Annotated in this window: 103 protein-coding genes and 1 pseudogene (2 of these 104 running past the window's edge); 64 read left to right on the top strand and 40 right to left on the bottom strand. The window is 62.1% G+C overall.

The annotated features are described in order from the left end of the window. The 6 genes in view from RAK1035_RS03025 to RAK1035_RS03000 are tightly spaced (at most 29 nt apart) and all read left to right on the top strand, a layout consistent with a single transcriptional unit that may run on beyond the window. On the top strand, positions 1-1,172 hold the 3' portion of the coding sequence (locus RAK1035_RS03025; RefSeq protein WP_008279439.1) for a CmpA/NrtA family ABC transporter substrate-binding protein. It extends 193 nt beyond the left edge of the window; 1,172 of the gene's 1,365 nt are visible here — the last part of the coding sequence; the start codon falls outside the window, past its left edge; it ends in the stop codon at positions 1,170-1,172. A gap of 29 nt (positions 1,173-1,201) precedes the next feature. Next, the gene (locus RAK1035_RS03020) at positions 1,202-2,272 is read left to right on the top strand and encodes an ABC transporter permease (protein ID WP_008279437.1); all 1,071 of its coding nucleotides are present in this window, start codon (positions 1,202-1,204) and stop codon (positions 2,270-2,272) included. Positions 2,273-2,278: 6 nt separating this feature from the next. After that, positions 2,279-3,937 (top strand): ABC transporter ATP-binding protein, encoded by a 1,659-nt coding sequence (locus RAK1035_RS03015; RefSeq protein WP_008279436.1) that lies wholly within the window; start codon positions 2,279-2,281, stop codon positions 3,935-3,937. Continuing rightward, positions 3,937-6,378: a nitrite reductase large subunit NirB gene (gene nirB, locus RAK1035_RS03010; protein WP_037296966.1), complete on the top strand. Its 2,442-nt coding sequence runs from the start codon at positions 3,937-3,939 to the stop codon at positions 6,376-6,378. Before RAK1035_RS03015 ends, nirB begins: the two co-directional genes overlap by 1 nt. Continuing rightward, positions 6,375-6,722: a nitrite reductase small subunit NirD gene (nirD, locus tag RAK1035_RS03005; protein ID WP_008279434.1), complete on the top strand. Its 348-nt coding sequence runs from the start codon at positions 6,375-6,377 to the stop codon at positions 6,720-6,722. The genes nirB and nirD overlap by 4 nt, the downstream gene beginning before the upstream one ends. After that, a complete protein-coding gene (locus RAK1035_RS03000) occupies positions 6,719-9,337 on the top strand; it encodes a nitrate reductase (protein WP_008279433.1) in 2,619 nt (872 codons plus the stop codon). The genes nirD and RAK1035_RS03000 overlap by 4 nt, the downstream gene beginning before the upstream one ends. A 122-nt stretch (positions 9,338-9,459) precedes the next feature. Here RAK1035_RS03000 and RAK1035_RS02995 read toward each other — a convergent pair whose 3' ends face one another. Both RAK1035_RS02995 and RAK1035_RS02990 read right to left on the bottom strand, forming a co-directional pair. Beyond that, positions 9,460-10,161, bottom strand: coding sequence for a sirohydrochlorin chelatase (locus RAK1035_RS02995; RefSeq protein WP_008279431.1), 702 nt, complete (start codon positions 10,159-10,161; stop codon positions 9,460-9,462). A gap of 418 nt (positions 10,162-10,579) precedes the next feature. After that, entirely contained in the window at positions 10,580-11,140 is a 561-nt protein-coding gene (locus RAK1035_RS02990; RefSeq protein WP_008279430.1) for a DUF4202 domain-containing protein, read from the bottom strand. A gap of 356 nt (positions 11,141-11,496) precedes the next feature. Between RAK1035_RS02990 and RAK1035_RS02985 the strand changes: the two genes are divergently transcribed. The 18 genes from RAK1035_RS02985 to ureG all read left to right on the top strand — a co-directional run bounded on the left by RAK1035_RS02985 (position 11,497) and on the right by ureG (position 28,043). Further along, on the top strand, positions 11,497-12,471 hold the full coding sequence (locus RAK1035_RS02985) for a quinone oxidoreductase family protein (protein ID WP_037296964.1): 975 nt from the start codon (positions 11,497-11,499) through the stop codon (positions 12,469-12,471). A 151-nt stretch (positions 12,472-12,622) separates the two neighbouring features. Beyond that, positions 12,623-13,684 (top strand): extracellular solute-binding protein, encoded by a 1,062-nt coding sequence (locus RAK1035_RS02980; RefSeq protein ID WP_008279428.1) that lies wholly within the window; start codon positions 12,623-12,625, stop codon positions 13,682-13,684. A 55-nt stretch (positions 13,685-13,739) separates the two neighbouring features. After that, positions 13,740-14,840 carry an ABC transporter ATP-binding protein gene (locus RAK1035_RS02975; RefSeq protein ID WP_008279427.1) on the top strand — a complete coding sequence of 367 codons (1,101 nt, stop codon included), beginning with the start codon at positions 13,740-13,742 and terminating at the stop codon, positions 14,838-14,840. Then, the gene (locus tag RAK1035_RS02970; RefSeq protein WP_008279426.1) at positions 14,840-15,697 is read left to right on the top strand and encodes an ABC transporter permease; all 858 of its coding nucleotides are present in this window, start codon (positions 14,840-14,842) and stop codon (positions 15,695-15,697) included. The genes RAK1035_RS02975 and RAK1035_RS02970 overlap by 1 nt, the downstream gene beginning before the upstream one ends. Before the next feature lies 1 nt (position 15,698). Further along, a complete protein-coding gene (locus RAK1035_RS02965; RefSeq protein ID WP_008279425.1) occupies positions 15,699-16,559 on the top strand; it encodes an ABC transporter permease in 861 nt (286 codons plus the stop codon). Positions 16,560-16,898: 339 nt separating this feature from the next. Beyond that, the gene (gene urtA, locus RAK1035_RS02960) at positions 16,899-18,161 is read left to right on the top strand and encodes an urea ABC transporter substrate-binding protein (protein WP_232279151.1); all 1,263 of its coding nucleotides are present in this window, start codon (positions 16,899-16,901) and stop codon (positions 18,159-18,161) included. A 64-nt stretch (positions 18,162-18,225) separates the two neighbouring features. Next, positions 18,226-20,199 carry an urea ABC transporter permease subunit UrtB gene (urtB, locus tag RAK1035_RS02955; RefSeq protein WP_008279423.1) on the top strand — a complete coding sequence of 658 codons (1,974 nt, stop codon included), beginning with the start codon at positions 18,226-18,228 and terminating at the stop codon, positions 20,197-20,199. A gap of 3 nt (positions 20,200-20,202) precedes the next feature. After that, on the top strand, positions 20,203-21,387 hold the full coding sequence (gene urtC / locus RAK1035_RS02950) for an urea ABC transporter permease subunit UrtC (RefSeq protein WP_008279422.1): 1,185 nt from the start codon (positions 20,203-20,205) through the stop codon (positions 21,385-21,387). Continuing rightward, on the top strand, positions 21,384-22,124 hold the full coding sequence (urtD, locus tag RAK1035_RS02945) for an urea ABC transporter ATP-binding protein UrtD (protein WP_008279421.1): 741 nt from the start codon (positions 21,384-21,386) through the stop codon (positions 22,122-22,124). The genes urtC and urtD overlap by 4 nt, the downstream gene beginning before the upstream one ends. 3 nt (positions 22,125-22,127) lie before the next feature. Continuing rightward, the gene (gene urtE, locus RAK1035_RS02940) at positions 22,128-22,823 is read left to right on the top strand and encodes an urea ABC transporter ATP-binding subunit UrtE (protein ID WP_008279420.1); all 696 of its coding nucleotides are present in this window, start codon (positions 22,128-22,130) and stop codon (positions 22,821-22,823) included. Positions 22,824-22,952: 129 nt separating this feature from the next. After that, positions 22,953-23,765 (top strand): urease accessory protein UreD, encoded by an 813-nt coding sequence (locus RAK1035_RS02935; RefSeq protein ID WP_008279419.1) that lies wholly within the window; start codon positions 22,953-22,955, stop codon positions 23,763-23,765. A 12-nt stretch (positions 23,766-23,777) separates the two neighbouring features. Further along, positions 23,778-24,080 carry an urease subunit gamma gene (locus RAK1035_RS02930; protein ID WP_008279418.1) on the top strand — a complete coding sequence of 101 codons (303 nt, stop codon included), beginning with the start codon at positions 23,778-23,780 and terminating at the stop codon, positions 24,078-24,080. Between the two features lie 12 nt (positions 24,081-24,092). Beyond that, positions 24,093-24,251, top strand: coding sequence for an LPXTG cell wall anchor domain-containing protein (locus RAK1035_RS02925; RefSeq protein WP_008279417.1), 159 nt, complete (start codon positions 24,093-24,095; stop codon positions 24,249-24,251). Beyond that, a complete protein-coding gene (locus tag RAK1035_RS02920; protein WP_008279416.1) occupies positions 24,248-24,553 on the top strand; it encodes an urease subunit beta in 306 nt (101 codons plus the stop codon). Before RAK1035_RS02925 ends, RAK1035_RS02920 begins: the two co-directional genes overlap by 4 nt. Continuing rightward, on the top strand, positions 24,554-26,263 hold the full coding sequence (gene ureC, locus RAK1035_RS02915; RefSeq protein ID WP_008279415.1) for an urease subunit alpha: 1,710 nt from the start codon (positions 24,554-24,556) through the stop codon (positions 26,261-26,263). Between the two features lie 9 nt (positions 26,264-26,272). Continuing rightward, positions 26,273-26,752, top strand: a complete 480-nt coding sequence (locus RAK1035_RS02910; protein ID WP_008279414.1) for an urease accessory protein UreE — start codon at positions 26,273-26,275, stop codon at positions 26,750-26,752. After that, a complete protein-coding gene (locus tag RAK1035_RS02905) occupies positions 26,752-27,384 on the top strand; it encodes an urease accessory protein UreF (RefSeq protein ID WP_008279413.1) in 633 nt (210 codons plus the stop codon). The genes RAK1035_RS02910 and RAK1035_RS02905 overlap by 1 nt, the downstream gene beginning before the upstream one ends. Then, entirely contained in the window at positions 27,381-28,043 is a 663-nt protein-coding gene (gene ureG, locus RAK1035_RS02900) for an urease accessory protein UreG (protein WP_008279412.1), read from the top strand. The genes RAK1035_RS02905 and ureG overlap by 4 nt, the downstream gene beginning before the upstream one ends. On the opposite strand, the gene RAK1035_RS02895 is transcribed toward ureG, so the two are convergent. Continuing rightward, positions 28,040-28,693: a TetR/AcrR family transcriptional regulator gene (locus RAK1035_RS02895; RefSeq protein ID WP_008279411.1), complete on the bottom strand. Its 654-nt coding sequence runs from the start codon at positions 28,691-28,693 to the stop codon at positions 28,040-28,042. The genes ureG and RAK1035_RS02895 overlap by 4 nt on opposite strands. 160 nt (positions 28,694-28,853) lie before the next feature. Between RAK1035_RS02895 and RAK1035_RS02890 the strand changes: the two genes are divergently transcribed. From RAK1035_RS02890 to RAK1035_RS02860, 7 genes are all read left to right on the top strand, one after another. Beyond that, positions 28,854-29,963, top strand: coding sequence for an efflux RND transporter periplasmic adaptor subunit (locus RAK1035_RS02890; protein WP_008279410.1), 1,110 nt, complete (start codon positions 28,854-28,856; stop codon positions 29,961-29,963). 24 nt (positions 29,964-29,987) lie between these two features. Continuing rightward, positions 29,988-33,095: an efflux RND transporter permease subunit gene (locus RAK1035_RS02885; protein ID WP_008279409.1), complete on the top strand. Its 3,108-nt coding sequence runs from the start codon at positions 29,988-29,990 to the stop codon at positions 33,093-33,095. A 118-nt stretch (positions 33,096-33,213) separates the two neighbouring features. Continuing rightward, on the top strand, positions 33,214-34,344 hold the full coding sequence (locus RAK1035_RS02880) for an extracellular solute-binding protein (protein WP_008279408.1): 1,131 nt from the start codon (positions 33,214-33,216) through the stop codon (positions 34,342-34,344). Positions 34,345-34,420: 76 nt separating this feature from the next. Next, on the top strand, positions 34,421-35,497 hold the full coding sequence (locus RAK1035_RS02875; protein WP_008279407.1) for an ABC transporter ATP-binding protein: 1,077 nt from the start codon (positions 34,421-34,423) through the stop codon (positions 35,495-35,497). Next, a complete protein-coding gene (locus RAK1035_RS02870; RefSeq protein WP_008279406.1) occupies positions 35,490-36,518 on the top strand; it encodes an ABC transporter permease in 1,029 nt (342 codons plus the stop codon). The genes RAK1035_RS02875 and RAK1035_RS02870 overlap by 8 nt, the downstream gene beginning before the upstream one ends. Then, positions 36,515-37,321: an ABC transporter permease gene (locus tag RAK1035_RS02865; RefSeq protein WP_008279405.1), complete on the top strand. Its 807-nt coding sequence runs from the start codon at positions 36,515-36,517 to the stop codon at positions 37,319-37,321. Before RAK1035_RS02870 ends, RAK1035_RS02865 begins: the two co-directional genes overlap by 4 nt. After that, positions 37,318-38,241, top strand: coding sequence for a PHP domain-containing protein (locus RAK1035_RS02860; RefSeq protein WP_008279404.1), 924 nt, complete (start codon positions 37,318-37,320; stop codon positions 38,239-38,241). The genes RAK1035_RS02865 and RAK1035_RS02860 overlap by 4 nt, the downstream gene beginning before the upstream one ends. 7 nt (positions 38,242-38,248) lie before the next feature. Here the strand turns inward: RAK1035_RS02860 and RAK1035_RS02855 are convergent, their stop codons facing one another. Then, positions 38,249-39,862 (bottom strand): GMC family oxidoreductase, encoded by a 1,614-nt coding sequence (locus RAK1035_RS02855; RefSeq protein WP_008279403.1) that lies wholly within the window; start codon positions 39,860-39,862, stop codon positions 38,249-38,251. A gap of 114 nt (positions 39,863-39,976) precedes the next feature. On the opposite strand from RAK1035_RS02855, the gene RAK1035_RS02850 reads away from it, so the two are divergent. The 4 genes from RAK1035_RS02850 to RAK1035_RS02835 all read left to right on the top strand — a co-directional run bounded on the left by RAK1035_RS02850 (position 39,977) and on the right by RAK1035_RS02835 (position 44,121). Beyond that, complete coding sequence (locus RAK1035_RS02850) at positions 39,977-41,212, top strand: TRAP transporter substrate-binding protein (protein ID WP_037296743.1); 1,236 nt, start codon at positions 39,977-39,979, stop codon at positions 41,210-41,212. Positions 41,213-41,314: 102 nt separating this feature from the next. After that, a complete protein-coding gene (locus RAK1035_RS02845; protein WP_008279401.1) occupies positions 41,315-41,983 on the top strand; it encodes a TRAP transporter small permease in 669 nt (222 codons plus the stop codon). 1 nt (position 41,984) lies between these two features. Beyond that, positions 41,985-43,343, top strand: coding sequence for a TRAP transporter large permease (locus tag RAK1035_RS02840; RefSeq protein ID WP_008279400.1), 1,359 nt, complete (start codon positions 41,985-41,987; stop codon positions 43,341-43,343). 13 nt (positions 43,344-43,356) lie between these two features. Next, entirely contained in the window at positions 43,357-44,121 is a 765-nt protein-coding gene (locus RAK1035_RS02835; protein WP_008279399.1) for an IclR family transcriptional regulator, read from the top strand. Between the two features lie 7 nt (positions 44,122-44,128). On the opposite strand, the gene hemF is transcribed toward RAK1035_RS02835, so the two are convergent. The 9 genes from hemF to RAK1035_RS02790 all read right to left on the bottom strand — a co-directional run bounded on the left by hemF (position 44,129) and on the right by RAK1035_RS02790 (position 50,377). After that, positions 44,129-45,019, bottom strand: a complete 891-nt coding sequence (gene hemF, locus RAK1035_RS02830) for an oxygen-dependent coproporphyrinogen oxidase (RefSeq protein ID WP_008279398.1) — start codon at positions 45,017-45,019, stop codon at positions 44,129-44,131. Positions 45,020-45,047: 28 nt separating this feature from the next. After that, positions 45,048-45,848, bottom strand: a complete 801-nt coding sequence (locus RAK1035_RS02825; RefSeq protein ID WP_008279397.1) for an SDR family NAD(P)-dependent oxidoreductase — start codon at positions 45,846-45,848, stop codon at positions 45,048-45,050. Positions 45,849-45,887: 39 nt separating this feature from the next. Next, the gene (locus tag RAK1035_RS02820; protein WP_008279396.1) at positions 45,888-46,880 is read right to left on the bottom strand and encodes a class I SAM-dependent methyltransferase; all 993 of its coding nucleotides are present in this window, start codon (positions 46,878-46,880) and stop codon (positions 45,888-45,890) included. 1 nt (position 46,881) lies between these two features. Beyond that, positions 46,882-47,199, bottom strand: a complete 318-nt coding sequence (clpS, locus tag RAK1035_RS02815; RefSeq protein WP_232279150.1) for an ATP-dependent Clp protease adapter ClpS — start codon at positions 47,197-47,199, stop codon at positions 46,882-46,884. 124 nt (positions 47,200-47,323) lie between these two features. Then, positions 47,324-47,998, bottom strand: coding sequence for an SOS response-associated peptidase (locus RAK1035_RS02810; protein WP_008279394.1), 675 nt, complete (start codon positions 47,996-47,998; stop codon positions 47,324-47,326). A gap of 12 nt (positions 47,999-48,010) precedes the next feature. Further along, complete coding sequence (gene nthA / locus RAK1035_RS02805; RefSeq protein WP_037296738.1) at positions 48,011-48,673, bottom strand: nitrile hydratase subunit alpha; 663 nt, start codon at positions 48,671-48,673, stop codon at positions 48,011-48,013. After that, positions 48,663-48,941, bottom strand: a complete 279-nt coding sequence (locus RAK1035_RS02800; RefSeq protein WP_008279392.1) for an SH3-like domain-containing protein — start codon at positions 48,939-48,941, stop codon at positions 48,663-48,665. The genes nthA and RAK1035_RS02800 overlap by 11 nt, the downstream gene beginning before the upstream one ends. Further along, the gene (locus RAK1035_RS02795) at positions 48,934-49,272 is read right to left on the bottom strand and encodes an SH3-like domain-containing protein (RefSeq protein ID WP_037296735.1); all 339 of its coding nucleotides are present in this window, start codon (positions 49,270-49,272) and stop codon (positions 48,934-48,936) included. The genes RAK1035_RS02800 and RAK1035_RS02795 overlap by 8 nt, the downstream gene beginning before the upstream one ends. 40 nt (positions 49,273-49,312) lie before the next feature. After that, positions 49,313-50,377, bottom strand: a complete 1,065-nt coding sequence (locus RAK1035_RS02790; RefSeq protein WP_008279390.1) for a flagellar motor switch protein FliG — start codon at positions 50,375-50,377, stop codon at positions 49,313-49,315. 125 nt (positions 50,378-50,502) lie between these two features. On the opposite strand from RAK1035_RS02790, the gene rnr reads away from it, so the two are divergent. Then, a complete protein-coding gene (gene rnr / locus RAK1035_RS02785; RefSeq protein WP_008279389.1) occupies positions 50,503-52,758 on the top strand; it encodes a ribonuclease R in 2,256 nt (751 codons plus the stop codon). A gap of 18 nt (positions 52,759-52,776) precedes the next feature. Here rnr and RAK1035_RS02780 read toward each other — a convergent pair whose 3' ends face one another. From RAK1035_RS02780 to RAK1035_RS02740, 9 genes are all read right to left on the bottom strand, one after another. Continuing rightward, positions 52,777-53,334, bottom strand: a complete 558-nt coding sequence (locus RAK1035_RS02780; RefSeq protein ID WP_008279388.1) for a PqiC family protein — start codon at positions 53,332-53,334, stop codon at positions 52,777-52,779. Between the two features lie 5 nt (positions 53,335-53,339). Next, the gene (locus RAK1035_RS02775; protein WP_037296733.1) at positions 53,340-55,433 is read right to left on the bottom strand and encodes an MlaD family protein; all 2,094 of its coding nucleotides are present in this window, start codon (positions 55,431-55,433) and stop codon (positions 53,340-53,342) included. Beyond that, positions 55,430-56,056, bottom strand: coding sequence for a paraquat-inducible protein A (locus tag RAK1035_RS02770; RefSeq protein WP_008279386.1), 627 nt, complete (start codon positions 56,054-56,056; stop codon positions 55,430-55,432). Before RAK1035_RS02770 ends, RAK1035_RS02775 begins: the two co-directional genes overlap by 4 nt. Further along, positions 56,053-56,679 carry a paraquat-inducible protein A gene (locus tag RAK1035_RS02765; protein ID WP_008279385.1) on the bottom strand — a complete coding sequence of 209 codons (627 nt, stop codon included), beginning with the start codon at positions 56,677-56,679 and terminating at the stop codon, positions 56,053-56,055. Before RAK1035_RS02765 ends, RAK1035_RS02770 begins: the two co-directional genes overlap by 4 nt. Next, positions 56,676-58,010: a lytic murein transglycosylase gene (locus RAK1035_RS02760; protein WP_037296728.1), complete on the bottom strand. Its 1,335-nt coding sequence runs from the start codon at positions 58,008-58,010 to the stop codon at positions 56,676-56,678. The genes RAK1035_RS02765 and RAK1035_RS02760 overlap by 4 nt, the downstream gene beginning before the upstream one ends. Positions 58,011-58,146: 136 nt before the next feature. Beyond that, the gene (katG, locus tag RAK1035_RS02755) at positions 58,147-60,312 is read right to left on the bottom strand and encodes a catalase/peroxidase HPI (RefSeq protein WP_008279382.1); all 2,166 of its coding nucleotides are present in this window, start codon (positions 60,310-60,312) and stop codon (positions 58,147-58,149) included. 159 nt (positions 60,313-60,471) lie between these two features. Next, positions 60,472-60,891: a PaaI family thioesterase gene (locus RAK1035_RS02750; RefSeq protein ID WP_008279381.1), complete on the bottom strand. Its 420-nt coding sequence runs from the start codon at positions 60,889-60,891 to the stop codon at positions 60,472-60,474. Continuing rightward, entirely contained in the window at positions 60,888-61,910 is a 1,023-nt protein-coding gene (locus RAK1035_RS02745) for a phosphotransferase family protein (RefSeq protein ID WP_008279380.1), read from the bottom strand. The genes RAK1035_RS02750 and RAK1035_RS02745 overlap by 4 nt, the downstream gene beginning before the upstream one ends. Then, positions 61,907-63,550 (bottom strand): long-chain fatty acid--CoA ligase, encoded by a 1,644-nt coding sequence (locus tag RAK1035_RS02740; RefSeq protein WP_008279379.1) that lies wholly within the window; start codon positions 63,548-63,550, stop codon positions 61,907-61,909. The genes RAK1035_RS02745 and RAK1035_RS02740 overlap by 4 nt, the downstream gene beginning before the upstream one ends. A 111-nt stretch (positions 63,551-63,661) precedes the next feature. Between RAK1035_RS02740 and RAK1035_RS02735 the strand changes: the two genes are divergently transcribed. The 4 genes from RAK1035_RS02735 to RAK1035_RS02720 are packed head-to-tail and all read left to right on the top strand — an operon-like array spanning position 63,662 to position 67,591. Continuing rightward, positions 63,662-64,651 carry a metal ABC transporter solute-binding protein, Zn/Mn family gene (locus RAK1035_RS02735; RefSeq protein WP_008279378.1) on the top strand — a complete coding sequence of 330 codons (990 nt, stop codon included), beginning with the start codon at positions 63,662-63,664 and terminating at the stop codon, positions 64,649-64,651. After that, complete coding sequence (locus tag RAK1035_RS02730) at positions 64,648-65,439, top strand: metal ABC transporter ATP-binding protein (RefSeq protein WP_008279377.1); 792 nt, start codon at positions 64,648-64,650, stop codon at positions 65,437-65,439. The genes RAK1035_RS02735 and RAK1035_RS02730 overlap by 4 nt, the downstream gene beginning before the upstream one ends. A 2-nt stretch (positions 65,440-65,441) precedes the next feature. After that, complete coding sequence (locus tag RAK1035_RS02725) at positions 65,442-66,641, top strand: metal ABC transporter permease (RefSeq protein WP_008279376.1); 1,200 nt, start codon at positions 65,442-65,444, stop codon at positions 66,639-66,641. Then, positions 66,641-67,591 carry a metal ABC transporter permease gene (locus RAK1035_RS02720; RefSeq protein ID WP_008279375.1) on the top strand — a complete coding sequence of 317 codons (951 nt, stop codon included), beginning with the start codon at positions 66,641-66,643 and terminating at the stop codon, positions 67,589-67,591. The genes RAK1035_RS02725 and RAK1035_RS02720 overlap by 1 nt, the downstream gene beginning before the upstream one ends. Here the strand turns inward: RAK1035_RS02720 and RAK1035_RS02715 are convergent. Continuing rightward, the gene (locus tag RAK1035_RS02715; protein WP_008279374.1) at positions 67,545-68,294 is read right to left on the bottom strand and encodes a WecB/TagA/CpsF family glycosyltransferase; all 750 of its coding nucleotides are present in this window, start codon (positions 68,292-68,294) and stop codon (positions 67,545-67,547) included. The genes RAK1035_RS02720 and RAK1035_RS02715 overlap by 47 nt on opposite strands. 209 nt (positions 68,295-68,503) lie before the next feature. On the opposite strand from RAK1035_RS02715, the gene RAK1035_RS02710 reads away from it, so the two are divergent. Genes RAK1035_RS02710 through RAK1035_RS02690 form a run of 5 tightly spaced genes read left to right on the top strand, consistent with a single transcriptional unit; the run spans position 68,504 to position 74,865 of the window. Next, positions 68,504-69,658: a Gfo/Idh/MocA family protein gene (locus RAK1035_RS02710; RefSeq protein ID WP_008279373.1), complete on the top strand. Its 1,155-nt coding sequence runs from the start codon at positions 68,504-68,506 to the stop codon at positions 69,656-69,658. After that, positions 69,649-70,548, top strand: coding sequence for an NAD-dependent epimerase/dehydratase family protein (locus RAK1035_RS02705; protein ID WP_008279372.1), 900 nt, complete (start codon positions 69,649-69,651; stop codon positions 70,546-70,548). Before RAK1035_RS02710 ends, RAK1035_RS02705 begins: the two co-directional genes overlap by 10 nt. Continuing rightward, a complete protein-coding gene (locus RAK1035_RS02700) occupies positions 70,545-71,792 on the top strand; it encodes a glycosyltransferase (protein ID WP_008279371.1) in 1,248 nt (415 codons plus the stop codon). The genes RAK1035_RS02705 and RAK1035_RS02700 overlap by 4 nt, the downstream gene beginning before the upstream one ends. Then, a complete protein-coding gene (locus RAK1035_RS02695; RefSeq protein WP_008279370.1) occupies positions 71,789-72,748 on the top strand; it encodes a glycosyltransferase in 960 nt (319 codons plus the stop codon). Before RAK1035_RS02700 ends, RAK1035_RS02695 begins: the two co-directional genes overlap by 4 nt. Positions 72,749-72,759: 11 nt before the next feature. After that, the gene (locus tag RAK1035_RS02690; protein WP_008279369.1) at positions 72,760-74,865 is read left to right on the top strand and encodes an NAD-dependent epimerase/dehydratase family protein; all 2,106 of its coding nucleotides are present in this window, start codon (positions 72,760-72,762) and stop codon (positions 74,863-74,865) included. Positions 74,866-75,172: 307 nt separating this feature from the next. On the opposite strand, the gene RAK1035_RS20345 is transcribed toward RAK1035_RS02690, so the two are convergent. Further along, a complete protein-coding gene (locus RAK1035_RS20345) occupies positions 75,173-75,598 on the bottom strand; it encodes a hypothetical protein (protein WP_198133555.1) in 426 nt (141 codons plus the stop codon). Here RAK1035_RS20345 and RAK1035_RS20340 point away from each other — a divergent pair. Continuing rightward, positions 75,581-76,276 (top strand): CpsD/CapB family tyrosine-protein kinase, encoded by a 696-nt coding sequence (locus RAK1035_RS20340; protein ID WP_157667299.1) that lies wholly within the window; start codon positions 75,581-75,583, stop codon positions 76,274-76,276. The two genes, RAK1035_RS20345 and RAK1035_RS20340, sit on opposite strands and share 18 nt — an antisense overlap. A gap of 22 nt (positions 76,277-76,298) precedes the next feature. Here the strand turns inward: RAK1035_RS20340 and RAK1035_RS02680 are convergent, their stop codons facing one another. From RAK1035_RS02680 to hutG, 6 genes are all read right to left on the bottom strand, one after another. Beyond that, positions 76,299-77,219 carry a tyrosine recombinase XerC gene (locus RAK1035_RS02680; RefSeq protein WP_008279366.1) on the bottom strand — a complete coding sequence of 307 codons (921 nt, stop codon included), beginning with the start codon at positions 77,217-77,219 and terminating at the stop codon, positions 76,299-76,301. After that, positions 77,216-77,923: a DUF484 family protein gene (locus RAK1035_RS02675; protein ID WP_008279365.1), complete on the bottom strand. Its 708-nt coding sequence runs from the start codon at positions 77,921-77,923 to the stop codon at positions 77,216-77,218. Before RAK1035_RS02675 ends, RAK1035_RS02680 begins: the two co-directional genes overlap by 4 nt. Positions 77,924-77,999: 76 nt before the next feature. Continuing rightward, positions 78,000-78,671 (bottom strand): class I SAM-dependent methyltransferase, encoded by a 672-nt coding sequence (locus tag RAK1035_RS02670; RefSeq protein ID WP_008279364.1) that lies wholly within the window; start codon positions 78,669-78,671, stop codon positions 78,000-78,002. Beyond that, positions 78,668-80,701 (bottom strand): TRAP transporter permease, encoded by a 2,034-nt coding sequence (locus RAK1035_RS02665; RefSeq protein WP_008279363.1) that lies wholly within the window; start codon positions 80,699-80,701, stop codon positions 78,668-78,670. The genes RAK1035_RS02670 and RAK1035_RS02665 overlap by 4 nt, the downstream gene beginning before the upstream one ends. Positions 80,702-80,785: 84 nt before the next feature. Further along, positions 80,786-81,799, bottom strand: coding sequence for a TAXI family TRAP transporter solute-binding subunit (locus RAK1035_RS02660; protein ID WP_008279362.1), 1,014 nt, complete (start codon positions 81,797-81,799; stop codon positions 80,786-80,788). Between the two features lie 128 nt (positions 81,800-81,927). Beyond that, positions 81,928-82,740 carry an N-formylglutamate deformylase gene (gene hutG, locus RAK1035_RS02655; RefSeq protein ID WP_008279361.1) on the bottom strand — a complete coding sequence of 271 codons (813 nt, stop codon included), beginning with the start codon at positions 82,738-82,740 and terminating at the stop codon, positions 81,928-81,930. A 256-nt stretch (positions 82,741-82,996) separates the two neighbouring features. On the opposite strand from hutG, the gene RAK1035_RS02650 reads away from it, so the two are divergent. Further along, on the top strand, positions 82,997-84,034 hold the full coding sequence (locus RAK1035_RS02650; RefSeq protein ID WP_008279360.1) for a hypothetical protein: 1,038 nt from the start codon (positions 82,997-82,999) through the stop codon (positions 84,032-84,034). Between the two features lie 38 nt (positions 84,035-84,072). Here RAK1035_RS02650 and uraD read toward each other — a convergent pair. Beyond that, positions 84,073-84,573, bottom strand: a pseudogene (uraD, locus tag RAK1035_RS02645) (2-oxo-4-hydroxy-4-carboxy-5-ureidoimidazoline decarboxylase); the annotation flags it as partial. Between the two features lie 118 nt (positions 84,574-84,691). Here uraD and uraH point away from each other — a divergent pair. The 3 genes from uraH (at position 84,692) to RAK1035_RS02630 (ending at position 87,828) form a co-directional block, all read left to right on the top strand. Beyond that, on the top strand, positions 84,692-85,036 hold the full coding sequence (gene uraH, locus RAK1035_RS02640) for a hydroxyisourate hydrolase (protein WP_008279358.1): 345 nt from the start codon (positions 84,692-84,694) through the stop codon (positions 85,034-85,036). A 54-nt stretch (positions 85,037-85,090) separates the two neighbouring features. Beyond that, positions 85,091-85,903 (top strand): TIGR00282 family metallophosphoesterase, encoded by an 813-nt coding sequence (locus RAK1035_RS02635; RefSeq protein ID WP_008279357.1) that lies wholly within the window; start codon positions 85,091-85,093, stop codon positions 85,901-85,903. Positions 85,904-86,055: 152 nt separating this feature from the next. Continuing rightward, positions 86,056-87,828 carry an SLC13 family permease gene (locus tag RAK1035_RS02630; RefSeq protein WP_008279356.1) on the top strand — a complete coding sequence of 591 codons (1,773 nt, stop codon included), beginning with the start codon at positions 86,056-86,058 and terminating at the stop codon, positions 87,826-87,828. A 3-nt stretch (positions 87,829-87,831) separates the two neighbouring features. Here RAK1035_RS02630 and bchJ read toward each other — a convergent pair whose 3' ends face one another. After that, positions 87,832-88,428 carry a bacteriochlorophyll 4-vinyl reductase gene (gene bchJ, locus RAK1035_RS02625; protein ID WP_008279355.1) on the bottom strand — a complete coding sequence of 199 codons (597 nt, stop codon included), beginning with the start codon at positions 88,426-88,428 and terminating at the stop codon, positions 87,832-87,834. Next, positions 88,421-90,082, bottom strand: coding sequence for a magnesium-protoporphyrin IX monomethyl ester anaerobic oxidative cyclase (bchE, locus tag RAK1035_RS02620; RefSeq protein WP_008279354.1), 1,662 nt, complete (start codon positions 90,080-90,082; stop codon positions 88,421-88,423). Before bchE ends, bchJ begins: the two co-directional genes overlap by 8 nt. Positions 90,083-90,236: 154 nt before the next feature. Here bchE and RAK1035_RS02615 point away from each other — a divergent pair, with 154 nt between their 5' ends. Beyond that, a complete protein-coding gene (locus RAK1035_RS02615) occupies positions 90,237-90,977 on the top strand; it encodes a YebC/PmpR family DNA-binding transcriptional regulator (protein WP_008279353.1) in 741 nt (246 codons plus the stop codon). A gap of 94 nt (positions 90,978-91,071) precedes the next feature. Here the strand turns inward: RAK1035_RS02615 and copM are convergent, their stop codons facing one another. Both copM and uvrB read right to left on the bottom strand, forming a co-directional pair. Continuing rightward, the gene (gene copM / locus RAK1035_RS02610) at positions 91,072-91,443 is read right to left on the bottom strand and encodes a CopM family metallochaperone (RefSeq protein WP_008279352.1); all 372 of its coding nucleotides are present in this window, start codon (positions 91,441-91,443) and stop codon (positions 91,072-91,074) included. Between the two features lie 257 nt (positions 91,444-91,700). Further along, positions 91,701-93,899 carry an excinuclease ABC subunit UvrB gene (gene uvrB, locus RAK1035_RS02605; protein ID WP_037296948.1) on the bottom strand — a complete coding sequence of 733 codons (2,199 nt, stop codon included), beginning with the start codon at positions 93,897-93,899 and terminating at the stop codon, positions 91,701-91,703. A 128-nt stretch (positions 93,900-94,027) separates the two neighbouring features. Between uvrB and RAK1035_RS02600 the strand changes: the two genes are divergently transcribed. The 13 genes from RAK1035_RS02600 (at position 94,028) to RAK1035_RS02540 (ending at position 107,208) form a co-directional block, all read left to right on the top strand. Continuing rightward, positions 94,028-95,245, top strand: coding sequence for a GTP-binding protein (locus RAK1035_RS02600; protein ID WP_037296946.1), 1,218 nt, complete (start codon positions 94,028-94,030; stop codon positions 95,243-95,245). Positions 95,246-95,263: 18 nt separating this feature from the next. Beyond that, entirely contained in the window at positions 95,264-95,875 is a 612-nt protein-coding gene (locus tag RAK1035_RS02595) for a DUF1826 domain-containing protein (RefSeq protein WP_254683687.1), read from the top strand. Then, positions 95,865-96,155, top strand: a complete 291-nt coding sequence (locus RAK1035_RS02590) for a DUF6525 family protein (protein ID WP_008279347.1) — start codon at positions 95,865-95,867, stop codon at positions 96,153-96,155. The genes RAK1035_RS02595 and RAK1035_RS02590 overlap by 11 nt, the downstream gene beginning before the upstream one ends. 318 nt (positions 96,156-96,473) lie before the next feature. Further along, positions 96,474-98,414 (top strand): acetate--CoA ligase, encoded by a 1,941-nt coding sequence (gene acs, locus RAK1035_RS02585; protein ID WP_008279345.1) that lies wholly within the window; start codon positions 96,474-96,476, stop codon positions 98,412-98,414. Between the two features lie 13 nt (positions 98,415-98,427). Then, complete coding sequence (locus RAK1035_RS02580) at positions 98,428-99,114, top strand: adenylate kinase (protein ID WP_008279344.1); 687 nt, start codon at positions 98,428-98,430, stop codon at positions 99,112-99,114. 68 nt (positions 99,115-99,182) lie between these two features. Beyond that, entirely contained in the window at positions 99,183-99,443 is a 261-nt protein-coding gene (locus RAK1035_RS02575; protein WP_037296723.1) for a DUF4212 domain-containing protein, read from the top strand. Between the two features lie 15 nt (positions 99,444-99,458). Next, positions 99,459-101,222, top strand: coding sequence for a sodium:solute symporter family protein (locus tag RAK1035_RS02570; protein WP_008279342.1), 1,764 nt, complete (start codon positions 99,459-99,461; stop codon positions 101,220-101,222). 118 nt (positions 101,223-101,340) lie between these two features. Beyond that, positions 101,341-103,179: a DUF294 nucleotidyltransferase-like domain-containing protein gene (locus RAK1035_RS02565; RefSeq protein ID WP_008279341.1), complete on the top strand. Its 1,839-nt coding sequence runs from the start codon at positions 101,341-101,343 to the stop codon at positions 103,177-103,179. A 3-nt stretch (positions 103,180-103,182) separates the two neighbouring features. Next, complete coding sequence (locus tag RAK1035_RS02560; protein WP_008279340.1) at positions 103,183-103,689, top strand: hypothetical protein; 507 nt, start codon at positions 103,183-103,185, stop codon at positions 103,687-103,689. 30 nt (positions 103,690-103,719) lie between these two features. Then, the gene (locus RAK1035_RS02555) at positions 103,720-104,103 is read left to right on the top strand and encodes a response regulator transcription factor (RefSeq protein ID WP_008279339.1); all 384 of its coding nucleotides are present in this window, start codon (positions 103,720-103,722) and stop codon (positions 104,101-104,103) included. Then, a complete protein-coding gene (locus RAK1035_RS02550; RefSeq protein ID WP_008279338.1) occupies positions 104,096-106,162 on the top strand; it encodes a 3'-5' exonuclease in 2,067 nt (688 codons plus the stop codon). The genes RAK1035_RS02555 and RAK1035_RS02550 overlap by 8 nt, the downstream gene beginning before the upstream one ends. A gap of 70 nt (positions 106,163-106,232) precedes the next feature. After that, positions 106,233-106,532, top strand: coding sequence for a hypothetical protein (locus tag RAK1035_RS02545; protein ID WP_008279337.1), 300 nt, complete (start codon positions 106,233-106,235; stop codon positions 106,530-106,532). 202 nt (positions 106,533-106,734) lie between these two features. Continuing rightward, a complete protein-coding gene (locus RAK1035_RS02540; protein WP_008279336.1) occupies positions 106,735-107,208 on the top strand; it encodes a CoA-binding protein in 474 nt (157 codons plus the stop codon). 6 nt (positions 107,209-107,214) lie between these two features. Here RAK1035_RS02540 and RAK1035_RS02535 read toward each other — a convergent pair whose 3' ends face one another. The 5 genes from RAK1035_RS02535 to RAK1035_RS02515 form a co-directional block, all read right to left on the bottom strand. Then, positions 107,215-108,513, bottom strand: a complete 1,299-nt coding sequence (locus RAK1035_RS02535) for a Wzz/FepE/Etk N-terminal domain-containing protein (protein ID WP_008279335.1) — start codon at positions 108,511-108,513, stop codon at positions 107,215-107,217. A gap of 227 nt (positions 108,514-108,740) precedes the next feature. After that, positions 108,741-109,400, bottom strand: a complete 660-nt coding sequence (locus RAK1035_RS02530; protein WP_008279334.1) for a 4'-phosphopantetheinyl transferase family protein — start codon at positions 109,398-109,400, stop codon at positions 108,741-108,743. Next, the gene (locus RAK1035_RS02525) at positions 109,397-113,908 is read right to left on the bottom strand and encodes a MupA/Atu3671 family FMN-dependent luciferase-like monooxygenase (RefSeq protein WP_008279333.1); all 4,512 of its coding nucleotides are present in this window, start codon (positions 113,906-113,908) and stop codon (positions 109,397-109,399) included. Before RAK1035_RS02525 ends, RAK1035_RS02530 begins: the two co-directional genes overlap by 4 nt. Beyond that, positions 113,905-114,867: a glycosyltransferase gene (locus RAK1035_RS02520; protein WP_008279332.1), complete on the bottom strand. Its 963-nt coding sequence runs from the start codon at positions 114,865-114,867 to the stop codon at positions 113,905-113,907. The genes RAK1035_RS02525 and RAK1035_RS02520 overlap by 4 nt, the downstream gene beginning before the upstream one ends. Beyond that, positions 114,864-115,343, bottom strand: the end of a protein-coding gene (locus RAK1035_RS02515; RefSeq protein WP_232279149.1) for a type I polyketide synthase. The gene runs 5,910 nt beyond the window's last position; only the last 480 of its 6,390 coding nucleotides appear in the window; its start codon lies beyond the right edge, outside the window — the gene reads right to left on this strand; its stop codon occupies positions 114,864-114,866. The genes RAK1035_RS02520 and RAK1035_RS02515 overlap by 4 nt, the downstream gene beginning before the upstream one ends.

Below are 115,343 nucleotides of genomic sequence, written 5' to 3'. Positions count from 1 at the left end.
AGGCCAATTGGAAGGTGCTGCTTGACGGGGTGATCGACGGCAACCTGCACGGCGCGCATATGCTGGCGGGTCAGCCCTTGGCGGCGACCATCGGTTTTGGCACTCAGGCGCATATCGTCACCCCCTTCGTGATGGACCTGAACGGCAACGCGACAACGGTCTCGAACGAGGTTTGGGATCTCATGCGCCCCGCCATTCCGTCGGATGCCGAGGGCAAGCCCCTTCACCCCATTTCCGCCAGCGCGCTGCGCCCGGCGCTTGAGGCTTTTGCCGATCAGGGCCGCCCGTTCAACATGGGCATGGTCTTTCCGGTCTCGACCCATAATTTCGAACTGCGCTACTGGCTTGCCGCAGGCGGTATCCATCCCGGTTTCTACAGCGCCGACAACATCTCGGGCCAGATCAACGCCGAGGCGCTCTTGTCCGTGACACCACCGCCCCAGATGCCCGCCACTCTCGAGGCGGGCACCATCTCGGGCTATACCGTGGGCGAGCCGTGGAACCAGCAGGCCGTTGCCATGGGCATTGGCGTGCCAGTGGCCACCGATCTTGATGTGTTCCCGATGCGTGCCGAAAAGGTGCTTGGCCTGCGTGCCGACTTTGTTCAGGACAACCCCAACACCGTGCGTGCCCTGACCCGTGCCTTGATCCGCGCCGCGCTCTGGCTGGATGAAAATGACAATGCCAACCGCGAAGAGGCGGTGCAGATCATCAGCCGCCCAACCTATGTCGGCGCGGATGTGGCGGTGCTGCGCAACTCCATGACCGGCACCTTTGAATATGAACAGGGAGACGTGCGGCCGGTGCCCGACTTCAACGTGTTCTTCCGCTACAATGCCAACTATCCCTTCGCCTCTGATGCCGTCTGGTATCTGACCCAGATGCGCCGGTGGGGCCAGATCACGCAGGCGCAAACCGACGACTGGTATGTCGAAACGGCGCGCAGCGTATTCCGCACCGATCTTTTCGAGGCCGCAGCGCAATCGCTGGTCGAGGATGGCGTGGTGCCTGCCGATGCTTTCCCCTTTGGCAATGACGGGTTCCGCGATGTGGTGGATCACGCGATAGACGGCATCCCCTTCGATGGCCGCGCGCCCAACGCCTATATCGACAGCCTGCCAATTGGCCTCAAGGGCGATCAAACCGTTGTGGGCAACGAGGTGCAGGGCTGAGGCCCCGCCATTGGCAAGGAGTGCAAGACATGACGGCAATCGACCCCGCCCAACTTCAAACCGAACGCCGCGCGCGGCTGTTCACTTGGATCAACAGGCTGGACGGCTGGTTCAAGGTGTTGGGCCTGTCCTTTCTGACCCCGCTGCTCAAGGCGGCGGCAGGCGACAACCCCAAAGCACAGGCCAGACAGATCTGGCAGCTTCTGGGCGTGCCGGTTCTGGCGATCCTCGGATTCCTCGTGCTTTGGGGCAATTTGGCACCACGGGTGGAGACATCGCTTGGGGCGATCCCCGGCCCGGCGCAGGTCTGGGAACAGGCGATCGTACTGCATGACGAGCATGTTGCAGAACAGGCGCGCAAGGCCGACTTCTTCGCGCGTCAGGATCAACGCAACGCAGAGCTGATTGCCGCCGGTCAGGCCGACCGCGTGCGCGAACGGCCCTACACCGGCTCGCCCACCTATTATGCGCAGATCTGGACCTCGGTTCAGACGGTGTTCTTCGGCTTTCTGATTGCCACCGCCGTGGCTGTGCCGCTGGGCATTGCGGCGGGGCTGTCGCCGACCGCCAACGCGGCGCTCAATCCGTTGATCCAGATTTTCAAACCCGTCAGCCCTCTGGCTTGGCTGCCCATTGTCACCATGGTGGTCTCGGCGGTCTATGTGACGCAAGACGGCCTGTTTTCGCGGTCTTTCCTGACCTCGGCCATCACCGTGACGCTCTGCTCGCTCTGGCCCACGCTGATCAACACCTCGCTGGGGGTGGCCAGCATTGACCGTGACCTGATCTCGGTCAGCCGGGTGCTGAAACTAACCACCTGGACCAAGATCACCCGCCTCGTGCTGCCCTCGGCGCTGCCTTTGATCTTCACCGGGCTGCGGCTCTCGCTTGGTGTGGGCTGGATGGTGCTGATCGCAGCGGAAATGCTGGCGCAAAACCCCGGCCTTGGCAAATTCGTCTGGGACGAATTTCAGAACGGCTCGTCCACCAGCCTCGCCAAGATCATGGTTGCGGTCTTCACCATCGGCATCATCGGCTTTTTGCTGGATCGCCTGATGTATGCGGCGCAATCGCTCTTCACCTTTTCGGACAACAGGTAAATCGCCATGGCCATTCTGGAATTCAAAAACCTGTGCAAGGGCTTCGGCACCGGATTGCAGCGCCGCGAGGTGCTCAGGAACATTACCCTTGCGGTCGAAGAGGGCGAGTTTCTGGCGATCCTGGGCTTTTCCGGCACGGGCAAGACCACGCTGATCAACCAAATGGCGGGGCTCTCCCAGCCTGACAGCGGCGAGGTCTTGTTCAAAAACAAACCCATCACCGGGCCGGGGCCGGAACGCGGGGTGGTGTTTCAGTCCTATTCGCTGATGCCGTGGCTGACGGTTGCGGGCAATGTGGCGCTTGCGGTGGATGCCGTGCACAAATCTGCAGGCCGCGCCGAACGGGCGGCCATGGTGGATAAATACATCGCCATGGTGGGCCTCAGCCACGCCAAGGCGCGGTATCCGGCGGAATTGTCCGGGGGTATGCGCCAACGGGTCTCGGTCGCGCGTGCCCTTGCCATGACACCCGAAGTCCTGCTTCTGGATGAACCGCTCTCAGCGCTTGACGCGCTCACCCGCGCCAACCTGCAGGACGAGATCACGCGGATCTGGCAGGCGGACCAAAAAACCGTGGTTCTCATCACCAATGATGTGGACGAGGCGCTCTTGCTTGCCGACCGCATCATTCCACTGACCCCGGATGGCACCCTCGGCACCGCCTTCAAGGTCGCGCTGCCGCGTCCACGTATCCGCAGTGCCATGAACAACGATCCAGCGTTCAAGCGACTGCGCGCCGATGTCACGAAATACCTGATGGAGGTGGGCATCGCGTCCAAGGTCGCAGAGACACGGCACTTGCCACAGGTCACGCCCATTCACAGCACGCCCAAGGCCTATGCCGAAGCCGCCAAAAGCCCGCTTGCCGAAAAATATCTCGAATTCTCTCAGCTCTCCAAGGTCTATCCGACCTCCGAGGGGCCCCTGACCGTGGTCGACCGCTTCGACCTCAAGATGAAAAAGGGCGAATTCATCAGCCTGATTGGCCACTCGGGGTGCGGTAAATCCACCGTTCTGACCATGGCGGCCGGTCTCAACGAAATCTCCGGCGGCGCGATCAAACTTGATGGCCACGAGGTGCGCGGGGCCGATCCCGAACGCGCCGTGGTGTTTCAGGCGCCCAGCCTCTTTCCTTGGCTGACCGCCAAGGAAAACGTGGCCATCGGTGTGGATCGTGTCTACCCGCGCGCCAGCCGCGCGGAACGTCAGGATGTGGTGGAATACTATCTTGAACGTGTGGGCTTGGGCGACAGCATGGACCGGCGCGCCGCCGATCTTTCCAACGGTATGAAACAGCGGGTGGGCATTGCCCGCGCCTTCGCCCTCTCCCCCAAACTTTTGTTGCTGGATGAGCCTTTTGGCATGCTGGACAGCCTGACACGCTGGGAACTGCAAGAGGTGCTGATGGAGGTCTGGTCGCGCACCAAGGTGACGGCGGTTTGCGTGACCCATGACGTGGACGAGGCGATCTTGCTCGCGGATCGTGTGGTGATGATGACCAACGGGCCGCATGCCCGCATCGGCAAAATCGTGGATGTAAACCTGCCCCGCCCCCGCACCCGCAAGGCGCTGCTCGAACATCCCGACTACTACAGCTACCGCGCTGAGGTTCTGCAATTCCTTGAGGATTACGAACACGGCGCTCACAAGAAAGAGGCTGCATGATGAAACGCAAACTTGTTGTCATCGGCGCGGGCATGGCCTCGGGGCGGGCGCTCGAGCATCTGCTGGCTGCCGATCCCGACGGCTGGGATATCACCCTCTTCAACGCCGAGCGGCGCGGCAATTACAACCGGATCATGCTCTCGCCCGTCCTCTCAGGGGAAAAAACCTATGCGGATATCGTCACCCATGACGATGCCTTTTACACGCAGCACAACATCACCTGCCGCTTCGGCGAAAGCGTGGTGCGGATCGACCGCGCGGCCAAGCTGGTCTATTCCAACTCGGGCACCACACCCTATGACAAGCTGCTGATTGCCACCGGATCGGCCCCCTTCCTGATCCCCGTCGCAGGCAAGGATCTGCCCGGCGTCCTTACCTATCGTGATATGGACGACACGCAGGCCATGATCGACGCCTCCGCGCGACCATGCGCCAAGGCCGTTGTCATCGGCGGCGGTTTGCTTGGGCTCGAGGCGGCGGCAGGTCTCGCGGCGCGCGGCATGGAGGTGACGGTCATTCACCTGATGGGCCACCTGATGGAACGGCAGCTTGATCCCGCCGCAGGCTATCTGCTGCAAAAGGATCTCGAGGCGCGCGGCATCCGCGTGCATTGCAAAGGGGCCACCAAGGCAATTCTCGGCCAAGACCGGGTCGAGGCCGTGTTGCTCGAGGATGGCACGATCTACGCGGCTGATCTGGTCTGCATGGCCGTCGGCATCCGCCCCGAAACCCGCATCGCCACCGATGCCGCCCTCGAAATCGGGCGCGGCATCTTGGTGAATGACCAGATGATAACCTCTGACCCCGATATTCTGGCCGTGGGCGAATGCGTGGAACATAACGCACAGCTTTTTGGGCTGGTGGCCCCCCTCTACGATCAGGCACGGGTGGTTGCGGCAACGCTTCTGGGACAGGCGGCGGCGTTTCAACCGGCCCAGACCGCAACCAAGCTCAAGGTCACGGGCGTTGACCTCTTCAGCGCTGGCGACTTTGCCGAGGGCCAAGGGCGCGAGGACATCGTGTTTCGCGACCCGGCGCGCGGCGTCTACAAGCGCTTGATCATCGAGGCCGACCGCCTGATTGGCGCGGTGATCTATGGCGACACTGCCGATGGCTCATGGTTCTTTGGCCTGATCAAGGACGGCACCCCGATTGCCCCGATGCGCGACACGCTGATCTTTGGCCCGGCCTATCAGGGGGGGGACCAAACGGACCCTTTGGCAGCCGTTGCAGCCTTGCCGCCTGAGGCGGAAATCTGTGGCTGTAACGGCATTTGCAAAGGCACGATCGTGGCCGCAATCCATGGCGGCGCCACCACCCTCACAACGATCAAGGCCCAGACCAAGGCCAGTGCCTCTTGTGGCACCTGCACAGGGCTGGTCGAGCAGGTTCTGGCCAGCACGCTCGGCGATGCCTTCCAGAGGCCCGCAGCCCAGCCAATCTGCGGCTGCACCGACCTGACGCACGAGGATGTGCGCCGCCTGATCAAGGCGCGCGGCCTCAAATCCATGCCTGCCGTGATGCAGGAACTGGGCTGGAGAACCTCTTGTGGCTGTCATCACTGTCGACCTGCCCTGAACTTTTACCTGCTTGCCGACTGGCCGATGGATTATACCGACGATGCCCAAAGCCGCTTCGTCAACGAACGCAACCACGCCAATATCCAGAAAGACGGCACCTATTCGGTGGTGCCGCGCATGTGGGGCGGCATGACCAACCCCCGCGAATTGCGCGCCATTGCCGATGCCGCCGACAAATACGCCATCCCGGCGGTCAAGGTGACAGGCGGCCAGCGCATCGACCTTTTGGGTGTCAGGAAAGAAGACCTGCCGCATGTCTGGGCCGATCTGAACGCGGCGGGGCTGGTGTCAGGCCACGCCTATTCCAAGGGCCTGCGCACTGTCAAAACCTGTGTCGGCACCGATTTTTGCCGCTTTGGCACGCAGGATTCGACCGGGCTGGGGATCAAGCTGGAACAACGCCTCTGGGGGTCGTGGACCCCGCACAAGGTCAAGCTGGCGGTCTCGGGCTGCCCCCGCAACTGCGCCGAAGCCACCTGCAAGGATGTGGGCATCGTCTGCGTCGACTCCGGGTTCGAGATCGGCGTTGGCGGTGCCGCCGGGATGGACCTGCGCGAAACAGATCGTTTGGCCAAGGTCGCCACAGAACAAGAGGCGATCGACCTGACCGTGGCCTTTGTGCAGCTTTACCGCGAACACGCCAAATATCTGGATCGCCCCTATAAATGGCTGGCCAAGGTGGGTTTGGCATGGGTGCAGGCGCAGATTGTCGAGGATGCCGCCACCCGCGCCGCCCTGATCGCCCGGTTCGATCTGTCGCAAAGCCTTTATCAACGCGACCCTTGGGCAGACCGCGCCACCCCACAGGCGCAGGCGGATTTCGCGCCGCTGGCCGATCTGACACAGGAGGCGGCGGAATGAGGAGCCCCGATCAAAACTGGCTCGATATCGGCGCGCTAGAGGATATTCCGCAACGCGGGGCGCGGGTTGTTAAGACCGCTCAGGGCTGCGTCGCCGTGTTCCGCACCGCCGACGATCAGGTCTTTGCCCTCTCGGATCGCTGCCCGCACAAGGGCGGCCCCCTGTCAGAGGGGATCGTGCATGGCCATGCCGTGACCTGCCCCTTGCATAACTGGGTGTTCAACCTTGAAACCGGGTTGGCGCAGGGGGCGGATGCAGGGGCGGTCGCCACCTACGCAGCACGGGTCGCGGGCGGGCGCATCCTGCTGGATGCGGCGCGCCTCATCCCTGTGGCGGCGGCATGAGCATGCGCACCACCTGCCCCTATTGCGGCGTCGGCTGCGGCCTTCTTGTCTCGCCCGATGGTCAAGGGGGGGCCACGGTAAAAGGCGATCCCGATCACCCGGCCAATTTCGGGCGGCTCTGCTCCAAGGGCACCGCCTTGGGCGAAACCCTCGGGCTTACGGATCGTATCCTGTCACCGCAGATTGGCGGCAAACCCGCCGATTGGGAGACGGCGCTCGATCTCGTGGCCAGCCGCTTTCAGGCGGCCATTCGGGATCACGGGCCTGATAGCGTGGCCTTTTACCTCTCGGGCCAGATGCTGACCGAGGATTATTACGCCGCCAACAAGCTGATCAAGGGCTATATCGGCACCGCCAATGTCGATACGAACTCGCGGCTGTGCATGGCCTCTTCGGTTGCGGGGCATAAACGGGCCTTCGGGTCAGACACCGTGCCCGGCACCTATGAGGATCTCGATACCGCAGATCTGGTGGTGCTGGTGGGCAGCAACCTCGCTTGGTGCCATCCTGTGCTTTATCAGCGGCTGGTCGCCGCGAAAAAGGCGCGCGGAACCCGGATTGTGGTGGTGGACCCGCGCCGCACCGCGACCTGCGATAGCGCCGATCTGCATCTCGCCCTCACCCCCGGTAGCGATGCCGCACTCTTCAACGCGGCTCTGGTCGCCCTCGCGGATCGTGGCGCGGTGGACCGCTCTTATGTGGCGCAGCATGTCAGCGGGTTTGACGCGGCACTTGCCGCCGCGCGCGCCAGTGATCCCGGTCTGACGGGGCTGGCCCCCGGTGATCTCGCGCAATTCCTCGACTGGTTCACCACGACGGACCGGGTCGTGACCGTCTATTCCCAAGGGATCAACCAATCCTCCAGCGGCACCGACAAGGTCAATGCGATCCTGAATTGTCACCTTGCCACAGGTCGGATCGGACGCCCTGGCATGGGGCCGTTCTCCGTGACCGGCCAACCCAACGCCATGGGCGGCCGCGAGGTGGGGGGGCTTGCCAATATGTTGGCCTGTCACCTCGACCTTGAAAACCCCCAACACCGCGCCGCCGTGCAGGGGTTCTGGGCCAGTCCCGCAATGCCCGATCAGCCCGGCCTCAAGGCGGTCGAGATGTTTGAGGCCGTGGCAACCGGACGGATCAAGGCGCTCTGGATCATTCACACCAATCCCGCCATCTCCATGCCCGATGCCGATGCAGTGGCCGCCGCCATCAAAGGCTGTGATTTCGTGGTGGTCAGTGACATCACCCGCACCGACACCACCCGGCTTGCCGATGTGGTGCTGCCTGCCACCGCATGGGGCGAGAAATCCGGCACTGTCACCAATTCCGACCGCACCATCAGCCGCCAACGCCCCTTCCTGCCCGCCCCCGGTCAGGCGCGGGATGACTGGCGCATGATCGCCGATGTGGCCGCGCGGATGGGCTGGGCTGATGCCTTTGGCTGGACCAGCGCCGCCGAGGTCTTTGCCGAACACGCGGCCCTGTCCGGCATTGCCGGCCATCTGGGGCGCGACTTTGACATCTCGGGTCTGGCGCAGGCTGATTATGACGCGCTGCCGCCCACCCGCTGGCCGGTCACAGCCCAGCAACAGGGGGGGCGTTTCTTTGGACAAGGCGGATTCTTCACGCCCGATGGCCGCGCGCGGATGCTGCCCATCACGCCGCGCCTTCCGGTCGCGCAAACCGCCCGCTGCTATCCATTCCGGCTCAATACGGGCCGCATCCGTGACCAGTGGCATACGATGACGCGCACCGCCCTTGCCCCGCGCCTCACCCAGCACATCGCCGAGCCGTTCCTCGAAATCCACCCGCAGGATGCCGCGCGCCTTGGCCTTGCTCCGGCGACCCTCGCCCGCGTCACCAGCCCCCAGGGTGCAGCCATCCTGCGCGTGGCCATCACCGACCGGGTGCAACCCGGCCAAGTTTTCGCACCGATCCACTGGACCGGCGATACCGCCCCGATGGGCCGCGTCGATGCCCTCATCGCGCCGGTGACAGACCCTGTCTCTGGCCAACCCGAGAGCAAGGCCGCCGTTGTCGCCATCGCCCCGCTTGCCCCCGCATGGTATGGCTTTGCCGTGTCTACCGGCCCGCAACATCCCAACGCCACCTATTGGGCACGCGCCCGTCATTCAGGCGGCTGGCGCAGTGAATTGGCCGGGCTGGACAGGCCCGAGACATGGGAAGCCTACGCGCGCGCCCTCTTTGATTTGCCCGATGCCATCTGCCTCAGTGTCGAGGATCGCATGCGCGGCACGCATCGCTTGGCCCTGATGCACGATGGCTGCACGCTGGCCGCGCTCTTTATCGCGCCTGACCCCGTGCAGCTTGCGCGCGGCCATCTGGCCGCCGAGGTGGGGCGGGCAGGGGCCTCGCTTCTGGCGGGGCGTCCGGGGGTGGGCACGTTCGATCCCGGTCCGACGGTCTGCGCCTGCCTCAATGTCGGGCTCAATACGATCATGGCGGCGATTGCAGCGCAAAGCCTGACCAGCGTCGAGCAGATCGGCGCAGCCCTGCACGCGGGCACAAGCTGTGGCTCCTGCCGCCCGGAACTGGCCGCGATGCTGGCACTTTCACAGCCGCCTCTGCCCCGTCTCAAACAAGCGGCCCCATGACAGCCCGGTCAACAAGCGCCTTTACTGGCGGCAGCCCAGCACGTGGCCCATTCGCGCCAGCAGGACGAGAGTAATCGCCCCGCCCGCGCGGTTGACGGATACAGCAGCAAAAGAGCCGCGCATCATGCCGCCACCATCGCCCGCGCCAAACTGCGCGCCACCAGCGCCGCCGCCCCCGGCGCACAGCCGATAGGATCCAGCAAAACACCCTGAAACGCCGCTAGATCCAGCGCTTCGGGAACATCGTCCAGAACATGCCCGCCCTTTGCGGCAAAGAACGGCAGGCAAATCGCCATCGCGCCCAGATCAAACGCCTGATCCGCCAGATAGGGGGGTTCCTCGACAAACCCCACCCGCAATTCCGCCAAGGGCAACACCGCGGCAAGTGCTTCGGCAAACCCTTGGGTATCGCGCGCCGTTTGCGTGCTGCGCCCTGATCCATGCGCCGCCAGAAATACCCGCACCTCCGGTGCCTGCCATCCTTTTGCAGCCATCGTGTCTGTCAAGAGCGCGGCCGCCAAGCCCGGCAATCCGGGGTCAAGACCAAAGGGCGGCAAGACAACCGCGCGCGACCCTTCCAGCCGCTGCATCAATGCATCGCCGGTGAACCACCCCCCCGTCATGAAATAGGGATAAACATGCGCGCCCGGCCCAGCCTCAACCAGCGCCGCCTCCAGCGCGCCGGGTTTGGCCAGCGTGGCCGATCCCACATGCCAGCCGGGCAGAGCCTGTGCCACTTCAGCGGCAAAATCGGCCAGCGCCGCTTCGGCGGGGTCCGGGTCCGAAGGTTGGCCATGGCTTACAATGATTGCGGCGGTGTTCATGGCGGGTTCCGTCCGGGAATGTGATCTTGGTATCGGCAATGTATGTCCCCAAGGGTTTGCGCATCGGCAGGCGGGTCACTTCGTCTAGCGTGACCGCATCGTAAACGATTACCGCACCGGCGTCCTGTCAGATGGACACCAAGACATAGCGCCCGTCGTGGGTAAACTCCACATGCGCCACACCGGCCCCCGGCACTGGCCGCAATCGGATGGGGCACGCACCCCTTGTTAACCTTTTGTTCCCATCTCACCTGCTGTCACGCGGTGCATGTTCTGGCGGGTGTCGGCTCATTTTGACGGCTTGGATTTACCATCGCGCTGGCACGTTTCTGCCTGCGTTGGCCGGTGCTCTGTCTGATCGCGAACTGTTCTGGAAAACCTTACAAAATCGCCTCAAGCTTCGTAAGCTCTGTAAGGTTCAAACCCGGAAATGAACGGCCAAACTCTCGGGCAGATCGAACTCCTCCAACACTCGCGCGCGCCCCTCCTCCGACATTTTCAGCGCGGTCTTCGTAACGATCCGATCCAGCTTTTCCGGGTCTTGTGAGGGGGCGAAGGGGGCGAAATACCACTTGAGAAAGGTGAAACAGATGACATCCTCCAGCGCCTGCACGTCCGCATCGCGCTTGATGCCCTCTTTTCGGATCATTTTTCCTGCAATATCAATGTCATGGCTGTCATAGCCTGCGTCTTGCATGATTTCGCCCACGCGGGCCGCGTGATGCTTGGCAAGGGTCGTGCGCCATGTCAGATATCCGGCACGCCCCTCTGGAAAATCCTGTCTTTTCAATACCCAACGCTCAATATGCTGGCCGCGCGCGGCAATCTGCAACGGCTCTGATGCCTCTGGAAACAGCCGAGTGCATTCCGCGCTCATCCGTCGCCCATAAAGCCAAGCCGCCGGTTCGCCCTCGCGCAAATCCGGGTCATGACGGTTGGCCGCGTCAATCGCAGCAAGTGCAGTTTCCAGTTTGTTCACAATGCTTTACCCCATGTTTCTGTCGGGTCCTGCTCAGCATAGCCGCGCAGGGCCTCGCTGTCATTGATCTATTGGATCTTGGATCGGTTGGCCCATTTCACGCCGCCACACCTCAGGTTTCAAAGGGACATAGTCAGCGGTCAAAGACAGTGCGTTGCGCACGCACGCGTTCATCTTTTCCATTTTTAACAAACACTTGGGCGTCATGCGGCACGGCTGGTCAGGATTGGGTCATGCGGATTGCAGACTGGGAAATCCCAAGCGCCGGGATTGCCTTTCGCCGCGGACTGGCCTTTATTCCCCGCCAATCGCCACATGGCGACAGGGATCATGCAATGAATGAGAGGGAGCACGACATGGCGCGAACAGTCATTATCGAAAAAGCGGGCGGTGCAGACGAGTTGAAGCTGGTCGATTGGCCCGTAGGAGAGCCGGGGCCGGGTGAAATCCGCATCCGCCACATGGCCTGTGGTTTGAATTTTATTGATGTTTATCAACGCACTGGCCTCTATCCGCTGGCCTATCCGCATGCTTTGGGGATGGAGGCGGCAGGTATTGTCGAGGCAGTTGGCGAGGGTGTCACCCACCTGAAAGCCGGTGATCGCGCCGCCTATGCCGCCACCCCGCCGGGTGCCTATGCCGAGGCGCGGGTGATGCCCGCGTCGCAGGTTTGCCCACTGCCGGATGGCATTTCGTTTGAAGATGCCGCGTCGATCATGTTGCAAGGGATGACGGTGGAATATCTCTTTCATCGGGTCTGGCCTCTTGAGGCGGGGCAAACCGTGCTGTTCCATGCCGCTGCGGGGGGTGTCGGCCTATTGGCCTGCCAATGGGCGCGCTCAGAAGGTATCCGGTTGATTGGCACCGCAGGCACGGATGAAAAATGCCGTCTTGCGATGGAAAACGGCGCCTCAGCCTGCATCAACTATCGCGACAGCGATTTCGTGGCAGAGGTCAAGGCGCTGACCGATGGCAAGGGTGTGGATGTTGTGATGGACGGTGTTGGCAAGGATACGTTCGCGCCATCCCTCGATTGCCTCAAGCCCTTGGGAATGATGATGTCTTTTGGCAATGCCTCTGGCCCGGTTGAGCCGGTGAGCCTTTTGACGCTGGCAGCCAAGGGATCTCTCAAGCTGACGCGCACGACGCTGTTCACCTTCCTCGCCGATCACGCCCGCTGTCAGGATATGGCGCGGCATCTCTTCGACAAGGTCGAGAGCGGCGCAATCAAGGTCAATATCGGGCAGCGGTTCCCTCTGGATCAGGTTGCAGAGGCGCATCGCGCGCTGGAAGGGCGGCAGACGACGGGCTCGACGATCCTGACGCTCTGATCCTCTCGGCTCTGTTGCTGTTGAATAGCGAGGGTTGGCGACAGCCCTCGCTCATGCCTAATCTGCGCATGGCTTGACGCATGGCAGGCAGCGGCATAGCGTCTGGCCACAACAAAGGCCCGGGAACCGGGCGATACACAGGGAGTGGACTATGAGAAAGCTGTTGGGAACCGTCCTGACCAGCGCAGCCTTTGCGCTGATCGGCACTGCCGGGTCTGCCGAGACCTTGCGCCTTTTGACTTGGGGCGGTTACGCGCCCGAGTCTGTGATCACCGCCTTCAAGGCCGAGACCGGCATCGACGTAGAAGTGACCCTGTCCAATAACGAGGACATGATCTCCAAGCTGCGCGCCACGGGTGGGGCAGGTTTTGATCTGGCACAGCCCAGCCAAGACCGTATCCTTGGGCCGCAACAGGAATTCGGCATCTACAAGCCGCTCGATCTGAGCCAGATCGACAAAGAGCAATTCATCGGCGATCTCTATGATGCCTCGGTGGCCGCAACCACGGTGGATGGCGCGGCTTACGGCGTGGCGCATATCTGGGGCGTGTCAGGCTTTGCTGTGGACCGCTCGGTTGCGGGCGATATCAAGACCTATGCCGATCTCTGCTCGGCTGACTACGCGGGCAAAATTTCTATGCGGACCAAGCGGATCGCCCTTCTGGGCTTTGCCTTTGCCGCCGGAGAGGATCCGTTCGCGGCCTATTCTGACCCTGCGAAGTACGAGGAAATCATCACCGCCGCCGCCACTGCCATGGGCGAATGCAAGGCCAATGTAAAAGCCTATTGGAGCGGTGCTGATGATCTCTTGGCGATGATGCGCTCAGGCGAGGTTGTGGCCGCAGAGGCGTGGGATGCGACCGGCTTCAAGCTGAATGCCGAGGATGCCAAGTGGAACTTCGTGGCCCCTTCGACAGGGGCCTTGGGCTGGATCGACACCTTTGCCATTCCCGCCAAAGGCGAGAATGATGCGGCCGCCTACAAATGGATCAACTTTGTGATGCGCCCTGATGTTGCGGCGCAGATCGTCAATCAAGCGGGGTCTTTCTCGGCCTCCAAAGGGTCTGACGACTTGGTCGATCCGGCGCTGCGCGCCGCCTATCAAGAGGCGTTCCCACCCGAGGTGATTTCCAACATCAAGTGGTTCCCGCCAATCCCCGCCGGTCTTGAGGATATCGAAGGCCGTTTGCTGGATCAGATCGCGGCGCAATAACTGGAATGGGGCGCGGCGGGTCAACCGCCGCGTCACCCCTAAAAGGTCAGACCACGTGGACAGTATTTCCGCCGATCTCGAATGCCGTAACCTGATCAAGCGGTTCGGCACATTCACGGCTGTGGACGACGTGTCCTTTGCAATCCCCAAGGGATCCTTCTTTTCAATTCTCGGCCCGTCTGGCTGCGGCAAGACCACTTTGCTGCGGATGATGGCAGGGTTTGCGCGCCCGGATGCGGGCGATATCCTGATCAAGGGTGCGTCGGTTCTGGATACGCCCCCCAACCGGCGGCCTGTCAATCTTGTGTTTCAGCATCTGGCGCTGTTCCCGATGATGACCGTCGCCGAGAATATCGCCTATGGTCTGCGCCGTCGCGGCACGCCGCGCGCCGAGATTACCCGCGCGGTTGCGGGTGTGCTGGGCCGGGTGGGGCTGTCAGATGCCGGACCCAAGCGTATTGATCAGCTCTCGGGCGGACAAAAGCAGCGGATCGCGATTGCGCGGGCGATGGTGCTCGACCCGGCCGTGTTGCTGTTGGACGAGCCATTGGGCGCACTCGATCTCAAACTGCGCGAGCATATGAAAATCGAACTCAAGCAGTTGCAGCACGAATTCGGCACAACCTTTGTTTACATCACCCATGACCAATCCGAGGCGATGATGATGTCGGACCGGGTTGCGGTGATGAACGCCGGGCGGTTCGAACAGGTGGGCACGCCAGAGGAATTGTATTTCAGGCCGCAGACCGCCTTTGTCGCCGGGTTCGTGGGCGATGCCAACAAACTGCGCGCGCGCGTGATCGCGGCGGATAGTGCGGGATGCAAGCTGGCAACGGATCAGGGGCTGACACTGGTTGCCGCGCCCCCCCGGTCGGGTTCGGTCGAGGTGGGGGGGATGCTCGACATCTTTATCCGGCCCGAATCCATCGCCGTGGGCGCGCCTGCTCAAGACAGCACCAACCGGCTGGAAGCGGTGATCGAGGATGTGCTCTTTAACGGTGCGCAAAGTCGGATATTGGCACGCCTGCCGGGGGGCGACGTGATCGAAGCGCTGTTGCCACAATCAGGAGAGGCTGAACCCTTGCGGCGCGGGGCCTCTGTGGCGCTGGGGCTAGGGCCGGGGTCTGTCGTGTCCTTTGCGGCGGCGGGGGTGTGATGCGCGAGGGCAAGCTGGTCTTTTGGTTGCTCTTTGCACCCTTCATAGCATGGATCGCGCTTTTGATCGTGATCCCGCATATCGACATGCTGATCCTGTCCTTGCGCGAAAAAGTGGCCCCGCGCGTCTATGAAACCGGGTTTCGAAACTATGCGGATTTCGCGGCGACGTGGGTCTATCCTTGGACGTTGTTGCGCACGGTGGTCTTTTCCATCATCGCCACGGTTCTGACATTCCTCATCGGATTTCCGGTGGCCTATTACATCGCCAAGATTGCGCAGGGCCGCACCAAGGCGGCGCTCTTCATGCTATGCCTTTTGCCGTTCTGGGTTTCCGAGATCGTGCGCGTATTTGGCTGGATGCTGCTCTTGCGGGAAACCGGGCTGATTTCCAACGCCTTGCAGGGCTTGGGGATCACATCGGGGCCGGTTGAGTTTCTTTATAATGACGCAGCCATTCTGATCGGGCTGGTTTATACCTCGATGCTTTTCATGATCGTGCCGCTGATTTCCACCATCGACGGCATGGATGATGCGCTGGTCGAGGCGGGGTATGATCTGGGCGGCAATGGCTGGACCGTGCTGACGCGTATCGTCATTCCCTTTGCCATGCCGGGGATCATCGCGGGCTCTATCGTGGTGTTCATGCTGGCGCTGGGCAATTATCTGACGCCGACCTTGCTGGGCGGCAAAAGCGGACAGTGGTTCACCGCGCAGATCTATTCGCAGTTCATCACGCGCTTCAACTGGGAGTTGGGATCGGCCTTTGGCTTTATCCTCTTGGCCACGTCGAGCGCGCTTGTCTGGCTCTTGTTGCGGCTGTCGGGGCAGTCGCTCTCGAATACGCTGGGGCGCTAGGATGCTGGCTTCGCTCCCCCGTTCGCCGCTGTTGCGCTTTGCCTATGCGGCCTATGTCGCGCTGTTCTTTGTCTACATGGCGCTGCCGCTGGCGGTGGTGGCAGTTTTTGCATTCAACGATAGTCAGTTTCCGGGCCTTCCGTGGGAAGGGTTTACGCTGGATTGGTTCATCGGGGCGGAGCAACCTCGCTTGGGTCTGATCAACGACCGGCGCATCGTCGCGGGCTTCTTTAACTCGGCGTTTGTGGCATTCTGGGTCACGGCCCTGTCGCTGAGTGTGGCGACCACCACCGCCTTTCTCTTTGATCGCCACGATTTCCGGTTCAAGGAATTCGCCTATATCATGATGCTGGCACCCTTGGTCATTCCGGGGGTGATCTTGGGCATTTCCATCCTCGTGTTTTCGTCCACTCTGGCAGAGGCGGTGAATTCACTGACGGGATACGAGGTTTCCGCCCTGCGACCGGGGCTGTTTCTGGTGATTCTCGGGCAGTTTTCCTTTATCACCACGATTGCGACACTGGTGATCGCCGCGCGCCTGCGCCGCTTTGATCGCACGCTGGAAGAGGCGGCGCTCAACCTCGGGGCAAGCCCAGCGGTGGTCTTTCTGACTATCACCTTGCCATGGCTGCGGCCCGCGCTTTTTGGGGCGGGGATCGTGGCCTTTTTGATTTCGTTTGAGAATTTCAATACCACGCTGATCCTGAACGGATCGAATGCGCCGCTGACGGTGACGATGTTCGACCGTATGCGCGAAGGCTCTACCCCTGTGCTGAATGCCGTATCGGTCACGCTGATGGTGGGATCAGGCCTGTTGGGCCTTCTTGGCATTCTTGTGCAAGGGCGCGGGCAAAAGCCTTGATCGCGCAATGCCGCAGCGCGGCATTTTTTCTGCAATCGCAAATAAAATAGGCGGTGCGCCTGCGAACTGCCCAAAAAGCGGTAAACTTGGCAGGTTCGCCACCGCGCTGCACGCTCTCGCTAGAGCAAATCGCCGCAAATCTGTTTGCTTCGTTCTGTCTGAAATCGCTCAGACCCTCTGAAGGCGGCGCTGGTCACACCAAACGGCGCTCCTCTGCGGAGAGGTGCAAACAAAATGCTGCGTCGCCAAAATGACGGTGGGGGACCCGAAATTGAACAACGCCACGACGCGCGCAGCCCGGACAAGGGAGTTCCGAACAATATGACGAAAAGAACATTTATGGCGAGCCTCGTTGCGACCACCGTTCTTGTGGCGGCCCCTGCGCTGGCTCAGGATTGCCCGGTCAAGGTGGGCGTGCTTCATTCGCTCTCGGGGACGATGGCAATCTCGGAAACCACGCTCAAGGACACAGTCCTGATGCTGGTGGAGCAGCAGAATGCCAAAGGCGGGTTGCTGGGTTGCCCGATTGAGGCAGTCGTGGTCGATCCGGCCTCTGACTGGCCGCTTTTTGCCGAAAAGGCGCGCGAGTTGCTGACGGTGAACGAGGTCGATGTGATCTTTGGCTCTTGGACCAGTGTCAGCCGCAAATCCGCCCTGCCGGTGCTGGAGGAACTGAACGGCCTGATGTTCTATCCGGTGCAATACGAGGGTGAAGAATCTTCGCGGAACGTGTTCTACACCGGTGCCGCGCCCAATCAGCAGGCGATCCCGGCGGTGGATTACTTCCTTGAAGAATTGGGCGTCGAGAGCTTTGCTCTTTTGGGTACAGACTATGTCTATCCCCGCACCACCAACAACATCCTTGACGCTTATCTCAAATCCAAGGGCGTCGCCGCCGAGGACATCTTTGTCAACTACACCCCGTTTGGCCATTCCGACTGGGCGACCATTGTCGCGGATGTGGTTGCTTTGGGCGCTGGCGGTAAAAAGGTCGGTGTGATTTCGACCATCAATGGCGATGCCAATATCGGCTTCTACAAGGAACTTGCCGCCGCCGGTGTAAGCGCCGACGACATTCCTGTCGTGGCCTTCTCTGTGGGTGAGGAAGAACTCTCGGGTCTCGATACCACCGAACTCGTGGGCCATCTTGCGGCATGGAACTATTTCCAGTCCGCCGATACCGAGATCAACGCCGAATTCGTCAAGGCGTGGAAGGCCTATGCCGGTGAAAACCGCGTAACCAACGACCCGATGGAGGCACATTACATCGGCTTCAATATGTGGGTGAACGCGGTCACAGCGGCGGGCACCACCGATGTGGACGCGGTGCGCTCGGCGATGTGGGGACAGGAATTTCCGAACCTCACCGGCGGCACGGCTGTTATGCTGCCGAACCATCACCTGACCAAGCCGGTGTTGATCGGCGAGATCCGGGCCGATGGGCAGTTTGATATCATCAGCCAGACCACAGAGGTGCCGGGCGATGCCTGGACCGATTACCTGCCCGAGAGCGCACCGCTCACGAGCGATTGGAAAGATCTTGGCTGCGGTATGTACAACACCGAGACCAAGACCTGCGTGCAGATGACGTCGAACTACTGACGCGCACCGGGCGCGCGGGGGAGCCCCCTGCGCGCCTTTCCTCTCAGGCAAGGCCCATATCCAGATGCGTTCGTTTCTTTTTCTCGCCCGGCTTGTGGCGACAGTGCTGGCCATTGGCCTTTTGTCCCTGTTGCGGCCTTCCGACGGACGGGCACAAGAGGGGCTACAGCCGCTCTTGCAAGAGTATCAGGCAGAGATCGCAAAGCCATCGCGCAGCACCGTTGATCGGGTGCTCTCTGCATTGATGGCTGCGGACCGGCCCGGAACCGCCGAATTCCTGCTGCGGTGGCAGGATCGCGGGGTCTATGAGCGGCCTGACGATGGGCTGTTTTTCTATGCTGAAGAGGCGGGCGGCGCGCTGCGTCTGATCGACATCGACAGCGGGGCTGCGGTGGCCGAGGTCAGCAGCCGTGACGTTAATCAAATCCGGCCCAACTCTGGAGTGCGTGGGGTAATCGCGGCGGCGCTTGTGCCCTTTGAGCTGAATGCGCCCGATCCGGCGCGACGCGCGGCGGCACTAGACGCGATTGCCCGCAGTGGGGACGCCAGCCAGATCGACCCATTGAGCAAGTCTATTGAGACCGAGACAGATCCCGCGCTGAAACAGCGCAAAGAACGGCTCCTGACGCTTTTGACCGCGCAGTTTGCATCGGCGCTGCCCTACCGACTCGCGGCAATCGAAGGGTTGGCCGGGGATATCAGCATTGAAGCGCGCAGCGTGCTCAACCAATTGACGGTTCGCGCGCAGGGCGTCGGCACCGCCCTGCCCACTGATGCCAATATTGCGCGCGTGCTTGAGGTTGGCACGGATGTTTCCGAGGTTGAGGCCTATGATCGGCTGGTGGCTGCCAATCTCGCGCCGCCACGTCAGAGCGCCACTGATCGTCGTGATGTGCTGGCACAGCATATCGTCGATGGGGCTGTGGGGGGGGTGCCCTTGCATCTTCTCAACACCGATGATGCCCGTGCCCGCGCCTATGAGGCGTTGGAGGCCGCAGGCACTGTGCCCCCTCGCGCTGCCGATGATGAAGTGGCCCGCGCAGTTGCGGCGCATGTGTTCTACGAGGTCTATGCCGAGCCGAACCCCGAGGTGACAGCCGCCGCTGAGGCGGCGCTCGCTTCCACCTCGCGCGCGCTTGGCCTCTTTCAGACCTTCGATCTGGTGCTTGACGGGCTCTCGCTCGCCTCGATCTTTTTCCTCGCGGCCATCGGTCTTGCCATCACCTTTGGCGTCATGGGCGTGATCAACATGGCGCATGGCGAATTCATCATGATGGGGGCCTACACCGGCTATGTGGTGCAGCTGTTCATCCCCGATTACACCGTCAGCCTGATCATTGCCCTGCCACTGGCCTTTGTCGTGACCTTTGGCGCGGGCGTGGTGATGGAGCGGCTGGTGATCCGGCATCTTTACACCCGGCCATTGGAAACACTGCTCGCGACCTTTGGCATCTCGATTGCCCTGCAACAGCTCGCCAAGAACATCTTTGGCACGCAGGCGCGCCCTCTGACGGCCCCTGACTGGCTAAGCGGGGCGTTGACGCTGAATGACATTGTCAGCATCAGCAATATTCGCGTGGCAATTTTCGTGCTTGCCCTGATCTTTCTGGCGCTCTTGCTTTTCATCCTCAAGCGCACGCGGCTGGGGCTGGAGGTGCGCGCGGTCACGCAAAATCCCGGGATGGCGGCAAGTATGGGCATCGACCCGGACCGCATCAACATGCTGACCTTTGGCCTTGGGTCGGGCATCGCTGGCATCGCGGGCGTGGCGATTGGTCTTTACGCGCAGGTCACATCCGAGATGGGGGCGAATTACATCGTTCAGAGCTTTATGACCGTTGTAGTGGGCGGCGTCGGCAACGTCTGGGGCACGCTGGCGGGGGCCTCGATGATCGGGTTTCTGCAAAAGGGGATCGAGTGGTTCAACCCCTCGAACACCCTGGCCGCGCAGACCTATATGGTGCTTTTCGTCATCCTTTTCATTCAATTCCGGCCCAAGGGTATCGTCGCCCTCAAGGGTCGTGCGGCGGGGGACTGAGCCATGAGCAAACCCGAGATTGCCCCACGCAAGCGGTTTTTGGCAGAGAACCCGTCGGTTTTGTGGTTCCTTGGTTGCCTCGCGCTCTTCACCCTTGGGGTGACGGTTTTGTCCGAGGGGTTCGGCATTGCGCTTCTCTCAACCTCGATGGTCAAGATCCTTGGTATGACGCTTTGCCTGTGTCTCATCGCGGTTGCGATGGATGTGGTCTGGGGCTATTGCGGCATCCTAAGCCTAGGGCATTTCGCCTTTTTCGGCCTTGGCGGCTATGCCATCGGCATGTGGCTTATGTATGCCCGCACCCAAGGGATCGTAGTCGAGTCGCTTTCCGCTGCGCCCATTCCGCCAACGCAGAGTGAGGTTCAAAATGCCATCGCCAGCCAGATTTTTGGTGTGGTGGGCAGCAATGAATTGCCATGGCTTTGGGGCTTTGCGCACAGTCTCACGCTGCAATTGTTGATGGTTTTGCTGGTGCCGGGCCTTTTGGCGCTGGTCTTTGGCTGGCTGGCGTTTCGCAGTCGGGTTACCGGGGTATATCTTTCCATTCTCACGCAGGCGATGACGCTGGCGCTGTCGCTTTATCTTTTCCAGAACGACACCGGGTTGCGGGGCAACAACGGTCTGTCGGGCCTGCAAAACATTCCCGGTCTTGATCATGTGCCGCAATCCACGCTGTCGCTGTGGTTCTTCTGGGCCTCAGCGCTTGCGCTTGGGCTCGGCTATCTGCTTTTTGCTTGGCTGGTGTCGGCCAAATTCGGATCGGTCATCCGCGCCATTCGCGACAATGAGGCGCGGGTGCGGTTTCTGGGCTATGATGTCGAGAGTTACAAACTGGTCATTTTCACGCTGACAGCGGTGGTGTCGGCAATCGCCGGGGCGCTGTATTATCCGCAGGCTGGTATCATCAACCCAGCCGAGATTGCGCCGATTGCCTCGATTTACCTTGCCGTCTGGGTGGCAATCGGTGGGCGTGGGCGGCTCTATGGGGCGGTGATTGGGGCTGCGGTTGTCAGCCTTGCGTCAAGCTGGTTCACGGGGGGCGGCGCGCCCAACATCAACCTCGGGTTCTATACGATCAATTGGACCGATTGGTGGCTGGTGTTGCTGGGCCTCGGCTTTGTTGCGGTGACACTGTTCTTTCCGCGTGGCATCGGTGGCCTCTTTGACAAGATCGTGAGAAAACCATGAGCACGCTTCTAGAAGTTTCAGGCGTTTCCGTGACCTTTGACGGGTTCCGCGCGATCAACAACCTGTCGATTCAAGTGGCAGAACCTGAATTGCGCGCCGTGATCGGACCGAATGGCGCAGGCAAGACAACCTTTATGGATATCGTGACCGGCAAGACGCGGCCCGATGAGGGCCGCGTGATCTGGGGAGAGAAATCCGTCTCGCTGCTTGGGATGAGCGAAAGCCAGATCGCGCGAGCAGGGATTGGGCGCAAGTTTCAGAAACCGACGGTCTTTGAGGCGCAGACCGTGCGCGAGAACCTTGCCATGGCGCTCAAGGCCAAGCGCGGGCCGTTTGATGTGTTGTTCTATCGCCGCTCCTTGCGTGCCACCGCCCGGATTGCTGAATTGGCTGAGGAAATCGGTCTGCTTGATGCGCTACCGCGCCGCGCCGGAGAGTTGAGCCATGGGCAAAAGCAATGGCTGGAAATCGGGATGCTCTTGGCCCAAGATCCGCGTCTCTTGCTGGTGGATGAGCCCGCCGCCGGGATGACCCCCGCCGAGCGCGAGCATACGACGGATATTCTCAAACGCGCCGCGCAGACCCGCGCCGTTGTTGTGATCGAGCATGACATGGAATTCATCCGCCGCTTGGGGTGCAAGGTGACGGTGCTGCACGAAGGCTCGGTTCTGGCCGAGGGCAGTCTGGATCATGTGACCCAAAACCAGCAGGTGATTGATGTCTATCTGGGGAGATAAGCGATGCTGAGCGTCGAGAACCTCACGCTGCATTACGGTGCGTCGCAGATCCTGCATGGTGTCAGCCTGACGGCGCGCCCGGGTGCTGTGACGGCGGTGATGGGCACCAATGGTGTGGGCAAGACCAGCTTGCTAAAGGCGATTGCCGGGCGGCATCCCTATTCGGGTGGGCACATCACGCTTGATGGGGCGGTTCTGGATCATCTGAGCGCGGCGCAGGCGGCGCGGGCAGGCATCGGTTATGTGCCGCAGGGGCGCGAGGTGTTTCCGCTCCTGACTGTGACCGAAAACCTCGAAACCGGCTTTGCCTGTCTGCCGAAATCCGAACACCGGATTCCGTCGCGGATTTATGATCTCTTTCCGGTGCTGGACCAGATGAAGGACCGGCGCGGCGGCGACCTCTCGGGCGGGCAGCAGCAGCAGTTGGCCATTGCCCGTGCGCTGATCGCCAAGCCGCGCGTGCTTTTGCTCGATGAGCCGACCGAGGGGATTCAACCCAATATCATCAAGCAAATTGGCGAGGTGATCGGTTTGCTGCGGGACGAGGGGGAAATTGCCATCGTGTTGGTCGAACAGTATTTCGATTTCGCCTATGGACTGGCGGATGATCTGGTCGTCTTGAACCGGGGCGAAGTGCGGCTGTCCGAGCCTGCGGCGATGGTGGAGCGCGACCGGCTTTTGCGTGAGGTGTCTATTTAATAGGCCATCTGCGCTAAAAATAGGCAGATACAGCCGGCGCGCCTGTGGGATTTCAGGCTGGCGCGCCGGGCGACTGGCAGGCCCCGACACAACAGGTAGCCTCTGACCTGTCGCAACTCGGAATCACCCATGACCGCCTGTCCCGCCCCCTTGCATCAGCGTAGCCATGGCGCGGCTCATGTCGCCCTCTTGCCGGGCCCCGCCGGGGCGCGGCTGGACCGGCTGCATCAGGCGGGGTCGGCCAAAGCGTTCGTGCATCCGGGCGCCTTTGGCCCTGAGGTGGTCTTTCTCAACACATCCGGCGGTTTGGCGGGCGGAGACACCTTGGCCTACCGTCTTGATTTGGCAGCGGGGTGCCGTGCCACCGCCACCACGCAGACCGCTGAACGCGCCTATCGCAGCGCGGATGGTGCGGCGCATGTCACGGTGCGGCATTCTGTAGGGGGCGGCGGGCACCTCGATTGGCTGCCGCAGGAAACCATCCTCTATGACAGCAGCCACCTCGTCCGCGAAACCGAGATAGACTTGGCCGAGGATGCTTCTTGCCTGATGCTAGAGGCCATCGTTCTGGGCCGCATTGCCATGGGCGAGACACTGGCCGATGTAACGCTGCGCGATACGCGCCGGATCATGCGCTTGGGCCGCCCGGTTCTGATCGAGCCGCTGCATTTGGGCACCGAGGCGTTGACCGCTGGTCCCGCCATTTTGGGCGCAGCGCGGGCCTTTGCCACGCTGGCGTTGGTGGCGCCGGGGGCTGCGGATGCGGTGGAGCGCGCTCGTGCAGAACTGACCGAAGAGGGCGTGACCAGCGGCGCGTCGGGCTTTGACGGCAAGCTGGTGATCCGCCTTATGGCCGCTGATGGCTGGCCGCTCAAGCGGCAGATCATGCGGCTGGTTTCGGTGTTGCGCCCTGGCCCTTTGCCCCGCGTCTGGCAGATTTAGGAGAGAACCGCGATGAACCTCACCCCGCGTGAAAAGGACAAGCTGTTGATCAGCCTCGCCGCGATGGTCGCACGAGGGCGGCTCGCACGCGGCGTCAAACTTAACCACCCCGAAGCCGTGGCGCTGATCACCGATTACGTGGTCGAGGGCGCGCGCGACGGGCGCACGGTGGCCGATCTGATGGAGGCGGGTGCGCATGTCATCACGTCTGAGCACTGTATGGATGGCATCGCAGAGATGATCCATGCGGTGCAGGTCGAGGCGACCTTTCCTGATGGCACCAAGCTTGTCACCGTCCACAATCCTATCCGCTGAAAGGAACTGATCATGCGCTATCCCGTTGCCTTTTTCCTTATCACACCGACGCTGGCACTGGCCGACCCTGGTCCGCATCTGCACCCGCATGGGATTGACGCAATGTGGCTTGGCGTTGTCGGGGTGATTGCAGCTGCTGGCGGCTATGTGCTGGGTCGGAGGCGCAAATGATCCCCGGCGAGGTGTTGCCCGCCGACGGTGACATCACCCTGAATGCAGGCGCTCCGGTGACCGTGCTGATGGTTGCCAATACCGGCGACAGACCAGTTCAAGTCGGCAGCCATTACCATTTCGCCGAGGCCAATAGTGGCCTCAGCTTTGACCGCGACGCGGCGCGCGGCCAGCGTCTGGATATTCCTGCTGGCACCGCCGTCCGGTTCGAGCCGGGGCAAAGCCGCGAGGTGCGGCTGATCCCCTACGGCGGCGCGCGGCGGGTGTTCGGCTTTAATCAACAGGTGATGGGAGACCTCTAGATGCCCTATGCGATCCCCCGCTCTGCCTATGCCGCCATGTATGGCCCCACCACGGGCGACCGGCTGCGGCTTGGTGATACCGATCTCATCATCGAGGTAGAGCGTGATCTGACCACCTATGGCGAAGAGGTTAAATTCGGCGGCGGCAAGGTGATCCGCGACGGGATGGGCCAGAGCCAGATCCCCCGCGCCGGGGGTGCGATGGATACCGTCATCACCAACGCGCTGATCGTCGATCATCAAGGGATCACCAAGGCGGATGTCGGCCTGCGCGATGGCTTGATTGCCGCCATAGGCAAGGCGGGTAACCCAGACACGCAATCGGGTGTCGATATCATCATCGGTCCGGGCACCGAGATCATCGCCGGAGAAGGCAAGATCCTTACTCCGGGTGGCTTTGATGCGCATATCCACTTCATCTGCCCGCAGCAAATCGAGGATGCGCTGCATTCCGGGATCACCACCATGCTGGGTGGCGGCACCGGCCCCGCGCATGGCACGCTTGCCACAACCTGCACGCCGGGAGCGTGGCATATCGGGCGGATGCTGCAATCGCTGGATGCGTTTCCGATGAATTTCGGCCTGTCATCCAAGGGCAATGCGAGCCAACCCGAGGCGCTGATCGAAATGATCCGCGCGGGGGCCTGCGCGATGAAGCTGCACGAGGATTGGGGCACCACGCCCGGTGCGATTGATTGCTGCCTGAGTGTTGCCGATGACATGGATGTGCAAGTGATGATCCACACCGACACGCTGAATGAAAGCGGCTTTGTGGAAAACACCCTTGCCGCCATCAAAGGCCGCACCATCCACGCCTTTCACACCGAGGGCGCAGGCGGCGGGCACGCGCCGGACATCATGAAAGTGGTGGGCTATGAACATATCCTGCCGTCTTCGACCAACCCGACCATGCCCTACACTGTCAACACGATCGAGGAACATCTCGATATGCTGATGGTCTGTCACCATCTGGACAAAGCGATCCCCGAGGATGTGGCCTTTGCCGAGAGCCGGATCCGGCGTGAAACCATCGCCGCCGAGGATATCCTGCACGACATGGGCGCGTTTTCTGTCATGGCCTCGGACAGTCAGGCGATGGGGCGCGTGGGCGAGGTGATCATCCGCACATGGCAAACCGCCTCAAAAATGCGCAAGCAGCGTGGGCGGTTGCCGGAAGAGACCGGCGACAACGACAACATGCGGGTGAAACGCTATATCGCGAAATACACCATCAACCCCGCCATTGTGCACGGGATGAGCGCCCATATCGGAAGTGTCAGCCCCGGCAAGCGCGCTGATCTTGTCCTCTGGAGCCCGGCGTTTTTTGGTGCAAAGCCGGAAATGGTGCTGATGGGCGGCACGATCGTTTTGGCGCAGATGGGTGATCCCAATGCATCTATTCCCACGCCCCAGCCGGTTTATTCGCGGCCCATGTTCGGGGCCTATGGGCGGGCGGTGGAACGCTCTGCCGTGCTCTTTGTCAGTGCCGCAGCGCAGGCCGAGGGGATCGGCGCGGCCTTGGGTCTGGCCAAAGAGACCCTCGCCGTCGCCAATACCCGCAAGATCACCAAGCGCGATATGATCCACAACAGCCTCACTCCTGAGGTCGACGTGCAGCCGGAAACTTACGAAGTGCGCGCCAATGGCGAATTGCTCACTTGCGAACCAGCCTCTGAGTTGCCGCTGGCACAACGCTATTTCATGTTCTGAGGGCCTGCCATGACCGACCTGCCTGTTGCCCGCCACCTGCTTCATCACGCCCCTGATCGGGTGTCTGACACGGTCGTGTTGGATTATGACGCGCGGCTGATGCGCCGCAAGCGGCTGGTGGGGCGGGATGGCCTGGCATTTCTTGTCGATCTGGCAGAGGTGACGAACCTTGACGATCACTGGGGCTTTGCGCTCGACGATGGGCGCGCGGTGGCGGTCGAGGCCGCACCCGAAGATCTGATTGAGGTGCGTGGCGATCTTGCGCGGCTGGCTTGGCATATCGGCAACCGGCACACGCCTTGCCAGATTGGCGCGGATCATCTGTGTATCCGCCGCGACCACGTGATCGAGGCGATGCTGGCCTATCTGGGTGCAAAGCTGACGCCCGTCACTGGCCCGTTCCGGCCCGAGGGCGGGGCCTATGGCAAGGGGCGGACCATGGGGCATGACCACGGGGATCACAGCCGCGCCCATCACAGCCACGCCTGATGCTCAGCCCTGCGCATCTCACGCTTGTGCAATGGCTCTCGCCAGCGTTTCCAACCGGGGCGTTTGCCTATTCACATGGTCTGGAGGCTGAGATTGCGGCAGGCACGGTGCGGGATGCCGCAAGCCTTGTGGTGTGGCTTGGCAATATCCTGCGATACGGCGCTGGCTGGCAAGATGCGGTGCTGCTGGCCCATGCGCTGGATGGGGAATGTGACAGGCTCGACGATCTGGCACGCGCGCTGCAACCCTGCGCCGAACGCTTGCAGGAAAGCCGGGAACAGGGGGCGGCACTGGCGCGATGCGTGGCGGGGATCACTGGGCGCGCCTTGCCCGCGCGTTTCCTACCTGTGGCGGTGGGCGAGGCGGCGGCGGCGCTGGACCTGCCCAAGCGCGATGTGATCGCGCTTTATCTGCATGGCTTTGTCGGGAACCTTGTGACCATCAGCGTCCGCCACGTGCCATTGGGTCAGACCGAAGGGCAGGCTGTGTTGGCGCGGCTTTTGCCGGATATTCACGCGCAGTCCATTCGGGCGGCGCGAGCCACCCTTGACGAGATCGGGACCTGTGCGCTGGCGGGTGATCTTGCGGCGTTGCGACATGAAACTCAGGACGTGAGGATATTCCGGACATGACAGGCAAGAGCATGAATGGCCCGCTGCGTGTGGGGATCGGTGGCCCAGTGGGCGCGGGCAAGACGACGCTGACCGAAATGCTGGCGCGTGCGCTGGCGCCGCGCTGTTCGATGGCGGTTATCACCAATGACATTTACACCCGCGAGGATGCCGAATACCTCTTGCGTGCGCAGGTCCTGCCCGCAGACCGCATTCGCGGGGTGGAAACCGGCGGCTGCCCGCATACGGCCATTCGCGAAGATGCCTCTATCAATCTGGCCGCAGTGGAGGAGCTGACGGCCGCCTTTCCTGATCTCGATCTCATCCTGATCGAGTCTGGCGGTGACAACCTTGCCGCGACGTTCAGCCCGGAATTGGCGGATATTACCCTTTATGTGATTGATACTGCCGCCGGTCAGGACATTCCGCGCAAACGTGGGCCGGGGGTAACGAAATCGGGCCTGTTGGTGGTGAACAAGACCGATCTTGCCCCCTATGTTGGCGTCGATCTGGTGCGTCTTGAGGCGGATACGGCGCAGGCCCGCGCTGGCAGGCCCTATGTGCTGGCGCAATTGCGGCGCGGCTTGGGCGTTGATGCCATTGTCGATTTCATCGTTGAGGAGGGGGGATTGCAGGTGCAGCCACCCCTGGTCCTGGTGGCTGGAGTGCCGGGCAACTAAGGCACAAGGCCGTTGAGAAACACCCGGATTGCCAATCTTTGCCGCATGGCAAGGGCCTCTGGTGTTGCAAGACAGGTGGGATCCAGCAGAGACTCCAGCGGCCATGGCCGCACCATATCGAGCAGAAGGAGCGCCGCGTCGGTGGTATCTGCAACCGCAATTTCACTTCGGTCAAGACCACGGTCCAACTCGGCCTTGAGGATCGACAGATCACGTCGCATCAGGGTTTGGACCAGATCGCGGCCTATATCCGGTGCCTGCGGCACCTGTGCTATGAAGGCGCGCAGGATTTCCAGCGGCAAGCCATAACCCTGATGCCGGACACCTTGGGATAACACACGCTCAAGTCTCGCGGCGATGGGCAGGGCCGTGTCGGCGTCGGGCAGCGGACGGATGAACGCATCGGCCACCTTGTTGATATAGGCCCGAAAGAGCGCGCTGCGGCTGGAAAAAGCGGCATAGAGCGTCCGCTTGGACATTCCTGCATGGGCGGCGATTGCCTCCATCGTGGCCCCGTCTAGACCGCGCTCGGCATGCACCGCTTCGAGTGAGGCAAAAATGGCGTCGCGCCGGTCTTCGCAACTGCGTGTGACCGGGCGTCCGCGCCGGATCTTGCTCTGGGCTTGCTCGCGTCGTGTGCCATCTCGCATCACGTGGCCTCATTTTCGCACATTGGTTGTGCGCATGGCGCTGTGCTGTTGCCATTTGCCCGTTTGTCATATTTATAAAACGCACGCGTTTTATATCTGACTGGACGCCGTTCTGCCAATCCATATCGTGAAAGGGTCTCTGATGGCTGCGTTTCCCCGAATGATCCGCGTGCTCGCGCTCTGTGCTGGCTTTGTGCCGGGATTTGCCATTGCGCAACAGGCCCAGGGGCCGACACCCGTGACCGTTGTAACGCTTGCGCCGCAGGATGTGACCTTGACGTCGCTCTTGCCGGGGCGCGTGGCAGCTTCGGCAGAGGCTGAGGTGCGTCCGCAGGTCAATGGGATCATCACGGAACGCCTGTTCGAAGAAGGGGCTGATGTGACCATCGGTGATCCCCTCTATCAGATCGACAAGGCCACCTATGAGGCCACTGTGCGGCAGTCGCGTGCCGGTGTGGCGCAGGCCGCAGCGCAGCTGCGCGCGCCAGAGCGCGAGGCGAGACGTTTGGTGGAACTGCAATCCCGAAATGTCGCCAGCGAGCAGGCGCTTGACGAGGCGACATCGACCCGCGATGCGGCGGCAGCAGGGCTGGAACTCGCCGAAGCACAGCTCAATTCTGCGGAAATCGAGCTGTCACGCACAACTATTCGGGCCCGCCTGTCGGGGCGGATAGGCCTGTCATTAACCTCGCAGGGTGCGCTTGTGACCGCAAGCCAAGCCCAGCCTTTGACTGTGATCCGCAACATCAATCCGGTTTATGTCGAGGTGACGCAATCCGCTGCAGACCTCTTGCGGTGGCGGCGCGGTGAGACGGAGCGCGAGCTTGAGGATGCGGATGCCACGGTGCGGCTCAAGCTGGCGGATGGCTCGGACTATAGCGAAACAGGTCAGCTCAAGGCGGCGGAGCCCAATGTGAATCCGCAAACCGGGGTTGTCACGCTGCGGATGCAGTTCGACAATCCTGATCTTCTTTTGCTGCCGGGGATGTATGTGCAGGTGGACATGCCGGTTGAAGTGGCGCGCGATGTGTACCTCGTGCCGCAAGAGGGCGTGGTTCGCGATCGGCGCGGTCGTCCGCTTGCTTGGGTGGTCAATGGCGACGGTGTGATCGAGGAGCGCGCGCTGAACATCATCCAAGACCGTGGCAATGCCTGGGTGGTGGATGAGGGGTTGAACCCTGGTGATCGTGTGATGGTGGCAGGGTTCCAGAAAACCGCACCGGGGGCGACCGTGACGCCTGAAGAGCGCGCCGCCGCACAACAACAATAACCGACCGGGCAGAGGATATTCCGAATGGCCAGCTTTTTTATCGACCGCCCGGTGTTCGCATGGGTCATTTCGATCCTGATCATGGGGGTCGGGGTGCTGGCCATCCTGATCCTGCCTGTGGCGCAATATCCGCAAATCGCGCCGCCTTCTGTCACGGTCACCGCCAATTATCCCGGGGCCTCGGCCGATACTGTGGCCAATACGGTCACACAGGTGATCGAGCAGCAGATGACTGGGCTCGACGGCCTGCGCTATTTCTCGTCTCGCTCGACCTCGGCGGGCAGTGCCGAGGTGACGCTGACCTTTGAGACGGGCACCGATGCGGATATTGCGCAGGTGCAGGTTCAGAACAAGCTGGGTCAGGCCACGCCACTCTTGCCCGAGATTGTGCAGCGTCAGGGGATCACGGTCGAGAAATCCTCGGCAGGCTTCCTGATGGTGGTGGGGATGATCTCGACCGATGGCACGCTCGATCAGGTGGACCTGTCGGATTACATGGTCACCAACCTTGTTGATGAACTAAGTCGGACCGAGGGGGTCGGATCGGTCAACGTTTTTGGTGCGCAATATGCGATGCGGATCTGGCTCGACCCGTCCAAGCTGGCGGGATTCGGCCTGACGCCGTCAGACGTTGTGGCGGCGGTTTCGGCGCAGAACGCGCAGATTTCTGCTGGTGCCTTTGGCGCGCAACCGGCGGTCGAAGGCCAACAACTCAACGCCACGATCACCGCGCAATCGCTGCTCAGCACGCCTGAGGATTTCCGTCAGATCGTGCTGCGTGCCGAGACTGACGGCGGCCTCGTGTTGCTCGACGATGTGGCGCGGGTCGAGATTGGGGCGGAAAACTATGCCACGACGGCGCGGTTCAACACCGACCCTGCGGCAGGTATGGCGATCACGCTGGCACCGGGGGCGAATGCCCTCGATACGGCGCGCGCGATCAAGGAGCGGATGGTCGAATTCGCCCGCTTCTTTCCCGAAGGTGTGGATTACGTGATCCCCTATGACACCACGCCCTTTGTCGAGATTTCGATCAAGGAAGTGGTCAAGACCCTGTTCGAGGCGATTGGTCTTGTGTTTCTCGTGATGTTCCTCTTCCTGCAAAACCTGCGCGCGACGCTTATCCCTACCCTCGCGGTGCCTGTTGTCTTGTTGGGCACCTTCGGGGTGCTGGCGGCGGCGGGGTTCTCGATCAACACGCTGACGATGCTGGCGATGGTGCTGGCGATCGGCCTTTTGGTTGATGACGCGATTGTCGTTGTTGAAAATGTCGAGCGTATCATGGAGGAAGAGGGCCTTGGCCCGCGTGAGGCCACGCATAAATCCATGGGCCAGATCACCGGAGCGCTGGTGGGTATTGCCATGGTGCTTTCGGCGGTGTTCGTGCCAATGGCGTTCTTTCCCGGCTCGACCGGTGTGATCTATCAGCAATTCGCGATCACCATCGTGTCCGCCATGGCGCTGTCGGTGGTGGTTGCGATCACGCTCACGCCCGCGCTCTGCGCGTCCCTGCTCAAGGCCAAGAACGGCCATGGTGCGACGCGCGGACCGTTTGCGTGGTTCAACACCGGCTTTGGTAAGCTGACCAATGGCTATGGCGGCGCGGTGGGCTGGTCGGTGCGCCGCCCGGTGCGGGTGTTCGTCGTCTATTTGGCGTTGGCGTTGGGCATGGCGCTGATGTTCCTGCGCACGCCCACCGGGTTCCTGCCCGAAGAAGACCAGGGCATTCTCTTTACCCTCATCCAAACCCCTACCGGATCAAGCGCCGAGCGCACGCTGGAGGTGATCAAGCAGGTCGAGGATTATTATCTCGAACAAGAAACCGATGTTGTGAACTCGATGTTCGGCGTCGTCGGCTTCAGCTTTTCGGGGAATGGGCAGAACATGGGTCTGGCCTTTGTTCAGCTCAAGGATTGGGAAGAGCGGACCGAACCGGGACAGAGCGTGCAGGCCTTGGCGGGCCGTGCCTTTGGGGCCTTTAGCCAAATCCGTGATGCGATGGTGTTCCCGGTCGTGCCGCCCTCGGTGATCGAGCTGGGCAATGTGTCGGGCTTTGATTTCTACCTGCAAGCGCGGGCGGGGCAAAGCCATGCCGATCTGATGGCCGCGCGCAATCAGCTGCTGGGCATGGCGGCGCAAAGCGATCTTATCGCCTCGGCTCGGCCCAACGGGCTAGAGGATGCGGCGCAATACAATCTTGATATCGACTGGCGCAAGGCGGGGGCTATGGGGCTGACGCCGACGGATGTGGGGCAATTGCTCCAGATTGCTTGGGCGGGCAGCTATGTGAACGACTTCCTTGATCAGGGCCGGATCAAGCGGGTTTATGTTCAAGGAGAGGCCGACGCGCGCGCGCAACCCACCGATATTGACAAATGGCGGGTACGAAACGCCAGCGGCGGGCTGGTGCCGTTTTCCAATTTCGCCGAAGGGCGATGGGATTACGGCGCGCAGGGGCTTTATCGTTACAACGGCATCCCATCGGTGCAGTTGCAGGGCTCGCCCGCGCCCGGTGTGTCGACGGGCGAGGCGATGGCCGAGATGGAGCGTCTCGTGGCGGAACTGGGACAGGGCTATGAGCTGGCCTGGACCGGGCTGTCGCTGGAAGAGCGCGAGTCGGGCAATCAGGCACCGCTGCTCTACGCGCTTTCTTTGGCGGCGGTGTTCCTATCATTGGCGGCCCTCTATGAAAGCTGGTCAATTCCCTTTGCGGTCATGTTGGCCATGCCCATCGGCATCGTGGGCGCGCTGACCGGCGCGTGGATTGGCGGGTTTGAGAATGGAGTATTCTTTCAGGTGGGGCTGCTGACGGTGGTGGGCCTCACGGGCAAGAATGCGATCCTGATCGTAGAGTTTGCCCGAGAACGCTATGAGGCAGGCGAGACCATTTTGGAGGCGGTGATCGAGGCGGCGCGTCAAAGGTTCCGACCGATCATCATGACTTCGATGGCGTTCTCTCTTGGCGTTCTGCCGCTTGTGCTGAGTTCTGGCGCAGGGTCCGGTGGGCGCAATGCCATTGGGTCCGGCGTGCTGAGCGGGACCATTTCGGGCACAGTGTTGGGCGTGGTCTTTGTGCCGCTCTTCTTTGTGATCGTGACGCGTCTCTTTGGCCGGGCCAAGTCGCGCGATTGACCTTGGGCAGTTCCCGGCAAGAGCCGGGGACTGTCACGTGATTGTTGCCTGAGCATTCTAAACGCCTGAGCAACTCGGCCAGTTTTGGGCCGGAGTTGATCAAACTCAGGAGACAAGAATGACCTATCCCCTTCAATCCCTGTCCCGTCGTGCCATGCTGGCCACGGGTGCCGCCGCCCTGGCGACCCCGCTGATTGCGCGGCGCGCGCTTGCCTCGTCTGGCGAGGTGAATGTTTTTGCTTGGGGCGATTACTTCCAGAATGGCGAGATCCCCGAAGCCTTTTCCAAGGCCACCGGCATCAAGGTGAATGTCTCGACCTATGGCTCGAACGAAGAAGCCGCGTCCAAGCTGCGCGCCGCTGGCGGCAAGGGCTTTGACATTCTCTTCCCCTCGGTTGACACCCGTCCCAATTATGACGAGGGCAACCTGTTGTCTGAGATCGACGAGAGCCGCCTCAAGGTGGATCAGATCGAGCCCGCGCTGTGGCGTTCGTCGCTGGAACTGGGGGCTGCGCATCGCGGCAAGCGTTATCTGGTGCCGTTCGATTGGGGCACTGAGGGCATGACGTGGGATTCGAGCGCTGTCGATGTCGCGCCTGCCGATCTGTCCTATGCCCATCTCTGGGCTGATGGTCTGGATGGCAAGGTTGCCATGCGCCAGAAATCAGTGCTGATCACCCTTGCGATCTATCTCGACTCGATTGGCGAAGTGCCGTCGAACCGGGCCATGGATCTCTACAAGACCGAAGAAGACACGCGCCGTATCTTTGATGCCTGCGTGGCCTTTGCCGCCAAGAACAAGGCCAATATCGGCGCTTATTGGAATAACGCCACCGAGGCCACCGGTGCCTTTACCGATGCGGGCTGCACCATCGGCCAGACTTGGGATACGACCGGCATCAAGCTGCACATGGATGTGGACCCCAAGTGGCGCTATGCCGCCCCGAAAGAGGGCGCTCTGGCGTGGATGGATACCGCTGCGATCCCCTCGGGTGCCGAGAATGTCGATCAGGCCTATGAGTTCCTCAACTTTCTGATGAGCCCGGAAATCGGCGGCATGTTTGCCAATGCGACCGGCTATAATTCAGCGGCTGTCGGCGCATCGGCGCATCTGAGCGAGGCCAACAAGACGGCGTTTGCCTTTGCCTATCAGAACGGTGCGATCGAGAACCTGTGGTGGTGGCCGATGTTCACGCCGTGGTTCTCGGCGGTGCGCGAAGAGTATTCCGAAAAACTGACCAACGCCTGAGCTGACAGAGTGGCGCGGGGAGAGTTCCCCGCGCCCGTTTCATGGAACGACCCCAATGACAGTTTCCGCTCGCGGTATGGAAATCACCCTCTGCTCAGCCGCCGTGCGCTTTGGCGACTTTCAGGCCCTGCACCCTACGGACCTGACCATTCGCGCGGGCGAGTTTTTCTCGATCCTTGGCCCCTCGGGCTGTGGCAAAACCACGATTCTGCGCCTTGTCTCGGGGTTTTTGGACCCTTCAGAGGGCAGCATATTGATCGGTGGCCGGTCGATGGCGGGCATTGCGCCCTCGGACCGTCCAACTGCGCTGATCTTTCAGAATCTCGCGCTCTTTCCCCTGATGCCAGTGTGGGAGAATGTCGCCTTTGGCCTAGAGATGCGCGGCTGGAGCAAGGCCAAACGCCGCACGCGGGCGCTTGAACTGCTCACGATGGTCGCCCTTGGCGAACAGGCCGACAAGCTGCCTTCGGAATTGTCGGGCGGGCAACGTCAGCGGGTGGCGATTGCCCGTGCTCTGGCCGTTGAACCGGCGGTTCTGCTGTTGGACGAACCGCTCTCGGCGTTGGATCTCAAGCTGCGGCAGCACATGCGCGCCGAACTCAAGCAGTTACAGCGCGAGACTGGCATCACCTTTGTCTATATCACCCATGATCAGGGCGAGGCGCTGACCATGTCCGACCGGGTGGCCGTCATGAACGCCGGACGGCTGGTGCAATTGGGCACGGCGGACGACCTTTACGACCGCCCCACTGATGCCTTTGTTGCAACCTTTGTCGGCGAAACCAACCGTTTGACCGGGCGCATCGAGGCGGAAGACGGGCAAAGCGCCCGCATCGCCACACCCGAGGGGGCCTTTGTCGCGCTCAATCCGGCGGGTTTGGGTGTTGGCGCACAAGCGTTTCTCTTTTTGCGGCCCGAGCGGTTGCATGTGCTGACCGAAGGCGAGAGCCGCGCCAACATGCTGGCCGGTGGCCTCATACGTCGCGATATGGAGGGGGCATTCTCGACGCTTGTCATTGACACCGGCCAAAGCCATTTGACCGTGCACCGCGTGAATGGCGGGGGCATCCCCCTTGCGGAGGGCCCGTTGCGCCTTGGGTTCTCGCAAGAGGCTGGGGTGATCCTGCCTTTGGGCGAAACCGGCCATGACTGAGTTGCGCCGCGCCTTTGGGGCACCCTTGTCGGCACTGATCGTGTTTCTGGTGGGGGTCTGGATTCTGGGCCTGATTGCCGCGCCACAGATCATCATGATCGAGCAGTCGTTCTGGACCATGCAGCGCCCCGACGGCGCCGCCGAACTGTCGGTCAAAATCGACGGGCTCTACAATCGTCTCGATGTTCTCGCGCTGGACCATCAGGCCGCCGCAGACGCCACAGCCCGCGCCGCTATCGACACCGAGCGCGACACGGTTCGGGCCGAGATTGCCACGCTCGAAGCCCGGGAAACCACGCCTGTCAAAACCTGGACGCTGTCCAATTACGGGCAGATGGGGCAGGCGCATCTTGCAATCTTTGCCAAGACGATCCTTGCCTCGCTTGCGGTGACGGCCATCGCCTTTGTCGTCTGCTATCCCATCGCCTTTGCCATCGCCAAGCTAGAGCCGCCGCGCCGGGCCGCGATGATTATGATGGCGCTGATCGTGCCCTATGCCCTTAACGAACTGCTGCGGGTCTTTGCCTGGCAGATGATCCTGAACTACGGTGGGCCGATCAATGCGGCCCTCGGGCTGGTGGGGATTGGCCCGGTGCCCTTTCTAGAAAGTGGGTCTGGCGTCTTTATAGCCATGGTCTATGCCTATATCCTGTTCATGGTTTTTCCGCTCTACAACGTGCTGGAAACGCTCGATACCCATCAGATCGAGGCGGCGCGGGATCTGGGGGCCGGAACCCTTCAAATCCACCGCCGCGTGGTGCTGCCGCATGCCCGCCCCGGGATTGCAGTAGGCTGTATCATGACATTCATGCTGTCGGCGGGGTCTTATGCGGTGCCTTATATCATGACGCGCGGCACCGCTGATCCGTGGTTCACGCAACTGGTCTACAACCGCTTTTTTCAGGCGACCAACTGGAACGTGGGGGCCGCCTATGCGCTTAGCCTGCTGGTCGTCTGCACCGGGTTCATTTTCCTGATGATGCGGCTGCTCAAGGTTCGGCTCAAGGATATTGCGAAATGAGAGGGCAGGGCAGCGGTGTTATCCTCCGCCTCTATATGGGGCTGTTCTTTGTCTATATGTTCCTGCCGCTCGGGATCATGGTTGCAGCGGGATTTAATGCCTATTCGCCGCCGTCTGTCACGGTCTGGCAGGGATTTACGCTAGGCTGGTTTGGCGAACTTTGGGTGGATGCGCGAATGTGGTCGGGCCTGCGCAACTCGCTGATCATTGCGGGGGCCGTGATCGCGCTCGCTCTGCCGATGGGGTTGTCGGGGGCCCTTTTGCTGGGGCGGTTGGGCACCCGGGCGGCTGGGGTGCTCTATACGTTGATGGTATCGCCGCTTTTGACGCCCGGACTCATCTTGGGCATCTCAACCGTAATTTTCTGGCGCAATTTTGAGGTGGCGGGGGGGCTGTTCACTGCGATTCTTGCGCAGACCACCTTTGTTTCCTCTTACGCGATGCTGATGTTCATGGCGCGGTTGCAGCGACAGGATGCAGCGCTGGAAGAGGCGGCGCGTGACCTTGGTGCCACGCCTTTGCAGGCGTTTCGCCGGATCACCCTGCCGTTCCTGCGCCCCACCATCGCCACGGCCGCTGTCATCGCCTTCTTGCAGAGCTTTGAGAATTACAACACCACTATGTTTGCCATCGGCGGTCAGCATACGCTGGTAACGGAAATCGGATCCCGTATGCGTTTTGGTCTTTCGCCGGTGGTCAATGTCATCGGAATTCTCTTTATCCTTGCAACGATCACCTGCGCGGTGATCTGGGCCATCCTCAAAGAGCGCGAGCGCCGCGCCGCAAACGGAGCATCGGCATGATCGACACATTCTCGGCCCCCGGACGGTTCTGGCGCGGCAATCTGCACACCCATTCAACCCGCTCAGATGGGGTGTTGCCCCCAGAGGAGGTCTGCCGCCGCTATGCCGCCGAGGGCTATGATTTCATGGCGCTGACCGATCATTTTGTCGGGCGCTACGGCTATCCGATCACCGATACCCGCGCCTATCGCAGCAATCGCTTTACCACCCTGCTTGGGGCCGAGTTGCATTCTGGCGCTTTGGTCAATGGAGAGGTGTGGCATATTCTGGCCGTGGGTCTGCCGGATGATTTCGCCCCCTCCCATTCCCCCGAGTTCAAACCGGTTGCCAATCAGGAAACCGGACCCGAGATTGCGGCGCGGGCCATCGCCGCCGGGGCCTTTGTCGCCGTGGCACATCCACAATGGTCAGGGCTGACACTCGCCGATGCGCGCAGTCTTACGGCGGCGCATGCGGTCGAGATTTACAACCATGGATGTCATATGGGCTGTGACCGGGGAGACGGATTTGGGATTGCCGACCTCTTGCTGAGCGAGGGGCGGCGTCTGAGCTTGATTGCCACAGATGACGCGCATTTCTCGGAACCAGATCATTTCGGTGGCTGGGTCATGGTCAAGGCAGAGGAAAACAGCCCCGAGGCTCTGCTTGCCGCACTCAAGGCGGGGCTGTTTTATTCCAGCCAAGGTCCTGAAATTCGCGCGCTGCATCTGGAAGACGGGGCGGTCGAGGTTGAATGCTCTGCTGCGTCTGCGGTGATCGTGCTGGGCCACGGATCAGCCGGGGTGGCGGTGCATGGCCATTCCATGACCCGCGCGCGCGTTACCCTTGACCCCCGCTGCGTCGCCTCACCTTGGCTGCGGGTCACTGTGGTGGACGCGGCAGGCAAGCGCGCATGGTCCAACCCGATCTGGAAGGGCTGAGTAGGACTCAGCCCGCCGCGAGATCCGCAAGGATCATGTCCGAGGCTTTCTCGCCGATCATGATCGCGGGGGCGTTGGTGTTACCTGACACGATCTCGGGCATGATCGAACAATCCGCCACGCGCAGCCCGTCGATGCCATGCACCCGGAGCCGGGCATCGACGACGGTATCTGGCCCCTGTCCCATCTTGCAGGTGCCTGTCGGGTGATAGATCGTTGTCGAATAGCGCCGCGCCCAGTCGAGCGTGCCTTCGTAATCGTCCAGATCCAGCGTGCGGTCTGGGCGAAATTCTTCTGAGATCTTGGAGGTCAGCGGCGCGCAGCGCGCAATGCGACGGGCAATCCTTATTCCTTCGACGATGGTCCTGCAGTCGGTCTCGGTCGAGAGGTAATTTGGAATGATCTTGGGATACTTCCGCGGGTCCGATGAGGCGAGGCGGATTTCCCCGCGGCTTTCGGGCCGCAATTGACAGACCGACATGGTAAAGGCCGAAAAGCGATGCACCCCTTCGCCGGGGCTGTCGGCGGACCATGGCTGGACGTGAAACTGAATGTCTGGTGTCTCGACATGGTCGCCCGTACGCATAAAGCCCGTGGCAAGACTTGCGGCCATGGCCATGGGGCCCGAGCGAAAAAGAGCATACTTCAGGGCGATCCGCGCCTGATTGGACAGGCTGCGCACCTCGTCATTCAACGTGGCATCATGGCACTTGAACACCAGACGCGCTTGCAGATGGTCCTGCATGTTGCGGCCCACGGCGCGCAGATTCTGGCGCACCTCGATGCCGTGATCCTGCAAATGCGCCGCCTCTCCGATGCCCGAGAGCATCAAGAGTTGCGGCGAACCAATCGCGCCTGAGGATAGGATGACCTCGCGTCCGGCCTTGACCACCTGATCCAACCCCGCCCGGTCACGGTAGGCCACGCCAACAGCACGTCGCCCCTCCAGCATGATACGGCTGGCTTGCGCATGGGTGATGATGGTCAGGTTCGGTCTTTTGCGCGCCGGGTTGAGGAATGCCACGGCAGCAGAACACCGCCTGCCATTGCGCGTTGTCAGTTGGAAATATCCCACGCCTTCTTGGGTGGCCCCATTGTAATCGGGGTTGAATGGATAGCCCGCCTCTTGTGCCGCCGCGACCCAGGCATCGCAGATGGGCCTTTGCAGGCGCATGTTCGACACCCAAAGCGTGCCCTGATCGCCGTGATACTCATCGGCACCGCGTTCCTGTCGCTCGGAGCGCTTGAAGAGCGGCAGCACATCGTCCCATCCCCAGCCGGGATTGCCCATTTGCGCCCAACGGTCGTAATCCTGCGGCTGTCCGCGCACATAAAGCAAACCGTTGAGCGAGGATGAGCCCCCTAAAACTTTGCCACGTGGCCAGTCTAGTGCGCGGCCATTGAGCCCCGGATCTGGCTCCGTGCGATAGCACCAGTCCACCGCAGGGTTATGCATCGTTTTGAAATACCCAACCGGAATGTGAATCCACGGGTTCCAATCGCGCCCACCCGCCTCAAGCAGAATAACCGTGTTCCGAGGATCTGCAGAGAGGCGATTCGCCAGAACACATCCGGCAGAACCCGCGCCGACGATCACGTAGTCCGCTGAAATCTCCGACATTCCGGGCCTCCTTGCTCAATCTTGGCGCAAGGAAAAAATCTCCTTGCCAGATCAAGGATAATTCGATCATTATTGAGACTGCAAGTATCAAAATTGCAAAATAGGGAGGAGACCATGAAAGTATCGAAAGCCCTGAGCGGAATTTCCCGCAGGGACCTGTTCCGTCTGTCAGGTCAGTTTGGCCTATCATCCGTTGTGTTGGGGGCCGGGGCGCTGACGGGGGCGGTCTCGCTTTCGTCGGTGGCGCGGGCCGCCGAGAGCACCTATGAAAAACGCTTTGGCAAAGAGCCGAAACATACGCTGAAACTGGGGGCTTCGGGGTTTAACGCGCGCAACCTGCTGATCGAGCGCGCCGGCGTTCTGGAATTCGCCCGCGATCTGGAAGAACGCACTGACGGCGAAATCCGTGTAGAGTTCATCGGCGACAACCAGATCTGTGGCCAGCTCAACTGCGTGGAAAAAACCCAGACCGGCGTGGTGGATATGTATGCCGCCTCGACGCAGAACTCGGCCGGGGGCGCGCCCTATCTCAACGTGCTCGACTATGCCTATATGTTCCCGAGCCGCGCCGCGCAGTATCATTTCCTCTATAGCCCCGCTTCGCAAAAGATTTTGCGTGAACCACTAGAAAGTCGGCATGGGCTGAAGTTTCTGTTCTCGCATTGCGAATTGCGCGGCCTCCAGATGGGTCAGTCCTTTGCTGACAAACCCACCGTCACCAAGCTGGAAGAGCTGTTTGGCACCAAGAACCGCGTGACTGGCACACAGTTGGGCCGTATCGCCATGCAGTTGCTCAACCTCAACCCGGTGCCGGTGGCTTGGGAAGAAACACTGGACGGACTCAAGCAGGGCCTCATTGACGGCGCGGAAACCTGGGCCTCTGCTGTGGCCTATGCCAACATGGCCCCCGTTGTCAGCCAATCGGTTGACCTGCGGTTCTTCTGTGGCACGGAACATACCTCCATGTCGGTCAAGGTGTTTGACGCGATGGAGCCGCATTTGCAGGATGCCATCATGGAATCCGCCTATCTGGCGCAGGTTCATGTGCAGGCGGCCAATGAGGCGGCGCTGGTCAAGACCGTTGGCTTCTCTGACCCGCAACTGCCCGGCACCATCTTTGCCCAGAACAATGTGCGCCCGGCGTTTCTGGCGGACGATCAGATCAAGATGGCCGAAGAAATGTGCTCGCCCGAGTTCAATCCAGAGCCATGGGCGCAGTGGCGTGAGCGTCTCAATGGCTGGGCTGGTGGCATCGACACCTATCAAGAAATCTACAACGTGGCCCGCGAGATTCCTGTGGATACCTTGCCCGAGAATGTCGAGCCGCGCCGCTGGTGGCGGTCAGCCTGACGCGATAGGCTCTGATCGGGTCGCGCCATCCGCGCGGCCCGTTACCCCAAGCCGCCGAGACGTGCGGCGAATACATACGGCAACCCAAAGGGAGGAACGGGCATGACCGGCTGGTTTCAGGGCACAGGCGATATCATGAGTGCCCTCATGGCAGGCGATTCCTGGATGTTGAGTCAGGCGATGAACGAACCGGCGGCTTGGCCGCTTGGGCTGGCGGCGATGCTGGCGCTGGCCTTGTTGATTCTGGTGTTCTATCGCTTCAGCCCTTGGTCAGAGCGTAATCTGGAAAAGACGATCATGGTCGTGTCTTATTTGGCCATTGGCGGGATCATCTTTGTCGAGGTGTTTCGCCGTTTCGTCTTGTCACAACAGGTCCCATGGTCGACCACCCTGCCGCCCTTTCTTTTTCTGATCATGACGTATTTCGGGTGCAGCTATAACGTCAAGCTGCGCACGCATCTGGCCTTTGCCGAATTCCGCAACGCGATGTCGCGCACGGGACAAATGGCCTGCCTCATGCTGGATGCATTGCTCTGGACCGGGTTTTCCTGGGTCGTGGTCGTTACCTCGACCAAGGTGGCGATCAATTCGGCAGCGAATTTCCAAATCATGCTGGGCACCGACAATGTCATGCAATGGTGGTTCCTTTTGTCCGTGCCTTTGGCCTTTACCACGCTGGTGGCGCGGGTGATCGAGAATGTCCTGACCGATATTGCCAATTTCCGTAGTGGTGAGACCTTGATCACCCAAGCTGTGATCGGAGGCGACTGATATGAGCGACCCAACCCTCATCACCGCCATTTCCATTGGGGTGACGTTCCTTTTCATGCTGGGTGTGCCGGTGTTTCTGGTCATCGGTTACTGGGTGATCGGTGTGTCATTTGTCCTTGGTATGCCGCTCCAGAATATTGGGGGCGCATTGGGCGATGTGTTCACGGACGGCTTTGCGCTTTTGGCGATGCCGCTGTTCATCCTGACGGGAGACTTGATCAACCGCTCAGGCATTGCGCGGCGCCTGAGTGATTTTGCCTATGCCTGCCTAGGGTGGATACGCGGCGGATTGGCTATGGCGGCGCTTGGCGCTTGTGGGCTCTTTGCCGCAATCTCGGGCTCTAACTCGGCCACGACCGCGACCATCGGCTCGATGCTGCATCCCGAGATGATCAAGGGCGGGTATGATGCGCGCTTTTCGGCGGCGACGGCGGCGGCGGGGGGGACTGTCGGCATCATCATCCCACCGTCGATCATTTTCATCGTTTACGGCTTTCTGCTCAACCTGCCGATTTCGGAACTGTTCGTTGCGGGGATCATTCCCGGCGCACTGATGGTTTTGGCGATGATGTTCGCCGCCTTTCTGATCTGCTGGCGTAATGGCTGGGGGTTCCTCATTCCCCTCAGCCCCCTGCGCGTTTTCAAAACCGCCATTGGCGCATGGCTTGGGTTCTTTGCCATCGGCCTTGTTCTTTGGGGCATCTACACCGGCAAATTCTCTCCGACAGAGGCGGCGGGCGTGACCGTGGGCTTTTGCGTGATCGTGGGCTTTATCAGCCTGCCGCTTTACAAGCTGATGGGCGGTGCCAAAGGGCGTGACGTGAGCGAAAAGAAAATCTCGGAGATGCTGGTCGTCGAAGGGTTCAGCCCGTTGGAATTGCCTTCTATCACCATGCGCTCGGCGCAAATCACCGGTATTCTTGCCCCTCTCATCGCGGTTTCAGTCGTGATGCAACAGATCCTGTCGGTTCTGGGGGCACAGGAAGTCATTGGTAATTTCGTGACCTCGATGGGCGGGTATTATGCGGTGCTCTTTACCGCGATGGCGATTGTGTTTGTCTGTGGCATGGTGCTGGAAAGCCTGCCTGTGACGATCATTCTGGCCCCTATTCTGGCCCCTATCGCCCATTCCGTCGGGGTTGAGCCGGTGCAGTTTGCGGTGATCTTCCTTGTCGGGGCCTCTATCGGCTTTGTCACGCCGCCCTATGGGCTGAACCTCTATGTCGCCTCTGGGGTGACGGGCGTTCCCTATTTCAAGCTCTTGCGCTACATCGTGCCTTATCTTGTGGCGCTGTTGTCGGTTTGGGTGCTTGTGGCTCTGGTACCTTCCCTATCCACAGCGCTGCTTCCGCAACGGTGAGAAAGGTCAGGACATGGATTGTGACGACGCAGGGACCATTCCCACCAATCTGAGGCTCCTGCTTGTGCTCGAGGAGATCGCGCGCGTGGGCGTGCCCGTCACGCCCACCGAGATCAACGCAGCGCTTGGCCTGCCCAAGCCGACGATCCACCGCCTTTTCGCTACACTCGAAGAGGAAGGGTTTCTGCAACGCGACATGGATGGGCGGACTTATTCCCCGGGTCCGCGCCTGCGCAGCATGGCCGGGGGTATCCTGTCGTCGCTGCGCATCCGCACAGCGCGGCAGGCAATCCTTAAGCGGTTGAGCGGCGAAATAGGCGAGACCTGCAACATCGCCTTACCGGACCGCGATGCCATGATCTATCTAGAGCGCGTTGAGACACAATGGCCGCTCCGGATACAATTGCCGATCGGCACGCGTGTGCCGTTTTATTGCACGGCCAGTGGCAAGATGTATCTGAGCACTTTGGCGCGCAGCCACCTGGTGCGCTATCTCTCTGCGACAGATATTGTTGCCCGCACCGCCAACACCCTGACCGACCCCGATGCCCTTTTGGCCGAGATCCAGCGTGTGCGCGAGCAAGGCTACTCGCTCGACCGCGAAGAGTTCATGGAGGATATGATCGCTCTGGCTGTGCCGATCCTTGATGTCAACGACCGGCTGATGGCAACACTGGCCTTTCACGCGCCGACGCAGCGGTTCAGCATCGAGCGGGCGATGGAGTATCTAGAACCGATGCGACACGCGGCGGCGGATTTGTCAAAGCTCGTCGCCTAGGACGCGCTTAGGTCCATTTCGCCAGAGGTGGCAGGCTCATAAGCACCGCGTTGGCGTCATGGCCTGTGGCCAGTCCGAATTTCGTGCCTCGGTCATATACGAGGTTGTATTCGGCATAGAGGCCACGATGCACAAGCTGCGTGTCCTTGTCCGCATCCGACCAAGGCTGCACCCGGCGTTTTTCCACCAAAGGAACATAAGCAGGCAGAAAGGCGCGGCCAATATCCTGTGTCAGCGCAAAATCGGCCTCCCAATCGCCAGTGTTGCGGTCATCCATGAAAATACCGCCCACGCCGCGCGCCCGATTGCGGTGCGGAACAAAGAAATACTCATCCGCCCAAGCCTTGAGTTTCGGATAGAGGTCGGCCCCGTGCGGATCTAGATGCGCCCGTTGCTGGCCATGGAAATGGGCCGTGTCCTCGGGATACTCGATACAGGGATTGAGATCCGATCCGCCACCGAACCACCACGCATGCGGGGTCCAGAACATGCGGGTGTTCATATGGACCGCCGGGCAATGCGGGTTCTGCATATGCGCCACAAGGCTGATCCCAGAGGCCCAGAACCGTGGGTCGCTGTCCATGCCGGGCACACCGCGCGCCGCCATGGCGCGCTGTGCGGCCTCTCCCAAGGTGCCATAGACCTCTGACACATTGACGCCGACCTTTTCAAAGACCCGCCCGCCACGCATCACGCTCATCAGCCCGCCCCCGGCGTCCGATCCGTCGTCACTATGGCGGCTGGTGTCGCTTACCTCAAACCGCGCGGGCGCGGCGTCTGACAGAGGCCCGGTGGCGTGGTTGTCCTCCAACCCCTCAAACGCGGTAACGATATCGTCGCGCAACTGGCGAAACCATGCGGCGGCACGTGATTTTTGCTGGGTAAATTCGTCGGTCATGCGTCTGGTCCTCGGGCGATGTTGCCTATTAGTGCGCCGGGGCTGCGCAGGGGTCAAGCAGGGTCCGCCCTCCGTCCACCGTCATGATCTGTCCGGTCATAAAGGCTGATCCATCACAGGCCAGATAATGCACCGCTTCTGCCAGTTCCGCCGCCGAGGCAATCCGCCCAAGGGGCGTGTGGCATTCGATATCGGCGCGGTAATCGCTGTGTTCCCGTAGCGTTTCCTTGAGCGACGCGCTCATGACCGAGCCAAAGGCCAGGGCGTTGACCCGGATACGGTGCGGTGCCAGGGCAAGCGCCAGGCTGCGTGTCATCTGATCCAGTGCCGCCGAGGCCACCGAATAGGCCAAGAGATCCGGATGGGTGCAGCGCGCGGCAATCGAGGACAGGTTGACGATGGTGCCCGCGCTGCCTTCGGTCTGGCCTTCGGATTGCTTGATCATCCGGCGCGCGACCTGTTGGCTCATGCGCAGTGCGGTCAACAGGTTCTGCTCCAATAGCATCTCAACCGCGTCATCATCGGGGTTGAGCGCATCCGAGGGCACAATCTGGCGGCAGGCATTGACGAGGATATCCACCTGTTCAAAGGCGTCGATCGTGGCCGACAGCAGATTGGCCTGCGTCAGTTTTTGCCGCAGGTCGCCCGCGAAATAGCGGATGTTGCTGCTGTCGTCATTCTCGCCCAATTCCTTGATCAGGCGCGCTTCATCCATGTCGGCAAAGACAACATTGGCGCCCTTGTCCGCGAAATGACGCCCGATAGCGAGGCCGATACCATTGGCACCTCCGGTGATAATGGCGGTTTTTCCGGTGATCGAGAAGGACATATCGGACCTTTCAAGCTGGGTCTGGCGCGTATGGGGGCACTAGCGGCTCTGGCGCACAGGACGGCTGGCGTGGAGGATCTTGAAGCGGGTGTCGCCAGCTACCTCACTGACCGAGGTAAAGGACTGTGCCAGCGTGGTCTCATAGGGCAGATGCCGGTTGGCCACCATCCAGAGACTACCCGAGGGTTTGAGCATGCCCGCCGCCGCGCGTATAAAGGCGCGGCCCAGATCGGGATCGGCACTGCGGCTCTCGTGAAAGGGTGGGTTCATGATGACGCTATCGGCACGCGCGTCGGGCTTCCAGACGGTCGCATCGGCCCAATGAAATTGCGCGCGGGCGTCTGTGACATTCTGGCGTGCACAGGCGAGGGCCGCATGATCGGCCTCAACCAGATCAAGACGGGCAATGCCGGCGCGTTCCAGAGCGCGCGCGCTTAGATAGCCCCATCCCGCACCCAGATCGACCACATGCGCGCCAAGCGCTTGCGGCAGGCTATCCGCCAAGAGGCGCGATGCCGGATCAACCGCATCGGCGGAAAAGACCCCCGGTGCCGTGACATATCCACCCGCAATCGGCTGCGCTGTGGTTGCGGCCCAATCGGCAAATTCAGGGCCTGCGGCAAAGCTAAAGATCTTGCCGTGTGCCTTGGACAACGGCGCGCTGACCGCGACGCGGCGGCGGCAGTCGCGCAGCACCGATTCGATGCCATCGGTCTTGAGGCCATCGACGATGATCAGGCCATCGGTGACGGTGGCGGCCTCTGCCAATGCGGCGCGTGCCCGTGCTTTGGCGCGGGGCAGACAGAGGATTGCAGCCCCATACCGCCCCTCGGGGGCTATGGCGCAGTCATATCCCAAACCGGCAAAGTAATCATAATCGGGCTTGAGTGGCGTGATCACCTGCACGCGGTCCATGGGCAAGGCCGAGAGATCAGCCCCGACGCGCGGGGTGAATACGGCAATGCGTCCAGCCTCGGGCAGGGTCGCAACCCCGTCGGCGAGGGCAAGTGTCAGGCGGGTGGCGATGGCCAAGTTATTCTTTTTCCATGGTGCATTGCAGCGGATGTTGGTGACGGCGGGCAAAATCCATCACCTGCGCCACCTTGGTTTCGGCGATTTCGTGGCTGAAGACACCCACGACCGCCAGCCCCTTTTTGTGCACGGTCAACATGATTTCAAAGGCCTGCGCGTGCGACATGCCGAAAAACCGTTCAAGCACGGCCACCACGAATTCCATCGGCGTGTAATCGTCATTCAGCAGCAGAACCTTGTAGAGCGGCGGGCGCTTGGTCTTGGGCCGTGTGGCAACGACCACCGCAGGATCGCCCGCGTCCTCCTTGGGCCCGGTCATTGTAATCGGATGCTGGATCATTTCAGTCGCACTATCGGATTATTGCCATGTGACAGGGTCTGTTTCATGACGTCTATATATCGTTTGACCGGGGTTAGAAAAGGGTCCCCGTGAAAGAAGGGGTTCAAGCCGTCGTGTGTGGGATCGGCACGATCAGGTCTGCCCCCTGCGCGCGGTTGGAATTGACCGTTGGGGCGACGCGCCACATCTCTAGTGTGTCCTCGGGCGCGGGGCGCATCAGCCGCGCCGCGCCATGCCCCGCCTCGCCCAACCAGAGCGGCCAGTCCTGCGGTTCAAGGATCACCGGCATCCGGTGATGCACTTGCGCCATGCCGTCATTCGCGGCGCAGGTGACAATCGCGCAGGTGTCGATCCGGGTATTGCCGCGCTCCCAGATTTGCCAGACCCCGGCCATGATAAGCGGCGCAGCATCGCGCCTTTGGATAAACCACGGCAGGCGTGTGTTGCCATCCCGCGTCCATTCGTAAAAGCCTGCGACGGGAATGAGACATCGGCGCGCGCGTGCCGCCTCGCGAAAGGCGGGTTTGTCGGCGATGGTCTCGGCACGGGCGTTGATCAGCAGCGGGCCAGCGATGGGGCTGTCATACCAATTCGGCAAGAACCCCCATCGCAAGGCCGAAAGCCGCCGCGTGCCGCTCTCGCCCAGACGAACAGTCGCGATCCGTGCGGTGGGACAGACATTGTAATCGGGTGGCTCGGGCAGGTCGTTGTCCGGGGCTGCGCCAAAGAGCTGCGCCATGGCGTCATTCGGCAGGGTGATGACAAAGCGTCCGCACATGCCAGCCGCCTCTCAGGGCTGACGGGGCAGGCCCGTACCAATCATCGAATCGCGCGTGACCAAGCTGGCCAATTGCGCCTCGTCCATTGCGTCGGTCCCCTCTGGCCGGGCGGGCAACACGATATAGCGCATATCGGCGGTGCTGTCGTGGACGCGGACGGTGACATCCTCGGGCAGGTCCAGACCGAATTCACGCAGAACCGCGCGCGGTTCGCGCACCGCACGGCTGCGATATTCCCGCGTCTTGTACCAATCGGGCGGCAAGCCCAACAGGTTGCGCGGGTAGCACGAACAGAGCGTGCAGACGATGAGATTATGGGTCTGGACGGTGTTTTCAACCGCGATCAGGTGGAGCGGGCCGATGTTGAACCCCATCTCGCGGCTGGCGGCAGAGGCATTGGCCAAAAGCCGCGCCTTGAAATCGGGATCGACCCAGGCGCGCGCCACTACGGCCGCGCCGTTGGCGGGGCTGCGGGCATCCATCGCCTCAATCTGCGCAGCAATCTCGGCTGGGGTGAGTAGGCCTTTTTCCACGAGCAATTCGCGCACTGCGATTTCCATGCGCTGCCAATAGGTCAGTGGGCCGTCGTTGTCGGCGCGGTAGGGATGGCCAGAGGGGCTCATCCCCTCATGGTGGAAATGGTCGTGATCGTGATCGTGGTGGTCATGGGGCATGGCTATCCACCTGTTCCAGCCAATGCGCGTAGAGTTCGGCATCGAGCGTGTCGTCGGGGTTCTCTGCCGTTTCGCCCCAGATGTCGCGCATGGCAAAACGGACGCGAAAGAGCGGCTTTTCCTCGGCTGTCAGGCCATAGGCCAGTTGCTCGGGGTTGCGAAAGGCCCCCAAGGATCGCTCGATCACGCCCTGCTTGCCGCGCAGATACCACGGGGCGCGCACATGACCCGGCGGCGTCAGCGCCTTGACCCGCACCCGCTCAGCCATCTTGCGCCTCGGCATAGGTAGGACCGCGCGCGGCAACAGCATCCATCCGGGCCGCCAGTTCCTCAAGCGAATAGGCACCGGCCTCGAGCAGGTTCTGGTTCACGGCAGCGATCCAGCGTTCGTAATAGGAATACGTCTCAAACGCGTCTTCGCCCATGTCCTCAAGAGCGCGACGCAGCCCGTCAACGGTAAACAGGCCCTTTTCCCCGCAGAGCACCATCAGCGCATCAATGCGCTTTTCCCAAAGGGCAAAATCATGACCGTCCATCGGCACAGGCCCGGCAGCCTGTCCGCCCATGTCGTGCCAGCGGCGTCCATCCCAATCACTCATGGAATCAAGCCTAGGAGGGCCGGCGCGGCTTGTCCAGTGGTCACGCGCTCTGGTCTTCTTCGGGGGTCACATAGGTGATCTCGCCCGCCGCTTCGAGGGTGCGCACGGCGTTGACCACGGCGGTCATCGCCTCTTCGGCATCGCGCAGGCGTACGCGGCCGCGCTCTTGTATTTCCTCACGCATGGCCTCTGCCATGCGTTTGCCCATATTGCTGAGGATGAACTCGGCCACCGTCACCAGATCGCCCGAGGCTGCCCCCGCAAGCGCCGTGACAAGAACCGCCTGATCCACTTCCCGCGTGATGCGCGGAATATCCGTGGGCTTCACCCGCTCAGGAATATGCACAAAGGTAAAGATCGCGCGCCGCACAAGGTTTGCGAAGTCTTGATCGGCTTCGTCCAATCCTGTCAGCACGTCATCGCGCGTCGCGGCGGGTGAGAAGTTGAGGATTGCGCCCACACGTTCGACCGCCCCTTGGGCAAAGGCGGTTTCGGGGATGTCGTGCAGTTCCGCTGCAAGTGCCAGACCGATCCTGTCAACGGCCTCGGGGCTGACCGCGCCGGTCTGCGATACCGCATAGGTGATCCGCCGCGCCAATTCTCCGGGGAGTTTGCCCAAGAGGTCCGCCGCGCGCGCCACGTCGAGCTTGGACAAGAGCACGGCCGCAATCTCTGTGCTTTCCCGTTCGACAATGGGGATGAGCGCGGCAAGATCGGCGTGTTTCACCTGCTCCCAAGGGTCGCCCTGTTGGCGCACGCCCGCCTCCTTGCGCAGGCGCGCAGCGGTTTGCGGGCTGATCCGGCCATCGAGCGCGCTAAGCGCCCCAGCCACGCCGCGCGGAAAGGTCAGCCCCATCCCCTCCAACTCCTGCGCGAATTCCGCGACCACATCCGCAAGCGTTCCTCGGTCGACATAGCGCATCGACCCCATCTGTGTGGTGAGGCGCGCTTGCAACACGTCCGGCAGGTCCGTCAGCGCGATTTCAGCCCCTTCGTTGATCAGAAACCTGACGATGATCGCCGCCTTTTGCGCGCGGGTCAGATGAGCGGCCACCCCGCCATGGGCGACGGTGCTCAGTCGGGCCAAAGGGGTGGTTGTTTTCATCGTGGGCCTCTCTGCGGGTCTCGTCTGACCTTAGGGGCCGAAGGGTGAAGAATTCTCTAAACCCTGCCCGGTATTTCGGTGGTTTCCCGGATGACGCCGCTCGCGCTTCGTGCTAGGGCCGAGACATGAGCCAGATGCCCAGCAAGGTCGAAATCCTGCAATGGATTTCGGACAACCCGACCCTCACCGCGAAACGCGATATCGCCAAGGCCTTTGGCATCAAGGGGGCTGCGCGGATTGACCTCAAGCGCCTGCTCAAGGAGCTCGAGGACGAAGGCCATCTGGAAAAGCGCAAGAAATCCTATCGTGACCCTGACCGGCTGCCACCCGTAAGCGTGTTGCAGATCACGGGGCAGGCCTCTGACGGAGAGCTGCTTGCGCGGCCCTTGGAATGGACGGGTGAGGGAATAGAGCCTGTCGTGCTTCTTATTCCGCGCGCCTCTGACCCCGCGATGGGGGTAGGCGACCGCATCCTGGCGCGTCTGCAAGAGGTCAAGGGCGAAAGCCATCACTATGAGGCGCGGTTGATTCGCCGTATCGGCACCAACCCGCGAAAAGTGCTGGGAATTTTCCGCAAAGGGGCAGAGGGCGGGCGCATCCTGCCTATCGACAAGGGCGACGGCAAGGAATGGCACGTGGCTGCGGATGCCACAGGCGGCGCCCAGGATGGCGAGCTTGTCGAGGCGGAACAGGCGGGTCCTGCGGGCCGCATGGGCCTGCCGCGCGCGCGGGTGCTCGACCGGTTGGGCGACCCATCGGCACCCAAGGCGGTGTCGCTTATCGCTATCCATCAGCACGGAATCCCCGACAGCTTTCCCGATGCCGTGATTGCAGAGGCGGATGCGATGAAACCTGCGGGCCTCAAGGGCCGTGAGGATATGCGTGACATGCCGCTGATCACGATTGATCCTTGGGATGCGCGCGACCATGACGATGCGGTCTGGGCCCATGCCGATGATGATCCCAAGAACGAAGGGGGGCATGTGATTTGGGTGGCGATTGCCGATGTGGCGCATTACGTGCGCCCCGGCACGGCGCTTGACCACGAGGCGCGCAAGCGCGGCAATTCAAGCTATTTCCCTGATCGCGTTGTGCCGATGCTACCCGACCGCCTATCTGGTGATTTGTGTTCGCTGCATGAGGGTGTGCCACGCGCCTGTATCGCGGTGCGGATGCAGATCACCGCGACCGGTGAAAAGATCGGGCATCGGTTTGTGCGCGGTCTCATGCGCTCTGCCGCGTCGCTGACGTATCAACAGGTTCAGTCGGCGCAGGATGGTGCGCCGGATGACAAATGCGCGCCCCTGATGGACGAGGTGATTACACCGCTCTATGCCGCCTATGCCGCATTAGAGGAGGCGCGGCGTCGTCGTCAGCCGCTCGACCTCGACCTGCCCGAGCGCAAGGTGGTCCTGAGTGACGCGGGCAAGGTTTTGTCGGTGAATTTCACCGAGCGACTGGAGGCCCATAAGCTGATCGAGGAATGCATGGTGTTGGCCAATGTGGCCGCCGCCGAAACGCTGGTGGCGCGCAAATCGGCGCTTTTGTTCCGGGTGCATGAGGGACCAAGCCCCGAAAAACTTGATGCCCTGCGTGAGGTAGCGGCGACGGCGGGGATGGTGCTAGCCAAGGGTCAGGTGTTGAAGACCGCGCATCTTAACGCGCTGCTGCATGCAGCGCGCGATACGGATCATTCCGAGGTGATCAACATGTCCACCCTGCGCGCGATGACGCAGGCCTATTATGCGCCGCAAAACTTCGGGCATTTCGGCCTTGCACTTCAGGCCTATGCGCATTTCACCTCGCCCATTCGGCGCTATTCCGATCTTGTGGTCCATCGGGCGCTGATTTCGGCGCATGGCTGGGGCAAAGATGGTCTGAGCCATGAGGAAGAAGCGCAGCTTGAGGCGACGGCGCAGCATATTTCCGACACCGAGCGCCGCTCGATGATGGCCGAGCGTGACACCAATGATCGCTATCTGGCGGCGTTTCTGTCGGAGCGATTGGGTGAGGAATTCACCGGGCGTATCAGCGGCGTCGTCAAATTCGGCGTGTTCGTGAAACTGGATGAAACCGGGGCGGATGGGTTGATCCCGGTGCGCTCATTGGGCCGGGAATATTTCCACTTCGACCGCGAAGCAAGCACGCTGATGGGGTCCGATACCGGGCTTACGATTGGCTTGGGGCAGCGCGTGACGGTCAAGCTGGCCGAGGCCGCGCCCGTGACGGGTGGCATTGCGCTTGAACTGGTTAGCCTTGATGGCGAGACCCTGCCCAAAGGCCCGCGCGCCACACGCGGCAAGCCGCCCAAACGCAAGCTTGGCAGCGCCAAGCGCAAGGCGACGGTCGAGAGGCGCAAGGCCGAGCGCAAGCGTCGGTAGGTAAAAGATCGGACGCCCTCAGCGCAGCCCGTCGCGTGAAATGGCAACCGCCAAATCCCGCACGGCCTGACCGCGTGCTGCGGCGATGGCGGTAATGCCTGCCTCGTCCGGTACGGGCACGCTCAGGTCAAAAAGCTGCGCGCGTGCGCGGCCATTCTCAGATGACACGAAATACTGCCCGGCAAGCCGGAATACGCCATCCGCTTGTGCCAGCATCTCTTCGACCCGCACCTCGACCTGCGCCTCGGGAAAGCCACCAAAGGGCCAAGGCTCTGCCGCCACCCGCGCGCCGGTGATTTGGGCCAGATGACGGCTGAGTTCCAACGTGATGGCGCGGCCCGGATCATCGGCCCAAAAGAGGCCGGGTTGAGTGCTCAGAACACCTGTTGCATCCGAGAAATAGATTTCCTCACCCGCGGCATATCCCGGCAAGGACACCTCGCGCAGCGCGACTGAGCCAAAGGCGATCCGCTGCTTGGTCTCAATCGGCGCGCGTGGCACGGTCAGTCGCTGTTCGGGAACAGAGGTGCAGGCGGTGAGGGCGGCCAGCAAAAGCAGGGCGGAAAATCTCTTCATTCTCATCATCTTCCCAAAAGCAGCGAATTTGGATTCCGTTCTATGGCTCGGGCCAAGGATGACACAGCACGCGCGGCGCGTTCAACCTCGCGCATTGCGGCGCGGGCGTCGCGGCCTACACCATTGTCGGCGGCATAGCCTGCCAGCGTGCCGCGCGCCTGTGCCAGCACGGCCTCGGCCTCGGCAATAAGGCCCGGCAGATCACGGCCCGCTTGCGCAAAAGTATCCGCGGCATCGCGGGCAGAGCCAAGGGCGGCGGTGGCATTCTCGACCACGCCGCCTTCGCGCAATTGCGCCAGAACGCTGCGCATTTCGTCAAGGGTTGCGTTCAGCGTGGCAGGCAGGGCCTGTGTGCCCTCTTGCGCCAAAAGCGTGTCAGCCGAGGTTATGAGCGCGGTCAACTGTGCGACCATGGCATCAATCTCGACGCTTTCGGCCTTTTGCGCCACGGCATCCAGCCGCGCCACGAGATCTGGCACACCGCTCACGGCATCGCTCACACCTTGAGACGCGGCAGAGGCATCGCTGAGCGCGGTGCTCAACTTGGCCGCTATGGCCTCTTGCGCGATTTGCGCGACCAGCGTCTCCATCTCGGTCAGCACGGCATCAAGCCGCCCGGGCAGGGCCTGCACCTCTGGCGCGCCAATCACGCCGCGTGTCTCATCCAGAAGCGCGTTGACATTGCCCGGCACGGCGCGCGTATCGGCGCTGGAGACCAAGGCATTGGCGTTTTGCAGCAGGGTGATCGCCTCGGCCATCACCTCTTCGATGGGCAAGGCATTGATCCGCTCGAATACGCCCGTTGCGGTTGCCGATACATCCGCGATCTCGCTCTCGGTGGTGGGGAAAAGAAGATCGCCGCCATCTGCCGTCTCGATTTCGGCAGGGGGGGCATCGGGCACGTCGACCAGTTCAACCTTGAGCCCGCCGGTCAATATGGACGCCGAGGCCAGCCGCGCGCGCAGGCCCGTCGCCACGCTCTCGCGCAAATAAGCAAGGGCCGAGTCGCGCCCGGCACCTCCCTCCAGCCCCAACCGTCCCGGACGGATTGCCAGACTGACAAGAAGCCGCACGCGGTCATCGCCAAACCGCGCCTCATCGACCACGCCATTGAGCGCGCTCACCTGACCGATGCGCAACCCGTTCCACTCAACGGGGGCGTCTACGCTAAGACCTGCGATATTGTCCTCGAACACCGCCGCCAGCGTGAGGATTTCGTTGTCGTCTCCGCGAAACAGGCTGGCACGTGCCGCGGATTCTTCGGAGTAGACGGTGTAGTTGTCTCCGGCCCGCGCCGATGTGCCACCTGAAATCATGGTCTCGAAGGTGACGCCGCCGGACACAAGTGCGGCAACGGATGAGAAATCGAGTTGTGCGCCGCCGGGTCCGAGCGAAAAGGAAAAGCCGGAGGTGTCCCAAAAGCGCGTCGCGCTGTTGATCAGACGATCATGCGGGGCAAAGATCAGCGCCTCTGCCTCGGCTGAGCTGCCATCAGCGGTGATGCGCGGTCGCCCGATGCGCCCCACCTCGATCCCGCGATAGATCACCGGAGCGCCTTCGACCAGCGAGGCGCGCCCCTGCGCCCGCAGCATGAGGCGCAGGCCATCCTGCCCCACCCGTTCCAAGGGGGCATCGGGCAGGCCTGCGATCTGCGTGACGGCCGCACCGGGGCTATTGTCCCATAAACCTTCGATGTAGACGCCCGAGAGCACGGTCCCAAGGCCAGTGACGCCCCGCGCCGTAACTTGGGGACGGACCACCCAGAATTGGGCGTCGCGGTCGATATAGGGTGCCACCTCTTGATCCACGCGGACCTTGACCAACACGAGGTCGAGACCCGGGGCAAAACTTACGTCCTCGACCATGCCGACGGTCACATCGCGGTAGCGAAGCTCGGTCGCCCCCGCCCGAACACCCGACGCATTTTCAAAGGCGATTTCGATCAGCGGCCCGCGCTCGGAATAGGCCTGCCACGCCACGATCAGCACGACCAAAAGCGCCGCCAGCGGCACCAGCCAGATCACTGAAATCCGGTCTATCAGGCTCCGTCCGGCAGGAAGAACAGTAGGCTCTGGCGGAGGCGTGCTGTCTTGGGTCACGTTTGGCTATCCTCTTGGTCTTCGGGTCGGCGGGTGCCGTCCCAGATCATCCGGCTATCAAAACTTTGCGCGGAGAGCATGGTGAAAACCACCGAAAGGGCGAAAAACAGGCTGGCGCGGCCCGGTGTGATCGTGGCCAAGGCCTGCAATTGCACCAGGGATGACAGGATCGCCACAACAAAAACGTCGATCATCGACCAGCGGCCGATGTATTCGACTATCTCATAGAGCAGGTGCCGCCGCGCCTTTGACAAGCGCGAGCCGCGCCAGACGCCGAATGCCAAAGCGGCCAGCACCAGAAACTTGGCCACCGGGATCACCACACTTGCCACAAGAATAATCAGTGCCACGCCCCAATTGCCATGCTCTGCCAGCGTCACCGCCCCGCCGACAATCGTATCAGATTGCGTACTGACCAGCGTGCGCGTCTCTAGCATCGGAAAAAGATTGGCCGGAATGTAGCAGCCAAGGCCCAACAGCCACCACGCCCAGACCTTTTGCAGCGCCATCGGATCGCGGGATTGCAACGCACTGCCGCAACGCGAACAGCGCGCTGTGCCAAGAGGCGCCACAGCCATGCAACGTGTGCAGCCCACCAGTCCCATGTCGCGCGCGGTTCTCATGCGTCCAGCGAGGCCCAGATTGAATAGCGGCACATCAGACTGTCGGTCGCCACCACCAGCACCACCAGCACCGCAAACATCCACGCCGCCGGGCCAAAGACCACATCCGCCAGATCGCTGAGTTTGACCAGTGCCACGGCGCAACCGATGGCGAAGATTTCGGCCATGGACCACGGCACGAGCGCCTCTGAAAGGCGAAAGGCAGGGCGCGCCAGAGGGGCGGGGGGGTGATCGCGGATGATGGGGGCCAAGACATAGATCAGCAGCATCAGGCGCAGCGCCGGTATGACCACGATGAAAAAGAGAACTGCCACCGCCAGCACAGACAGCCCGCCCTCGAACACAAAGGCAGCCTGCAGGATCGAGGCGTCATGGTGTAGCCCGCCCGCGCCGATCGACAAAAAGGGAAAGAGCACCGCCGCCACGATCAGGATCAGCACAGTCAGCGCCAGAGCGATCAGTTGCTTGCCTGCCTTTCGCCGTGGCGCGATCAAGACTGTATGACAGCGCGCGCAAATGGCGCGTTGCCGCATCGCCACCTGGGGCGCGGTATAGACCAGATCACACGTCGGGCAGCAGATGAGGCCCGCCAACTCGTCGGGTGCGGATTGGCGGACGCTCACGAGCGTTTGAGCAGCGCCAGCAATTCCTGCGAGGGCAGGCCGTCCGGCGTCACCCCGACCGATTGCTGAAAGGCGCGAATGGCGTTGATCGTATTGGGGCCGATGATGCCGTCGATCTTTTCGATGGCAAAACCCTTGCGTTGCAGGCGGCGCTGCATATCCATTTTTTCGTCAAAAGACAGGGGGTTATAGCCACGTGGCCAAGCGCCCCTGATTTCTGGCCCGCCGCCGATCCGGTCTGAAAGATGCCCAACGCCCATCGCATAGGCATCGGAATTATTGTAGCGTTTGATCACGCCGAAATTGTCGAAAACCATAAAGGCTGGCCCCTGAAGCCCGGCGGGCAGCAGGATCGACGCAGTGCCGAAATCGCGCACCGCGCGCCCGTCCATACCGACCACGCCCTGCGCCGCCCATTGGGACGGTAGCCGCTTGGCCTTGGCCGCGGCGGCGCTGAACCCGCGCGGAACCTGTACCTCGACGCCCCAAGGTTGGCCCTTGGTCCAGCCAAAGCGCTTGAGATAGGCGGCGGTTGAGGCTAGGGCATCGGTCGGGTTGTCCGACCAGATGTCGCGTTTGCCATCGCCGGTGAAATCCACCGCATAGGCCAGGTAAGAAGTGGGCATGAACTGCGTATGCCCCATCGCCCCGGCCCATGACCCTTTCATGTTTTCAGGTGTCACATCGCCCGATTGCAGGATCTGCAAGGCGGCGATGAGCTGTTTTTCAAAAAACGCGCCGCGCCGTCCGTCATAGGCCAGTGTCGCCAGCGATTGGATCAACGGCAAATCACCAAGCCGTTCGCCATAGGTGCTTTCCATCCCCCAGACGGCGGCGACCACCTCTTTTTCTACGCCGTAATGTGCCTCGATCCGTTCGAGCGCGCGGCGGTGTTTGCGCAGCGCCTCTTGTCCGTTGTTGACCCGGATGGGCGAGACGGCGCTGTCAAGGTAGTCCCAGATCTCGCGTTTGAATTCCGATTGGTTGCGGTCTTTTGATACAATCTCGGGGTTGAACGTCACACCACGAAAGGCGCGGTCAAATACCTGTCCGCTGATCCCTTGCGATAGCGCGCGACCCCGGAATCCGGCCACCCAGGTGTCAAAGCGCGGATTGGCATTGACCGGCACGATGGCGGTCTCAGACACATCCGCCGGGCGCAATTGTGGCCGTAGGCTGCGCACTGGCACGTCGCTCGAAACAACCACCGCCGCTGTGATGAGGCCCGAACCGGGCCGCATCTGCGGGCGTAATGACTGGTCCACCGCCCCGGCCAGCACCGGTGGTGCCCCGATCAGAACGCTCAATAATCCGATATATACCGCTCGCATTGTCCGGCCCCTTGGTTGTGTGGCTCTTGTCACAGAATAGCCCGATTGTTTCCAAATCAAAAGCGATCAAGGGGGCGGAAACGAAAAGGCGCGGCGATTTCTCGCCGCGCCTCTGTGTTTGGAATACTCAGTCCGATCAGGCCAGATCGAAACGGTCGGCGTTCATCACCTTGGTCCATGCGGCGACGAAATCGCGCACGAATTTTTCGGGCGCATCGTCCTGTGCGTAGACCTCTGCATAGGCGCGCAGGATCGAATTCGAGCCGAACACCAGATCGACGCGGGTGGCCGTGTGTTTCACGGCACCGGATTTGCGATCTACGATGTTATAGGTGCCATCGCCATTCGGCTCCCACTTGTAGCTCATGTCGGTGAGCGTGGTGAAGAAGTCCGTGGTCAGCGCGCCCACCTTGTCGGTAAACACGCCATGCGCCGTGTCGCCGTGGTTGGTGCCCAGAACCCGCATGCCGCCGATGAGGCAGGTCATCTCATGCGCATTGAGCCCCATGAGTTGTGCCCGGTCGAGCAACATTTCTTCGGGCGCAACAATGTAGTCTTTCTTGAGCCAGTTGCGGAAGCCATCGGCCAGCGGTTCCAGCACCTCGAAAGACGCGGCATCGGTCATCTCTGCCGTCGCGTCGCCGCGACCGGGGGCAAACGGCACCTCAACGGCATACCCTGCCGCTTTGGCCGCCTGTTCGATCCCGAGATTGCCGGCCAGAACGATCACATCCGCCACGCTCGCCCCGGTTTCGGCTGCAATGGGTTCAAGTGTTGCCAGAACCCGTGCCAGACGGTCAGGCTCGTTGCCGTCCCAATCCTTTTGCGGGGCAAGTCGGATGCGTGCGCCATTGGCACCGCCGCGCAGGTCAGAGTTGCGGAAGGTGCGGGCACTGTCCCATGCGGTGGCGACCATATCCGACAGGCTCAGACCGCTTGCGGCGATCTTTGCCTTGACGGCGGCGACATCGTAGCCGGTCGATCCTGCCGGAATCGGATCTTGCCAGATCAAATCCTCTTTGGGGGCGTCCGGTCCGATGTAGCGGGTCCGCGGTCCGAGGTCACGGTGTGTCAGCTTGAACCACGCGCGACCAAAGCAATCGTCGAAATAGGCCGGGTCAGCCATGAATTTTTCGCAGATGGCGCGATAGGCCGGATCCATTTTCATCGCCATATCCGCATCGGTCATCATCGGCATGACGCGCTTGGACGGGTCGGTTGAATCAACCGGCATGTCCTCTTCCTTGATGTCGATGGGTTGCCACTGCTGCGCGCCCGCCGGGGATTTGGTGAGTTCCCAGTCATAGCCGAACAGCAGTTTGAAATAGCCCATGTCCCACTTGGTTGGGTGTGTGGTCCAGGCCCCTTCAATGCCAGAGGTCACGGCATTGGTGGCTTTGCCGCCCAGGTTCGGGTTGACCCAGCCAAAGCCCTGATTTTCGACGTCTGCCGCTTCAGGCTCTGCCCCCAATGTCGACGCATCGCCATTGCCATGCGCCTTGCCAACGGTGTGACCACCGCAGGTCAGTGCCGCGGTTTCTTCGTCATTCATGGCCATCCGGGCAAAGGTTTCGCGCACCTGACCGGCGGTCGCCAGCGGATCGGGTTGGCCGTTCACGCCCTCGGGGTTCACATAGATCAGGCCCATCTGCACAGCGGCGAGGGGGTTTTCCATCGTGGCCGGGTTTTCGACGCTTTCATAGCGGGTGTCACTCGGCGCCAGCCATTCCTTTTCCGCGCCCCAGTAGGTGTCCTTTTCGGGGTGCCAGATGTCTTCACGACCAAAGGAAAAGCCATAGGTTTTAAGGCCCATGGATTCATACGCCATGTTGCCCGCGAGCAGGATCAGGTCGGCCCAGCTCAGCTTGTTGCCGTATTTCTTTTTGACCGGCCAGAGAATGCGGCGCGCTTTGTCGAGGTTGCCGTTGTCCGGCCAGCTGTTCAGCGGAGCAAAGCGGATATTGCCATGGCCACCGCCACCGCGACCATCGGCCAGACGATAAGAACCAGCCGAGTGCCAGGCGAGACGGATCATCAAGCCGCCGTAATGGCCCCAATCGGCGGGCCACCAATCCTGGCTGTCGGTCATCAGCGCCTTGACGTCGGCCTTGACGGCCTCGAAGTCAAGTTTCTTGACCTCTTCGGCATAGTTGAAGTCTGCGCCGAGCGGATTGGTTTTCTGGTCGTGCTGATGCAGGATGTCGAGATTGAGGGATTTGGGCCACCAATCCATGACGCTGGTGCCTGTTTCTGTCACGCTGCCGTGCATGACCGGGCATTTGCCGATGTTGTTACCGTCCATTTTCGTCTCCTACCTAGATCGTTGTCGTTGGTGAGTGGTCTGGTTGCGCCGATCAGAATGCGACCGATTCCAGTGGCCACGCGCGTTATCCTCGGGTCGTGTAACAGATGCGTTCAATAATTAATAATTGGATTTACTAACTGTAACCATAACTACTGATTATTGAACCTGATCCCGCCGCAGCCGGAATACGCCTGTACCGGTTGCGATATGCGTACCGTTGTCATCCCGCACAATGCCTTCTGCGAAATAGGTCGATTTGCCGCCGCCCGTTCGGCGGGCCTCGGCAACGAGCCGCGTGCCTTTGGCCTGCCCCAGATAATTGACCGTGAGCGACAGGGTCAGAGCCATCTGTTGCCGCGCCGGGTCGCCGGTGTAGCAGCCGCAAAAGCCCATGGCGGTATCGAGCAGCGTGGCGTGGATGCCGCCATGCGGTAGCCCCTGACGGTTCATCAGGAATGGCTCTAGCGGCAGTTCGATCCGCGCAAAATCTGTGGACCAGGCAATCAGGCGATACCCAAGATGGGTTTGCAGCGCAGAGGGTGGTTCAAGCAGGTTTGGGTCTATGTCTTGCGTCATATCTTGTCCTTGGTCGCAAAGAGGCCCGCGCGGGCGAATTCGGGCACATACTCCCCAAGACGCAGACCGCGCGCGGGGTCAGAGGCGTTGCCATCCAGCGCGCGTCTTTTGACGCCTTGCAGGATGGCCGCCATGCGGAAATAGCTGAAGGCGAGGTAGAAATGGAACCCCTCAATGGGCGCAATCCCGCGTCTTTCGCAATAGCGGGCGATGAACTCTGCATCCGACCAGAGGCCAAGGGCGGCGCGGTCCACTCCCGCCAGCCCGCGCCCCTCTGCGGTTGCGGGCATCGACCATTGCATGATCACGGCGGCAAGGTCGGCGTAGGGGTGGCCGAGGGTCGACAGCTCCCAATCCAGCACGGCAACGCACGCGGTGCCTTGGGGCGCAAAAAGCAGATTGTCGAGTCGGTAGTCGCCATGCACCAGCGTGCGTTGCCCGTCATCTTCGGGAATATGCGCATCGAGCCAGGCCATAAGGGCGGTCATCTCGGGCAGGTCATCGGTGGCTGTGGCGGTATATTGCGCGCACCAGCGGTCCACCTGCCGGCGGTAGTAATTGCCGGACGGGCCGTAGTCTGTAAGGCCGGTTTGCACGAGATCAACGTCATGGATGGCGGCCAGAACGCGGTTCATTTCATCTAGGATAGCGTGGCGTTCGGGCGGGGTGAGACCGGGCATCGCGGGGGCGTCAAAGCTGCGGCCCTTGATCTCGTCCATGATGTAGAAGGGCGTGCCGATGATGCTTTCATCCTCGCACAGGATGTGCATGCGGGCGACAGGAACCGATGTGTCCTGCAACGCGCGTTGCACGCGAAATTCCCGCTCGACCGCGTGGGCGGATTTCAACAGAACGCCGGGCGGTTTGCGACGCAGGACGTAACTGCGCGTGGGCGTTATGAGACGATAGGTCGGGTTGGATTGCCCGCCGCTGAATTTCTGCGCCGTGAGCGGCCCGGCAAAGCCCGGCAAATGCACGGCAAGCCATGCCGCGACGGCGTCTGTGTCGAGACCGCTCATGCGCCGTCCCCGCGAATGTCGGGGTGGATGTAATCGGCGAACTGGTCGCGCAGTGTCAGTTTCGAGACCTTGCCGGTGGCGGTCATTGGCAGGGCCTCGACCCACAGCAGATCATCGGGCAATTGCCACTTGGCGAAATGCGATGCCATATGGGTGCAGACATCGGCCAGCGTGGGGCGCTCTGCACCCGTGGCGACCGCCACTAAAACTGGCCGCTCGTCCCATTTCGGATGCGGCACGGCGATCACCGCGCAGGCAGCGATGCCGGGATGCGAGAGGGCGGCGTTTTCCAGATCAATCGAGCTGATCCATTCGCCCCCCGATTTCACCAGATCCTTTGAGCGGTCGCGGATCGTGAGCCGCCCCTCGGGACTGACCGAGGCGACATCGCCGGTGCCGAACCAACCCTCGCTATCCATCGCGGCGCAGGTGGCCTCGGGGTTGTTGAAATAGCCGCTGATCACAGTGTTGCCGCGTATGTATAGCTCGCCTGCCGCCTGTCCGTCATGCGGCAGGCGTTGGCCAGCATCATCGACGATCTTGTAATCTACCCCAAAAAGCCGCCGCCCTGCACAGCATTTGGCGGTGATCCTCTCTGGCAGCGGTGCCGTTTGCAGCGCGGGGGACAGCACGCCATAGGCCCCAATCGGGCTGGTTTCGGTCATGCCCCACGCCTGTGAGACAATGACGCCGCGCGTCTCATAAGCTTCGATCATCACGCGCGGCATGGCCGATCCGCCGACCACCAGATCAGCAAAGCCGGATGGAATGCGGCCCTGTGCCTTGATCTCCGCCAGCAGCCCCGCCCAGACGGTTGGCACCCCCCAAGCGGAATAGACACCCTCGGCCTCCATGAGGCGAAAGAGGCTGGCCCCGTCCAGATTTGGCCCCGGCATCACAAGTGTCATCCCCGTGAGCGGCGCCACATAGGGCAATCCCCAAGCGTTGACATGAAAGAGCGGCACCACGGGCAGCACGCGCGCCCCCGCACGAAAACTGGAGGTCTGGCAAAGCGGCACTTGCAATGCATGCAGCAGAGTGGAGCGGTGTGTGTAGAGCGCGCCCTTGGGATTGCCTGTGGTGCCAGAGGTGTAGCAAAGACCGGCGGCTGTATCCTCGGGGAAGGTGGGCCAGTCAAAATCGGGCGGCTGCGCGGCCAGCAAATCCTCGTAGCAGAGCACGTCAAAAGAGCAGTCCGGCATATGGGCGCGGTCGGTCAGGATCACGAAACGCAGACCCTGTGGTAGATCAGGCAAGATCGCCTTGATCAGCGGCACAAAGGAAAGATCAAGGAACAAGAGCCGGTCATCGGCATGGGCGATGATGTAAAGCAATTGCTCATGCGAGAGGCGCGGATTAAGCGTATGGCAGACCGCACCGATGCCGGAGACTCCGTAGTAGAGCTCAAAATGTCGGTGGCCGTTCCATGCCAAGGTGGCAACCCGGTCGCCCTGTTCGACACCCAATGCGGTCAGCGCCTGCGCGAGTTGCGCCACCCGCACCAGCGTTTGCGGATAGCTCTGGCGGTGCAGGTCACCTTCAACCCGTGCGGATACGATGCCTTCGGCGGCATGCGCCTCGGCGGCGTGCAACAGGATGTCTATGATCCTGAGCGGCCGATGCATCATCTGACCCTGCATGGTGGTTCCCTCCTTCGTGCCTCAGCCGCGACGGTGGCATGAAAGCAGAGGGGGATCAATCGGGCCGGAGGAGCCCTTGACTTGTTGCGAATAGTTCTCATATTCATTCTCATGTCACATCATATCACAGCCTTTCCGTCTCTGACCCGCCGCCGCGCGCTTGGCCTAGCGATTGGCGCGGCAGTCCTTGCCTCACGCCCTGCATTCGCCCAAACCGCCCCGCTCGAGGTGGTTGCCACCACCGGCATGATTGCCGATGCCGCGCGGGTTGTGGGCGGCGACCGGGTTGCGGTGCGGGCCCTGATGGGGCCGGGGATTGATCCGCATTCCTATCGTCAGACCCGCAGCGATATCGCTGCCCTCGCGCGCGCCGATCTGGTGCTCTGGCATGGCCTCTATCTTGAGGCGCAGATGGAAGAGTTTTTGCTGAAACTTGCTGAGCGCTCGCCCGTTGTGCCGGTGGGCGAGGCGGTGCCTGTGGCCGCGCGCATCGCGCATGAGGATTACGAGGGGCGCTTTGATCCCCATGTCTGGATGGTGCCAGAGTTGTGGGCCTCTGTTGTGGATCGCATCGCCGAGGCGCTGAGCGCCGAACGGCCCGAGGATGCGGATCTCTTTGCCAGCAATGCCGCGCGCTACAAAGAAGCACTGGCGCGATTGGGCAACTACGCCACCGGCGCGCTTGCTTCTGTGCCTGAGCCTGCGCGCGTGCTGGTCACGGCGCATGACGCATTCGGATATTTTGGCCAAGCATATGGGTATCAGGTGGAGGGCATTCAGGGGCTGTCCACGGAATCCGAGGCTGGTCTGGCGCGCATCCGTGATCTGGTCGATCTGCTGGTCAGTCGTGAAATCCGCGCAGTGTTCGTCGAAAGCACTGTGTCGGATCGTAATATCCGTGCCTTGATCGAAGGTGCGGCGGCCGAGGGGCATGAGGTGATCATCGGTGGCGAGCTGTTCTCGGATGCTATGGGTACGCCGGGCACCTATGAGGGTAGCTATCTGGGCATGATTGACCATAATGTGACGACCATTGCCAATGCCCTTGGCGGCACTGCCCCAGCACGGGGCATGGATGGCAATCTGTCGGCAGGGGGATGATCATGCCATTGGAACTGGTCGGAACACGGCCCGCGCCCAATACCGACAGCCCGCTATCGATCCGGGGGCTAACCGTGTCCTATGGTGAGAAGCCTGCGGTTTTTTCTGTTGATGTCAATTTTCACCCAAGCCAGATGACGGCGATTGTCGGCCCTAATGGCGCAGGCAAGTCAACGCTACTCAAGGCCGCGCTTGGGATCATCCGACCTCTGTCTGGACAGGTCACAAGCCTTGGGCGTCCGCTGCAAGAGCGGCGCGCGCAGATTGCCTATGTGCCGCAGCGCGCCAGCGTGGATTGGGATTTTCCGGCCCGTGTGCTCGATGTGGTGATGATGGGGCTGGCCCGCGAATTGGGTCTCTTGGGCCGGGTGCGGGCCAGCCACCGCGCTCGGGCCATGGCCTGTCTCGATCGAGTTGGCATGCAGGGCTTTGCGCATCGCCAGATCGGACAGCTTTCGGGTGGGCAGCAACAGCGGGTGTTTCTGGCGCGCGCCTTGGCACAGCAGGCGGATCTTTATCTGCTGGACGAACCCTTTGCCGGGGTCGATGCCGCAACGGAAAAGGCAATCATCGCAGTGCTGCATGGCCTCAGGGCCGAAGGCAAGACGGTCATTGCCGTACATCACGATCTGGCCACGGTGGCCGAATATTTCGACCGCGTGTTTCTCATCAACACCACCGCTATTGCCGAAGGGCCGGTGGCCGAGGTGTTTACCCCCGATCATTTGCAAGCCGCCTATGGCGGACGGTTGGCGCTGGCGCAGATGGGTGGGGCGGCGGCGGGCTGAGCATGCTCTGGGACGCGCTCACGCTGCAACTGGGTTATAACGCCACGCTGGTCACGCTGGGCGCTGCTATGCTGGGTGTAGGCGCGGGTGCGACGGGCACCTACCTTTATCTCGGCAAGCGCGCGCTGGTCTCTGATGCCATTAGCCATGCCACGCTGCCCGGTGTCGTGCTGGGGTTCATGGTGATGGTGGCGCTGGGTGGCGAGGGCCGGTTTTTGCCCGGTCTGATGCTGGGGGCGGCGCTGTCGGCGGTGCTTGGTCTTTTGGCGGTGACATGGCTGACAACGCGCACGCGGTTGCATGAGGATGCCGCGATTGGCGCGGTGCTGTCGGTGTTCTTTGGTTTTGGCGTGGTCCTGCTGACGGTGGTGCAGGTGATGGATGCGGGGCGGCAGGCGGGTCTGGAAACCTTTTTGTTGGGCGCTACCGCGGGCATGCTGCGCGACGAGGCGCTGACGATTGCTGCTGGCGGTGTCGTGGTTCTGGCGCTGGTGCGGCTCTTGCATCGGCCCATGATCTTGGTGGCTTTTGATCCGGACTATGCGGTGGGTCAGGGGATGCGGCTTGCGCGTGTCGATCTGGCGATGATGGGGCTTGCGCTGGCCATTACCGTGACCGGGCTCAAGGTGGTGGGACTTGTGCTTATCGTGGCGCTCTTGATCATCCCGCCGGTGGCGGCGCGGTTCTGGTCAGAACGCGCAGGCCATGTGGTGATGATAGCAGGCGCGGTTGGCGGGGTTGCTGGCTATCTCGGCGCGGCGTTTTCCGCGACGGCACCCGACCTGCCCACCGGGCCGCTGATTGTGCTGGCGGCCTTTGCGCTTTTCGTGCTGTCGCTCTTGATGGCGCCGGGGCGCGGTGTGCTGGCGGCGGCGCTGCGGCATCTGCGGTTCCAGCGGCGGGTGCATCTGCGCCAAGGTCTCTTGGCGCTGGCGGCGGGGCAGCCGGTCTATGAGCCGCTGACGCTGCGATTGATGCGCCGCGCGGGTCTGGCGCGCGCCGATGGAGTTGCGACCGAGGCAGGGCGTGCCATGGCGGCGCGGGCGCGGCTGGATGAGCGGCGTTGGCAAATCCTGCGCTCGGACCCGGCGTTCGAGGCAGCGGCAGCGCGGTATGATGGTCTGACCCCATTGGACGAGGTGTTGACGGGCGATCAGATCGCCGCACTCGACCGGAGGCTTGGGCCAGAGGGGGCGGTGTGATGGGGCAGGATTTCGTCATGCTGTCGCTCGCGCCACTGCTGATCGGCATTGCGGCAGCGGTGGCCTGTGCGCTGCCGGGGAATTTCCTGCTGTTGCGGCGGCAGGCGCTGATCGGTGATGCGATCAGCCATGTGGTGTTGCCCGGGATCGTGGCCGGATTCCTCGTGACCGGCATGGTCGCCACCGGGCCGATGATGCTGGGGGCTGCGGCTGCGGCATTGGTGGCTGTGATCCTGATCGAGGCGATCCGTCGTCTCGGCCGGATCGAACCGGGGGCGGCGATGGGCGTGGTTTTTACTGCCATGTTCGCGGGCGGTGTGCTGCTTCTCGAACAAAGTGCTGCGTCCGGCGTGCATCTCGATGTTCAACATGCGCTTTATGGCAATCTAGAAAGCCTGATCTGGTTGGATGGCTATGGTTGGGGCGCGCTGACCGATCCCGCGGCTTTGGCGGGTTTGCCGCCCGAATTGGGCCGTATGGTGGCGGTGCTGATCTGCACGACGCTCTTTATCGCGGTGCTGTGGCGGCCACTTGTGATTGCAACCTTTGACGAGGGGTTTGCCCGCGCCATGGGCATCCCAACGGCTATTTTGGGGCTGGCGCTTGTTGCGGTGGCGGCATTGGCGGCGGTGGCGGCGTTTGACGCGGTGGGCTCAATCATCGTGATTGCGATGTTCATCTGCCCGCCCGCAAGCGCCCGGCTGATGACAGACCGGCTGGGTCGCCAAGTGGCGTGGAGCGTAGGGTTTGCCACGCTATCGGCGGTCTTGGGCTATGTGCTGGCGGGCTATGGCCCGCTCTGGCTGGGCTATGACAACGCGGTCAGTGCGGCGGGCATGATCGCCACGGTCTCGGGCGTGATCCTGGGGGGGGCCGCACTCTGGGGGCCACGGCGGCGCAGTGTCAGCCGCGCAGGCGCCACGCCGCAACCATCAGCCCCGGCAGAATAGCCGCGCAGCGTGCATAGCGCGGCACCAACCGACGTGGGCTGGACAGCATCCGCCATAGCCATTCGAGCGCCAGACGCCGCGCCCAAAGGGGCGCGCGGGGTTGCACGCCTGCGATGAAATCAAGACCGGCACCGATGCTGGCAAACCCCATATGCGGCAGTGCGGCGTGGGCGCGGGCGGCGAAAATCTCTTGTTTGGGTGCGCCAAGCGCCAAAAGGCACAGCCCTGCGCCCGAGGCGCGCAGCGCGGCAATCACCTCTGTCCCTTGCGCGCCCAACGGATCAAACCCCATCGGCGGCGCGATGCGTGCGGCAATCACCAGCCCTGGAACACGGTCACAAAGCCCCTCTCCGGCGGCGTGCAAGGCTGCCTCTGTGCTGCCGACAAGGGCCACGCTTGCCCCGGCCTCTGCCGCCAGCCGCGTGATGGGCACCACCATATCCGCGCCCGGCACCAGCCCGACGGGACGCCCCGCAAGGCGTGACAACCACACCACCGGATTGCCATCGGCAACCACCAGATCATGCCGTAAATAGGCCGCCAGAAACGCGGAATCCTGGCGCAGTTTCACCAGATGATCGAGGTTCAGCGTTGCCAGAGCAAAGCCGCGCCGAGCACGAAACCGATCTCTGAGGACCGACAACAGACGCGAGGCATCGCGGGGCGCGATGCGTATCACCTCATCCTGAATGCGAAATTCCACCCGATCCCCCTGCGACAGTCGCGGCGTTTGATGCTATATGAACCGCAGGACTTGGTGACACTAGGGCGAAATTGCGCGGCTTTCGCGGCGCTGCGAAGGGCGACTGTGCCCGCGCTGCATCACGGGCTCGCAAAGGCTTGAAACTGTAGGGAAATGGTCAGATTCTCGCCATGATCCTGTGATTAACCGAAGGCCGAGATACAGGGGCAATGATGCAGGCACAGGGCAAAGGGAACAGCAGCCGAGAGGCAAAGCTGGGGCGTGTGGCGCTGGTGGGGTGCGGATTCGTTGCCGATCTCTATATGCGCTCGCTCGCGGCCCATCCCGAGATTGCCGTGATCGCCGCCCATGACCATGACGAAGCCCGTATCGCGACGTTTGCAGCGCATTGGGGCATTGCGCGTGCGCCAACGCTTGAGAGCCTCTTGGCGCGGCTTAGCCCCGGCGATGTCGTGCTGAACCTCACCAACCCTGCGGCGCATTTTGCCGTGAGCCGCACCTGTCTGGAGGCGGGCCATCACGTCTGGTGCGAAAAGCCGCTGACACTGGAATTGGCGCAGGCCCGCGCGCTGCATGATCTGGCAGAGGCGCGCGGCCTCATGCTGGCTTCTGCGCCCTCGTCCGTGTTGGGCGAGGCAGCGCAGGTGCTGATTGGAGCCGTGCGGCGCGGTGTGGCGGGCACGCCCCGACTGATCTATGCCGAGATGGATGATGGCTTTATCCCGCAAGCCCCCTACGCCAAATGGCAGAGCGAAAGTGGCGCGGCGTGGCCCTATGCCGATGAATTCGCGGTTGGCTGCACGCTGGAGCATGCAGGCTATGTGCTCAGCTGGCTGATCGCGATGTTCGGCAGTGTGACGCGGGTCGTGTCTGCCTCTGCCGAGGTGATCCCTGACAAACCCGGCGCGAGCGGTGCGCCTGATGTTTCGGTGGCCACGCTTTTCTTTGAAAATGGCCCGGTGACACGGCTGACCTGCTCAATTGTGGGCAGTCATGATCACCGTTTACGTATCTTTGGCGACAAGGGCGTACTTCAGGTGCGTGAAGTCTGGGACAATGCTGCGGCAGTGCGGTTTTACCGGCGGTTCACCTTGCGGCGCAGGCTGATCGAGCATCCTATCGGGCGGCGCATCCGCGCGCGAGGGCCCTCGCATCCCAAGGTGGGGCGGTGGGGGGCGGCGTCGATGAATTTCGCCCTCGGCCCCGCAGAGATGCTAAAGGCACTGGCCGAGCGGCGGGCCTGTCGGCTGACGAATGCCATGGCGCTGCATCTGACCGAGGTGACACTGGCGCTTCAGGGTCCAACCGGTGTGGTCGAGATCGAAAGCCGCTGCGCCCCGATGGAGGTTGCCTCATGGGTCTGAACCTGATCGTGACGGGGGCAGGCGGGTTTTTGGGCCGCGCGGTTATGGCCGAAGCGCGTGCGCGCGGGCATGCGGTGCGCGGCCTAACGCGCGCCGATGTCGATCTGGCGACGGATGATCTGGGCGGGTTTTTCGAGGACGTTGATTGCGTGATTCATCTGGCCGGGGCGCTCTCGGGCGATTGGGCGGTGCAAACCAGTGACACGCTGAACGCCACACGCCGCCTCATTGCGGCGATGCAGGCACAGCCCCTGCCGCCGCGTCTGGTGCTGTCGAGTTCGATCGCAGTCTATAGCGCCGATGCAATGGGCGTTGTCACCGAGGCGACGCCTCTGGAAGACCACCCTGAGCAGCGTGATGCCTATGCCCGTGCCAAGCTGGCGCAAGAGGCGATGTTGCGCGAGAGTGGTCTGCGGCACACCATCTTGCGCCCCGGTGCGATCCTTGGACCGGGGCGGGTGATGAATGCCCATTTGGGGCCGGGTATCGGCAGCGCTTTGATCCTGATGGAGCAGGGCGGTGAGGTGCCGGTTGTTTCTTTGGCCGATTGTGCCCGCGCCTTTGCATTGGCTGCAGAGGCACCGGGCGAGGGGCGCGCGCTCAATATTCTGGGCGCGGACCTGCCGACGCGGGCGCGGTATGTGGCCGCCCTGCGGCGCACAGGCTGGCCGCGCCATGTGGTGCCGCTCAACTGGCGGCTTATTCTGCCTTTGGCGTGGCTGCTCTCGCCTTTGGGTGCGCGGCGGCCGGGGCTCTTGCGCCCCGCCGTGCTGCGTGCGCGCATGCGGCCGCTCCGCTATGATATCGCAGCGGCAGAACTGGCGCTTGGTTGGGTGCCGCAGGATGATTTCGACACCGCGTTTCTGCGCGCGACAAAGGCCGCCACATGAGCTTGCGCATCGCCTATCTGACCGGCGAATATCCCCGCGCCACCGATACCTTTATCCAGCGCGAAGTGGCGGCCCTGCGCGCACGAGGCTTGACTGTCGAGACATGCTCGATCCGGCGCACGGGGCCAGAGCATCACACCGGACCCGAGCAGAAGACCGAGGCCGTGGGAACATTTCATGTTCTCGAAGCCGCCCTCTCGCCCCGGCATCTGATCGCGGCGCATCTGGCGGCGTGGCGCAGGCCGGGGGCATGGCTGCGCGCGCTGCGTTTGGCATGGCGCACCAGCCCCGGCGGGATCAAGGCCACGCTTTACCAGTTCATCTATCTTGCCGAAGCCGCCGTGCTGGCGGAGCATCTGCGCGCCCGTGGGCTGACGCATCTGCACAATCATATCGCCAAATCCAGCTGCACCGTGGCGATGCTCATGTCGGAAATGTCGGGTATTCCCTATAGTTTCACGCTGCACGGGCCGGATATTTTCTATGAGCCCTATCGCTGGCGGCTGGATGAAAAGATTGCGCGCGCGCGTTTCGTCGCCTGTATCAGCCATTTCGCCCGCTCTCAGGCCATGGCGTTTTCCGATCCGGAGCATTGGGGCAAGCTGCATATCGTGCATTGCGGTGTTGATCCGGCGCGGTATGAGCGCCCTGCTATGCCTGCGCAGGCGCAGCTTTTGTTTGTGGGGCGGCTGGCGGGGGTCAAGGGCGTTCCGATGCTGCTGGACGCGGTGCGTGATCTGAGCGCCGATCATCCCGCGCTGCATCTGACGTTGGTGGGGGATGGGCCAGAGCGCAGCAAACTAGAGCGGCGCGCCCGCGAAATGGGCCTGACATCGCGGATCACGTTTGCGGGCTATCGGTCACAGGCCGAGGTGGCGGATCTGCTGCAAACGGCGACGGCCTTGATCCTGCCCAGCTTTGCCGAAGGCGTGCCAGTCGTGTTGATGGAGGCGATGGCGGCGCGGGTGCCGGTCGTGACAACCCGCATTGCAGGCGTGCCAGAGCTGGTCGAGGATGGGGTGAGCGGTCTTTTGGTGCCGCCGGGTGATGCTCATGCCCTGCGCATGGCGATTGGGCGACTTCTCTATGATGCCCATCTGTGCCGCGACATGGGCGTGGCTGGGCGCGCACGGGTGCAAGCCGAATTCGCCTCGGACATCGAGGCGGCATGGCTGGCTGCTCTCTTTGAGGGGTATGCAGTGGGCGTGCCCCCCAAACACCTCAGACCGGAGGGGCAAGAATGAGAATCGCCGTTGTCCTGATTGGCCGCAATGAAGGCGCGCGATTGGAGGCGAGCCTTGCGTCGCTCAGCGGGCAGGGGCTGCGGTTGGTCTATGTCGACAGCGGCTCAACCGATGACAGCGTGGCCGCGGCACGCGCGGCGGGGGCTGAGGTAGTCGAATTGGATACAATGACGCCCTTTACCGCGGCGCGGGCACGCAACGCGGGCTTTGCCGCACTGTCCACAGACCTGCCCGACGCGGTGCAATTCATCGACGGCGATTGCATCGTGGTGCCGGGCTGGATCGACCGGGCTGCGGCGGCGCTGATGGCGGATGACAGCATCGGCCTTGTCACCGGGTGGCGGTCGGAAATCTACCCTGAGGCCTCGGTCTACAATGCGCTGTGCGATCACGAATGGCACCGGCCTGCGGGTGAGATCACAGCCTGCGGCGGCGATATGTTGCTGCGGGTCTCAGCCTTTCAAGGTGTTGGCGGCTTTGACGGCACAATCATCGCTTCTGAGGATGAAGAATTCTGCCAACGTCTGCGCAAGGCGGGTTGGCGGCTGATCCGCTTGGCCGAACCGATGACCCGGCACGATGCTGCGATGCGGACGTTTGGCCAATGGTGGCAGCGGGCAGTGCGCTCGGGCCATGGCTTTGCTCAGGTGGGAGAATTGCACCCCGGCTACTTTGCGCGGGAACGCACGCGGGTCTGGATCTATGGGCTGGCCCTGCCTTTGCTGGCGGTGGCAGGGCTTTTCTGGTTTCCATTGCTGGTCGGCGTTTTGTCGGCCTATGCGATGTCCTATGCCAAGACGGTGCAGGGGCTGCGCACCTCGGGGATGGACACGCGAAGCGCGCTGCATCAGGCGATTTTCCTCAGCCTGTCCAAATTTCCAAATCTGATCGGCATGCTGACCTACAAGCTGCGCAAATGGCGCGGCGCGACGATGCAAATTATCGAGTATAAGTAAGGAAACCTGTGATGAGTAAAGCAATCAACGTAGGTCTCATCGGCGCTGGCTATATCGCGGGCTGGCATGCCGAGGCGCTCAAGCTGACGCCGGGTGTGCGGCTGGCGGCGGTTTGTGATCTGTCGACCTCCGCCGCCGAGGCCTTGGCTGCTGCGCATGGGGCGCGGGCCTTTGCCGCGCTCGATGACATGATTGCAAGCGGCGCGGTCGAGGCGGTGCATATCCTTACGCCTCCCGATAGCCATGCGGTGCTGGCGCGCAAATGTCTGGCGGCGGGGCTGCATGTGCTGGTGGAAAAGCCGGTGGCCCTCTCGGGCGAAGAGACCGCCGGGATTGCCAGTGTTGCACGGGCGGCAAACCGCCATTTTGCCGCCGGGCACAATTTCCTTGGGCTGCCCGGCTATCAACGCCTCAAGGCGCAGATCGGGCGCGGCGACTTGGGTCGTATTTCCAGCGCCGAGATCACCTGGGCCTTGCCATTGGCCCCTTTGCGCTCTGGCCCTTATGGTCTCTGGCTCTTGCGCGAACCTCGTAATCTGTTGTTAGAGCTTGGGCCGCATCTTTTTGCCTTTGCGCATGACCTTTTTGGTTCAGTCACAGTTTCCGGGGTGTATCTGGGCAAGCCTGTGGCCCTACCGGGGGCGGGCATACGACCGCAAAGCTGGCGGATCACGGCGGAGGCGGGCGGCGTTGATATCGCCTTTAACCTGCAATTGATTGAGAGCGTTGATGATCGTTCTGTCACGCTACGTGGGTCTTCGGGTCTTGCGCGGTTGGATTACGCCGCCGATGTGCTGACTGTAACCCATGAGAACACCGCTGATCTGGTGCTCAACCCGTTCTTGCGCCAGATGGGCGCTGCTTGGGGCCACCTGCGCGAGGGTGTGGGCAATGCGGCGCGCCAGATCGGATCGCTCAATCGCAAATCATCCTATGCGCTTGGGTTTGTTGGCACATTTGAGGCGTTTTACACTGCCATTCGCGAGGGTAAGCCGCTTGATCCGCGGTTTGATGGCATGGCCGCAGAGGGTGTCATGCGTGCGATTGATGCGGCTCTTGCGGTGATGCCCAATCAGGGCCGCGAGACATGGGCACCGCCCAAGGCGCAACGCAATCCAAAGCCCACGGCGTTGGTGATCGGTGGCACGGGATTTCTGGGGCGTGACCTGACGCGCGCCTTGGTGGCGCGCGGGCAGGATGTGCGGGTGCTGTCGCGCGGTGCGCATGGCCCGTTTGACGACCTTCCCGAGACTGTCGAGACCTGCGCGGTGTCTTTGCGCGATGAGGCAGGGCTGTGCCGCGCGATGGAGGGGATCAACGTCGTTTACAACCTCGCCCGCGCGCTTGGCACCACATGGGAGGACTGTCTGGATAATGACGTTGCCGTATCGGACCGTATTGCGCGCGCAGCACTGGCTGCGGGGGTCAGGCGGTTCGTCTATACCGGCACGATTGCCTCTTATGACATGTCCAACCCGCAGACGGTCATCACCGAATCGACGCCCTTCGCGCAGGATATGACCGACCGCAATCTCTACGCCCGCTCCAAAGCGGAATGCGAGCGGCGGCTTTTGGAGATGCAGCGTGATCACGGCCTGCCACTGACCATCGCACGACCGGGTATTGTGGTGGGGCATGGCGGTCCGTTGCAACATTGGGGCATTGGGCGTTGGCATGGGGCGGGTGCTGTGCGGCTTTGGGGGACGGGGGATAACCCCCTGCCTTTCGTTCTGATCGGCGACGTTTCCGACGCGCTGATCCGCATGGGCGAAAGTGTGGCCGCGCCGGGGCAGTCCTTTAACCTCGTCGGCGATGTTCCCCTGACAGCGCGCACATACTTTAATGCCATCCATATGCGGTTGGGTGCGGGAATTCGCGTGAGTTCGGGCAATCTGACAGCGATGTGGGCGGCGGATGCGGTCAAATCGGCGCTCAAGACCTATGCCCTGCGCCGCCCCGGTGTGATCCGGGCCTCGTTGCGCGACTGGCAATCGCGGGCGCATTACGCGCAGTTCGACAACGCCAAGCCCAAGGCGCTGTTGGGCTGGAAACCGGTGTCGAACCGCGAAGAATTCTTGCAAGAGGCCGTGGACCGTGCCGGGCTGATTGGGTTCTGAACAAGGAGGTGGGGCATATAATCCTGCGGTTTTGGTCGCATTGTTGCCGGAATCTCTGGGCATACCCGTTCCAACGGGCAGGAGACCTTGCAATGGCAGGACAGGCCATCCTTAGCAGATACACAGGCGCGCGCCTTGGCGCGGGGCTGTGCCGTGGGATGTGGTCATGAGCCTTACGCGACATGAAGAATATATGCGCCGCCGCGCTGCGCGCCGGGCCGCGCTAGAGGCTGAGGCAGAAGAGAACGCGGCGCATTTCCCTGAAATGCCAGTGGCGGAGCCGACAGAAGAAGAGGCACCGCTTGCCCTAAGCCCCGAATCGCTGAACATTCCTGAGCCTGAGCCTGAGCCTGAGCCTGAGCCTGAGCCTGAGCCTGAGCCTGAGCCTGAGCCTGAGCCTGAGCCTGAGCCTGAGCCTGAGCCTGAGCCTGAGCCTGAGCCTGAGCCTGAGCCTGAGCCTGAGCCTGAGCCTGAGCCTGAGCCTGAGCCTGAGCCTGAGCCTGAGCCTGAGCCTGAGCCTGAGCCTGAGCCTGAGCCTGAGCCTGAGCCTGAGCCTGAGCCTGAGCCTGAGCCTGAGCCTGAGCCTGAGCCTGAGCCTGAGCCTGAGCCTGAGCCTGAGCCTGAGCCTGAGCCTGAGCCGGTTGCTTTGGCCGCTTTGGAGACCCCGGCAGACTCGCGCCCCGCAGCCTTGCTTTGGCCTGCCTTGCGCCGTGTCGTGCTTGATCCCAAACATCTGGCCAAGCACCGGCTCATTTCCGCCACGCGTGAGGATCCTGCGCATGTGGCCTTTGACGTGCTGCGCACCAAACTCTTGGCGGCGCTGCGCGCCCATGGCTGGCATCGGGTTGCCATCACCTCGCCCACGCCCGATTGCGGCAAATCCTTTGTTGCGGCCAATCTCGCGATCAGCCTGTCGCGGCAATCAAGTGTGCGCACCGTTCTGATGGATATGGATCTGCGGCGCCCCTCGCTGGCCCAAACCCTTGGCCAGCCCGATCCCGGTCGCATGGCCGGGTTTCTTAGCGGGGATATCCCTTTGCAACGCTTTCTGACCTGTCCTGAGGATAACCTGCTCAATATTGGTCAAACCCTCGCCATGGGTCTTAATGACCGGGCAGAGCCCTATGCCGCCGAAATTCTGCATGCGCCGGAAACCGGTGAGGTGTTGCAGGATATGTATCACCACCTTGCCCCGGATGTGGTGATTTTCGACATGCCGCCCGCACTCTATTACGACGATGTATTGGGGTTCCGCCCGCAATTTGACGGGGTGCTGATCGTGGTTGGCGGCGGTCGCACGACCGCGCAGCATATCCGCGATGTGAAGGCGCGGTTTGGTTCGGATACGCCGCTCTTGGGCGTGGTTATGAACCGGGCCGAGGGTGAGAGCATCGCGAAATACGGGTATTGATCGGGGCCAAGTGATGCCGGCGCTACCCGCCCCCCTGCGGATGAGCGCGGGCGTAGACCTCCATCAGTCGGGCGGTGTCAACGCCCGTATAGGCCTGTGTGGTCGAGAGCGAGGCATGCCCCAAAAGTTCCTGAATGGCACGTAGGTCGCCACCCGCATTCAAAAGATGCGTTGCAAAGCTGTGGCGCATGGCATGGGGCGTGGCGGTGGCGGGCAGGCCAAGCTGCGCGCGGGCCTGTTCCATAACCTTCTGGATCAGGCGCGGGCTGAGCGCACCGCCGCGAGCGCCCAAGAAAAGTGGGCCATTGCGAGGGATGTCATAGGGGCAGAGGCGGGCATACTGTGCCACCGCCGCGCGGGCAGGCTCGATCACCGGCACCAGCCGTTCCTTGCCGCCTTTGCCAATGATGCGCAAAACCTGCCCCAGCGGCAGGTCTGCGCCGGTTAGGCTCAGCGCTTCGGATATCCGCAACCCGCAGCCATAGAGCAGGGTCACGACCGCCTGATCCCGTGCGGCGATCCATGGCGTGAGGCTCTGCGCGTCGAGCGTGTTGATCATGTCCGATGCCGCTTCGGGCGAAAGGGGGCGGGGTAATTTGCGCTGGAATTTCGGCGAACGTATTGCGAGAACGGCGGTTGGTTCAAACCCTTCGCGCTCGGACAGCCAGCGATAGAAACTCTTGACCGCCGAGAGTTTGCGCGCGAGCGAGCGAGGCCCGACATCGCCGCCACGGGTATGGGCCATCCAGGCCCGCATGTCAGAGGTGGTGATGCGAGAGAGCGCGCCCAAGCCCTGTGTTTCGCCATTGTGCAGTGTCATGAAGCGCAGGAAGTCGCCAACATCGCGCGCATAGGCATCAATTGTATTGGCGGCGGCCCCCTTGAGCGCCTTTTGCGTGGCCAGCCATGTCGACAGCGCGTCGCGGGCGGCCTCTGAGATCATGACAGCCAGCGGCGCATGGTGCGCTCGAAAACTCCCGCGAAAAAGGCCAACAAATCCGTGCCCTGTTGCGGGCTGAACTGATGCGGGTCTTCGGCCCCCATGGCGAGCATGCCGGGCAGACGGTCTGCACCGAAATCGAGCAATAGGCACGCCTCGGAGCGCAGATAGGGTGCCTCGCGGCCATAGACGCGCATGTCACCCTCCTCAATCTGGCGCAGGGTCACCTGACGCGCGGGCACATCGCGATTGCCGATGAGATAGGATCTGATAAAGCCGGGTTCGGCGACCGACAAAACATCGCCGAGACGGCGCACCGCGGGATCGCTGTCATTTTGCACGGATTCGAGCACGAGGCGCACGGCGTCCACCCGCAGGATATGCGCCACTTCGCCGCCAAGATCCCGTAAGAAGGTTTCAAATTCGACGGGGTCAAGCATGCGCAAGATGGCGCGATGCACCTGATTGGTGCCCGCTAGGTTTTCATACGCCGCCGCGATCACCGAGCGATGCGTGTCTTCAAGCCGGTCAAGCCGCGCTTCGAGCCTATCCATTGCAATGCCGCGCAGGTCCACGATATTGCCGCCCATCGCCCGCTCGTTGGCGGCGATCAGGGCACGCATCAGATCTTGATCCTCGAGGATCAGATCGGGTTGCGCGATGATATGTTCGCGCAGGGCATCATTCATTTCGGGCTTACTGCTCATTCCGACCTCTTTCGGGTTTGCAGCACCTTAACAGATGCAAAAATAATATGCCGCAAGAAAATGCAGCGGCGGCAAGTCAACGGATCGGCCGCGCGGTATAGAGCACCTGACCGCGCGGTAGGCGCAGGGGGCTGCGCGCCGCCTGCCAGCCGGTGACATGGGCCATATGATCCACATCCTCGGGCAGGATGTGATAGGGCGGGCGGGTGTCATGGGTCACAACGCCGTCCGGTTGACGATAAGCTGTGGCGGCATGCGTGGCGTCCGGGGCAAGGAAGACGGTAAAGAAAAACGCCTCGAGCCGGTCAAAGCGGCGCAGATTGGTCAGCGCGCGCCGCAGATGCGCCATGGGCAGATGCGGGAACACCGCAAACGCTATGGCATGGGTGATGCACCCCGGCACGCCGGGATAGTCGAACCGAGTATCTTCGATCAGGTGACCGGGGCTGAGGCGTGCGGGGTCTGTCAGCTCTGCCGCATGCCCTGCGAGCATAAGGGCGCGCGAGGCATCCGTGGCCCAGTAATGCCCCGGCTCGAGATAGGGCACCGCCTTGCATCCCAGCCGCAATGATCCTGCGCCGATGTCCAGCAGGTGATGATGCGGCAAGAGGCCCGCATCGCGCAAAAGCGTCATCTGCACCCGTCCGGTTTCCTCCCACCGTCCGCCTACCACGTCACGGTGCCGTCCGGCGGCAATCGCCTCGGCGTGAAACCCATCCACGTCATAGGGGTTTTGTGGCGTCTTCATTGGGGCAAGGCTGCGCTGAGGCGCGCTTTGCGCCATTGCAAGACGAGGATGGGTGACCAGAGCAAGAGGCCAATTGCCATGGTCATAAGCCCGGGCGCGATGAAGAGAAGCGAGGTCAGTCCCACGGCCCAACGTTCCCATCCGCGCATCGGGGCAAGCAGATAGCCGGAAAAGGCTGCTCCGAGCCCGCCAATCCCCAACATCGCGCCTATCAATGTGATGGAAAAGGCGGACCATGTGAACCCATCCGTCACCAGCAAGAGAGCGGGTGAATAGACAAACACGAAAGGCACCAGCGCTTTGGCGATGCCGAGACGAAACGCGGTGTTGCCAGTGCGAAACGGATTGGCCCCGGCGATGCCTGCCGCCGCATAGGCCGCAAGCGCCACAGGGGGTGTGATGTCGGCCAGAACGCCGTAGTAGAAGACAAAGAAATGCGCCACCAGTGGCTCGACCTGCAACTGCGCGAGGGCAGGCGCTGCGACCGCCACAAGGATGATATATGTGGCTGTCGTTGGAATGCCTGCGCCCATGATGATGCAGGATACCGCGATCAGGATGAGCGAAACAAAGAGCGCCCATTGTTGCAGGCTGAAGTAACTGAGCAACCACATTTCGCTGAGCATTGCGCCCATGTCGGTTGCGGTTTGCACCACCACATAGCCCAGACGAAAGCCGACGCCGGTGAGGGTTACAACGCCGACGACCACGCCCACCGTGGCGGCGGCGGCCCCCACAGCCAGCGTGTTGCGCGCGCCGTCCGCCAAGGCCTGCCACAGGTCGCGCAGCGTCAACCGATTGACCGGGTTGAGAATGCCCACCACGACACAGGCGATGATACCATAGACAGCGGCGAAATCCGGCGTCTTGCCGCTGAGGATCAGGTAGACAAGGATGCCAAGTGGGATGATCGACAGCCAATGCTGGCGCAGCACCAAACCCGCCTTGGGCAGTTCATCGGCGCGCAATCCGCGCAGGCCCAGCTTGCGCGCCTCAAGATGCACCATGATGAAGATGCCGAAATAGTGCAGCATGGCCGGGAAAAGGGCCGCCGCCAGAATGTCACGCAGCGGGATTTCCAGATATTCCACCATGATAAAGGCTGCTGCGCCCAAAATCGGTGGGGTGATCTGGCCGCCGGTCGACGAAGTGGCCTCGACCGCGCCTGCAAAATGGGCGGGATAGCCCACGCGCTTCATCGCCGGGATGGTGAGCGCGCCGGTGGTCACGGTATTGGCGATGGACGAGCCCGAGATGGTCCCCATGAAGGCCGAGGAAAAGATCGCCACCTTTGCCGGGCCACCGGCGTAACGGCCAGCGATGACCATCGCGAGGTCGATGAACAACTGGCCAAGACCGATGCGCGTGGCCAGCACGCCAAAGAGGATGAAGAGGAACACATATTGCGCCATCACACCGATGGCGATGCCGTAGATGCCTTGGTTGGTCATGTAGAGGTGATTGATCAACCCTTCCCAGCTGGCCCCGCCATGTTTGAGCGCGCCGGGGGCGTAGGGGCCGAAAATGGCGAAGGCCACAAACACAAGTGCGATGATCGGCAGGGTCGGACCGACTGAGCGGCGCGTAGCCTCGAGCGTCAGCACAAAAAGGGCCGTGCCCATCAGCACATCCAGCTCTGAAGGGTTGCCAACCCGGACCGAGAGCGCGGCAGGGGGTAAGAGAGGCAGGTACATCGCCGCCGCCACCGCCATGATTGCAAAAACCAGATCGAGAAGCGGCACGCCGGAAATCCGATACCATGTTGACGCGGGCAAGGCGGTGCTGGCGCTGCGCCGCCATGAAAAGAGCAGGAACACGAGGCCCAACACGAAGGACAGGTGAATGCCCCGGTGCAGCACTTCGCGCACAAGGCCAAAGCCCGAGGCGTAGAAATGATAGGCCGACATCGCCACAAGGCAGACCGAGACCAGAATGGCAATGCCGCGCCCGGTGGGGCGAAACGCCAGTTCGGGATCGTATTTGCGTTCGATCTCGTGCAGCTCTTCGGCGGTGAGGTCGGGATCAGCCATAGGGTCTGTCCTGCTGTGGGGGGCGAAAAGGAAATCCCGGCCACCGGGGTGCGGCGGCCGGGATTTAGGGTCAGGCGCGGCGGATCACTTGATCAGCCCGGCCTCTTTGTAAAAGTGTTCGGCCCCGTCGTGCAGGGGAACGCCCACGCCGCTGATCGCGGTGTCGAGGGTAATCGTCGTGCCCTTGGCATGGCCCACATCGAGAAGGATGCGCGAGTTTTCATTCCAGAGCGCCTTGGTGATTTCATAAATCAGGTCGGGGTCTTCATCGGCAGAGGTGAACCACTGTGCCCCGACCGAGACGGTTTCCGTGGCCCCGACCCCTTCATAGACCCCTTCGGGAATCGCGCTTTGCGAGAAGAAGTTGTATTTGGCGGTCAATTCTGCCGCGCCCTCGCCTGCGATGGGCACCAATTTGATATCGGCGGCAGAGGCCAGTTCCACCAAAGAGCCTGCCGGATAGCCTGCGACAACAAAGAAGGCGTCGATCTTGCCGTTGCGCAGCGCTTCGGAGGCTGCATCGCCCTTGAGCGCCTCGGCGGTCACGTCGTCAACCGAGAGGCCATTGGCCTCGAGGATAAGACCCGCATCAACATAGGTGCCCGATCCCGGCTCGTCGAGCGAGACACGCTTGCCCGCAAGATCCTTGACGCTCTCGATGCCGCTGTCGGCGAGGGCAACGAGGTGGATATGCTCGTCAAAAAGCGCCGCGATGGTGCGCAGTTTTTCGGCGGGCGGCTGGCCCGCCATCGTGCCGGTGCCGGTATAGGCCCAATAGGCCACATCTGACTGGGCAAAGCCGGAGTTGCGCAGCCCCGACATGATTGCGTTGACGTTGTCCACCGATCCGCGTGACGACACGGCAGAGGCGATGAGGCCCTCGACACCGCAGCTTCCGCCTTCTTCGCAGGGGCGCGACCCGGGCGGTTTGGAGATGGCATTGGCGAGGACGCCGCCCACCGGGTAATAGGTATAGGCGGTGCCGCCGGTCCCGATGGTAAAGAATTTGAGGTCCTGTGCGAGCGCGCCCGTGGCCATTCCGACCGCAAGCGCCGCCCCGACGATGAGGCCGCGTGCGCCCCTGACAAGCTGTTGCATCTGTTTCTCCCTGATTTGGCAGGGCGCAGTCCTGCGTGTTCCCCGCATTGTAGCCAGCATTCACAAGGAATACTGCGATCAGGCTATGCAAACCGACCTGCCAAGGCAAGGCTGTTACCGGCAAGGGCTTAGGCGTGCGAAGCGCTCAGATCGAGCGTTGCAATCTCGCGCAGCATCGGGGCCAGCACAGCGCGTAAATCCGTGGCGCGGTCTGGGGCATAGTCCCACGGGGCCGCTTCGTGCATATAGGTGGCTTGCGCCAGTTCCATCTGTATGGCGTGCAGCCCGTCCTTGGGGCGGCCATAGTGACGCGTGGTCCAGCCGCCGCGAAAACGTCCGTTGGTGACGGTGGTGTAGCGGGATGCTGCATGGCAATGGCGCTCTGTTAGGGCGGCAAGTGCTGGGGCGCAGGTGGCCCCGTCGTTGGTGCCGATGTTGAAATCGGGTAACCGCCCGTCAAAGAGAAACGGGATTTCCGAGCGGATCGAGTGACAATCATAGAGGATGGCAAAGCCGTGCCGCCTCTGTACCCGGTCAAGTTCGGCGCTGAGTGCCGCGTGATAGGGGCCATGGAATTGGGCAAGCCGCTCTGCGGTATCGGCCTCGGTCGGGGGTGTGGACCAGAGGGGCGCACCGTCAAAATCGGTCAAAGGGACTAGGCTCGTGGTGTTTTGTCCGGGATAAAGGCTTGTCCCAGACGGATCGCGATTGGCGTCGATGACATAGCGGTGAAAGCGCGCGGCAACCACGCTCGCCTCCGGCACGAGACCATCATAGAGCCGGTCGATATGCCAATCTGTATCGCTGAGTGCGCGCCCAGTGTCGTTGAGCCGCGCTGCAATATCCGCTGGAAGGTCGGTGCCCGCATGGGGCATGGCCAGCACAAGGGGGCTTTCGCCCGAATGCACCGAGACAACGCTGTCGGTGGCGGAGGCTGGCACGTGCGTCTTTCCTTTCAAAGGGGCTTGGCGGCAATATGCTTGTACATAATAATTGAGTCAAGGCGGGGGGCCATGGCAACCGTGCGGGGATTGTCGCACGGTTTGTTGCCGTCCAACGCCCGTTGCGGGCGCAGATAGGCGCAATCATCCCGACTGGCGCGCGAAATCCGGCGTCTTGGCGTCGCACTCTTGCGATTGCCCGCCTCTGCCCCGGCGTGCTAGCGTGCTGGAAATAAAGGCAGGCAGCCCCCGGAACATGAAAAAGACGGCACTGACCAGATATCAGAGGCTTGAGGCGGCGGGCCTTTGGCGGGCCAATCCGGACGCGCAGCGGGTGGATGTGATCGTCTCTGTTGGCGAGGCGACACTGACAATTACCGACATGCGCGAGCGGGTTCAGGCGCATTGGTCGATCGCGGCGGTGGCGCGCGCCAATCCGGGGCAATACCCGGCCATCTATAACCCAGATGGTGATCCCGGCGAGACGCTGGAACTGGCCGAGGACGAGGCCGACATGATCGCTGCCATCGAGACATTGCGCGGCGCTGTGGCGCGGCAACGACCCAAACCGGGGCGGCTCAGGCTGGTTGGCATGCTGGCAAGTGTGGCGGCGGTTGCGGCGCTGGTGCTTTTTTGGCTGCCGGGGGCCGCGCGGCAGCACGCGCTAGAGGTGGTGCCGATGGTCAAGCGGGCCGAGATCGGCCGCGCGCTGCTGGGGCATCTGCAACGGGTGACCGGGCCGGTCTGCGAGGGGCCGGGCGGTGCCGCGGCCCTTGCGCAGCTGGCGCGCCGCCTCCCGTCACGCGCGGGAGGCGCGGCAGAGTTTCTGGTGGTGCGCGGCGGTATCGAAGGGGCCTTGCGCCTGCCGGGCGGGGCGGTGCTGATCAATACCGATCTGGTTGAGGATCATAACGAGCCCGATGTTTTGGCGGGGCACATCATCGCCGCCTATCTACGCGCAGAGGCGCATGATCCCCTGTCCAAGCTGTTGGAAGAGGGGGGGCTGTCGGCGACGCTGCGACTATTGGCAACCGGGCTCTTGCCCGACGATGTGTTGCGCGCCCATGCCGAACGCCTGATGCGCGATGCGCCCGAGGCGGTGGCCCCTGATGCAATGCTGGCAGGGTTTGCCCAGTGGCAGGTGCGCGCACGCCCTTATGCCTATGCGGAGGACATCACCGGGGAAACGACGGTCACGTTGATCGAGGCAGACCCCTTTGCCGGCACCGCGCCGCCGCCGCCCTTGCTCAGCGATGCAGATTGGCTGCGTTTGCAGGAGATTTGCGGCGGCTGATCCTAGTCTTCACGTGTCAGGCGCGGATGCGGCCTGCGTCACGCCAGCATGTCTTGCAGCCGCCAAAAGGCAATACGTTCCACCTGACGACAGGCCTCGGCCTGTTCTGTGGCGCTGTCTTGATCGATGCGGCGGGCAAAAGCATCTCTGATCCCCGCCTTGTCATGGTCGCGCACGGCGATGATGAAAGGAAAGCCATGGCGCGCGATATAGGCGGCATTGAGGCGCTCGAACGCGGCGCGCTCGGCATCGGTCAGCGCATCGAGCCCTGCGCTGGCCTGCTCATGGCTCGACGCAGCAGTAAGCCGCCGTGCCTGTGCCAGCTTGCCCGCAAGGTCGGGATGCGCGCGCAGCACAGTTAACCGCTCCACCTCTGTTGCGTCGCGAAAGACACGGCACAAGGCATCATGCAGGCCCAAGGCGCTATCATGGCGGGGGGATATTCCCAGATCATAGGCGCGCTCGGCTATCCACGGCGAATGCTCGAACACGCCGCCAAATTGGGCAACGAAGCGGTCACGGTCCATTTGCGAGGGGCGGTCTTGAGCCACGGGCATTCCTTCGACATGGGCTTGCGGCATTTCTGGGGTTGATCTTGGGGCCGTTCCGTAAGGAGATACAGACATCGTTCGTCATGTCACGCAAGGAGCCCCCGAAATGTCAGGCTATTTGACGACACATGTGCTGGATACCGCGCGCGGCTGCCCGGCGCCGGGGCTTTTGATCCGCTTGAGCCGGATCACGGATAGCGGGCCGGTGCTGCTCTGTGAAAGGCGCACCAATGCGGACGGTCGAACCGATGGACCTATTCTGACCGAGGCCGACTTTGCCGCCGGACCCTATGAATTGTTGTTTCATGCAGGCGAGTATCTGCGTCTCATGGGCGTAGAGAGTGGCTTTCTCGATCTGATCCCAATCCGGTTCAGTATGACGCAAGCGGTGCATTATCATGTGCCTCTGTTGCTCTCGCCCTATGGCTACACGACCTATCGCGGCAGTTGAGGGGGCTGCATTGGCCCTTGCCCTTGGCGTGGCAGAGGCCTAACACAATGACCCATGAAAATACTATTTCTCGGTGATGTGATGGGGCGCGCGGGGCGTGCGGCGGTGGCGGAACGGCTGCCCAAGCTGCGTGACGCGTGGAAGCTCGATTTTGTGGTGGTCAATGGCGAGAATGCCTCGGGTGGGATGGGTTTGACGGCGGCACATGCCAAAGACCTGTTCGAAGCGGGGGCAGATTGCGTGACCTTGGGCGATCATGCCTTTGACCAAAAGGACATGATGCAAGCCGTCGAGCGTGAGGGCCGTTTGATCCGTCCGCTCAATTACGCCAAGGCGGCACCGGGGCGCGGACACCGTGTGTTTACCGATGGGCGCGGGCGCAAGGTGCTGGTGGCACAAGTTCTGGGTAATGTTTTCATGCGCCGCGCCTATGACGATCCATTTTCGGCAATTGACGCGATATTGCGGGTGCATCCCCTAGGGGGCGCGGTGCAGGCTGCGGTGGTCGATATGCATTGCGAGGCCACATCCGAGAAAATGGCGATGGGGCATTTCTGCGATGGCCGCGCAAGCCTTGTGGTGGGCACCCATACCCATATCCCTACGGCGGACGCGCAGATTTTACCCGGCGGCACCGCGTTTCAGGGCGATGCAGGCATGTGCGGCGATTACCTGAGTGTGATCGGCATGGATAAGGCCGAACCGATGCGCCGCTTTGTCACCGGGATGACCAAGGATCGGTTTACTCCTGCTATGGGCGCGGTCACGGTATCCGGCGTCTATATCGAAACCGACGACGCCACAGGCCGCGCTACGCGTATTGAAATGGTGCGCCAAGGCGGGCGATTGGAACAGTCTGGCCCCTGAGGTGGCGATAAATGGTACAAACCCGGCAACTGGTGGTTCGTGTTGTGCATCCTTTCCCTTCTTCCCGGCAATAGGACATATGGCGCTTGCCGCCCCTCGACGGATCGGGGAAACTTGCGCAGGGCCATGAAAGGTGCGTTTAAGTGATTGAGATGCTCGGCGTATCCCAGACCGGTCAGGCGTTGCTGACGCTGCTGGTTGTGGCGGCCATGTTCGTGCTTTTTGTGCGCGAAATATATCCGACTGAGGTTGTGGCGATTGCGGGCGTGGCGGTGTTGCTGGCCCTTGGTGTGCTGCCCTATGGCGCGGCGCTTGACGTCTTTTCCAACCCCGCGCCTTGGACCATTGCAGCGATGTTCATCGTCATGGGGGCCTTGGTGCGCACTGGCGCGCTGGATGCTTTTACCACGCTGGCCGACCAGCAGGCCAAGCATAACCCGCGCCTTGCGATTGCGATGCTGCTCATTTCGGTGGTGATCGGATCTGCCTTTATGAACAATACCCCGGTTGTCGTCGTGATGATCCCGGTATTCGTGCAACTGGCGCGCACGCTCAAGATTCCTGCCTCCAAGCTGCTGATTCCACTAAGTTATGCCGCGATCCTTGGGGGCACCACAACGCTGATTGGCACCTCGACCAATCTCTTGGTTGATGGCGTGGCCCGTTCGGCGGGCATGGCCCCATTCACAATCTTCGAGGTGACGCCGCTTGGGATTGTGCTGGTCATTTGGGGGGCGATCTATCTGCGCTTTTTCGGTCCCTTCCTTTTGCCCGCACGCGACAGCATGGCGGACTTGTTGTCGGACCGATCCAAGATGAAATTCTTTACAGAGGCGGTCATCCCCCCGGAAAGCAACCTGATAGGCCGTGACGTGACCGGTGTGCAGCTTTTCAAGCGGGAAGGTGTGCGGTTGATTGACGTGATCCGGGGGGATCAATCGCTGCGTCGTAATCTGGCAGATGTCACCCTGCAGGTCGGCGACCGGGTGGTTCTGCGCACGCAGATGACCGAGCTTTTGAGCCTGCAACGTAACAAGAGCCTCAAGCGGGTCGATCAGGTTTCGGCGGTGGAGACGACCACGGTTGAGGTGTTGATCACGCCCGGCTGCAAGATGGTGGGCCGTTCCTTGGGCGCGCTGCGGTTGCGGCGGCGGTACGGAGTCTATCCGCTGGCGGTGCATCGCCGTAACCAGAATATCGGGCGCCAACTGGATGAACTGGTGGTGCGTGTCGGCGATACCCTGCTGCTGGAGGGGGCGCCTGAGGATATTCAGCGCCTCTCGCGCGAGATGGAGATGGTGGATGTCTCGCACCCGTCGGCCCGGGCATTTCGGCGTGGGCATGCCCCGCTGGCGGTGCTGTCGCTCGCGGGCATCGTTGTGCTGGCAGCGCTTGGCGTTGCGCCCATTCTGGCCCTTGCGGTGATCGCGGTGGCCATGGTGCTTTTGGCGCGCTGCATTGACGCCGACGAGGCTTTTTCGTTTATTGATGGGCAGTTACTAGCGCTTATTTTTGCCATGCTGGCCATCGGCGCGGCGTTGCAGACCTCGGGCGCGGTCGAGTTGTTGGTGGGCGGCATTGCCCCCACACTGTCGGTTATGCCGGGGTTCTTGGTGGTCTGGGCGATTTACCTTTTGACCTCATTCCTCACGGAACTGATCAGCAACAATGCCGTGGCTGTGGTGGTCACGCCGATTGCAATCGGGTTGGCGGATGCCATGGGCATCGACGCGCGCCCTTTGGTGGTGGCAGTGATGGTGGCGGCAAGCGCGAGCTTTGCAACGCCAATCGGCTATCAGACCAACACGCTGGTCTATGGCCCCGGCGGGTATAAATTCACCGATTTCCTGCGGGTGGGCATTCCGCTCAACCTGAGCATCGGCCTTTTGGCCAGTGCGCTGATCCCGCTTCTCTGGCCACTCTGAGGGCTAATGCCGCCAGTCGATCTCGAACCGACAGGCGGAGGCCCCCGTAGCGCAGCACGTGGTTTCGATGGCCTGAGAACGTGGGTGAACGAGCCGGGAAAAAAGCCGCTCGAACACCGCGGCGTGCCAATGGCAAAGCGGGGCCGTTGCGTGTTCGCCCCGAATGATCGGATTGTCGGCGAGGGTAAAAACCACCGGCGGGCCGGACTTTGCGGCCAAAGTGCCCGTGCCGCAGAATGTCCAGCTATGGGCCAGGATTGCGCGGGTCAGAATAGGGGCCGCGACACGCGCAGGCAGGGCGCGCAGAAGGGTCTGGGCGGCGCGTGGGATGCGATGGGCGAGGATGTAATCGCCTGTGCCTTGACCAGCGGCGATGGCGATTTTTCGCGCATTTTCAGAGTGTTGCTGCCGCAGTGCGCCATGCAGCGCCGCAACGCGAGCCTCGTTGATCATGGCGTTTGAATCCGGCAGAGGATCAAATCCCAGAGGCGCAAAAAGGGTACGGCGGGCATCCGCCCCCACGATGCGGTCCATCGCGGGGGCCAGTTGCAGGACCGCATTTGGGCCGATGCGGGCCGTTATCTGACTGCCGTCAGGCATCCATCTGCTGCGTACTGCCGCCGCAGGCGCGGACTTCGGCCCCATTTGGCATCTTGAACCCTTCGTTGCGCTCGGACGCGCGGTCCTTCATCTGGGTGCGCACCGCTTCGCGGCGTTCCGCCGCGCGGGCGGCACGGTCGGCGCTGGCTTCCCAATCCTCCATCTGTGCCTCGGCGATGGTGCGGGTTTCGTCAAAGTCAAACGTGACCGAGTTCTTGGTCTGGGGCCCCCAATAGCCTGCCTTGCCCAGATCATAGAAGGTGCGGCTGACGCCAGCCTTGAGAAACGCCTTGAGACAGCCCAAGAGATAGCGCCGCCGATAGCCGGTGCCGCGCCATGGATAGTGAAATAGCGCCTTGCGCATGTAGAAGCGGCGATAGTTTTTCATCACTCCGTCAAGGAGTTCACCGCGCGTCATGGTGGCCGGTTTCATAATTGGTGTGACAAAGTTATATTTCGAGAAATCAAAGACTTCGACCTGATCTCGGAGTTCCTGAAAGAGCGGTGTAAAGGGCCAAGGCGTATACATTGCCCAGTTGGCCAGATCTGGTTGCCAGTCCCAGGCCATCTGAAAGGTTTCCTCCAGCGTTTCGGGGGTCTCATTGTCCAGACCGACGATGAACTGAGCTTCGGTAAAGATATCCGCCTCGCGCAGAAGTTGGATCGCCTCTTTGTTCTGGGCGACGGTGGTTTCCTTGTTGAACTGGTCGAGTTTGAGTTGCGCTGCCGCTTCGGTGCCAAGACTGACATGCACCAGCCCCGCTTTGCGGTAGAACTTCAGCAAGTCGCGGTCGCGGTAGATGTCTGTGACGCGCGTGTTGATGCCCCATTGCACGCGGCGTGGCAGGTCTCGGGCGATCAATTCCTCACAGAATTGCACAAATTTCTTTTTGTTTATCGTAGGTTCCTCGTCTGCGAGGATGAAGAAGCCGACACCGTGGTTGTTCACAAGGTTCTCGATCTCGTCCACCACTTTTTTCGGGTCGCGCACGCGGTAATCACGCCAGAATTTCCATTGGCTGCAGAAGGAACAGGTAAAAGGACAGCCGCGCGCCATGTTGGGGATGGCCACGCGCTTGCCCAAGGGGACGTAGATGTATTTCTCCCACTCCAAGAGCGACCAGTCTGGGTTGATCGCATCAAGGTCCTTGACGGTTGAGGCGGCGGGGGTGGCGGTGATCGTCTCACCGTCTAGATAGGCCAAGCCTTTGATTGATTTCCGTTTTCCAAGCCAGTGGCCAGAGTCTGCGGCGCGGATGAGGTTGAGGAATATTTCCTCGCCTTCGCCGCGCACGATCACATCGACCCAAGGGGCCTCGGACAGGACCTGTTTATACATGAAGGTCGCATGCACGCCGCCCAGAACCCGCAGCGCATCTGGCACCACCTCTTGTGCGAGTTTGAGGATGTTTTCCGCGACATAGATCGAGGGGGTGATTGCGGTGACCCCCACAACATCTGGGTTCAGATCCCTGAGACGGGCGCGCAGGCTGTCATCGTCAAGGTGGTTGGTCATGGCGTCGATGAATGTGACATCCGTATACCCTGCGTCGCGCAGGTGCCCCGCCAGATAAGCGACCCAAGCCGGTGGCCAACTGCCGGCGATTTCAGCCCCGCCGGAATGGTAATTGGGATGGATCAAGACGATGCGCATGGCGGGACTCCCTGTGTATCGTTTTAGGTTACAGTGTAATGTGTCTAACAAAATTGACATAAATCAAACCACACCACGGTGGGGCGGGGCGTTGCCCTGCGTGCGGCAAGCGTATAAAAGGCGGCAGATTCCCGGATATGCAGGAGAAGGCACTATGGCCGGCCATTCCAAATGGGCGAATATTCAACACCGCAAGGGGCGCCAAGACGCCGTGCGGGCGAAACTATTCTCCAAGTTTTCCAAAGAGATAACCGTTGCTGCCAAGATGGGCGATCCCGACCCGGACAAGAATCCGCGCCTGCGTCTGGCAATCAAGGAAGCCAAGGCGCAATCCATGCCCAAGGACAATATTGAGCGCGCCATCAAAAAGGCGATGGGGGGCGATGCCGAGGATTATGAAGAAATCCGCTATGAAGGGTACGGCCCCAATGGTGTGGCAATCATCGTCGAGGCGATGACCGACAACCGCAATCGCACCGCGTCGAACGTGCGTTCGACCTTTACCAAGAACGGCGGCAATCTGGGCGAGACCGGCAGCGTCGCGTTTATGTTCGAGCGCAAGGGTGAGGTGACCTATGCGGCGAGCGTGGGTGATGCCGATACGGTGATGATGGCCGCGCTGGAAGCTGGGGCAGAAGATGTGGAGTCGGGCGAGGATGGCCACACCATCTGGTGTGCGGATACCGATCTGAGCGAGGTAGCCTCGGGGCTGGAGGGGGCCTTGGGCGAGAGCACATCGACCAAGCTGGTGTGGAAACCCACCACCACGACCGAGATGGACCTTGAGAGCATGCAGAAGCTGATGAAGCTGATCGAGGCGCTGGAGGATGACGACGACGTGCAGCGCGTCACCACCAATTTCGAAGCCTCGGATGCGGTGATGGAACAGCTATAAAACGCGGGCGTGCGCGTAAGGTTTGTACGGTTCTTACAGGGATTTGGTACAAACCTTACGCGGCGCTTTGAGGGGGGCTGAAAGGCCCGCCAACTTAGTGGCCCAGTTCGGTGAGGCGTGCGCGCATCCAGGCGATCTCTGCCTCTTGTGCGGTGATCACATCCTCGGCCAATTTGCGCACCTCCGGGTCCTTGCCATGTTCGAGAACGATCCGCGCCATGGCGACTGCCCCCTCGTGATGCGGGATCATGCCGCGCAGGAAATCCACATCGGCGTCGCCGGTAAAGTCGATGTCCATCGCGCCATGCATGGCGGCGTTCGCCTCGATATAGGCTTGGGTCGAGGCGGGCAGGCCGTGGGTCGCATGCGCGGAGTGGTTGCTGTGGTCTGTGCCGTGACCATGGCTATCGGCGAGGGCCGGTGAAAGGGTGAAAGCCAGCAGAGCGGCAGTCAGGGGGATGCGCATCGGGTTTGTCCTATCTGTGGTGACTGAGGGAGAGATAGGAGCTTCCCCCTGCTGGAAGGCAAGAGAGGATGCGCGAAAAGGTGAGTGCGGGGTGTTAAGCAGGTAGGGTGCGCCTTCATTGCGCACCGGGTTGATTGGGGAGTGGTTGGTTGGTGCGCAATGAATGCGCACCCTACGGGCGCTGGAGGATGAGGCGTTCGTGTAGCCAGACCTCGGGCGAGAGGGGGAAGGCCGCAGGTGCGCAATGACTGCGCACCCTACCGCCCTCGCCGCTTTACATTCCCCCCGCGCTGCCCTGGGCGGCCCGCTGTTGAGCGGCCGCGCCCTTTGACGGCTTCGGCGCTTGCGGCTTCGACGGCGGATTGACGGGCCAGAGGGTCGTCGGAGATTGCCAGATCCACAGCCTCTAGGCGCTTGACCTCGTCGCGAAGGCGGGCGGCTTCTTCGAACTCCAGATTCTCGGCAGCTTTGCGCATATCCGCGCGCAGGCCATCGAGCACGGCTGCGAGGTTTGCCCCGGCCAAGGGTTTGTCGACCTGCGCCGTGACGCGGGCCATGTCCACGTCGCCCTTGTAAAGCCCGGCGAGAATATCCTCGACATTCTTGCGCACTGTGGCGGGGGTGATGCCATGCGCCTCGTTATAGGCGATCTGTTTATCGCGGCGGCGGTTGGTCTCGCCCAACGCGCGCTCCATCGAGCCGGTGATGCGGTCGGCATACATGATGACGCGGCCTTCGGCGTTGCGGGCGGCACGGCCGATGGTCTGGATCAGCGAGGTTTCGGACCGCAGGAAGCCTTCTTTGTCGGCATCGAGAATGGCGACAAGGCCACATTCGGGAATGTCCAAGCCTTCGCGCAAAAGGTTGATGCCAATGAGCACGTCAAACGCGCCCAAGCGCAGGTCGCGCAGAATCTCGATCCGCTCGATCGTGTCGATATCAGAGTGCATGTAGCGCACGCGGATGCCCTGTTCGTGCATGTATTCGGTCAGATCCTCGGCCATACGCTTGGTCAGGGTGGTGACGAGCACCCTGTAGCCATCGGCGGCGACGCGGCGCACCTCGTCCAAAAGGTCATCGACCTGGGTTTCGACAGGGCGAATTTCGACCTGAGGATCAAGCAGCCCGGTGGGGCGGATCACCTGTTCGGTAAAGACGCCGCCGGTCTGTTCCATTTCCCATGCCGCCGGTGTGGCGGAGACAAAGACCGATTGCGGGCGCATGGCATCCCATTCCTCGAATTTGAGGGGGCGGTTGTCCATACAAGAGGGCAGGCGAAAGCCGTGTTCGGCCAGCGTGAATTTGCGCCGGTAGTCGCCTTTATACATGCCGCCGATCTGGGGCACCGAGACGTGGGATTCATCGGCAAAGACGATGGCCGTGTCTGGGATGAATTCAAAGAGGGTGGGGGGCGGTTCGCCGGGGGCGCGGCCCGTGAGGTAGCGGGAATAATTCTCGATCCCGTTGCAGACGCCGGTGGCCTCGAGCATTTCAAGGTCGAAGTTGGTGCGTTGCTCCAACCGCTGCGCCTCGAGCAGCTTGCCTTCGTTGACCAACTGATCAAGGCGCATGCGCAATTCGCGTTTGATGCCGATGATGGCCTGTTGCATCGTGGGCTTGGGCGTCACGTAATGCGAATTGGCGTAGATGCGGATTTTGTCGAATGTGTCGGTTTTCTCGCCAGTGAGGGGATCGAATTCGGTAATCGCCTCAAGCTCTTCGCCAAAGAACGACAGCCGCCACGCGCGATCCTCAAGGTGGGCGGGAAAGATTTCAACGCTATCGCCGCGCACCCGGAAAGAGCCGCGTTGGAACGCCTGATCGTTGCGGCGGTATTGCTGGGCGACGAGATCGGCCATGATGGCGCGCTGGTCGTATTGCGCGCCGACGGTCAGGTCTTGGGTCATGGCGCCATAGGTCTCGACCGAGCCGATACCGTAGATGCAGGAGACCGAGGCCACGATGATCACATCGTCGCGTTCCAGAAGGGCGCGGGTGGCGGAGTGGCGCATCCGGTCGATCTGTTCGTTAATCTGGGATTCTTTCTCGATATAGGTGTCGGAGCGGGCAACATAGGCCTCGGGCTGGTAGTAGTCATAGTAGCTGACAAAATACTCGACCGCGTTTTCGGGGAAAAATCCTTTGAATTCCCCGTATAGTTGTGCGGCAAGTGTTTTGTTCGGGGCCAGGATGATTGCGGGGCGCTGTGTTGCCTCGATGATTTTCGCCATGGTAAAGGTCTTGCCGGTGCCGGTGGCCCCCAAGAGCACCTGATTGCGCTCGCCTTCATTGAGACCTTGGGACAGTTCGGCAATGGCGGTGGGCTGATCGCCCGCCGGTTCAAAATCCGAGGCCAGCAGGAAGCGCTTGCCGCCTTCGAGCTTGGGGCGGGATTTCACATCCGGCGCGGGATGGCTGAGCACGGCTGGGGTCTTGTCGGAATGGGCATAGGGCATGGGGCGCTCCTTGGGCTCGATGTCCACATTTGTTCTCTTTGGCGTTGGGTTCAAGCCCCAAAGCGGGTTGTGTTCGGGGGGATTGGTGATGTAATGATATAACATTATAAATGCAAATGGAGATGCCGATGCAACCCCGCGACCTGCGCTTGCCCGTGACCGTGCTTTCCGGATTTCTGGGGGCGGGCAAAACCACGCTTTTGAATGCGGTGCTGAATAACCGCGACGGCCGCCGGGTGGCGGTGATCGTCAATGACATGTCGGAGGTGAATATTGATGCCGACCTTGTGCGAGAGGGTGGTGCAAACCTCAGCCATACGGATGAGGCGCTGGTCGAGATGTCGAACGGTTGCATCTGCTGCACACTGCGCGACGATTTGCTCAAGGAAGTGCGCAAACTGGCAGGTGAGGGGCGGTTTGACTATCTGTTGATCGAATCGACTGGGGTGTCAGAGCCGTTGCCGGTGGCGACCACGTTCGAATTTCGCGACGAGGCGGGCGAGAGCCTTTCGGATGTGGCGCGGTTGGACACGTTGGTTACGGTGGTGGATGCCGTGAACCTGCTCGAGAATTATTCCAGCCATGATTTCCTGTCGGATCGGGGCGAGGTGGCCGGCGAGGGCGACACGAGGACGCTGGTTGATCTGCTGGTTGATCAGATCGAGTTTGCCGATGTGATCGTTCTCAACAAGGTCAGTGATGCCGGGCCCGCGCGGCGCGATGCGGCCCGCAGTATCATCGTGGCGCTCAACCCGGATGCGCAGATCATCGAGACGGATTATGCGCAGGTCGATCCGGCGCGGATTTTTGACACAGGGTTGTTTGATTTTGCGACGGCGCATGATCATCCGCTTTGGGCCAAAGAGCTTTATGGCTTTGCCGAGCATGTGCCCGAGACTGAGGAATATGGTGTTACTTCCTTTGTCTACCGGGCGCGGCGTCCGTTTGATCCGGCAGCCGTGCATGCGGTTCTGAATGGGCCGTTGCCGGGTGTGATCCGGGCCAAGGGGCATTTCTGGGTGGCGACGCGGCCCGAGTGGGTGGCGGAATTCAGCCTTGCAGGGGCCTTGAGCAAGGTGGGACCGCTGGGCACCTGGTGGGCGTCGGTGCCCGAAGAGCGCTGGCCCACGCATCCGCAGGCGCGGGACTATGTGATGCGGCATTGGGCGGCGCCCTATGGTGATCGGCGACAGGAGTTGGTGTTTATCGGCGCGGGCATGGACCAAGCGGCAATTACGGCAGCCTTGGATGCGGCGCTGGTTGGCAGCGAGACAGTCTTTGATCCGCTGGTGTTTCGCGGCTTGCCTGATCCCTTCCCGGTGTGGCGGCGGTCTGAGGCGGCGTGAGCGATGCGGGACCATGGCATGACGCTGGCCACCGGCGTGGCGCGGGGGGATAGCCCCGGTATCCTGCATCAGGTGACGAGGGCGGGACAAGCGGCGGCGATCTGGACGCGGCAGAGAGAGGCCGGGCTTGCCGAGTGGATCGACGGTGTGGCGGTGGAAAACTTGCCGCAGGCCCGATGCTATTGCACGGCGCAGCGTGCGCGTGCGGTGGCGCAGGCGGCCTGTGAGGGCGCAGGTTTGCCCATCGGGCGGGCGCATGAGGTGTTGTGTGATGACATCGGCGCGCTGGCTGTCCTGTTTGGGCAGGTCATGGGGCGGAGCGCCTTGCATCTGCGGTTAGAGGTGGTGCGCGACGATGCCTGCCGCAAGTTTCATATGGATCAGGTTCCGGCGCGGCTGCTGTGCAGCTATCGCGGGGCAGGCACGGAATACGGGTTGATGCGGGCGCAGGGCGATCCGCAACCTGTGTGTCGAATGGCAACCGGGGATGTGGGCATTTTTCGCGGCGCGCTGTGGTCCGGGGACGAAATGAGCGGTGTGGTGCATCGCTCGCCGCCGATTGCCGGTTTTGGTGCGGCGCGGCTTTTGTTGGTGTTGGACGTGTTGGGGGCGGCGCAGCATGGCCGGTAACCTGCGCAGCCCCGCCATGCGCCGTCGGCGCGCCCATGGTCTGACCGAGTATGACCGCTTGCCGGGGCCGCTGCGCCGCTGGGTGGCACAGGCGGCGCTGCCGTGGTCGGCGCGGTCGGTGCGCGCGGTTTGGGCGCGGGCGTTGCGGGCGGCGGGGGGATGCGAGGCGGCGGCGCTGGCGCGTCTGAACCGGATCGAAGCGCGCGCGCTGGAGCGCGAGGCCTCTGTAGTTTGGGGGATGGGATATCCCACGCCAGACCTTACAGGTGACGAATCGTAGAGGGATTGTGACGCTGCGTCATACGATTCGGGCGCGGGGCATAGTGCCGCACCCACTGGGCACGCGTGGGTTTTGGAAGTGGGCCTGTCGCAATTTTGAGCACATGAGTCGTTTCAGGGCGGGCAAAAGACCAGCAAAACAGCAGTGGAAAATTTATTTACAAAGTTGTGCCCCGATTAATGCAAGAAATTCACTGATCTTATGGGCGTTTGTCAGGATTTTGTTAATTTCTGCGCAATTTCGGCTAGGGTATGCGAAGGAATGCGGCAGAGCCTGTCACGAGGAGCAGGTGGCCGTTGGGATGGAGGATTTCAAGTCATGAGCGACGCAAACGCAACCGCAGGTGCAAAAAAAGCCGGATTTCACATTGATCAGGCCAAGTATGAGCGGATGTATGCCGATTCGATCAGTAACCCCGAAGCGTTTTGGGGGGAGCATGGCAAGCGGCTGGACTGGATCAAGCCCTATACCAAGGTCAAGAACACCTCGTTTGCGTATGACAATGTGTCGATCAAATGGTTTGAAGATGGCACGCTGAACGTGTCGGCCAATTGCATCGACCGGCATTTGGCAACACGCGGCGATCAGACGGCGATCATCTGGGAAGCGGATGATCCCAACGAGACGCCGCAGCACATCAGCTATAAGGAACTGCACGCGCAGACCTGCAAGATGGCCAATGTGCTCAAGGCGATGGGCGTGGGCAAAGGTGACCGCGTCGTAATCTATATGCCGATGATCCCCGAGGCCGCCTATGCGATGCTGGCCTGTGCGCGGATCGGGGCAATTCATTCGATCGTTTTCGCGGGCTTCAGCCCGGACGCGCTGGGCGCGCGGATCAATGGCTGCGATGCCAAGGTGGTGATCACCGCCGACCATGCGCCGCGTGGTGGCCGCAAGACCAAGCTCAAGGATAACGTCAATCAGGCGCTGTTGCATGACACCTCGGATGTGAAGTGTCTTGTGGTGCAGCGCACCGGTGATCAGGTTGCATGGCGGCGTGATCTGGATTTCTGGTGGCATGAAGAGGCCGAGAAGGTCAGCGCCGATTGCCCGCCAGAGGAAATGAACGCAGAAGACCCCCTGTTCATTCTTTACACCTCGGGGTCGACCGGCATGCCCAAGGGCGTGGTGCATACGACGGGCGGCTATCTGACCTATGCGTCGATGACGCATGAGTATATTTTCGACTATCACGAGGGTGATATTTACTGGTGCACGGCCGATGTGGGCTGGGTCACAGGGCATAGCTATATCGTTTATGGCCCGCTGGCCAATGGGGCCACCACGCTGATGTTCGAGGGCGTGCCGACCTATCCGGATGCCGGGCGTTTCTGGCAGGTGTGCGAGCGCCACAAGGTGACACAGTTCTACACTGCCCCCACCGCCATTCGCGCGCTGATGGGCAAGGGCACCGGGCCGGTTGAAGGATCGGACCTGTCGAGCCTGCGCATTCTGGGGTCGGTCGGCGAGCCGATCAACCCTGAGGCGTGGAACTGGTACAATGAGAATGTGGGCAAGGGCAAATGCCCCATCGTGGATACGTGGTGGCAGACCGAGACCGGCGGCATTCTGATCACACCGCTGCCCGGTGTGATCGACACGCCCAAGCCCGGTTCGGCCACCAAGCCGTTCTTTGGCGTGAAGCCCGTTGTGCTGGACGATCAGGGCAACGAGTTGGACGGCGAGACCTCGGGTGTTCTGGCGCTCAAGGATAGCTGGCCGGGGCAGATGCGCACCGTCTGGGGCGATCATAGCCGGTTTGTCTCGACCTATTTCGAGATGTTCAAAGGCTATTATTTCTCGGGCGATGGGTGCCGCCGCGACGCGGATGGCGATTACTGGATTACGGGCCGGGTGGATGACGTGATCAACGTCTCTGGCCACCGGATGGGCACCGCCGAGGTGGAATCGGCGTTGGTCGCCCATGCCACGGTGAGCGAGGCCGCCGTTGTGGGCTATCCGCATGACATCAAGGGGCAGGGCATCTATTGCTATGTCACGCTGATGGATGGGGTTGAGGCGACCGAGGCGCTGCGCACGGAACTGGGCAACTGGGTGCGTCAGGAAATCGGGCCGATTGCCAAGCCGGATGTTATCCAATGGGCACCGGGCCTGCCGAAAACCCGTTCGGGCAAGATCATGCGCCGCATCCTGCGCAAGATCGCCGAGAACGACTTTGACAGCCTTGGGGACACCTCGACGCTGGCCGATCCGTCGGTTGTGGACGAGCTGATTGCCAATCGCACCAAAGCCTGAGAGGGGACTAGTGATGGACGGAAGCGACACGCCCCGTAACGCCGCCAATCTTGTTCTGCTTGGACCGCCGGGCGCGGGCAAGGGCACGCAAGCCCGGATGCTGGAGGAGCAATTCGGGCTGGTGCAACTGTCGACCGGCGACTTATTGCGCGCGGCTGTGGCGGCGGGCACCGAGGCGGGTCGTGCGGCCAAGGCAGTGATGGAGGCGGGGGATCTGGTGTCTGACGCAATCGTCATCGCCATTCTGCGCGACCGTCTGGCCGAGCCGGACTGTGCCAAGGGCGTGATCCTTGACGGGTTCCCGCGCACCACGGTGCAGGCCGAGGCCTTGGATGGTCTCTTGGCGGAAATCGGTCAGGGCATCCGGTCGGCGATCAGCCTAGAGGTGGATGACGCGGCGATGGTGACGCGGATTTCGGGCCGCTACACCTGTGGCGGTTGTGGTGAAGGCTATCACGACAGCTTTAAGATGCCGAACGTTGCCGGCATCTGTGACAAATGCGGTGGCACCGAGATGAAGCGGCGCGCCGATGACAATGCGGAAACGGTGGAACAGCGGCTGCGCGCCTATCATGCGCAGACCGCGCCGTTGATTTCCTATTATGAATCGCGCGGCGTTCTGGCCCGCGTCGATGCGATGGCCGAGATCGAGGCCGTTGCAAGAGAGCTGAACGCCATCGTCGCCAAGGCGGTTGCGTAAAGGAGTGCCCGTGCCGGGATGGTCCCGGCGCGGTCTGGAGGAAGCCGTTATAAAAGGGAGGGCACGCTTTGTCCGATCAAGAAAGAGCGAACGCTTATTGGAAGGCCAATCTGCGTCTTATCACATGGAGCCTCGTGGTCTGGTTCTTTGCCTCGTTTGGCTTTGGCATTTTGCTGCGGCCCATGCTCTCGGGGATCGCCATTGGCGGCACCGATCTTGGGTTCTGGTTCGCGCAGCAAGGGTCGATCATCGTCTTTCTGATTTTGATCTTCTTCTACGCCTGGCGGATGAACAAACTCGATGCCGAACATGGCGTCGGTGAAGAATAAGTAGGGGGAGGGACAATGGATCAAACAACACTCAATATCATCGTCGTTGGCCTCAGCTTCGTGCTTTACTTCGGTATCGCGATCTGGGCCAAGGCGGGATCTACGGCTGAATTCTATGCTGCGGGACGCGGCGTGAATCCGGTCGTCAACGGGATGGCAACGGCGGCGGACTGGATGTCGGCGGCCTCGTTCATCTCGATGGCGGGTCTCATCGCCTTTGTCGGCTACAACAACTCGACCTTCCTGATGGGCTGGACGGGTGGTTACGTGCTGATGGCCATGCTGCTTGCGCCCTATCTGCGCAAGTTCGGCAAATACACGGTGCCCGAGTTCGTGGGCGACCGGTTTTACAGCAACAAGGCCCGCGTTGTGGCCGTTATCGCCCTGATCACCATGTCGGTGACCTATGTGATCGGTCAGATGGCGGGTGCCGGTGTGGCCTTCTCGCGTTTCCTTGAGGTGGACAACACCACTGGCCTTTTGATCGCGTCGGCTGTGGTTTTCGTTTACGCCGTTCTGGGCGGGATGAAGGGCATCACCTATACGCAGGTGGCACAGTATTGCGTTTTGATCGTCGCCTATACGATTCCGGCGATCTTTATCTCGCTGCAGCTGACCGGCCATGTTTTGCCGCAGTTGGGCCTGTTTGGTGAGCATACGGCGTCGGGTCAGTATCTGCTGGTGACGCTGGACGGCCTGCTGAACGATCTGGGCTTTAATCAGTATACGTCGGGGTCCAGCCCGTGGCTGATGGCGCTGTTCACCTTGTCGCTGATGATCGGCACCGCCGGTCTGCCGCATGTGATCATCCGCTTCTTCACCGTTCCCAAAGTGTCTGATGCACGTTGGTCGGCTGGTTGGGCGCTGGTCTTTATCGCGTTGCTCTATCTCACCGCTCCGGCTGTGGGTGCGATGGCGCGTCTGAACATCATGACCACCATGTGGCCGCAGGGTGTGCAGGGCGAAGCTGTGGCTGTGGACGAACTTCCCGATTGGTTCCGGACCTGGTCTGCCACTGGCCTCTTGGCTGTGGAAGACAAGAACGGCGACGGCAAGATCCAATACTACAACGAAAAGAGCGAAGCGATGACTGCGCTGGCGGCCGAGCGTGGCTGGCAGGGCAACGAGCTTGTCACCTTCAATCAGGACATTCTGGTGCTTGCAAACCCGGAAATTGCGGGTCTGCCGGGTTGGGTTATTGCACTTATCGCCGCAGGCGGTATCGCGGCAGCCCTCTCGACGGCGGCGGGTCTGCTCTTGGCCATCTCTTCGGCGGTGAGCCACGACCTGATCAAATCGACGATCAATCCCGGCATCTCGGAAAAAGGCGAGCTTTTGGCAGCCCGTATTTCGATGGCGGCGGCGATCGTGGTGGCAACCTATCTGGGCCTTAACCCTCCGGGCTTTGCGGCTCAGGTTGTGGCCTTGGCGTTCGGTTTGGCGGCGGCGTCGCTCTTCCCGACACTGATGATGGGCATCTTCTCGAAGCGGATGAACTCTGCTGGTGCAACCGCTGGCATGCTGGCCGGTCTGCTCTCGACCACGCTCTACCTGTTCCTCTTCCTGGGTTGGTTCTTTATCCCCGGCACGAACATGTTGACCCCGGATCAATACCTGTTCGGTATTCCGCCGACCCACTTTGGGCCGATTGGTGCGCTGCTGAACTTTGGTGTTGCGTTCATCGTGGCAAGCATGACGGCAGAACCGCCGCAGGAAATTCAGGACCTGGTCGAAAGCGTGCGTATTCCGCGCGGTGCCGGCACGGCCGTGAACCACTAAGCAAGCAATGGACAGGGGCGGCGCGTGCCGCCCCTTTTCCCTCTGCCGCCCGCCGATATTTCCGGAAACCGGGTGCTTTTAGGTGATTTCCCACCATATCCGATGAGAGCCGCGCCCGATGAGCGACGTCAAACCCGATCCCATTGACAGCCTGACACGCCATGCGCCGTTTTCCGGCTTGCCGCATGTGTTGCGCAGTGCGTTGGCCCCCAAGCTGGCACGGGTGGTTCTGGAGCAGGGTGTTGTGCTTTTTGAGAAAGGCGCGCCGCTGGCGGGGCTTTACGTGGTCGAGACAGGCGGGCTCGATATCGAGACGGGTCATGCCGATCTGGTGTCGCATCGCGGGCCGGGCGACATCATGGGCGAGCGCGGCCTTTTGCGCGATGGCAATGCGCTGCTGACGGCACGGGCGGCGGAACCCTCGGAGTTGGTCGTCGTGCCGCGCGAGGCGTTTCTGGACCTGATGGAGCAGTCGGATGAGATCGCACGCTGGTTCGCGCGGGCACGGCCCACAGCGCAGGGCGATGACGGCCCCTATGCCACGGGTCTGACGGCGCTACAGGTGTCGGATCTGATGACCGCGACCCCGATCACCTGCACCCCCGACGCCACGGTCAAGGATGTGGCGCGGCTGATGCGGGACAATGTGATTTCGTCGGTCGTGGTGATGGAGGGCGCGCGTCTGGCGGGCATTATCACCGTGCGCGATCTGGCCAATAAGGTGCTGGCCGAAGGGCTGGGCGGTGACATCCGCGTGGCGCAGGTGATGACGCCGGACCCGGTGACGATTGAGCCGGGGCGTTTGGGCCTTGATGCGTTGATGCTGTTGTCGGAACTCAAGGTCAATCACCTGCCAGTGGCGCAGGGTGGGCGAGTTCTGGGCATGATCGGCAAAACCGATTTGTTCCGCCAGCAGGCCGCAACAGCAAGCCATATGGTCGCCGATATTGCCAGCGCTGACACAGCCGAAGACATGGCGCATGTCATGGAGCGGGTGCCAATGCTGTTGGTACAACTGGTACAGGCCGGGGTGCGGCCACAGTCGATCACGCGGCGGATTACCGATATCACCGATGCGATCACCCGGCGTTTGCTGAGGCTGGCAGAGCAGCAGCTTGGCCCGGCCCCGGTGCCCTACCTTTGGGCGGCCTGCGGCAGTCAGGGGCGGCGCGAGCAGACGGGGGTGAGTGATCAGGACAATTGCCTGATCATCGACGACAGTGTCCTGCCCGAGCATGATGCCTATTTCGCCGCGCTGGCCAAATATGTCAGCGACGGGCTGAACACCTGCGGATTTTTCTATTGCCCCGGCGATATGATGGCGACCAATCCGCGCTGGCGGCAGCCGCGCCGGGTTTGGCGGAGCTATTTCGCACGCTGGATCGCGCAGCCGGATACAGAAGCGCAGATGCTGGCCTCGGTCATGTTCGACCTGCGGGCGATTGCGGGAGAGAATGCGCTGTTTGACGATTTGCAGGCCGAAGTGCTGGCAAGTGCGCGCAAGAATTCGATCTTTGTCGCGCATATGGTGTCTAATTCGCTGAAGCATACGGTGCCCTTGGGCCTTTTGCGCGGATTTGCCCTGATCCGGTCGGGTGAGCATAAGAACACGATTGACCTTAAGCATTCGGGCGTGGTGCCGGTGGTTGATCTGGGGCGGATTTACGCGCTCTTGGGATCGCTTGAGGTGGCGGGCACGCGCGAGCGGATCACGGGGGCACGGGCGGGGGCAGTGATTTCCGAGAGCGGTGCGCGCGATTTGCTGGATGCCTATGACCTGATCGCGGAAACGCGGTTGCGGCATCAGGCGGCGCGCATCCGCGCGGGGCGCAGCCCGGACAATTTCATGGCCCCCGCCGATCTATCGGACCTTGAGCGCAATCACTTGCGAGATGCGTTCATGGTGGTCAAGACCATGCAATCGGCCATTGCACAATCCAGAGGAGCACCGGGATAACTTATGTTTTTTGAATTGATCGCCACTTTCGCCGTTGGCATCGCCGCCGCCGGTCTGGCCCTTGTTGCGGGGCATCTGAGCCGGGGCCGGTTGCCGCGGTATTCCGCGCCGATCTTGGCGGGTATTGCGATGCTCTGCTATGCGATCTGGTCGGAATACACTTGGGCGGATCGCACGCTGAGCACCTTGCCAGAGAGTGTCGAAGTGGTGAGCGCGGTAGAAGAAGCAAGGTTCTGGAAGCCTTGGACCTATGTGGTGCCGCAGGTCACGCGGATGATGGTGCTGGACCGGGCCGGGGTTCAGACCAACCCGACGGTGCCGGAAATCCTGTTGGCGGACATCTATCTCTTTGGCCGGTGGGCCGTGCCGGTCAAGCGCCCGCAACTGGTGGATTGCGCCAAGGCGGCGCGCGCCGATGTAAGCGAGGCGGCGCTGGCCGATCCATCGCAGGCCGAGTGGCTGGTCGTTGGGGTGGAGGACCCCGTGATCACGGCACTTTGCCAAAGCTAAGTCAGTCGTAACCGGGAGAGGAGGCCCGTCATGCCTGAAAAAACCGTTCTGCTGGTGGAAGATGAGGACAATATCGCGCTGGCGCTTGAGCATCTGATCGGGCGGGCGGGATACCGGCTTCGGCGGGTGGCCACGGGCAATGCAGCCCTGGAGGCAATGGCCGAGGACCGGCCTGATCTGGTGGTTCTGGATGTGATGCTGCCCGAGCGGTCGGGCTATGAGATCTGCCAGATGATCCGCGCCGATGCCGCCCTCAAGGGGATCAAAGTGTTGATGATGACCGCCGGCGGCGGCGAGGTTGAGCGCCGCAAGGGGCTGGCGGTTGGGGCGGATGCATTTATGACCAAGCCCTTTGCCACCGCTGATCTGACCGCGCAGATCGGCGAGTTGCTGGCCGGGGCAGATCATGATTGAACGCCTGACAGCGCGTTTGGGCCTCAGGCTCCGGTTCGCGCTGTTTTTTGCTGCTCTTGGGTTGGGGGGCGCGGGGGTAATCGCGGGCGCGCTGTGGTTTGGCTATGCGCGGGCGGGCGGGCCGCTGGATGGCTATGTCATCGGCGGAATGGTTGCGACGCTGGGGGTGATGGGGCTTTCGGCGTGGATCGGTCTTTTGTTTGATGAGAACGTGGCCAAGCCCATTCTCGCGCTCGCCTCGGACCTGACCACGCGGGCGCGGGCCGATGTGGATTTGCAGATCAACGAGACGCAGGCCAAGCATTTGAGCACGCTGGCCCCTGCCGCCAATGCGATCAACGCAGCCCTTTCAGAGGCGCGCGCCGCGCGCGCCCGCGCGGTAGAGCGCGAGACGGCGCGGATTGCCCGCGAAAAGGCGCTGTTCGAGGCGCTGTTTCGTGATCTGGGCGAGGGGGCGGTGGTGTCCACGCCCGACAACCGCGTCATGCTTTATAACCGTATGGCGCAAGAGCTGTTGGGGGAGATTGGCCTTGATCGCCCGCTGTCGAATGTTCTGCGCCCCGAGCCCATTATGGAGGCGCTGTCGCGGATGCAGGATGCGCGGGTGCGCGGGCGCATCGAGGCCGAGACATTCCTTGCGGCCTCTGCGAACGGCAAGCGGTTTCTTTTGGGCCGCGTGAGCCCGATCCTGTCGGATGAGGAACTATCGGGGCATGTGCTTATCTTCCGCGATGCGACCGAGGATCTAAGCGCGCATGCGCAGCAGGATCATCTGTTCAACAGGCTGTTGGAAGGGGTGCGCCGACCTGCGGCCACCATTGGTGCGTTGCTGGATGTGCTGCAATCCGCCGAGGATCTGCCCCCCGAGAGCCGCGCCAAGTTTCGCAAAGGGATCGAAGACGAAGTGGCGCGGCTGTTTGAGTGTCTGCGTGAGATGGGCGCGCGGCATGCCGGGATAAAATCCCGAAGCTGGCCGATGTCGCCGGTTGCTGCGGCGCATGTGTTCGACGGCTTGAGCGTGCAGGCGCCGGTGCCGCTAGGGGTGGTGCGAAGCGAGGCGATGCTGAGTTGCGATGGCTTTGCCGTGACCACGCTTTTGGGCGGCATCCTTGGGCATCTTGCAGAGGAGGGCACGCGCGACGGATTCAGCCTGAGTGCCGAGCCGGACGGGGCGGAAACGCGCCTGATCCTGAGTTGGCAGGGTGAGGCGGTGACGGATGGGCAATTGACTGGCTGGCTTAAGGCGCCACTGTCCACCGCCTATGGGGATTATTCGGGCCGTGATGCGCTGAGCGCGCATCAGACCGATGTCTGGGCCGAGGCGGGGGCAGACGGGCATCGCATCGTGCTGCCTTTGGCCACCGCTGCGCCACCGCTGGAGCCGGGGGATGCGCGGCCCGAGTTTTATGATTTCAACCTGCCTGAGGTGGCAAGCGGGGAATTGGCCAACCGGCCCCTGTCTGACCTGAGTTTCGTGGTGTTTGACACCGAAACCACCGGCCTTTCGCCACGGGGCGGGGATGAGATCGTGCAGATTGCCGGGCTGCGTATCGTCAACGGGCGCATTCTGCGCGGCGAGAGTTTCGATATGCTGGTCAATCCGGGCCGCCCGATTCCGCCCGCCTCGACGCGGGTGCATCATATCAGCGATGACATGGTACAGGACGCGCCGGATATCATCGAGGCTGGGCGGCGGTTTCATGATTTTTGCCAAGGGGCGGTGCTGGTCGCGCATAACGCACCGTTCGATCTGGCGTTTCTGCGGCTCAAGGAAAAGGTGATCGGGCGGCGGTTCGACAATCCGGTGCTGTGCACGGTGCTGATGTCGGCGGGGCTGTTCGACCATAGCGGGCAGCATACGCTGGATGCGCTTTGCGAGAGGTTCGGGATCACCATCCCGCCTGAGGCGCGGCATACGGCAATGGGCGATACGGTTGCCACGGCTGAGGTCTTTGTGCGGATGCTGGGCCTGTTGCAGGCCAAGGGTGTCACCACGCTGGGGGGCGCTATTGCCGAAGAGGGGCGGATGACCAAGATTCGCAAGGCGCAGAATTACTGAAGCCCGCAGGCCTGAGGCATTTTTGCGCCCGCCTCTTGGCAATCCCGCCCCCCTGACCGATATGGAACCTATGGGACACAAGATTGCGACTTGTTCATATTGCGGCACGCGTGCGGTTCTGGTGTTGGACCGGACCCGGCATGAGCTGGCCTGTTCGAGTTGTGGCGCGCCGCTGCATGAAATGAAGGCGATGCCCACGCGCGAGACTGGGGCTGTGCGGCCCAAAGCGCGACCGATGCCGCTGCCCCGGCAGGACTATGGGCCAGAGCGGCAGGTGCCGCCCCCTGCCCGCAAAGTGAAGCGGCGCAAGGGGTTTGGGCGGCGGATGCTTGAGGAAATCTGGGACACGGTCGAGGATATATTCGACTGACGCGAAGGCTGCGCCGGGCGCTCACATGCAGTCACAGGTATATTACAATCCCTTTATATTCTTAGAATCGGACCTACATTTGTCCCAGAGGCTTCGATACGGAACATCGTTGCCTTCTATCACTGTCCCTCGTTCCGCGACTGGCGCCCAAGTTGATAACTTGGGCGCTTTTTTCTGGGCGCAATCCGTGTTTGATAGGGCCATGAGCGAAAATTACAGCGATTCCCATCTGCGCGACATCCTGACACGCACCCGGCGTGTCGCGGTTATTGGCGTGTCCATGAACCCGGTGCGCCCGAGTTATTATGTGGCGCGCTACCTCAGCCTTAAGAAATACGCGGTGGTTCCGGTCAATCCGGGCCATGCCAGGGAGGTTCTGTTTGGACAGACGGTTGTGGCGGGCTTGCGCGATATTGAAGGCCCGGTCGATATGATCGACATTTTCCGCCGATCCGAGCATGTCGGGCCCATCGTGGAAGAGGCGTTGGAGGTTTTGCCGGGGCTGCGCACGGTCTGGATGCAGATCGGGGTTGAGAATGCAGAAGCGGCCGAAATGGCGCGGGCGCGCGGCGTTGACGTGGTGATGAACCGCTGCCCCAAGATCGAGTATCAGCGCCTGTTCGGTGAGCTGCGCATGGGCGGGTTCAACACGGGCGTGATTTCGTCCAAGCTGTGAGCCGCATCAATTGCCGCCCAAGAGGCGCAGCGGCATCAGGCGTTCTTGGACCAGACGCACGACGATGGGCACGACCAACAGGATCATCAGGACCGTTCCCGCAATCCGAAGTGCGCGGCGGCGGCGCTCGTGCCGCAGGCGCACCACGGGGATGGTGACGACCGGCGTGATCTCAAGCTCTTTTTCCAATTGGGCGGCGCTGCGGATCGCCGGATTGAGAAGTTCGAGTGTGATGACAAGCGCCAAGCCCAAGACAAGGCTGGCCAGTGCCCCCGCGATCGCCAGTTTCTTGCGGCTGGCCGAGACCGGGAATTGCGGCGGAATGGCCGTTTCCAGAATTTCAAAGCGTTCCTGTTGCTGGCGCGATTCCAGCACGCTGGCCATTTCCGCCTCGACCCGGCTGGTGGTGATCGTGCTCAATTGGTCCTGCAATTGCGTTAGATCACGGGTGAGCGCGCCCAATTCCCGCTCGACGCGGGGGGCGGCGGCAAGGGCGGCCTCGTTCTGGGCGATGCGGGCCGAGACCAGCGCGCGCTGATCCGTCAATTGACCGATCTGACGGGCAAACACCTCTTGCCGCTGACGGGTGGATTCGGTTTCCAACGAGATGATCTGCTGGTCAAGGTCGAGCAGGGTTTCGTTCAGGGTGCGCAACTCTTCGCGCACCGGCGTGATGCTGGAGGGCAGCGATGCGCCATTGGCGCGTTTGAAATCGGCGATCACGCCTTCGACTTCGGCGATCTGGGAGCTGACGCGGGCCTCTTCGGCGCTGAAGAAATCGAGCGTTTCGCGCACGAGGTCCATGCGCCGCTCGCGGTTCTGGGTGATTACGGTTTCAACGAAATCATTGGCCACCTCGGCGGCCTTGACCGGATCGTTGAGATTGACCGTCACGCTGAGACCGGAAGGCGCGGTTGCCGGGCCCATACCGGGAATGCCAACGGTAATCGGCGTGATCCGGGCGGAAATGCGCAGTTGATGCACCTTTTCGGCAAGCGGCATATTCGGGACATTGGCAAAGAGGCCATGCCGCTCGATCACCTTGACCAGATTGTCACGCGCCATCAGGCGCTGTTCGATCAGTTGCAGGCGGTGGTTGGCATCGGTGGCGATGGTCTGCCCGGTCAGATCGCGGCCCACTTGTGGCGATTCGATCTGGATGACGGCGGTGGCCTGAAATACCTTGGGCTGGTTGAGGGCGATGATGACCGAGAGGATCGCGCCCACCACACCCACAAGCGCGATAAGCCAGAGCCTGCGGCGCAGGAGCCGCATCACATCGGGCATGGATTGAATCGCGCTCATGGCTTGCCTATCCGTGTCGTTTCAAGGTCATCAACTTGGTCGCTGACAACAAAAAGCCGCTCGGGATGTTTCATGCTGACGGAAGGGCCCGCGCAGGCGGGCTACCATCCTATCAGCCGAATGCCCCCAAACGGCCCTGACAGATTTAGGTCTCAACTTGGCCACAATCTAGCAATCGTGCCACAATTTCGCCACAGGTTATTTGTCGAGCTTTGGAAACACTGTGTTCAGAGGCGGGGCAGCGTGACGAGGGCCGCTAGCATATCGCCGGCTTGCAGGCTGTGGCCGGCAAAGCGCGTGGCGCGGGCGAAGGGGGGGCAAGCGATCTGGAGTTGGGCGGAAAAGCGGTGCGATCCGTCAAAGGTGATTTCGAGGTCGTGGAAGGACAGCAGCCTGCGGCTTTGGGCATATTGCGCCTTGTAGGTGGCCTCTTTGGCGCAAAAGAGGCGGCGGGAGAGGAGGCCGCTGGGGTCTTGGGCCAATGCTGCGCGCTCGATCGGGGTGCAGATCGTGGTCAGGATATCCTCGGGCAGGGGCAAGGCGGGTTCAAGATCAAGGCCAAGCCCGGCCCAATGTTCGGACAGGCCCACCAAGGCCAAACAGGTTCTGGCGCTATGGCTGATTGTGCCGGTCACGCCCCGAGGCCAGAGCGGCGCGCGGTCCGGGGCCATGGCAATTGCGGTCGGCGGAAGGCCGAGTATCGCCATCGCGGCGCGTGCGGCACGTCTGCCTGCCGCGAACTCACGGCGGCGTGCGGGCACCGCGCGGGCGATGGCGGCGGTCTCGATAGGCCAGAGGCCCTTTGCCTCTGCCGCAGGATCGCAGGCTGCCAGTGCCAGCCCCTTGGGCAAAAGCGGGCGAAGCGCCGATATCAGCGCCTCGCTCACCCGTGCCGGGCCGCGCGCATGGCGCGGCGGCGGGCCATCGCGTCGGCCCGCGCATCGGCCCGACCGGGGGCCGGGGCCGGAGCGGGGGTATTGGCGGGTGTCGGGGCCACGTCGCCCCGCAATTCCGCCACACGTGCGGCCAGAGTGGCGAGTTTCGGGCAGCGGAAGATATCGGTGATGCTGAGCCGGTCGACCGCCAGCGTGCTGCGGATTTCGCGATGCGCCTGCACCGCCAAGAGCGAATGACCACCCAGATCAAAGAAACTGTCCTGCGCGCCGATCTCGGACACGCCCAAGATTCGCGCCCAGATCGCCGCGATATCACGCTCTATCGTATTGGCAGGCGTGACCGGCTTGGGGGCGGCGGCGGGGCGGGGGGCCTTCACTTGCGTTTCCGGCGCTGGCAGCGCTTTGCGGTCCACCTTGCGGTTGGGGGTGAGGGGGAAGTGATCGAGCAGCATGACATGTGCCGGGATCATGTGGGCGGGCAGATGCGTGGCCAGATGCGCGCGCGCGGCCTCGGGTGTGGTTGTACCGCGCAGATAGGCGACAAGGCGCATGTCGCCGGGGGTATCCTCGCGCGCCAGCACCACCGCTTGTGCAACACCTGCGCAGCCCTCGAGCGCGGCCTCGATCTCGCCCAGTTCAATGCGATAGCCGCGCAGTTTCACCTGCGCATCGGCACGCCCGATGAAATCGAGCCGCCCGTCGGCGCGCCAGCGCACCAGATCGCCGGTGCCATAGAGGCGCCCGCCCGTGCGAAACGGATCGGGGCGAAAGCGGTCTGCTGTCAGATCGTCGCGCCCGAGATAGCCGCGTGTGACGCCATCGCCGCCAATCCAGAGCTCTCCGGCTATGCCGACGGGTACTGGCTGCATCGCGGTATCCAAAACATACGCCTGCGTATTGGCAATGGGCGTGCCGATGGGGCAGGGGCCGGGTGTGTCTTCGGCGGGGCCGGTGGTGGACCAGATGGTGGTTTCGGTGGGGCCATACATATTGGTCATCCGGGCGCGCGTAACTTGACGCAACTCTTGCACCAGAGAGCCGGGCAGCGCCTCGCCGCCCAGCATCAGATACCGCAGCCGCCCGAGGGCGTGGCGGGATTCGTCATTCATGGCGATCATGCGCGCCATGGACGGTGTGCATTGCAGATGCGTGACACCGTGGCGCAGGATTTGTGCGGCGATGGAAAAGTCATCGGGCGCGATGGCCCCCACGCGGTTCGAGCGTTCCAGCACGCGGGCGAGCGGGCGCAGCCCATCAAGCACCTGCCGCGCGGGAATGCCATAGTCGATGAGGCAGGCCACCTCATCCACGCCAATGCGTTTCAATCCCTCGACGCGCGCGACGCAATCCTCGACAGTGCCAAAAAGGCCGGACTCCTCGAAATAGCGCTCGAAGGCGAAATCGAGGATGCCGTCGAGTTCCTCTTCGCTGAGCGATCCAAGGTCCAATTCAAACGGGTTGCTCACACCTTGGGGGCGTTTGAAGGCGGGAAAGGCCCAAGCGTATTGTTTGATGAGGGCGGCGGCGGAGCGCAGATAATCCTTCATTGGTTCGCGGGCCACGCGCCGCGCCTCGTCGCGGGTCTCGGCCACATAGGTATGCAGCATCAAGGTAACGGTAAAGGCATCCGGATCATGGCCCGCCTCGCGCAGGGCGTTGCGGTAGAGCGTGATCTTGCCCGCCACCTCGTCAATGGATTGGCCCAAGAGATGCGTCAGCACATTGGCCCCATGCGCGCCCGCCTCGCGCCATGTTTCGGGGTTGCCGGCGGTTGTCACCCAGACGGGCAGCACCTTGGACACCGGGCGCGGTTGCGTCACCACGGCGTGCAGCGTGCCATCGGCGCGGGGGAATTCCACCGCCTCGCCGCGCCAGAGGCGGCGCAGATCGCGGATCGCCTCGAACATCGCGGGCTTGTTGTTGGGCGGGGTATTTTGCGGGCGCAGGATGAAATCATCAGGGTGCCAGCCGCTTGCAATCGCCAGCCCGGCGCGCCCGTTGGTGAGGTTGTCGATCACTGCCCATTCTTCGGCAATGCGGGCAGGATGGTGGAGCGGGGCCACGCAACTGCCCGCGCGCACGGAGATGTTCTGCGTGACGGCAGCGACGGCTGCGCCGGTTACCGAGGGGTTTGGATAGGGGCCGCCAAAGGCGTGGAAATGTCGCTCGGGTGTCCAGACCGCGCAAAAGCCGTGGGTGTCGGCGAATTGCGCGCCCTCGAGCAGGGATTTGTATTTGTCGCGCCCGGAACCGTCGTCATTGCCCCAATAGTAAAGGCTGAATTGCATCCCCCGGTCAGAGGTGGCGAGTTGCCCCGACGAGACCAATGCGCGGCTTTCCTCGCCGCTGAGGATCACGGTGTAGCCGCGCGCGAGGGTGTAGAAGAGTTCGAGCACGGAAATGTCGAAATTGAGGCTGGTCACCGCAAGCCAGACCGCGCCCGGTTCTGCCGGGATACGGGTATCCATCCCGGCAAAGAAATTGCCGACGTTGCGATGCGTGACCATGACGCCCTTGGGGCGGCCCGTCGAGCCGGAGGTATAGATCACATAGGCCAGATCGTCAGGGCCTGCGCCGCCGTCAAGCTCTGTGTCGGGTGCCTGCGCAAGGCGAGCGTCGGTGTCGAGCGTGAGGGTCTGCGCCGTTGGCGGTAGGGTATGGGCCACGTCAGAACGGGTGACGACCACACGTGCGCCACTGTCGCTGAGGTAGAGCGCCAGACGTTCGGCGGGATAGGCCGGGTCCATCGGCACATAGGCCCCGCCCGCCTTCCAAATGGCCAAGGCGGTGGCCAGCATATCGGCAGAGCGCGGCAGGCAAAGGCCCACCAACACGCCGGGGCCAACGCCCATCTGGCGCAGCACATGGGCGATGCGGTTGGCGCGGGTGTCTAGGGCTGCGTAGGTGAGGGTTTCGGCCTCGAATACCACGGCGCGGGCCTGAGGCGTTTTGGTGATCTGGGTGGCGATCAGGCGGTGCAGGGGGCGGGCGTCATAGGGGGTGTCGGTGCGGTTCCACGCCTCTGTGACCAGCTTGCGCTCGGTCTCGGGCATGGGGGCGCGGTCGCCATGGGCAAGCGCCTCGAGCCGCCGTGCCAGCAGATCGGCCATGGTGGGCGAGAGCCGCGCGGCGTCATAGGTGAGCGTGGGCCTGTCGGAAAGGTCGATGGTCAGCGCCGTGCCAGGGATAAGGCCGCGCCCCGCGAGACGCAGGCCGATATGCGGGGTTTGTGCGGCGTCAAGCGCCGGGTCACGGGCAAAGAGATCAAGCGCGAAGGCCCCGCGCGCCTCGGCCTCTGCGACGGCGTGGGGCAGGTCTGTTATGGCGTGGGGCAGGTCTGCTATTGCCACTGGCACCCAAGGGCAGACATGGCCCGGCCGGGCTGCGGCCTCGACCGCCGCACCTGCATAGGCGATATGCGTGGCCTCTGCGCCGCCCAAGCGCGCGGCCCAGAGGCCGATGGCCTCGAACGCATCGGCGGGCAGATCAAGCGGGCGGCGTTCTTCTGCGCCTGCACCGTTGCCCAAGGGCAGGGTGACGGGACGCATCGCGCGCAAAGCGCTGCGCCAATAGCCATCTTGCGGCGCAAGTTCTGTCAAAAAGCCGGTGACGGCATCGGTGGTCAGCACGGATCCCACGGCGATTTCGGTAAGATCGACCGCGCCACCCTCTGGCCCGGTCAGCGCGCTGAGCCGCAGCGCGCCCGAAGCGGTGGCAACGGTCAGGCGCGTGGCCTCGACGCTGAGAACCAGCCCCGGCGTGCCGCTGCCCGGCACGACCTCGGCCCGGCCCACGAGAAGCACGCGGTCGCCCGCAATGATCCGCGTCTTGTTGAGCGGGTTGGCATAGCCGCCGTGATCAAGCGCGCGCACCAGCCGCGCCAAGGATTCGGCGGGTTGGGTGAAATCGAGGCAGAGCCCCTCGGGGCGCTGGTCACGGGCGAAATAGCTGCGCGCGCTGAGGTCTTGGGTCTGCGCCGTGACAGCCCCCTGTTCAAGGGCCGTGATCACATCGGCAAAGCTGTCGAGCGCTGCGGCATAGCATTTCGCGTTGAGGGTAAAGGCGGTTTCATCCCCGGCGATGTCGACCATGCGCTGTGTCAGGATGCGCCCCTCGTCTACCCCGCCCTCGATCAGGTGCCAGGTGATGCCATGCTGTGCCTCGGCGTTCAGAATAGCCCAGACCGGCGCATTGAGACCGGCGTAGCGCGGCAGTGGGCCATCGTGGAAATTGACCGCGCCGCCTGTGGCGCGCGCCAGCACAGTTTGCGGCAGAAGATCGAGATTGGCGATAGACAAGAGCCAGTCACAGCGTAGATCGCCCAAGCGCTCGGCCAGCCCCGGACCGGGGGGCACGATGCGCAGCCCCTTGGCCTCGGCCCAAGCCGCCACATCCGCGTGGCGGGTGATCACCGCCGCGATGCCATGCCCACGCGCGAGCCAAGCCGTGCCACAGTGCAGGGCAAGGGATTCGTTGCCGATCAAGAGGGCCTGCATCATGGCTTGATCCTTTTTGGTCTGTTCAGCGCCGCGCCAAGATCGCCCAGCACCAGATCGCGCAGGAAATGTGGCGGGCTGCCTGCGCCCTTGCGGCGCAGAAGCCGCCAGAGCGTGCCAAGCCCGGCCCCCAGCACATGCGCCAGCGTGACAAGGGCGAGATAGGCGGCACCGTGGTTCTTGGTGAAATAATAGCGGCGTGAGGCGAACCAATAGGCGGGCACGCGGCCCCATCCCTTCATGCCCGTGCTGACCGAGCCGATATGTTCGACCCGGCTGTCGGCGACAAAATCGGTGCGCCAGCCCGCGCGCGCGGCGCGCAGGCATAGGTCGGTTTCCTCGAAATAGAGAAAGAACCGCTCGTCAAAGCCGCCGATTTGATCAAGCACCTGTTGGCGGATCATCAGGCTGGCCCCGGCCAGCCAATCGACGGTTTGCGTGGTCTGGGGCACGGGCAGGGGCACGGTGTGATTGCGCAAAAGGCGGCTGAAGGGGCCGATCCGCGCCGCCCCTTCGAATTCGCCCAAGATAGAGGGAAAGCGGAAGCAGGTGACATGCGCTGCCCCATCGGGGCCGTGGATATAGCTGCCTGCAAGGCCGGTTTTGGGATGGGTTTCCAGATGGTCGAGCAAGGCGGCGATCGCATCCGGGGCGGGAAAGGCATCGGAATTGAGGATATAGACGTAATCAGGCTGGGTGCCGTCGCTGAGACCGGCGCGCATGCCTGCGTTATTGCCCGCGCCAAAGCCGCCGTTATGCCCGGATTGCACCACGCGCACGCGGTCCCAATCGGCTGTGGCGTCCTGCATCGTTTCGAACGAACCATCGCCGGAATTGTTGTCGACCAGCACGATTTCGCCGGCAATGCCCTGCATGGCGCGCAGAGCGGCCCCTGCCGCCTTGAGGCTCATGTCGGGTGTGCGCCAGTTGAGCACGATTGTAAGGACGCGGGGGGCAGTCATTCCGCGGCTTCCCGGTGATCGGGGGCGGCGGGTAGGGATTCGGCTGCCGCGATCACCCGGCGCAGGCGCGCGGCCAGCACGCGCACATTGGGTTCAAGCACCATGGAGTCATGCGTTCCGGGCACCTCTGTCACCTGCACCTGTGGGGCAAAGCCGGACCAGTCATTGTCGGGCAGAACATAAGCGCGCTCGCTGCTGACCCACCGCCCGTCCGAGACCTGCCATTTGCCCACCAGCGGCGGGCGGAAGAGATGCAGCGCGCCCGCCCATGGCCGCACCTGATATTTCGCGATGGCGCGGTAAAAGGCGGCTTCGATGGCGCTGTCATGGAAGTGATGCGCGTCGGTTTCTGACGCGGGTTTGGGGCGGCGTTTGGTGATTTCCCACGCCAGCCTGCGCGCCGCCCAATGCAGCGGATAAAGCGGGCCGCCAGCCTTGAGTTCCTGCCCTTGGATCATCAGCCGGTCGCGGCGCGA

Origin of the sequence: Roseovarius sp. AK1035 (assembly GCF_003288315.1) — a bacterium.
In the GTDB taxonomy this organism is placed as follows: domain Bacteria; phylum Pseudomonadota; class Alphaproteobacteria; order Rhodobacterales; family Rhodobacteraceae; genus Roseovarius; species Roseovarius mucosus_A.
This window is presented reverse-complemented; position numbering and strand designations above follow the sequence as displayed.

Coding starts and splice junctions, on each gene's coding strand:
- RAK1035_RS02905 (WP_008279413.1), top strand. CDS start 26,752: ATGCTCAGCCCTGCGCATCTCACGCTTGTGCAATGGCTCTCGCCAGCG.
- nthA (WP_037296738.1), bottom strand. CDS start 48,673: ATGCCCCATGACCACCACGATCACGATCACGACCATTTCCACCATGAG.
- RAK1035_RS02835 (WP_008279399.1), top strand. CDS start 43,357: ATGGATTGTGACGACGCAGGGACCATTCCCACCAATCTGAGGCTCCTG.
- RAK1035_RS02850 (WP_037296743.1), top strand. CDS start 39,977: ATGAAAGTATCGAAAGCCCTGAGCGGAATTTCCCGCAGGGACCTGTTC.
- RAK1035_RS02920 (WP_008279416.1), top strand. CDS start 24,248: ATGATCCCCGGCGAGGTGTTGCCCGCCGACGGTGACATCACCCTGAAT.
- RAK1035_RS02790 (WP_008279390.1), bottom strand. CDS start 50,377: ATGAAAACAACCACCCCTTTGGCCCGACTGAGCACCGTCGCCCATGGC.
- RAK1035_RS03000 (WP_008279433.1), top strand. CDS start 6,719: ATGAGCATGCGCACCACCTGCCCCTATTGCGGCGTCGGCTGCGGCCTT.
- urtC (WP_008279422.1), top strand. CDS start 20,203: ATGAGCAAACCCGAGATTGCCCCACGCAAGCGGTTTTTGGCAGAGAAC.
- RAK1035_RS02590 (WP_008279347.1), top strand. CDS start 95,865: ATGGCCGGTAACCTGCGCAGCCCCGCCATGCGCCGTCGGCGCGCCCAT.
- RAK1035_RS02650 (WP_008279360.1), top strand. CDS start 82,997: ATGAAAAAGACGGCACTGACCAGATATCAGAGGCTTGAGGCGGCGGGC.
- RAK1035_RS02995 (WP_008279431.1), bottom strand. CDS start 10,161: ATGAACACCGCCGCAATCATTGTAAGCCATGGCCAACCTTCGGACCCG.
- RAK1035_RS02770 (WP_008279386.1), bottom strand. CDS start 56,056: ATGAGAACCGCGCGCGACATGGGACTGGTGGGCTGCACACGTTGCATG.
- RAK1035_RS02580 (WP_008279344.1), top strand. CDS start 98,428: ATGGACGGAAGCGACACGCCCCGTAACGCCGCCAATCTTGTTCTGCTT.
- copM (WP_008279352.1), bottom strand. CDS start 91,443: ATGCGCATCCCCCTGACTGCCGCTCTGCTGGCTTTCACCCTTTCACCG.
- RAK1035_RS02760 (WP_037296728.1), bottom strand. CDS start 58,010: ATGCGAGCGGTATATATCGGATTATTGAGCGTTCTGATCGGGGCACCA.
- RAK1035_RS02870 (WP_008279406.1), top strand. CDS start 35,490: ATGACTGAGTTGCGCCGCGCCTTTGGGGCACCCTTGTCGGCACTGATC.
- RAK1035_RS02855 (WP_008279403.1), bottom strand. CDS start 39,862: ATGTCGGAGATTTCAGCGGACTACGTGATCGTCGGCGCGGGTTCTGCC.
- RAK1035_RS02675 (WP_008279365.1), bottom strand. CDS start 77,923: ATGAGCAGTAAGCCCGAAATGAATGATGCCCTGCGCGAACATATCATC.
- RAK1035_RS02865 (WP_008279405.1), top strand. CDS start 36,515: ATGAGAGGGCAGGGCAGCGGTGTTATCCTCCGCCTCTATATGGGGCTG.
- ureC (WP_008279415.1), top strand. CDS start 24,554: ATGCCCTATGCGATCCCCCGCTCTGCCTATGCCGCCATGTATGGCCCC.
- RAK1035_RS02520 (WP_008279332.1), bottom strand. CDS start 114,867: ATGACTGCCCCCCGCGTCCTTACAATCGTGCTCAACTGGCGCACACCC.
- RAK1035_RS02970 (WP_008279426.1), top strand. CDS start 14,840: ATGCGCGAGGGCAAGCTGGTCTTTTGGTTGCTCTTTGCACCCTTCATA.
- nirB (WP_037296966.1), top strand. CDS start 3,937: ATGAAACGCAAACTTGTTGTCATCGGCGCGGGCATGGCCTCGGGGCGG.
- RAK1035_RS02730 (WP_008279377.1), top strand. CDS start 64,648: ATGATCATGCCATTGGAACTGGTCGGAACACGGCCCGCGCCCAATACC.
- RAK1035_RS02595 (WP_254683687.1), top strand. CDS start 95,264: ATGACGCTGGCCACCGGCGTGGCGCGGGGGGATAGCCCCGGTATCCTG.
- RAK1035_RS02885 (WP_008279409.1), top strand. CDS start 29,988: ATGGCCAGCTTTTTTATCGACCGCCCGGTGTTCGCATGGGTCATTTCG.
- clpS (WP_232279150.1), bottom strand. CDS start 47,199: ATGACCGGGCCCAAGGAGGACGCGGGCGATCCTGCGGTGGTCGTTGCC.
- RAK1035_RS02735 (WP_008279378.1), top strand. CDS start 63,662: ATGTCACATCATATCACAGCCTTTCCGTCTCTGACCCGCCGCCGCGCG.
- RAK1035_RS02845 (WP_008279401.1), top strand. CDS start 41,315: ATGACCGGCTGGTTTCAGGGCACAGGCGATATCATGAGTGCCCTCATG.
- RAK1035_RS02740 (WP_008279379.1), bottom strand. CDS start 63,550: ATGCAGGGTCAGATGATGCATCGGCCGCTCAGGATCATAGACATCCTG.
- RAK1035_RS02880 (WP_008279408.1), top strand. CDS start 33,214: ATGACCTATCCCCTTCAATCCCTGTCCCGTCGTGCCATGCTGGCCACG.
- RAK1035_RS02890 (WP_008279410.1), top strand. CDS start 28,854: ATGATCCGCGTGCTCGCGCTCTGTGCTGGCTTTGTGCCGGGATTTGCC.
- RAK1035_RS02635 (WP_008279357.1), top strand. CDS start 85,091: ATGAAAATACTATTTCTCGGTGATGTGATGGGGCGCGCGGGGCGTGCG.
- RAK1035_RS02795 (WP_037296735.1), bottom strand. CDS start 49,272: ATGAGTGATTGGGATGGACGCCGCTGGCACGACATGGGCGGACAGGCT.
- RAK1035_RS02875 (WP_008279407.1), top strand. CDS start 34,421: ATGGAAATCACCCTCTGCTCAGCCGCCGTGCGCTTTGGCGACTTTCAG.
- RAK1035_RS02800 (WP_008279392.1), bottom strand. CDS start 48,941: ATGGCTGAGCGGGTGCGGGTCAAGGCGCTGACGCCGCCGGGTCATGTG.
- RAK1035_RS02550 (WP_008279338.1), top strand. CDS start 104,096: ATGATTGAACGCCTGACAGCGCGTTTGGGCCTCAGGCTCCGGTTCGCG.
- bchJ (WP_008279355.1), bottom strand. CDS start 88,428: ATGCCTGACGGCAGTCAGATAACGGCCCGCATCGGCCCAAATGCGGTC.
- rnr (WP_008279389.1), top strand. CDS start 50,503: ATGAGCCAGATGCCCAGCAAGGTCGAAATCCTGCAATGGATTTCGGAC.
- hemF (WP_008279398.1), bottom strand. CDS start 45,019: ATGACCGACGAATTTACCCAGCAAAAATCACGTGCCGCCGCATGGTTT.
- RAK1035_RS02965 (WP_008279425.1), top strand. CDS start 15,699: ATGCTGGCTTCGCTCCCCCGTTCGCCGCTGTTGCGCTTTGCCTATGCG.
- RAK1035_RS02910 (WP_008279414.1), top strand. CDS start 26,273: ATGACCGACCTGCCTGTTGCCCGCCACCTGCTTCATCACGCCCCTGAT.
- RAK1035_RS02780 (WP_008279388.1), bottom strand. CDS start 53,334: ATGAAGAGATTTTCCGCCCTGCTTTTGCTGGCCGCCCTCACCGCCTGC.
- RAK1035_RS02600 (WP_037296946.1), top strand. CDS start 94,028: ATGCAACCCCGCGACCTGCGCTTGCCCGTGACCGTGCTTTCCGGATTT.
- RAK1035_RS02925 (WP_008279417.1), top strand. CDS start 24,093: ATGCGCTATCCCGTTGCCTTTTTCCTTATCACACCGACGCTGGCACTG.
- RAK1035_RS02700 (WP_008279371.1), top strand. CDS start 70,545: ATGAGCTTGCGCATCGCCTATCTGACCGGCGAATATCCCCGCGCCACC.
- RAK1035_RS02720 (WP_008279375.1), top strand. CDS start 66,641: ATGGGGCAGGATTTCGTCATGCTGTCGCTCGCGCCACTGCTGATCGGC.
- urtE (WP_008279420.1), top strand. CDS start 22,128: ATGCTGAGCGTCGAGAACCTCACGCTGCATTACGGTGCGTCGCAGATC.
- RAK1035_RS02935 (WP_008279419.1), top strand. CDS start 22,953: ATGACCGCCTGTCCCGCCCCCTTGCATCAGCGTAGCCATGGCGCGGCT.
- RAK1035_RS02980 (WP_008279428.1), top strand. CDS start 12,623: ATGAGAAAGCTGTTGGGAACCGTCCTGACCAGCGCAGCCTTTGCGCTG.
- RAK1035_RS02555 (WP_008279339.1), top strand. CDS start 103,720: ATGCCTGAAAAAACCGTTCTGCTGGTGGAAGATGAGGACAATATCGCG.
- RAK1035_RS02665 (WP_008279363.1), bottom strand. CDS start 80,701: ATGGCTGATCCCGACCTCACCGCCGAAGAGCTGCACGAGATCGAACGC.
- RAK1035_RS02570 (WP_008279342.1), top strand. CDS start 99,459: ATGGATCAAACAACACTCAATATCATCGTCGTTGGCCTCAGCTTCGTG.
- RAK1035_RS02660 (WP_008279362.1), bottom strand. CDS start 81,799: ATGCAACAGCTTGTCAGGGGCGCACGCGGCCTCATCGTCGGGGCGGCG.
- urtD (WP_008279421.1), top strand. CDS start 21,384: ATGAGCACGCTTCTAGAAGTTTCAGGCGTTTCCGTGACCTTTGACGGG.
- RAK1035_RS02810 (WP_008279394.1), bottom strand. CDS start 47,998: ATGTGCGGACGCTTTGTCATCACCCTGCCGAATGACGCCATGGCGCAG.
- RAK1035_RS03020 (WP_008279437.1), top strand. CDS start 1,202: ATGACGGCAATCGACCCCGCCCAACTTCAAACCGAACGCCGCGCGCGG.
- ureG (WP_008279412.1), top strand. CDS start 27,381: ATGACAGGCAAGAGCATGAATGGCCCGCTGCGTGTGGGGATCGGTGGC.
- RAK1035_RS02630 (WP_008279356.1), top strand. CDS start 86,056: ATGCTCGGCGTATCCCAGACCGGTCAGGCGTTGCTGACGCTGCTGGTT.
- RAK1035_RS02615 (WP_008279353.1), top strand. CDS start 90,237: ATGGCCGGCCATTCCAAATGGGCGAATATTCAACACCGCAAGGGGCGC.
- RAK1035_RS02695 (WP_008279370.1), top strand. CDS start 71,789: ATGAGAATCGCCGTTGTCCTGATTGGCCGCAATGAAGGCGCGCGATTG.
- RAK1035_RS02840 (WP_008279400.1), top strand. CDS start 41,985: ATGAGCGACCCAACCCTCATCACCGCCATTTCCATTGGGGTGACGTTC.
- RAK1035_RS02725 (WP_008279376.1), top strand. CDS start 65,442: ATGCTCTGGGACGCGCTCACGCTGCAACTGGGTTATAACGCCACGCTG.
- RAK1035_RS20345 (WP_198133555.1), bottom strand. CDS start 75,598: ATGTTTGGGATCAAGCACGACACGGCGCAAGGCAGGCCAAAGCAAGGC.
- RAK1035_RS02670 (WP_008279364.1), bottom strand. CDS start 78,671: ATGAAGACGCCACAAAACCCCTATGACGTGGATGGGTTTCACGCCGAG.
- uvrB (WP_037296948.1), bottom strand. CDS start 93,899: ATGCCCTATGCCCATTCCGACAAGACCCCAGCCGTGCTCAGCCATCCC.
- RAK1035_RS02930 (WP_008279418.1), top strand. CDS start 23,778: ATGAACCTCACCCCGCGTGAAAAGGACAAGCTGTTGATCAGCCTCGCC.
- RAK1035_RS02560 (WP_008279340.1), top strand. CDS start 103,183: ATGTTTTTTGAATTGATCGCCACTTTCGCCGTTGGCATCGCCGCCGCC.
- RAK1035_RS02680 (WP_008279366.1), bottom strand. CDS start 77,219: ATGATCTCAGAGGCCGCCCGCGACGCGCTGTCGACATGGCTGGCCACG.
- uraH (WP_008279358.1), top strand. CDS start 84,692: ATGTCAGGCTATTTGACGACACATGTGCTGGATACCGCGCGCGGCTGC.
- RAK1035_RS02545 (WP_008279337.1), top strand. CDS start 106,233: ATGGGACACAAGATTGCGACTTGTTCATATTGCGGCACGCGTGCGGTT.
- urtA (WP_232279151.1), top strand. CDS start 16,899: ATGGCGAGCCTCGTTGCGACCACCGTTCTTGTGGCGGCCCCTGCGCTG.
- RAK1035_RS02985 (WP_037296964.1), top strand. CDS start 11,497: ATGGCGCGAACAGTCATTATCGAAAAAGCGGGCGGTGCAGACGAGTTG.
- RAK1035_RS02705 (WP_008279372.1), top strand. CDS start 69,649: ATGGGTCTGAACCTGATCGTGACGGGGGCAGGCGGGTTTTTGGGCCGC.
- nirD (WP_008279434.1), top strand. CDS start 6,375: ATGAGGAGCCCCGATCAAAACTGGCTCGATATCGGCGCGCTAGAGGAT.
- RAK1035_RS02535 (WP_008279335.1), bottom strand. CDS start 108,513: ATGAGCGCGATTCAATCCATGCCCGATGTGATGCGGCTCCTGCGCCGC.
- RAK1035_RS02690 (WP_008279369.1), top strand. CDS start 72,760: ATGAGTAAAGCAATCAACGTAGGTCTCATCGGCGCTGGCTATATCGCG.
- katG (WP_008279382.1), bottom strand. CDS start 60,312: ATGGACGGTAACAACATCGGCAAATGCCCGGTCATGCACGGCAGCGTG.
- acs (WP_008279345.1), top strand. CDS start 96,474: ATGAGCGACGCAAACGCAACCGCAGGTGCAAAAAAAGCCGGATTTCAC.
- RAK1035_RS02825 (WP_008279397.1), bottom strand. CDS start 45,848: ATGTCCTTCTCGATCACCGGAAAAACCGCCATTATCACCGGAGGTGCC.
- RAK1035_RS02745 (WP_008279380.1), bottom strand. CDS start 61,910: ATGAGCGGTCTCGACACAGACGCCGTCGCGGCATGGCTTGCCGTGCAT.
- RAK1035_RS02860 (WP_008279404.1), top strand. CDS start 37,318: ATGATCGACACATTCTCGGCCCCCGGACGGTTCTGGCGCGGCAATCTG.
- RAK1035_RS02895 (WP_008279411.1), bottom strand. CDS start 28,693: ATGCGAGATGGCACACGACGCGAGCAAGCCCAGAGCAAGATCCGGCGC.
- RAK1035_RS02750 (WP_008279381.1), bottom strand. CDS start 60,891: ATGACGCAAGACATAGACCCAAACCTGCTTGAACCACCCTCTGCGCTG.
- RAK1035_RS03015 (WP_008279436.1), top strand. CDS start 2,279: ATGGCCATTCTGGAATTCAAAAACCTGTGCAAGGGCTTCGGCACCGGA.
- bchE (WP_008279354.1), bottom strand. CDS start 90,082: ATGCGCATCGTCTTGATCCATCCCAATTACCATTCCGGCGGGGCTGAA.
- RAK1035_RS02540 (WP_008279336.1), top strand. CDS start 106,735: ATGAGCGAAAATTACAGCGATTCCCATCTGCGCGACATCCTGACACGC.
- RAK1035_RS02525 (WP_008279333.1), bottom strand. CDS start 113,908: ATGATGCAGGCCCTCTTGATCGGCAACGAATCCCTTGCCCTGCACTGT.
- urtB (WP_008279423.1), top strand. CDS start 18,226: ATGCGTTCGTTTCTTTTTCTCGCCCGGCTTGTGGCGACAGTGCTGGCC.
- RAK1035_RS02565 (WP_008279341.1), top strand. CDS start 101,341: ATGAGCGACGTCAAACCCGATCCCATTGACAGCCTGACACGCCATGCG.
- RAK1035_RS02710 (WP_008279373.1), top strand. CDS start 68,504: ATGATGCAGGCACAGGGCAAAGGGAACAGCAGCCGAGAGGCAAAGCTG.